Origin of the sequence: Franconibacter sp. IITDAS19 (genome assembly GCF_023079515.1) — a bacterium.
GTDB classification, from domain to species: Bacteria; Pseudomonadota; Gammaproteobacteria; order Enterobacterales; family Enterobacteriaceae; genus Franconibacter; species Franconibacter pulveris.
Genome location: NZ_JALJCP010000008.1, coordinates 1 through 115343 on the forward strand (window position 1 = coordinate 1; position 115343 = coordinate 115343).

Sequence of the window (115343 nt, forward strand, 5' to 3'; positions counted from 1 at the left end):
AACAGTTTGGTTCAAAATGTTCAGTTTTTCCCGCCACTTTTTCTATTCTCTATTTATCCCATACTCCATAAAATCGCTGTGAATTACTGGCAGTGTAGATCACCGTATGCTTTATATTCCGGTGGCCCAGGTAATCCTGAATCAGCCTGGTATCAACGCCTAAATCAGCCAGGGCATAGCCGCAGGCGTGGCGCAACATATGAGGATGCGGAGTGATGGTCAGCCCGGCCATTTCGCCATAGCGCCGCAGCAGGCCATAGACCTGCTGGCGCGAGAGCGCCCCGCCCTTTTGCGACAAAAAGAGCCACGGCTGCCCGCTTCCCTGATAAAGACGGCGGGCTTCAAGCCAGGTTGTCAACGCGGGAAAGACCTCGTCCGTTAATGGATGGACGGTGGAAAGCCCATTTTTAAGGCGTCGGATATAAATTATTTTCTGATTCAGGTCGAGGTCGGTCAGTTTAATGCCGCAGAGTTCAGATACCCGCAATCCATGATAAAAGCAGAGCGTAAACAGGCAGGCGTCACGCTCGCGGTGGGTTCCCTCAGCGGTGGCTTTAACTATCTGGCTGATTTCATGACGGGTAAGGTATTTGCGCTGCTTCATCGGTGTCCCTTGTAGTTGTTGGAAAGGTGATAACTTCGCTATGAAGACTATTTCAGAAATCAGAAAGTTACATAATAAAGTCGCGCCTGTCTTTACCGCAGCCCCGGCAGTGTTAGCAGAAAAATCGCCTGCGGTCCGGACGCTTTCCTTCAACGACCTTCAGCGGCCCGCTAAAGCGATTGACGAGTTGATGGCCTGCTTCCTGCCCGCCAGCACCCCGTGTAAGCCGAAAACCGGTATGTTGACCGCCCGCCCCGGAGAAGATGAAGGGTTTATCTACCTTATCCGCAGCGGCCGCTTCGACACCTTCCGCCTGATTGACGACCTCTATCTCGGCGTGGGATACGGCCCGGCGATTGTTGGCCTGCAAGAGTTGTTCTGCCATGCGCCGAGCCGCCACTATGTTCAGGTAATGGCCGATACCAGCGTGCATGCGCTGCCCGCAAGGCGCGCCCGGGAGCTGATTGAACAGCATAACCTCTGGCAAAGCGCGAGCCTGATCCTCTCGTTTTATCTGATGTTTATGATGTATCGCGATGAGCACATGGTGAGTAAAAGCGCCTATACCGTGGTGCGCGCCAAGCTGATGGAGTACATGGAAAACCGCGATTTTCATATGATGCGCAAGGAGAGCATTGGGCCCTTTATTCAGAAGACCACCACGCTCTCCCGCAGCCTCATCTACAAGATCCTCGCTGAGCTGACCGAAGGCGGCTACATCACGGTGAACCGCGGCTGCCTGGTCAAAATCTTCTATTTGCCCGAAGCGTTATAACGCTGCGCAAAATGCTCAGAAAGCAAAACGCCCCGCCGGGATCGGCGGGGCGTTTATCAATGCCAGACAGGCGCGGTTAAGGTTTAAAAACCGCCCGCACGCAACCATCCTCTTTATTCTTAAACATTTCATAGCCGCGCGGCGAGTCTTCCAGCGAGAAGCGATGCGTGGCGAGGAAATCCGTACGCAGCTCGCCCCGCTCGGCATGCGTTAACAACGCTTTCATATAGTGCTGGCCATGCTGCTGCGCGGTGCGAATAGTCAGCCCCTTGTTCATCGCCACGCCGAGCGGGAATTTGTCCATCAGCCCGTAAACGCCAAGGATGGAGAGCGTGCCGCCTTTACGGCAGCAGTAGATAGCCTGGCGCAGCGCGGTGCCGACATCGGTGTGCATGCGCAGCGCCTGCTTGGTTTTATCGTAGGCATACTGCAAGCCTTCACCGTGCGCCTCCATACCGACAGCGTCGATGCAGCTGTCCGGCCCGCGTCCGTGGGTCAGCTCCAGCAGCGCCTCATAGATATCCACTTTGGTGTAATCCAGCGGGATAGCGCCCACCAGATCCCGCGCCATCGTAAGCCTTTCCGGGAAGCGGTCGATAGCGATAACTTTCTCCGCGCCCATGATGTAGGCGCTTTGCGCGGCCATCAGCCCGACGCCGCCGCACCCCCACACCGCCACCGTATCGCCAGGATGAATATTACAGAAGTCGGCGCCCATGTAGCCCGTCGGCGCGGCATCGGAGAGAAACAGCGCCTGCTCGTCAGGCACCCCATCCGGCACCACAAAGCAGTCGTTATCGGCAAAGGGCACGCGCACATATTCCGCATGGGAACCAGCATAGCCGCCAAAGGCGTGACTGTAGGCGTAAATACCCGCCGTCGGGTAGCCAAGGATCTGCTCCTGCATATGGGCGTTGGGATTGGTGTTATCACAGCAGGAAAAGAGGTGATGCTGGCAGTACCAGCACGAGCCGCAGGCGATAAATGACGGCACCACAACGCGATCGCCGCGCCGGATGTTTTTAACCTCCGGCCCCACTTCCACCACTTCGCCCATAAACTCATGGCCTAAAATATCCCCCTCCTCCATGCTCGGGATAAGGCCGTCGATAACGTGCAAATCAGAACCGCAGGTGGTGGTTAGCCCCACTTTGATAATGGCGTCGTGCGGGTTGACAAGAACCGGGTCCGCTACGGTTTCCACTTTTAAATCGTTAACGCCGTTCCAGCATAGTGCTCGCATACGCTTACTCCTCCGCTTTGTCCATTCCCCCGTGACGCCCCGCAGGCTGCGGCACGTTGGTGGCGATTTCACCCGTTTCGGCAAGGCTCTTAAAACGGCGCAGTGCCTGGCTTAACATCGCCTCCGGCACCATCTCCATTTTCTTCGACAGCCATTCACCAAGAAAACCGCCGGGCGGGTCGAAATGCATGGCGAGCGTCACTTCCGTTCCCCGTTCATCGGAAACCGGCTGGAAAGAGAGCCTGCCGGCGTTCGGCACGCTGGCTTTTTCGTCTGAGGCCCAGCTGATATAGCGGCCCGGCTGCTCATCCACGATATGCGCGTCCCACTCAAGCTTGCGGCCAAGCGGCAGCTTCACATGCCAGCGCGAAGAGGTATCGCTCAGGATAGTGATAGTGGCGAAATGGTACATAATGCGCGGCAGCGTAGTCGGGTCGCGCCAGAGGTGATAAAGCTCATCAGGGGAGCGGTGAATAAGGATGGATCGACGCAAGCCTTGCTCGTCGTGCCCGGAGGCGGGCCGGGTGTTTTCTGCGTTTTGCTGCATTGGTCTCTCCCGTAAGGTCGATGGAATGCGTTCTCCTTTTCGTTGTTCTCCTTTTAAAAGCCTCATTAACTATAGTGCAAAAAAACGGGGCAACCCTTTGAAAAACCGCCCCGCTTCGCCATTAACGCCCCTGCCGCTCGCTTTCTACAATCTCTTCGATGGTAAAAGGATGGAACTTGATGGTGACGATTTTATCGGTCACTGCGAGGGTCGGATTAGGCAACCGCTCATTCTCTCCCTTTGGCGAGCTGGTTTTTACCGCAATGCCGGGCTGAGCCAGCCCCTCGTCGGAAAGCAGCGCCAGCGCGCGGGCGTTCAGCGTTTCCGGCGCGCCAGGCAGTACGATTTCGATATGCTCCCAGCCTTCATGCGGGTAGCGCTTCTCGCCAGGCCATGGCAATTCGACGATATGAAAGCGCCAGTGGGCGACGCAGACCGGCTCATGCAGGCGGAACAGGCAGATGGGCCGCCCGTTGATGATATTTTCCGACAGCAGCTCGCCGCACTGCTCAAACCCTTTGCGCCAGCGCTCCGCCGTGGCGTTCTGGTGGCAACGCAGGGAGATATGGTCAGCGTGCAGCGGCGCGATATCCAGCCCCAGCCGTGCGGCGAGGTCGGTAAGCGCAGTCGTAAAACGGGGCAAATCCCCGGCGATGTCGGTGAGTTCGTTAATAGCCTGCCAGTTCATGGGCGTCTCTCTGTGCGTCAAAAGCCGCTAATCTACCCTGGCGGGCGGCGCGTGATAACCCCTGTCACAGCCGGGCTGACGCCTGTTGCCAAATGCAGTATACTTCCCGCCTTATTTTTTCCATTGTCGTCGCCCTGGCGGATAAAAACAGGCGGCGAGCGTAACGTAAGGTATCCCGGTGAATATTCAGGCTCTTCTCTCCGATAAAGTCAGTCAGGCACTGATTGCCGCAGGCGCCCCTGCGGATTGCGAACCGCAGGTTCGTCAGTCAGCCAAAGTGCAGTTCGGCGACTATCAGGCCAATGGCGTGATGGCTGTCGCTAAAAAACTGGGCATGGCGCCGCGACAACTCGCAGAACAGGTCATCGCCCATCTCGACCTCACCGGGATAGCCAGCAAGGTGGAAATCGCGGGGCCGGGCTTCATCAATATCTTCCTCGACCCGCAGTTCCTGGCGAAGAATATCGACGCCGCCGTGGCCTCCGATCGCGCTGGCGTGGCGAAAGCAGAAGCGCCGCAGACCATTGTGGTGGACTACTCCGCACCGAACGTGGCGAAAGAGATGCACGTGGGCCACGTGCGTTCCACCATCATCGGCGACGCCGCCGTGCGCACGCTCGAATTTCTCGGCCATAAAGTGATCCGCGCTAACCACGTCGGCGACTGGGGCACCCAGTTCGGCATGCTGATCGCGTACCTTGAAAAGCAGCAGCAGGAAAACGCGGGCGAAATGGCGCTGGCGGATCTCGAAGGCTTCTACCGTGAAGCGAAAAAGCACTACGACGAAGATGAGGCTTTCGCCGAGCGCGCTCGCGGCTACGTGGTGAAGCTGCAGGGTGGCGACGAGTATTGCCGCGAGATGTGGCGCAGGCTCGTCGACATCACCATGACCCAGAACCAGATAACCTATAAGCGCCTGAACGTGACGCTGACCCGCGACGACGTGATGGGCGAAAGCCTCTATAACCCGATGCTGCCAGGCATCGTCGCAGACCTCAAAGCCAAAGGTCTGGCGGTTGAGAGCGAAGGCGCGACCGTGGTCTTTCTCGACGAATACAAGAATAAAGAAGGCGAGCCGATGGGGGTTATCATCCAGAAAAAGGATGGCGGCTACCTTTACACCACCACGGACATCGCCTGCGCGAAATACCGTTACGAAACGCTGCACGCCGACCGCGTGCTCTACTACATCGACTCCCGTCAGCACCAGCACCTGATGCAGGCGTGGACCATCGTGCGCAAAGCGGGCTACGTGCCGGAATCCGTGCCGCTGGAACACCACATGTTCGGCATGATGCTGGGCAAAGACGGCAAACCGTTCAAAACCCGCGCGGGCGGCACCATCAAGCTTTCCGAACTGCTGGACGAAGCGCTGGATCGCGCCCGCCGTCTGGTGAGCGAGAAGAACCCGGATATGCCTGCCGACGAGCTGGAAAAGCTGGCGCACGTGGTGGGTATCGGCGCGGTGAAATACGCCGATCTCTCCAAGAGCCGCACCACCGACTACATCTTCGACTGGGACAATATGCTGGCGTTTGAGGGCAACACCGCCCCTTACATGCAGTATGCGTATACCCGCGTGCTCTCTGTTTTCCGCAAAGCGGAGATCGACGAAAGCGCCCTGCAGAGCGCGTCGGTAGTCATTACCGAAGATCGCGAAGCGCAGCTTGCCGCCCGCCTGTTGCAGTTTGAAGAGACGCTGGCGGTGGTGGCGCGTGAAGGCACGCCGCACGTGATGTGCGCTTACCTTTACGACCTGGCGGGCCTCTTCTCCGGCTTCTACGAGCATTGCCCGATCCTGAGCGCGGAAAGCGCCGAGGTGCGCAACAGCCGCCTGAAGCTGGCGCTGCTGACTGCGAAAACGCTGAAGCTCGGTCTGGATACCCTCGGCATCGAAACGGTTGAGCGTATGTAAAGACCAAAATAAGGCCCGCATGCAGCGGGCTTTATTCGGTTCGGACCGTAAAGCGGCTCGCCATTCGGCGGGCCTTTTTTTACAGGTACGTTCGCAAAAACTCCGTAAGGGCGAGGATCGCCATCGCCTGACCGTAAGGCATCGAGGTGAGCGGGATCTGGCGATAAAATTCCAGATCGCTTCCCATCCCGGTGCCGAACGACACCTGCAACAGCTCGCCCTGCGGCGAAATATTCGCCATCACGCCTTTGATGGCTTTCTCCGCCACCGGCGCGTACGCCTTGCTGATATAACGCTTACGCACCGCTTTTAACATCCCATACGCAAACCCGGCGGTCGCAGAGGCTTCCAGATAGGATGTCGGGTCATCGAGCAGCGTATGCCACAGCCCGCTCTCGTCCTGACACGTCGCCAGCGCCGCCGCCTGATTTTCCAGCACCTGGATCAGGTAGCGACGGGTGGCGTTGTTTTCCGGCCAGTCCATTAGCTCCAGAAAATCGGGGATCACAATGGTTAGCCAGCTGTTGCCGCGCGCCCAGCGGGCGCTGGCAAAGTTATGGCGGCCTTCATAATTCCAGCCGTGAAACCAGAGGCCGGTCTCCCGGTCCATCAGGTTCTGCACGTGCAGCAGGAATTGATATACCGCCTCTTCCACATACTCCGGCTTGCCGAGCAGCTTGCCGATTTTGGCGAGCGGCAGCACCGTCATCATTAATGTGTCGTCCCACATCTGCTGCGAGTTCTCTTCGGCAAGGGTGATGTGCTGCATGCCGCCGTGCTCGGTGCGCGGCATGTCATACATCGCCCACTCCGCCCAGCTTTCAAGCCAGGGCAACAGCGCCGGATTGCCAGTCTCTTCGTAGCGGTATGCGAGGGTCAAAAACGGCGCCATGGTATTGACGTTTTTGGTGGTCGCCCCTTCGGCGAAACGCGCGCTGAACCAGCTGTCGATAATGTCGCGCATCTGCTCATCGCCGGTCTGGCGATAGTAGTGATACATGCCGTAGAGCCCGACGCCGTGCGTCCACTCCCAGCCCGCCCACCCTTTGGTGTCTATCACCCGCCCGTCATCCAGGCGCAGCAAAAACTGACCGGTTTCATCCTTAATATTGACCAGATTGTCCGTCATCTTATGGATGAGGGATTTCAGTTCGTCCCGGGCGATAAAACGTTCCGGCTGGCGCAGCAGCGCGCTGTGTTTGACAGGCCAGACAATCATTAACTTATCCTCTGATGGGGGTTGAATTCAGATCGTGCGCATCCTTAAGCGAAGGCGCGGCGGGCTTGTGGCGATTGAGAAAACCGATGTTGTTATTGCCCCACAGGTTTTCATACGGCATGCCGGCGAGCATCTCCACGGTGGCGCGGGCCTGCGGCGTGGCCGATTCGGGGATGGCACGGTTAGCGACGCGCATTTTCGCCGTCTCCTCGCGCAGCACGCTATGGGTTTTCAGGTTGAGCTTAAAGCGCAGCGAGACAAGGAAACCGCAGGCTAACACCAGCACGGTGCCGACGCTTAAAATCAGCAAAATGGTGTGGCTGACAGCAGGCGGCTGGCTGCTCTGGCCGGAGACAAAGCCGGACATCTGCATCACAATTCCCACCAGCATTACCGCACCAGCCTGCGAGGCTTTACGGGTCAGCGTCATGATGCCTGCGAAGATCCCCTCGCGGCGCTGCCCGGTTATCACTTCGTCCACGTCAGCGATATAGGTGTAAGTATTCCACGGCACATAGTTGATGCCGCCGCGCCCCAGACCCGCCATCGCAGAAACCAGCAACAGCAGCGAATAAACATCGCTCAGCCCGGCGTAATACAGCACGGCATAGGAGATGGAGCTTAAGCCGAACAGCACGACCACCAGACGGTAAGAAGGCGCAGGCCCGAAGCGAATGCAGAGCGGGATCATGCCGATAACGGCGATAAACTGCAGAATCGCCATAGTGCCAAGCAGGTTGGAGGCCATCGACGGGCTTTGCATCAGCACGAAAACCACGTAGTAGGTAAACACCGCGTTAAACACGTCCTGAGCGATATACCCGCCGAGATACATGCCAAGATGCTGGCGGAAAATCTTAATGCGCAGCGTGGAGCCCAGTTCGGTGACGAGACGACTCAGGCTCTGGCGCAGCGTGAGACTTTTCTTCTCCTCTTCCGCCCGCAGCGCCGCTTCCGTCCACGCCTCGCGCGGCCGCTCCCAGGTAAAGATCCAGACCAGCGTCAGCATGATGGCGCACAGCACCGCAAACACCACGCTCGCGTAGAAGAAGGAGATAGCGTTGTCTTTGCCGAAGTGATTAATCAGGATGCCCGGCAGGAATGAAGCGAGAATGGCGGACATCTGCGCCATCGAGATGCGCGCGCCGGAGAATTTGGTTTTCTGTTTGAAGTCATCGGTCATCTCCGGCACCAGCGTTTCGTAAGGCACCAGGATCATGGTGTAGACCACGTCAAACACCAGATAGGTCAGCAGATAGTACCAGTAGTTCATGCCGCCAACCCACATCAGGCAATAGCTAAAGACGCAGGGAATGCCGAGCAGGATAAAAAACTTGCGACGACCGAAGCGCTTGCCGAGCCAGGTAGAGCCGAAGTTATCGGTGAGAAAGCCCATGAGCGGACTGACGACCGCATCCAGCACGCGGGCCATAGCGAAGATAAACGTCGCCTCGATGGGGGTGAGTCCGCAGAAGGTAGTGTAAAAGTAAAGAAGCCATGCGGCGGTGAGCGCTGTCGTCCCTGCGCCGAGGAAATCGCCTGAACCATAAGCGAGATAATTCGCGAGCCCAATTTTACGAGTTTTCATTGCCGTCAACCCTGTGTTTTATGCTGGAAGCCTCCTGAGCAGGAGACGCCATTAACGCTGTCACGGCTAAAGTAAAAGTAAGGCGCAGGGGAAACCTTTTCCTTTTTGCCACCGCCCGGAAGGAACTGGCAAAAATACAAAGAGTTCCGCCACCAGCTTCACCGATTTATAAAACAGCGTTTCACAGGGTTCAAAGCGAGAGTTTAAAAATGCGGGCCAGCCGTCAAAAATGGCTGGCCCGTGAGAAAAGAGGGAAAAGCGGAATTACCGGTAGTTCACAATCACCTGATTGCTAAGCACCTGCAAGCGCGGATAAAGTTTGCCGCCGCCCGGCACTTCCCAGATAAAACGCAGCGGCTCGCTGGCCGGCACGTTAGTAAAAGCCCGGGTGGTGCCGGTCTGCCCTTCTATTTCGACGCAGCGCGACTGCGAGCAGAGGCGCACCAGCAGCCCGGCGGGCGTCGGCCCGACAAGCTCGTAGCGCCAGGCGACTACCGTCATCAGCCCGTCTGGCGGCTGCCCGGGCGACAGCGGCATGGAAGAAATAGCCTGGCCGCGATTGCTCAACGTGATGCCTTTACTGCTCGCCTGCCACGCCCCTTCACCCGCGGCATGTGCCAGCAGGGGCAGCAGCAGAAAAAGCGCTGTAAGTTTGCGCATTACTGGCCCCCGATAGTCGCCGTCATGCGAATGTTGCGGTTATCTGAAAGCTCCATGTTGGAGAGCACCACCAGTTGCGGCAGGCTGCGGCGTAAAAAGCGCGACAGCAGCGGACGCAGCGCGTGGTTGACCAGCAGCACCGGCGGCGCACCCATCGTCTCCTGGCGATGCAGCGCTGCCTGCGCCTGCTCCAGCAGACGGTCGGCCAGACCCGGCTCCAGCCCGCCGCCGCCCTGCAGCGCCTGCAGCAGCAGACGTTCCAGCGCGGTATCAAGCCCAATAACCTGCACTTCGCCGCTGCCCGGGAACCACTGCTGCGTGATGGCGCGGCCCAGCGCCACGCGCACCACGGAGGTCAGTTCATGCGGGTCATTCTGCACCGGCGCATGTTCGGCAAGCGTCTCAAGGATAGTGCGCATGTCGCGAATAGGCACCTTCTCGGACAGCAGATTCTGCAACACTTTGTGCAGCGTAGTGAGAGTAACAATGCCCGGCACCAGATCTTCGGTCAGCTTCGGCATCTCCTGCGAGACGCGATCCAGCAGTTGCTGCGCTTCCTGACGGCCGAAGAGTTCCGGCGCGAACTGGCCAATCAAATGGTTGAGATGGGTGGCGACGACCGTGCTCGCTTCCACGACGGTAAAGCCCTGGATCTGCGCCTGTTCTTTTAGCGCGCTTTCAATCCAGATAGCGGCGAGACCAAAGGCCGGGTCGACGGTGGCTTCGCCCGGCAGCGTGCCTGCCGCCGTGCCGGGGTTAATCGCCAGCCAGCGGCCAGGATAGGCTTCGCCGCTGCCAATCTCCACGCCTTTCATCAAAATGCGGTAGCGCGCCGGAGGCAAGTCCATGTTGTCGCGAATGTGCACCACTGGCGGCAGAAAGCCCATCTCCTGCGCGAATTTCTTACGAATACTGCGGATACGGCCAAGCAGCTCGCCATCCTGCTGAAAATCGACCATCGGAATCAACCGGTAGCCCACTTCCATGCCGAGCGAGTCTTCCAGCTGCACGTCACTCCAGGTCGCTTCCACAGCCTGCGGGTTTTCAGTCGCTTTGACGGGTTGCGCCACCTCGGGCTTCGCCGTTTCGCGACCGCGCATCCACCAGGCGAGGCCCAGCAGCGCGGCGGTAAAGAGCAGGAAAACGAAGTTCGGCATGCCCGGCACCATGCCGAGCAGGCCAAGCACTGCGGCGCTCAGCACCATAACGCGCGGGTTGCTGAACAGCTGAGTCACCATCTGTTCGCCCACGTCCTGATCGGTGGCGACGCGGGTGACGATAACGCCAGCGGCGGTGGAGATAACCAGCGCCGGGATTTGCGCGACCAGACCATCGCCGATGGTCAGCAGCGTATACGCTTCCGCCGCCTGGCCTACCGGCAGACCATGCTGGATAACGCCCACCAGCAGGCCGCCGATGATGTTGATAGCCATGATAAGCAAGCCGGCGACAGCGTCGCCGCGCACGAATTTACTCGCACCGTCCATCGAGCCGTAGAAATCCGCCTCTTGCGTCACTTCCGCGCGGCGTTTTTTCGCTTCATCTTCGCCAATCAGGCCGGCGTTGAGGTCGGCGTCGATAGCCATCTGCTTGCCAGGCATCCCGTCCAGCACAAAGCGCGCGCCCACTTCCGCGATACGCCCGGCACCTTTGGTGATAACCATGAAGTTAATAATAACGAGGATGATAAAGACCACGATGCCGATAGCGAAGTTGCCGCCGACCAGGAAGTGGCCGAAAGCCTCTACCACTTTGCCCGCCGCCGCCGCGCCCGAATGCCCTTCCATCAGAATGATGCGAGTCGAGGCGATATTCAGCGCCAGACGCAGCAGCGTGGTAAAGAGCAGAATGGTCGGGAACGCCGCAAACTCCAGCGTGCGCTGGGTGAACATCGCCACCAGCAGCACCATAATGGAGAGCGCGATATTAAAGGTGAAGAGCATGTCGAGGATAAAAGCCGGCAGCGGCAGCACCATCATCGACAGGATCAGCAGAATAAGTATCGGCCCGGCAAGGATCTGCCATTGCGTCGTTTTCAGGTTGCCCGGCAGGCGCAGCATAGCCACCAGATTAGCCATCAGTGTCCTTCTCGTTCATAAAATCCAGTGCGGCAGGCACCGGAAGGTTTTCAGGTTTTTTCGGGATAAGACCGCCAGCGGCGCGCCAGCGTTTCAGTTGCCATACCCATGCCAGCACTTCCGCCACGGCGGCGTACAGCTGACCCGGGATTTGTTGTCCTATTTCCGCATGACGGTAAAGCGCACGCGCAAGCGGCGGCGCTTCGAGGATCGGGATGCGATTCTCGTTGCCGATTTCACGGATGCGCAGCGCGACCAGCCCTGCGCCTTTCGCCACCACTTTCGGCGCGCTCATTTTGTTTTCGTCATACTGCAACGCCACGGAATAGTGCGTCGGGTTGGTAACGATAACGTCCGCTTTCGGTACATCGGCCATCATGCGGCGGCGCGCGGCGGCGCGTTGCTGCTGGCGAATGCGTCCTTTTACGTGCGGGTCGCCTTCCTGGTCTTTAAATTCGTCACGAATATCCTGGCGAGACATGCGCAGCTTTTTCACATGGCTGTGGATCTGCCAGAAAACGTCAAAGCCGACCATCGGCACCAGGCCCATCACAATCAGCAGCCCGCAAAGCGCCACAAGGTTAAGGGAATTACCTAGCGCCTCAACGGGCGATTCGCTTATCAGCCGCAGCATATCCGGCCAGTTATGCCACAGATACCAGCCGGTAACGATGCCGACCAGCGTCGATTTCATTAGCGCTTTTAACATCTCCGCCAACGCCTGCGAGGAAAAAAGCCGCTTGACGCCGGAGATCGGGTTGAGTTTTCCGAGGTTGAAGGCGATCGACTTAGCGCTAAAGAGCACGCCGCCTAACAACATCGGCGCGCCAATCGCCACCAGCACCAGGCCAATCATCAGCGGCATCAATGCCAGCAGCGCTTGCTTAATCAGCGAGCTGATTAAACTCACCGTCAGCCGCGGGTCATTAATAATGCTGTGGTCGAAATGCAGCCCGCCGGAGAGCATGGCGGCCAGTTGACGGGCGAGCGCCTCCCCGCCCATCCAGGTAACGCTCAACCCTACCAGCAGCATCAGCAGGGAAGTGAGTTCTCTGGAACGGGGGATTTGCCCCTCCTCACGCGCTTTTTCTAGTCGGTGGGGTGTGGGGGCCTCTGTTTTGTCCTCGTCGCTATCGCCGGCCACTTCGCAAACTCTCTGCCCAATTCGTCACGCTTATCATGCCAAAGGACACCCGCGCTAATGGCTGAATTAACGTTAAGAAATGGTGGGGTTTCTGCCGTTAAGTGGAATGAATCAACACCGATGGAAGCAACGGTTGCCGCACTATTGCGCATCGGCTCATAAAATAAAGATATATCTGTGAAAGGGTTAGTGTCGCTTTCTGTAGTCTGATAGCGTAGCAAAACACCGACAAAAATAGGGGTTATTATGGAAATGCAGTGGGAAAAATTGCTCAGTAGCGCTCGCCGTAAGGATAAATATAAAAAGGCTATGCAGGAGGAAGAAGCGCCCGCCTCTTACGTCACACCCCCCATCAGTACTGGCCGCCAAGAACTTGAGCGCGACTACGACCGCGTCCTCTTTGCCGCGCCAACGCGCCGCCTCGCCGATAAAACACAGGTTTTTCCGCTCGACCGTAATGACAGCGTGCGTACCCGCCTGACCCATTCTCATGAAGTGGCGAACTTTGCGCGTGGTATTGGCGTGCGGCTTGCCTTTGAGATGAAACCCACCATCTTCGGTACGCTACCCGACAGCCTTTGCGTCGAGCGCGACGTCCCTGCGCTGCTCGCCGCTATCGGTCTGGCACACGATTTAGGTAATCCACCGTTCGGGCATCAGGGCGAGGCTTCCATGCGCACTTGGTTTGAACGCAATCTGACGCCGCTGATTAACGAAGCGACGACAACAGAGATCCACGACCGCACTATTTTCAAAGACTTCCTGAATTTCGACGGCAATTCACAAACCTTCCGCCTGTTAACGAAGCTTCAGGTTATTAATGATGAATTCGGCCTCAACCTGACTTACGCAACATTAGCAGCTTTAATAAAATATCCGAGATCGTCTTATACCACGGCCGCGCAGCACTGGAAGAAGCACGGTTTTTTCTGGTCGGAAAAGGATGTCGTAGAGGATGTCTGGCATGAAACAGGTTTATGCGAAGGCGTCAGGCATCCGTTTACCTGGCTCATGGAAGCCTGTGATGACATCGCGTATTCAATACTGGACGCAGAAGATACCGTTAAAAAAGGCCTCGCCTCTTATCAGGATCTGATTAATTTCCTGCAATGTTGGGAATCGCAGCATAAAGATACCGAACCCGACAAAGACCCTGTGATCAGGGATGTAATTGCTCTTACAGAAAAGAAGAACATAACTTATCGCGATAAGCTCAAAGAACTTTCCCCTGCCGAGCTCAATGACTTGAATATGCAAATTTTTCGTGTTAACGCAGTCAGCGCACTGATAAACAGCGTAGTTACTGCATTCGCCGAGCATAAAAATACCTTAATGCAGTACAGTTGCCCCTGGACAGATCTCATTAGTAAGAGCAATGGCGCAGAGCTCTGTAAGGCACTCAAAGAGTTCGACCGTACCCGCGGTTACCGTCATCGTAGCGTGCTGGAGCTGGAGCTACGCGGTTCAAACCATATTCAGGGTGTAATGGATATGTTGTGGGTAGGCATTCATGGTCATAAGACTAAGGCCGAGCAAAAGCGAGAAAGCGAACTCAAAAAAACCGACGTAACCTTCGTTGAACGCGAATCTTATGACTCTGATACGCCTTTTGGGCGATTTGCATATGGGCGCATCTCAGAAAACTACCGACGTATATTTGAAGACCCGAGTAACACACTGCCTGTGCTTTACAAAGAGGCCCAATTGCTGGCTGACGCTGTTTCAGGCATGACGGATAGCTATTTGATGGCCCTGCACGATGAGCTAAAATCGCTTTATGAATACCAATATCGCTTACAGGCGAGACCTTCTTAAGCGTCGCATCGAAGCTTATTTTAAATCCTGCGACGAGCGTGTTGCCGCGAGAGAGATGATTATGCGTCTCGCGGCGCATTCGCACGCCTGGATTTTTGGCGGTATGATCCGCGATATTGGGCTTTATGGCAGTAAAGGATTCAGATCCGATATCGACATTGTGATAAACACTAGCCGCGACGCATTGCTGAACAATCTTCGCCGTCTGGAAATTAACGATTTCCGCCTTAATAAATATGGCGGCGTACGCTTTCGCTACTTAAACATCGATTTTGATATTTGGTCCCTTGCAGATACCTGGGCGTTTCGTGAAAACCTTATCCCGCTCGAAAGCGAGCAAAGTTTGTTCAAAACCACGCTAATGTCCTGGGATGCGGTGCTGTATGGGTTACATAACCGCGCTCTGATTAGTCCGGAAAATTATCTGGAAGAGTTACAAGAGAAAAGACTGGAGTTAGTGCTCGGCCACACGCCTAATGAAACCGGCGCGCTGGTGAAGATTTTGCGTACGATTTACGGAAAACAGGTGGGTAAAATCGGCCCCCGGTTGGGCGCTTACCTGCAGACCCAACTGGCGCATTACGGTAATGACACGCTCATGCGCTACGAGCACGCGCATTACGCCGATCATACCATTAACGGGCTACGGCTTGAAAAACTGCGTCAGCAGTTAATAAGTTTCGAAGCGCAAACCGATCTGACGCTGGATTTTCAAAAGCCCCAGCAACAACTTATGTTGGCTCTGCCCGAGAAATAAAACCGCCGCCCTAAGACGGCGGTTTTAGCTTAAAAACCCAGGCTGTCCAGCAGGTCGTCGACCTGATCCTGGCTTGCCACAACGCCTGCGGCCGTGGCGTCCAGTTGGGGGCCATTAAGCAGGCTTTCGTTCTCACGCTTCGGACGCGCGGCTGGCTCCGGCATGTTTTCCAGCAGCACCATCAGCAACTGGCGCTCAATTTCCTGAATCACATCCATCATGCGCTTGATAACCTGACCGGTCAGGTCCTGGAAATCCTGCGCCATCATGATGTCCAGCAGCTGGGCGTTAGTGAAGCTGGTGTGCCCCGGCACTTCCGCCAGGTACTGACGGGTATCGGTAACAAGCTCCCGGGCGTCGCTCAGCTCAATGGGATTTTCAAACCATTCGTCCCAGCGTTTGCTAAGCCCTTTCGCCCCTTTTTCCAGCTCGTCCTGATGCGGCTGCGACGCTTCAACGCTGTTGAGGGCGCGCTCTGCGGCCTGCGCCGTCATCTGGACAACATAGTCGAGACGATCCCGGGCATCCGGAATCGCCTCGGCCGCTTCCGCAATCGCCTGATCCAGACCAAGCTCACGCAGGCTGTCACGCAGCATACGCGTTAAGCTGCCAATGCGAACGATGATATCGGCTGCGGAATGTTCTTCAGTGGGTTTCATTGCAGAATGAATCATCAGGAGCTCCTCACATTCCGAGTTTCTCGAATATCTTGTTCAGCTTCTCTTCCAGCGTCGCCGCGGTGAAAGGTTTAACGACGTAGCCGCTGGCGCCCGCCTGAGCGGCGGCGATGATGTTCTCTTTCTTGGCTTCCGCTGTCACCATCAGCACCGGCATCGCCGCCATTGCGCCGTCGGCGCGAATGGTTTTCAGCAGTTCCAGGCCATCCATGTTCGGCATGTTCCAGTCGGAAATCACAAAGCCAAAACCGCCAGCCTGCAATTTGTTCAGCGCGTCTACGCCATCTTCGGCTTCTTCCACGTTGTTAAAACCCAGCTCTTTAAGCAGGTTACGCACGATGCGACGCATGGTGGAGAAGTCATCCACAACCAGAAACTTGAGCTCTTTATCCGCCATAAAAACTGCACTCCTCTTTAAATACGTATTGCCTGTCCGGCACTGATTTTCGCCAGCATTTGCTGGCTGACCTGGCTTAGATCGACGACTTCGCTGACGCCACCCATATTGATGGCCTCACGCGGCATGCCGAACACCACACAACTTGCTTCATTCTGCGCAATGGTCCAGGCGCCCGCCTGGTGCATCGCCAGCATCCCCGCCGCGCCGTCGTTGCCCATCCCGGTGAGGATAACCCCCACCGCGTTGCGCCCCGCATGTTTGGCGACGGAGTGAAACAACACATCTACCGCCGGGCGATGCCGGTTAACCGGCGGCCCGTCGTGAATCTTAATTTGATAGTTCGCCCCGCTGCGGGTGAGCTCCATATGCTTATCGCCCGGCGCGATATAGGCATGGCCCGGCAGCACGCGCTCGCCGTCTTCCGCCTCTTTCACCGTTATCTGGCAAAGCTTGTTCAGACGCTCAGCGAAGGAACGGGTAAAGCCTGGCGGCATATGCTGGGTAATTAGCACCGCCGGGCTCGAAAGCGGCAGCGGCTGCAGCACGTGACGAATTGCCTCGGTGCCGCCCGTCGAGGCGCCAATAGCGAGCAATTTTTCAGAACTCAGCAGCGGGCCTGCCTTCAGCGTGGCCGGCGCGCTGACGGGCGCGCGGGCGGAAAGGCGAGCGCGGGAAGCGGTACGCACTTTCTCAGCAATCAGCTCGCTGTAGGCCAGCATGCCTTCGCGAATGCCGAGCTGCGGCTTGGTGACAAAATCCACCGCCCCCAGCTCCAGCGCGCGAAGCGTCACTTCCGACCCTTTGCCGGTCAGGGAGGAAACCATCACCACCGGCATCGGGCGCAGACGCATCAGCTTTTCGAGAAAATCGAGGCCGTCCATGCGCGGCATTTCGACATCCAGCGTCAGCACGTCCGGATTAAATTGCTTAATCAGATCGCGCGCGACCAGCGGGTCCGGCGCGGTCGCCACCATCTCCATGTCGCTGTGGCTGTTGATGATTTCCGTCATGATCTGGCGCATTAGCGCCGAATCATCCACTGACAACACTCTGATTTTACTCATTGTCTTTCCTTACTCAGGGCGTATACCGTCTGACCGCGCAGCCAGAAATCGCGACTGAGATTGCTGAAATTCTCCGAATGTCCGGCAAAGAGCAGGCCGCCTGGCTTAAGCAGCGGCACGAAACGCTTGAGGATCGCCTCCTGCGTTTCTCTGTCGAAATAGATCATGACGTTTCGACAAAATATCGCGTCAAACGGACCCGGAACGTTGTACTGCTTGTCCAGCAGGTTGAGCGAGGCGAACTCCACATGGTTCGCAAGCTCCCCACGCACCCGCACCAGCCCTTCATGCGGGCCGGTGCCGCGCATGAAATAACGCTGCAATTGCTGAGGAGAGAGGGTTTTCAGCTCCTCCTGGCGATAGATGCCGCTCTGCGCTTTTTGCAGCACCTCGGTGTCAATATCGCTTGCAAACACCTTCCAGCGGCCCGGCGCTGTGCCAAGCGTATCGGCAAGCGTAATGGCCAGCGAATAAGGCTCTTCCCCCGTCGAAGCCGCCGCGCTCCAGACCTTGTACTCACCGCTGCGCTTGCGCGCATGCTCGGCCAGCACCGGAAAGTGATGCGCCTCGCGGAAAAACGCGGTCAGGTTGGTGGTCAGCGAGTTGATGAACGCCTGCCACTCGGCGCTGTTGGCGTTCGCCTCCAGCATGCTGAGGTAGCGGCCGAAATCATCAAGCCCGAGCGTGCGCAGCCGACGCACCAGCCGGTTGTAGACCATGTCTCGTTTGTGGTCCGCCAGCACGATCCCTGCGCGCTGGTAAATCAATTGACATATCCGACGAAAATGCGCGTCGGACAGCGCAAGGCGCTGTGTCATAGGCAACAGGAACGAGGGTTGCCCACCAGGAATGGTTGTTGTCATAGCGCCTTTTTACTCACAGTCAGGGGGATACGGCTACGGCGTTGAGCGCAACGGCGTCGTCTCGCTCAACAACATGTTTCTCTTCAAGATTAAATACCGACACAACCGCCGTCAGACGATCGGCCTGGCTTGCCAGCGTTTCAGCCGCGGCAGCCGCCTCCTCTACCAGCGCGGCGTTCTGCTGCGTGACCTGATCCATCTGGCTTACCGCCTGAGCGACCTGCTCAATGCCCCGGTGTTGCTCATCCGAAGCGGAGGCGATTTCGCCCATAATGTCATTCACCTGGGTTACCGAGCGGACAATCTCCGCCATGGTTTGCGCCGAGTTATCCACCAGCGACGACCCTTGCTGCACCCGGGATACCGACTCCTCAATCAACGCTTTGATCTCTTTCGCCGCCTCGGCGCTGCGGCTTGCCAGGTTACGCACTTCGCCTGCCACCACAGCAAAACCCCGTCCCTGCTCCCCTGCGCGAGCCGCTTCCACGGCGGCGTTAAGCGCAAGGATGTTGGTCTGGAAAGCGATACCGTCGATAACGCTGATGATGTCGCCGATTTTTTGCGAACTCGTTTCTATCTCATGCATCGTTTGCGCTACATTCGAGGCCTGTTCGCCGCCCCGCTTTGCGGTTTCGGCGGCGCTTTTCGCCAGCAGCGAAGCCTGACGGGCGTTTTCAGCGTTCTGGCTTACCGTCGCGGTCAACTCTTCCATGCTGGCCGCGGTCTGCGCGAGCGATGCCGCCTGCTGTTCGGTACGCGAAGAGAGATCGTTATTGCCGGCGGCAATCTCGCTGATGCCGGTGTGCATCGCAAGGCTGCCGTTGCGCACTTCACTTACCGTTTCCCGCAAGGCGTTTTGCATCGCCTTAAGGCTTGCGAAAATCTCCGATATCTCGTTACGTCCGAAAACCAGAATCGGACGCGCCAGATGGCCTGCGGCAATACTGTCAAAATGGCTGCGTATAATCGCAAGCGGCATGACCAGCATGCGGCGCGACCACCACAGCGACCCCAGAACCAGCAGCACCGCCACGACGCTCACCACGCCGAAAATCAGCCCTGAGAGGTGATACCAGCCTTTGCTCTCTTCGCTGGCGCTGCTGACAAACTGGTTAATGTGCTGCTGCCAGGCGTTAAAACTGGCGTCAAACCCATCCTGCGATTTCTGCACCGGCGCGGTGAGGAAATCGGAAAGCTGGTTGCTTGCAAGCCAGGTCGCCTGATGCTCCAGGTCTTCGCGGTAGACCGCAAAACTTTTCTTCGTCGAGGCGAGCAGTTGCGCCACCTCCTCGCTCGCCGGCTCAATAGCGACGAACTGTTTAAACAGGGAATCCGCCTGCTTGAGGCTCTCCTGCGCGCCTGTCATCAGGGCTTTGATATCTTCCGGCGGGTAGCTCAGGGCGGTGAGCGTACCGGCACGGTTTAATGCCGTACTCGCTTGTAACAACGCTGCGCGGGTTTGCGTCAACGTGTCGCGTTGTTGGTTACTTACCTCGACCCTTTTCAGATTGCCGTAGTCGGCCCGAAAAGCGAGAAAGGACAAACCGTTACTGCCAATCTGCAAAACACCGCAGAGAATCAAGAGCAAAAACAACGTGGTCGAAATACGAATACGGTTAAACATCAACGCTCCCTTACCCGGCATCGCTGCCGGCTTGAGTGGTCAAAAAGTTTCCCAGTTATCGTTATGGCCAACCGCGGCCGTTTCACGTGGGATCGAAGCCGGGCTGGAGGCCGGCGCCAGGGTCGTGCTCAATGTGCTGCTCAAATTCGGCTTTTGCATAGAGGCAGACGTTTCGCCCTCGCGCAGGCGGAACGCGGCGACCGCCTGAGATAACCGGCTCGCCTGCTCCTCAAGCTGCGCGGCGGCGGCGGCGGATTGCTCCACCAGCGAGGCGTTCTGCTGGGTTACGCGGTCCATCTCGGAGACGGCCAGCGCGACCTGGTCGATACCGCGGCTCTGCTCATCGGACGCCGAGGCGATCTCGCCCATAATGTCGGTCACCCGGGTTACGGCGCTGACGATGTCCTGCATGGTTTCACCCGCGCTTTCCACCAGCACCGAGCCGGTATCCACGCGCGTGACGGAATCTTCAATCAGCGCTTTGATTTCTTTCGCCGCCTGGGCGCTGCGGCTCGCCAGATTGCGCACTTCGCCCGCCACCACGGCGAAGCCGCGGCCCTGCTCCCCTGCCCGTGCTGCTTCCACAGCGGCGTTAAGCGCAAGGATGTTGGTCTGGAAAGCGATGCCGTCGATAACACCGATAATGTCGGCAATCTTCTTTGAACTGGCGGCGATGTCGTGCATGGTGTTGACCACGCCATCCACCACTTTGCCGCCGCGCTGGGCCGTTTCCGAGGCGGTGCGCGCCAGTTGGGAGGCCTGACGGGCGTTGTCGGCATTCTGTTTCACCGTGGCGGTTAACTGCTCCATGCTGGCGGCGGTCTCCTCCAGCGAGGCCGCCTGCTCTTCCGTGCGTGAAGAGAGATCGTTATTGCCGGCGGCAATCTCACGGGTGCCGGTGTAAATCGCATCGGTCCCTGAACGCACGCTGGTCACGGTGTCGATAAGCTCCTGCTGCATGTGCTGCACGCTCTGCGCGAGCTCGCTCATCTCGTTGCGTCCGCTGACGTTGATACGGGCGGTCAGGTTGCCTGCGGCGATTTCACGAATAGAACCGATGATGACGGCAAGCGGGTTGAGCAGCACGTGGCGCAGGCCGTACCAGACCAGGGCGCTCACCGCCACCAGCACCAGCGCCAGCACGCCGGTCTGCCATTGGGCGAAGCGGTAGTCATGCGCGCTCTGCTGCCAGGCATCCTGCGCGATGCGCACGTTAAGCGCAGCGTAATCATCCATCGCTTTTTGCAGCGCGTTCTGTTTGCCCTGCGTCGGTTGGGCGAAGTAAGGTTCTAAATTGCCGCTCTCCAGGTACTGCACTAATTCGCCAAGCGCCTGCGCGTAATCCTGATAAGCCGCATCAAGCTGTCCGCTGAGAACCTGAATATCGGGCTGGTCAACCGGCGCCGCTTTGAATGTCGCGTAGTGAGCCTGCGCCTGCGCCAGCGTCTTTTTCGCGCTGTTAAGCAGATCGGTTTTGGCGCTGCTTTGCTGGTTGCTGGGATCCATCATCATTCGCGCCGCGGAACGGCTGAGGTTGATGCGCGTCTGCAACAGCATGTCCCAGGTATGGTTAAGCTCCGCCTGTTGCAGGCGCAACTGGTGTGAAGCGCTAAAGCTTTGCTGGTTCTCTTTTAGCGAAGAGAAAAAGAAGCTGCCGGAAATAAGCTGCAGCAGGATGAAAACGCCTACCACCAGCATCAGCATTGTGACTACGCGAATACGATTCACTCAACATCCCCCAGACATCTGACTAACTGTTGAGGTTATCGGCAAAGGAGACGGGAACTTTATCGTTCAGCGGAAGGAATTTGCGTTAACGTGAAAGCGTGAACAGGCTCACTAAAAGGCGATATCGACCACCAGCGTGTCGCTATAGCTGCCTGCGGGCAGCGCGCTCTGCCCTGAAAGCACCCGGGCGGTGTAGTTATACGTGCGCAGCAGGCCGTCGGTGCTGACCTGCGATGAGCTGGCGCTTGCCCAGCGCTCTGCGCCGCTCACCCCCCAGCGATTCGTGGTGCTGCCTTTATAGATCTCGTAGCTCAGGCGATTCGCGCCGCTTGCCATGTTGCGCACATTGCCGTTGGCGTAACTGCCGTTATTAATGCCGACGGTATAGACGCTGCCTTTGGTGCAGGTGATAGCGATGCTCTGCGAAACCGGGGCGAAGTTGCCCGGTAGCGGCGCGCTGCCAAAATTGACGTTCGGCGCGCTGATGGTCGTGCAGTCATTGGTTACCGTGAGCGTGACGATAAGCGGCAGCGACACGGTGCCGGTCTGCGCCGACAGGCAGACCGCCGCCCCGACGGCGCAGACGCTGTAATTTATAGAGAGCGTTAAGGTCGCCTGATAGGTCCCGGCGCTGAGGTTTTGTCCCGCCACCGTGCGGATGTAGAGCGGAAGCGTATAGCGTGAGCTGGTCAACAACCCCAGCAGCGTGCTGCCGCTCCAGCGGTACGAACCGCTTAGCGCAATCTCGCTGTTAGCCGGACACCCGCTCTGAGCGCAAAGCTGAATCGGCAGGCTGTCTGTTGATGTTGTCGTGTCGGTGCGCCGCAGCGTGGCGCGATTGCTGGCGCTGGCGCTGGCGGTGGTAAAAGTGGCGTTGACGAAGTCGGTGGTGTTGAGCAGGTTCAGCACCGTATCGCACTCCACCACCAGGTTGGTGCTGGTGGTCTGCACTGTGCTGTTAATAACGAACGAGGTTTGGGTGCCGAGCGAAGCGTTGCCCAGGCTCACCCGGCAGGCGGCGAGCGCGGGCGCGCTGACTATCATCAGCAACAGGCAGAGCAGCAGGCGCGTCATGGCTGTTCGCCCTGGCAAATAAGCGGGCCGAACGTTTCCAGCCGATGGCTGCGCGCGGCGGCAAGGGTCAGCGTAGCGGTACAGCGCTTACCTTGCGGCGTGGAGACGGTTAGATGGTTTACCTCGCCGACGTTTTCAAGCCAGGCGATGCCGTCGTAACCCACAATGGCGGGCGGCTGACCAGCGCGGAAGACCTGGCTTGAGACGGGCAGCGGCTGGCCGTTTTCGTCATGCAGGATAACGTTCGCTACCCGCTCCTGCTCCATCGGGAAAGTAATCAGATAACCGCTGCGCCGGCGCAGCGACAGGCGGCGCTCGGTTTCACGGATGCGGGTATCCGCAGGCAGGTTAAGGGTGTCGATGCTGTAGTTGGCCGGATAATAGGAAGTCACGCCGGAGATTAACAGGTAACCCTCTTTATCGGTTTTGCCCACCGGCTGGTTTTCATAGTTCACGGTCACATCCGCCTGGCCGCCGGTGCTTACCACCGCAAAGGCGTCATTAATCTGGTTGGCGGCAAAGAGCGCGCCATTCATCAGCACCAGCGAGCCGGTAGCCTCGCCCCAGTGAGTGTAGCCGTCGCGCTCGCCGTAAATGCCGCCCTGCAACTCGACATGGTTGTTGCGCCAGCCGAGCGTCGCCTGCTGATAATCGTTCTCCTGGGTCTGATGCGCGTAAGCGAGGTTCCAGCTAAAGCCGCCCTCGCTCGGCATCGCATGGTTATAGTTCACGCGCTCGCTCGCGCTGCCATCGGGCTGGCGCTCGGCGCTGAACGCCACGCTTTCCTGCAGGCCGAAGGGGATTTGCAGCGAGAGCGCGACCGACCAGTCGTCGGCATCCGGGTCATGGCTCGCCGCCACATAAAAACTGCTGCTGCCCCAGAGATTTTTACTCCAGGAAAGGTTCAGCAGCCGGGTGCTGTCGCTGTTAAAACTGTCAACATCCAGCCAGGCCGCGCCGAGGTTGCCAAAACGACCCATATTAAAAGAGAGCGAGTACTGGGCGACGTTGCGACTGAGGCTGACTATCGGCTGGCGGTCGCTGTCATACATCACCTGCTGATCGTAAAGCGCCAGGTTGCCGAAGCCGCGCTCACGGCGCGTGTGTTGCGTCGTGAATGACATAAAATCGGTGTTGTACTGATAACCCAGCGTCCACTGCTGGCCCTGCTCGCCGCGCATCCGGCTGTAGGCCACCGCGCCGTTCACCACCCCGAAGTGGCCAAGCTTCACCAGCGACCCAACGCCGCCAAGCCCCAGCGATTCCGCACCTTCACCGTGCGCCTCCACCGTCCAGAAATCATTGACCCCGTAGCGGTAAGAGCCGCTCGCCGCCGCCGGACCATAGTCAAGGTTTTTGATGCCATAGTTGCGCCGGATAGCCCCCGCCGTGACGGCCCCGTCGCTAAGCCCCGCTTTCAGCAGGTCGCTCGCCACATAAAACGGCATGGTGGTGGTGACCTGGCGGCCCAGGGCGTCGGTGGTCACCAGCACCGCGTCGCCGGAGCCGTTGATATAAGGCAGGTTGGTGAGGGTGAAAGGGCCGGGCTCCAGCTGTGTGGAGCCGGAGCGGTAGCCGTTGATAAAAACATCAACCGTGGTGGGCACCGCCGCCTCGCCGGAGAAGGCGGGCAGCGGATAGGTAATGAGATCCGGGCGCAGCGAGAAATCGCGGCCAAAGGAGACACCGCCGAGGCGCACGCTGCTGGTCCAGCTTAAGCTGTCGCTCACCACGTCCCCTACCGACCAGCTCAGCGCATCGTCATCCAGCGTGCCGGTGAAGGTCGAGTCGTAGCGACGGTAGCCTTCGCTTTGCCCCGGATAGCCATCGAGCACCTCGCGGTTTGTGCCGGTGGTGGAAAAGGCGCCGTAATCGTTGAACAACCGCAGCTCGTGCCACAGCGAGGCCTGGCTGCCGCTGTGCTCGGTGTGGTTAGCATAGAAATCGTAATTAAGCAGCCCGCCGCGCCCGTTGCGCGCGCGCAGGCGCGCCGCGCCGTCGCCAAGCGCAATCCGCCGCTCCGGCACCCACTCTTTCGGCACCGTCAACATCAACCGCTGGCTGGTGCTGTCATACTCCGTACGCACCAGATTTAGCGTAGAGAGATTGACGTCGCCCTGCGGCAACCGGTCGCCCGGCAGCCCCGCGCGTTGCAGGTCAGCGCTCGAGACCCAGAACTCCCCTGCCCGGCGCGTGACCGGCACCACCATGCCGGTATCGTAATGGTTCAACACCAGCGACAGGTGAAAAATCGCCCGATCGTTGATAGCGCGGGCATCCGGCGGCGGCGGCAGCGCATCGTCGCCCGGTTGCGCCATGGCGCGATCTGTCGCGACGCTAAGCAGACCAACCACCGACACGACTTTCATCGCCTGATACCGGCTTAACGCGAAGAGGCGAGCCATCGCGAGTCGCGGGCGTTAAGGGAAGCGGAGATTTCGCTGGGCGCGGTAATGCCCGCAGGCAACGGGAAAAGCCGGGAGCTGTGCGGCAGCACATACCCCCACAGCCCGTCGGCAAGCTCGCGCTGCCGCCCCCCCTGGCGCACCGACACTTTGCTGATGCGCGCGTGAATCTCATCGTTATTTGTAATTTCAATGGCCGGCTGGCCGTTATCGCGGGTCATCCGCCAGCTCAGCTTGGTCGGGTTAACGAAGGCGTGATGCGCGCCGGAGCGCTGGGTTTCAATGCCCTGTCCATACACAAACAGCGGGATGGAGTAGCGCATTTGCAGCTTGATGCCAAGCTGCGGTTTGCTGTTGTCCTGCGGCTGGGGAATTTCATCAACCACCACCCGGTACGCCTGCTCAACCCCCATGGGGATCTGCGCCTGGCTGATTAAACGGATAAGCTGTTTTTTACCGCCGCCGATGGTCACGATGGGCGGGCTGGCGACCACATCCTGCTGCGCCTCATAGCGCTCGAAGCCCCCCTCCTGACGCCAGCGCACGATACGCACCTGCATGGTGGTCGGCGTGTCGCCCTGATTTTGCACCCATAGCTCCGCCGCTTTTTCGCCAGCAGGCAAATAAGGGTCGATAGGCCAGATAAGGATATTGCTTGCCGCATGGCTTGTGCTGGCAAAGAGCCAAAGGGCGATGAGTAAACCGCAAGAGTGGAAGCGCGTTGCGCCTGTAATCATGTCACTTCTCCCTGAGTCACCATGACAACGTCACCGTGAGCCGATCGCTGTAGCTCCCTGCGGGGCTGAAGCCAGTCAGCTGCGCTGCGCCGAAAATGGGCAGCGTAATGTTGTTGCTGTTGCTGTAAGTCACCGTCACCGCCTGGTTTACGCCGATTTCGCTCGCTGCCGATAATGAGCTGGCGCTGTAGAGACGGTAAGGCACCCTTTCCGTTCCGCCGCTGCGCGCCATGTTGCGCACCGTGGAGTAATTTTGCCCACCGTCAATGCTCATACTGAGCGCCACGCCGGGGGTGCAGGCGAGCGTCAGACCGCTGTTCGGCACAAAGCTTGTAGTGACGCGGGACCGGTCCACACCGCTTCGCGTCCCAAAATCCAGCGTGCCGTAAACGCCGCCGCTGCCGCTCGTCACCGAGCAGCCCGGCGTGATGGTGGCATTAACCTGAAACGACTGCGTCGTCACCGCCCGCGAGGTCAGGCTGACGAAGGCTAACGCCAGGACAAAACCGCCGCTTTTTCGCACAGCTTTCCCCTGGACAGCCCGGCGGACTGCCCTGTTGTGTGTCGTAAACAAGCGCAGCGGTAATTAGTAAATAACGCTCACGTTGATAGTGTCGGTATAAGTGCCCGGCACCACGGTGACGCTGTTGCCGCCGCCCTGGATACGGCCATAGAGGGTATAGTTATCGACGCCCCCCGTAGTGGAGGCGCGGGGAATCGGCGCGTTGTTGGCGATAACGTTGTTGAAGGCGGCGTCGCTGTAGAGGCTGTAGGCCACGCCCTGCGTCGCGTTAGTGGTATTGACAAGATAGCGGCCCGGCGTGCCTGGCGTGCCGATCACCGTGCCTGGCGCCTGGTTCGTGCTGCCGGTGACCTGCACGGTGTAATCCGCCGTGGTGCACTGAATAGCGAAGCTGTTGCCGCCCGCCGCGCCGGCTAACTGCGTGGTCAGGGTGTCGAAGGTTGCCGGGTGGGTGCCGAAGTCCAGCGTACCGAAGTTAATGCCGTTCTGGCTGGGCGAGCCGTTGATCAGGCAGCCGTTGGTCAACGTTAAGGTGGCGCCGATAGTACCGCTGCTGGTTACCGCATGGCTCACGGAAGAAGCGAGCAGTAACCCACCTCCGCAGATCACAACAAAAAGATTTTTTTTCATCGTGTTTTCCTCTGACTGCGCTGTCGCGAAGCATCCTGTTTTCTAATTTGATCAGCCTGTTAAGCACCGGAACCGGAGCGCCGGAGCCTGTAAACTGAAATTTAGTTTATGTATCTGAATTTAACCAAATACTAACAGCGCATTCATACGGACGACGGATTGACGTATTTATTTCATTAAAAACAAGAGCTTAAATAATATAAATTCATTTCTGAATGTAAAATGAAATGGATATATTCATTATTGCGTGATTTTAGTCACATAATTGAGGCGAAAAACTCGGACTAAAAATTGACAGATTGGTCAGCAGTGCTAACGGAGTATGTTAGGAGAACTACACAGTGGCGGAAAGTAATTACTCCGGCGGGCAGCGGGCAAAGAAAAGGGGCGCTAACGCGCCCCTCAGCCATGGCGGTTACGCGACGCGCGAAGCCGCGATATCTACCAGTTCCATCTCTTCGCTGTTGAGCAATTTTTCGATATGCACAAGGATGAGCATACGTTCGCCAATCGCGCCGAGGCCGGTCAGATATTCCGTTGAAAGCGTCACGGCGAATTCCGGCGCCGGGCGGATTTGCTCCGCGGTCAGCGACAGCACGTCGGAGACGCCGTCCACCACGATGCCCACCACGCGCTGGCCGAAATTCAGCACGATAACCACGGTGTTGTCGTTGTATTCCACATCCTGCTGGTTGAACTTCACGCGCAGGTCAACGATAGGCACAATCACGCCGCGCAGGTTGGTCACCCCTTTGATAAAGGAGGGGGTGTTGGCGATACGGGTTACCTGATCGTAACCGCGGATCTCCTGCACCTTCAGAATGTCGATACCGTACTCCTCGTCGCCGAGGGTAAATACCAGAAATTCCTGACCTGACGGCTCGCCGGCCAGTTTAGTTACATTACTCATACCGGTCATTTGTATACCTTTTTACGCTTGTGGGATCACGCGGCAGTCTGCGCCATACGCTGTTCACGGTTAATACTTTGCAGCGCTGAAACATCAACGATCAGCGCCACGCTACCATCGCCCAGAATGGTGGCGGCCGAAATGCCCGGCACTTTGCGATAGTTACTTTCAAGGTTTTTCACGACCACCTGATGCTGGCCGATAAGCTGGTCAACCAGCAGCGCGTAGCGGCGGCCCGCGCTTTGCAGAATCACGACGATGCCCTGAGTCGCTTCGGTTTTCGCGCCCTGCACGTCGAAGACCTTCCACAGCTCGACCAGCGGCAGATATTCGCCGCGCACTTCAAGCACGCGTTCGCCGCCAGCCAGCGGATGCAGATCTTCTTCGCGCGGCTGCAGCGATTCCATGACCGCGTTGAGCGGCAGAATAAACACCTCGTCATTCACCTTAACGGACATGCCGTCAAGGATGGCGAGCGTCAGCGGCAGCAGAATGCGAATGGTGGTGCCCTGCCCCTGCTTCGACTGGATCTCAACGTGGCCGCCCATCTCCTGGATGTTACGCTTCACGACGTCCATGCCGACGCCGCGGCCTGAAACGTCCGTGACCTGCTCGGCGGTAGAGAAGCCCGGTGCGAAGATAAGCATGCCCACTTCGTCATCGGTCATGCTTTCGCTGACCGCCATGCCCTGGGACATCGCCTTAGCCAGAATGCGCTCGCGGTTAAGCCCGGCGCCGTCGTCGGTCACTTCGATGCAAATGTTGCCGCCCTGATGTTCCGCAGAGAGGATCAGGTTGCCGACCGGGGCTTTACCTGCCGCCACGCGTTTTTCCGGCGATTCAATGCCGTGGTCAAGGCTGTTGCGAACAAGGTGCGTTAACGGGTCGATAATGCGTTCAATCAGGCTCTTATCAAGCTCGGTGGAGCTGCCCATCAGCGTCAGTTCAACCTGCTTGTTGAGCTTGCCGGCCAGATCCCGCACCAGACGCGGGAAGCGGCTGAAGACATATTCCATCGGCATCATACGGATGGACATGACCGATTCCTGAAGGTCGCGCGCGTTGCGCTGCAGCTGGCTCATGCTGGTGATGAGGTCGCCGTGCGTAACCGGATCGAGCTCGTTAGAACGCTGTTGCAGCATCGACTGGGTAATAACCAGTTCGCCCACCAGGTTAATCAACTGGTCGACTTTTTCTACCGCAACGCGAATGCTCGTTGACTCTTTCTCACGGGCCGGTTTTTCACGTTCCGCGCGGGCAGGCGCTGGCGCTTTAACGGCCGCGACGGGTGCAGCAGCGGCAGGCTCGGCCACCGGCGCGGGGGCGGCTTCAGGTTCCGGCTGCGCGGCCGCTTGCGGCGCAGCGCCCGGCGCCTGCGGCGCCAGGAAGGCTATCTGGTCCAGCTCAATGACGAAGCAGAGCACGGCGGTGATGTCATCCGCGCTGGCGCTGGTTTCAAGCGTCGCGGTGAGCGTATCGACGCCCTTCTCCACCTGGCTTACGGCGCCGAGGTTGCTCAGCTCTTCCAGCAGCAGATCGGGCTCGCTCGCCTTCAGCTTACTGAGCTGAATACGCAGGCTGCCGCCATCTTGTGCAACAGGCGCAGGCTCCGGCGTCTCCACCACGGTTAAATGCGCGCTGGCCGCAGGCGCAGTCGGCGCTTCGCCTTTCGCTTCCAGCGCCAGTTGACGCAGCGCCTGACAGATGTATTCAAAGCTGGCAGCATCCGGCTCCTGTGAGCTTTTATAAGCGTCGAGCTGTTCCTGCATAATATCTTTGGTTTCCAAAAACAGGTTGATAATGTCGGTGTTGAGTTGCATTTCACCGCGGCGAGCTTCATCCAGCAGGTTTTCCATCAGGTGCGTGGTTTCCTGCAAAATGGTGAAGCCGAAAGTGCCTGCGCCGCCTTTAATGGAGTGCGCTGCACGGAAAATGGCGTTGAGCTGCTCAGAATCCGGCGCTTCAGGCGACAGATCGAGCAGATGCTGCTCCATATCCGCCAGAAGCTCGTCGGCTTCGTCGAAAAATGTTTGATAAAAATCGCTGATATCCATACTCACGCTATCACCTCATAACCGGTTGCGACGGTGTTGGGTTGGAGGCCGGGGGCACGGCGCCCGGTTGTTGTAACACGCTCAGAGGCTCGTTCTCGCTTTCGGCGTTTTCATGCACGATGGCGTCTTCCGCCTGCTTGTTGAGCACTAAAATACTGATTCGACGATTCAGCGCTTCGTCCGGGCCGCGATTCGCCAACCGCATGGTGGCGGCCATCCCTACGACGCGCAGCATTTTGCCTTCGTCCAGCCCGCCTGCCATCAGCTCGCGACGCGAGGCGTTGGCGCGGTCGGCGGAGAGCTCCCAGTTGCTGTAGCCGCGCTCGCCGCCCGCATAGGGAAAATCATCCGTATGGCCCGACAGGCTGAGCTTATTCGGAATGCCGTTCAGCACCGGAGCGATAGCGCGCAAAATGTCGCGCATGTAAGGCTCTACTTCAGCGCTGCCGGTTTTAAACATCGGCCGGTTCTGGCTGTCGATTATCTGAATACGCAGCCCCTCCTGCACCAGATCGATCTTCAGGTGCGGGCGCAGCGCGCGCAGTTTCGGATCCGCTTCGATCAGCTGATCGAGGTCGCCGCGCAGCTTTTTCAACCGGTTCTGCTCCATCCTTTTTTTCAGCTCGTCGATATTCGGCTGCTTTTTCACTTCACCCTGCTGTTGGGTGTAATCATCCCCGCCGCCCGGAATCGGGCTTTCACTGTCGGCGATGCGGTGCCCGCCCGTGATCGCAGCGGAAAGCGGCGTGCGAAAGTATTCGGCTATTTGCGTCAATTCTTTAGGGCTGGAAATGGAGATGAGCCACATAACCAGGAAAAACGCCATCATCGCGGTCATAAAATCGGCATAAGCGATTTTCCAGGAGCCGTGCGAGCCGCCCCCGTGCCCTTTATGCTTGCGTTTTTTTACGACAATGATGGGGTGATTCTGGTTTTTCATGCATCTTCCGTCGCTTTCTGTTGGTTAGCCCCTTTGGCCGCGCGTACATGCTCATCCAGTTCAGTAAACGAAGGACGTTCGCTGGAATAGAGCGTTTTACGGCCAAACTCGACGGCAATAGGCGGCGCGTAGCCGTTAAGGCTTGAAAGCAGCGTGACTTTTACGCACTGCATCATCTTGGTGGTTTCGGCGCTTTTCTGACGCAGCACGGTGGCGAGCGGCGAAACAAACCCGTAGGCGAGCAGGATGCCAAGGAAGGTCCCCACCATCGCGTGCGCAATCAGCGCGCCGAGTTCTGCCGCCGGGCGATCCGCCGACGCGAGCGCATGCACAACCCCCATTACCGCGGCCACGATGCCGAAAGCAGGCAACGAGTCGCCCATCAGCCCCAGACTGTTGGCCGGCACTTCGCTTTCGCTCTCGTGGGTTTCTATCTCTTCGTCCATCAGCGCTTCAATCTCGAAGGCATTCATGTTGCCGCTGATGATGAGGCGCAGATAATCGGTGATGAAATCGAGCATCATCGCATCCGCCAGAATGCGCGGATAGCTGGCGAAAATTTCGCTCTCTTTCGGGTTTTCTATATCGCGCTCAAGCGAAAACATGCCCTGTTGGCGAGACTTGGTCATCAGGCGATAAAGCAGCGCCATCAGATCCATATACAGGCTTTTGGTGTATTTCGAACGGCGGAAAAGCAGCGGCAGCGCCTTCAGCGTACCCTTGATGGCTTTCCCGTTGTTGCCGACGATAAAGGCACCGATGCCAGCCCCACCGATAATAATAAACTCAGAGGGTTGATAGAGTGCCCCCAGGTGACCGCCGGTCATCATATAACCACCGAACACGGTCCCCAGAATGACCAGGTAACCTAATAAAATCAGCACGACATCATCCTTCTGCTGTTGACCAAAGTGAGGATGCGCAGATAGAAGGGAGCGTTTAGCGGATCGGGGGATATAAAAAAGCAGCGGCGAAATCGCCGCTGCTGGAGTGAGTTTCCACACCGAACCGGTTAGACGGCCTGATCGACCTGTTCATCCAGCAGTTGTGGAATAATATCGGCAGCTTCCCGGGAAAGTTTACGTCTTTTTACCGCGCGGGATGGCGGCTGGCACAGGCTGCACGCAAAGCTGCCAACCGGCTGGTGCGCATGGGTGATAAAGTTGCCGCCGCAGCAGTTACAACGGGACAATTCCAGCATGCCGCTTTCAACAAAGCGCACCAGCGTCCAGGCGCGGGTTAAGGCAAGCAGCGGTCCCTCTTCCTGCTGCGGGCACTGTTCAAGGTATAAGCGGTAGGCTTTAATTACCGCATCCACGCCGCTGCACAGCCCAGTGCGCAGCAGGTATTGCCAGGCGTTGCAGAACATCGACGCGTGGATATTCTGTTCCCAGGTCATAAACCAGTCGGTGGAAAATGGCAGCATGCCTTTCGGCGGCGGGCTGCCTCTCAGCTCTTTGTAAAGTTTAATCAGGCGGCCACGGCTGAGCTGGGTTTCGCTTTCGAGCATTTGCAAACGCGCGCCAAGCGTAATCAACTCCATAGCCAGCTGAATATCACGAGCTTCCTGAACAATGCTTTTCTCGCTCATGATTATGCCCTTTTCTTCTTCGGTGCATCATCAGCGCTGGCGACTTCATTGAGCAGTCGCGTGGAGAGCAGAATACCGGTGTGGATCTGCTGCAGATCGTCAACGCGGGACTCCTGCGTCAGACGAGTGATTGTTTGATGATCGTTAAAGCGGAACTGACAAACCAGTTGGTTAGTTTCAGCCAGCTTCACCATTTGCGGCAGCGTCAATTCAACAAGCGTGTTGGCCATCTGTTCGTTAATACCTAAGCGAAACATAGCCGAAGCCTTATCCTGACTGATCAGCCTTTGCGCCAGTAACAAATATGACAGATTGATATCATAAATATGTTTTAGCAACTCGGATGCGTGCATTTTTCCCATCCCGAATAACCAATTTTATTAAATGCGGCGTTGCCGCACCCCGTGATGTCGCCGGATAAGATCCGGTAAAAAATAAAACCGTAATGGTAAAAAATAATGGGTGGTACGCTGTGCTGACCGGTTAACTATGCCGGTTTAAATTATTGCTTCCCTGTAGCGTTTCCTTACGCGGTTAAGACTTGCTTACAAATTCCTAAGATTTTTCCTAATTCGCGCAAACTGTACTCGTCACCCCTAACACATACAATGTGGTCGCGCCGAGATTTTAGGAATTATGTGATGTACGTCACATAATTTCAATCTATAAATCACACGAAAGCATAAGTGACAGTGTTTAATTGGACAAAATTTAACCAAAGTCAGCTCATAATAAGCTTCCTAAGTCGAATATTAATGCAATGAAGTTTTAGATAGTGACGCCTGTAATACTTGCTGACAGCAATTATTTTACAACCATCTAACCTGCAATGGTTCTATGTTAGAAACATGACTCTTCTGTTAAGCTTCTAAATATAAGTTAATCATTTTCAATGAGTTAGCCTGGAGTTACTTGTAACATAAAAAAAGGCTTTTTGATGACTTTACTGCCGCTAAACTGTCAAAATTTTGCGATAAAATAGTCATCATTGTTACTTTTCATTAACATATTTACCTCCTGCATATTCCATACATAAGAATATTTAAAGTTTTTTTATGAGACCTATCACGCTTCTTTCAAACGTAACGCTTGCGCAAGGGTTTTATCAGGCGTAAGAGCGAAGAGTGGCTTTATCATCTTGTTTAAAAGGAGATAAACATGAGCTATGCCCATGTTCTTGTTGCGGTTGCGGTGACGCCGGAAAGTCATCTGCTGGTTGAAAAGGCCGTTTCGCTGGTTCAGCCTTATCAGGGGCGTATCACATTGCTTACGCTCGCCGCAGACCCGGAACTTTATAATCAATTCGCCGCCCCTATGCTGGAAAATTTGCGGGAATTAGTTTTAGAAGAGACGAGGGCTTTTTTAGAGGAAATAAAGATTCGCGCGAAATACCCTATCGCGGGTTCGCACATTGCCACCGGAGAATTAAGCGATCATATTCTGGATATTTGTCGCAAAGAGAATATTGACCTGGTTATATGCGGTAATCATAACCAAACCTTTTTCGGGAAAGCCCTTTGCTCAGCAAAAACGGTTGTCGCCGCCAGCAAAGTGGATGTCTTATTAGTGCCGCTCAAGTAAAAATCGCCTGCCTGAATGGAACAGGCAGGCGATTTTCGGTTTACGCCAGTTTCGGGAAGGTCGCCACTTTACTTTGCAGCTGGCTTTCGTCGCTGCGTGGCGTCACTTGCTTTAGGTCGGCGATAAAACTCTCCTGCCAGTGATTGATGTCATTTTTTTGCACAATCTCCAGCATTTCACTGTGACGCGCGATACGCTCAGCCAGCGGCATCGTTAGCGCCCGGTCAAGCGCCGCCGCGACTTCGTCACGATCGTAGGGGTTTACCAGCAGCGCGGAGGTCAGCTCGTTTGCCGCGCCTGCAAAGCGGGAAAGCACCAGCACGCCCGGATTTTTCGGGTCCTGCGCCGCCACATACTCTTTGGCGACCAGGTTCATCCCATCGCGCAACGGAGTGACCAGGCCGACATCCGCATAGCGGAAGACTTTCATCAGCAGCTTGCGGTCAAAATGCTGGTTGAGATAGTAAAGCGGCGTCCAGCCAAGCTGGCCATATTTGCCGTTAATGCGGCCCGCTTCGGTTTCCAGCAGATGGCGAATGTCCTGATAAGCCTGCACATCACCGCGCGACGTCGGCGCGATTTGCGTGTAGCGAATTTTGCCGTGGTGCTGCGGGAATTTTTCAAGCAGCGCTTCAAACGCCTGGAAACGCTCCGGCAGGCCTTTGGAATAATCCAGACGCTCCACTGAGAAGATGTTTTTGATGCTGCCAAGCTCTTTTTTGAGCTGCTCAAGCTTCGGCGGCAGCGGTCCTGCGGCCTGTTCGGCAATCTCATCCGGTTCAATGCCGATGGGGTAAACTTCCGTGCGGAACGTTTTGCCATAGGCTGAATGCGCATGTTTGCCATGTGCGGTAAGGCGCGTCTGGGTAGCGAGGCTGTCTAAAAACGCTACGCGGTCGTTTTCCGTCTGGAAGCCCAGCAGGTCATAATCGCACAGCTGTTCCAGCAGCTCTTTATGCGGCGGCAGCGCGTTAAAAATTTCCGGCGTCGGGAAAGGAATATGCAGGAAGAAACCGATGCGGTTATTAATGCCGCGCTTACGCAGTTCGGCTGCGAACGGCAGCAGATGGTAATCATGGATCCAGAGGATGTCGTCCTCTTTTACTAACGGTTTCAGCTTGTCAGCCAGCAGGCTGTTAACGCGCTGATAGCCTTCCCAGGCATCACGCTGAAAGTTAACCAGGTCCAGACGATAGTGGAAAGCGGGCCAGAGAACGGCATTGGAGAATTGGTTGTAATATTGCTCATGGTCTTCTTCGCTAAGGTTGAAGGAAGCCCAGGTAATATTATCGCGAGTAACTTTCTTTAGCGGCGCGTCTTCATTGCCAATCTCTCCGCTCCAGCCAAACCAGAGACCGCCTGCGGCTTTCAGCGCCCCCAGTATCCCTACCGCGAGGCCCCCGGCGCTGCTCTTTTTGTCATCAGGCGGGGCGATACGATTAGATACTACGACTAAGCGACTCATAGCCTTCTCTCCTTTCAGTAAAATGCTTTTTTTCTTGTTCTAAGTGTTGTACGAGTTCTTCAAGCCAGGCGTGCACCTCTTGTACACTGGCCAGACGCCACTTCGCCTGCGTCTCGCCCTGCCCGACCTTAATGGATACGCCGTTTACGGCGTTTACAGTATGAAAGCCAGCCTCATCCGTCAGGTCATCGCCAACAAATACCGGCGTGCGGCCTGCAAACGGCGCTTCTTTTAAAAACGCCGCTACGGCCGCGCCTTTATTAATGCCCTTTGGTTTCAGCTCTACCACACATTTGCCCGGCTGCAGCGCCAGCTCTTCATGCTGCTGCGCCAGCGACTGGGCAAGCTGCAACACCTGTTGCTCATATTCCGGCGCCTGACGGTAGTGCAGCGCAAAAGCCATGCCTTTTGGCTCAAGCTCGGTACCCGGCATTTTCGCCAGCGCCTGTTCTAGTCGCAAATGCAGCGAGGTCACCAACTCTTCCGGCAGGGCCACGACATGGTTATTTCCATTGATATCACGACGTTCCGCTCCGTGTACCCCGGCGAGCGGGAACTGGAACGGTGTGGCGAGCTTGTCGAGCTCAACCATCGAACGTCCTGAGACCAATGCCAGCGCCCCGTTATTCATGCCCGAAAGTTTTTGCAGCAGGTTGCGCACGTCAGAGGGAATGGAGACTTGATCCGGATGCGGTTTGATTTCCGCCAGTGTGCCGTCCAGGTCAAAAAAGAAGGCAAGATCCCCGGAAAGCAGCGGCGGTGTAGAGAGTACTTCAGCCACCCAATTTCCTCCTTACAGGTTTAATAGATAACCGCTTCGGTTATCCAGGGTTGTTCGTTAGCCATGTAAGTATAGACAGTGTGACGAGTGTCGCCATTCGACAACAGCTTCGCCAGCCGTAAAGGGCTGGCGAAGTGGACGAATATCAGTCAAAAAACGGTTAAACCGTGCGCTTTGCTTTCTGTTTGTAGCGGTCGAAAATCACCGCCGCGAGAAGGATGAGGCCGCGCACCACGTACTGTGCGAAGGGGGAGATGTTCAGCAGGTTCATGGCGTTTTCTACGGTGCCGAGAATTAATATCCCCGCCACCACATACGAGATTTTTCCTATGCCGCCTTTGAGCGAAACGCCGCCAAGAACGCATGCCGAGATGACGATAAGCTCATAACCGATAGAGGTCATCGGCTGGCCGCTGGTCATACGCGAGGCGAGAATAATCCCCGCCGCTGCGGAGACCAGACCGGAGAGCACAAAGATGATTATCTTGGTGCGCACGACCGGTACGCCCGCGAGACGCGCCGCCTCTTCGTTGCCGCCAATCGCCAGCGTATTGCGGCCAAAGGTGGTTTTATTGAGCAAGAAGCCAAACAGCACCAGACAGGCGACCGTCAGCCAGATTGGCGCGGGCAGCCCGAGCCAGTTAGCGTAGCCCAGGGTGAAGAAGCTCTCGTCTTCAATCCCGACTGCTTTACCGTCGGAGATGATATAGGCCAGGCCGCGGACTATCTGCATGGTGGCGAGCGTGGTGATAAGCGCGTTGATTTTTAGCTTCGCAATCACAAACCCGTTCACCAGGCCGCTCGCCACGCCAAGCATTAGCCCTGCGAAAACACCAATCCACAGGCTTTCAGTCATGTTGATGACCACCGCCGTGGTAACGCCCGCGCAGGCGATAACCGATGCGACGGACAGGTCAAAGTCGCCAGAGGCAAGGCAGAAAAGCATGCCGCAGGCCACCATGCCGGACATTGAGATGGCGAGGCCCAGCCCTTTCATATTAATGAAGGTGGCGAAATTGGGAACGAAGATGGCGCAGGCGATAAACAACACCGCGAAAACCACCAGCATGCCGTACTGATCCCAGATACGGCCGACGCTAAACGGCGATTTGGTTGCGCCGGATGATGTTAATGAAGACATGTTCACTCCTCTCTCAGGCAACCGCCTGGCTGACTTTGGGCATAGCGAGACTCAATGCCTGCTGTTCGCTGGCCTGGTCATGCAACAGTTCTCCGGCGATTTCCCCTTCGCGCATCACCACGATGCGGTCGGCGACGCCAAGCACTTCCGGCAGATCGCTGGAGGCGAAAAGCACCGCCACCCCCTGCGCGGCAAGCGCGTAAATCACGTTGTAAATTTCATGCTTCGCGCCGACGTCAATGCCGCGCGTCGGCTCGTCGAGCAAAATCACTTTCATCTCTTCCGAAAGCCAGCGGCCAAGAATGGCTTTCTGCTGGTTGCCGCCGGAAAGATTCATGATGAGCTGCTCGGCGGTCGGAGTTTTAATATTGAGCGAGCGGATATGGTGCTGGGCGTTGTTGGCTTCCCACTGATTATTGATAAGACAACCCGCGCTGATATGCTTGCGCCGCGCGCTGATGTTGATGTTGTCCTGCACCGAGTGCACCGGAATAATACCGTCGGCTTTACGATCTTCCGGACAGAGCATCATGCCGGCGCGGATAGCGTCGCCGGGTTCACGGATAGCCACCGGCTTGCCGTCTATCAACACCTGTCCGCCAGTGATGCGCGTGCCGCCAAAAAGCCCTTTCATCAGCTCGCTGCGCCCTGCGCCCACCAGACCAAACAACCCGACGATCTCCCCGCTTTTTACGCTGAGGCTGACCGGCATCCGCACGCCGGGCGCTTTCACTTCATTCAGACGCAACCGCTCTTCACCGTAAGGACGCGGTTTCCAGCCGTAGATATCGCCGAGGTTGCGCCCGACCATCGCCTGCACCAGGCTGTCGTGGTTAACCTGCTGCATATCGCTGAAGGTGCAGACATAGCGCCCATCTTTAAACACGGTGATGGCGTCGCTCAGCGCGAAGATCTCTTCCATGCGGTGCGAGACATAAAGAATGACGCGCCCTTCCTTTCTTAACTCGCGAATCACCCGGAACAGGTTTTCGATCTCCCGCGCCGAGAGCGAACTGGTGGGCTCGTCGAAGGCGATAATCTTGGCGTTGCGCGCCAGCGCCTTGGCGATTTCCACCATCTGCCACTGGCCGATGGAGAGGTACTTCAACGGCGTCTGCGGGTCGATATTCAGCCCGAGATGCTCAAGCTGGAGTTTTGCTTCGTAATTCAGCAGCGAACGGTTAACAATGCCGCCTTTATGCGGGATCTGGCCGAGATAAATGTTCTCAGCGACAGACATTTCCGGCACCAGATGCAACTCCTGGTAAATAATGGCGACCCCGGCGTTCAGCGCTGCGGTGGTGTCATTAAAAGCCACTTCGTTGCCCTGAATGGCGATGCTGCCTGTGGTTGGGGTGTAATTGCCGCTCAGGATCTTCAGCAATGTGGATTTACCGGCGCCATTTTCCCCCATCAGGGCGTGGACCTGGCCGGCGTGACAATCAAAGCTAATGTCGGAAAGCGCCTTCACGCCCGGAAAGGATTTTCCTATGCCACGAAATGAGAGATACGGTGCTGCCTGTTGCATAACGCCTCCACAATCGACTCCGGAAGCGGGCGCATTGCGCGCCCGTGAGTTGTAAACCAGACCATTACTTGCCGCCCAGCCCTTTTTTCGCCAGTTCATCTTTGAAGTTGTCGCGGGTGATAAGCACCACGTCGGTAACTTCAGTGAACTTCGGCGGCTCGGCCCCTTTCGTCACCCAGTTGTAGAGCATTTCGCTGGATTTATAGCCATGCACGTCCGGGCTTGGCAGCAGCGAGCCATAAAAGCCGGTGGCCTGCGCTTTGGAAAGCTCGCTTACCGCATCGACGCCGTTGATGCCGATGCCGATAACATCCGGCGCTTTAAAGCCCTGCCCTTCAGTGGCGCGTACGCCGCCCAGCACCGTGTTGTCGTTCATGCCGACAACCAGCCAGTGTTTCACTTCAGGATGCTGAACAAGCAGCGAGTTGGCGGCGTCAAACGCGCCAGGAATATCGTTGGATTTGGTCGGTACCTGATAGATCTGTTTTTCCGGGAAGCCAGCGGCCTTCAGCGCGTCCATCGAGCCGGTGGTGCGGCGGCGGGCGGTATCAAGTTCGTTTGCAGTGATGGCCATAACGGCGGACTCTTTTACATCCCAGCCGCGTTTTTGCATCTCTTTATAAAGCTCCTGGCCCTGGCGCTCGCCGATTTTGGCCGCCGCCATCATCACCAACGGAACGGTTTCCATCGGCTTGCCTTTGGCGTTAACGAACTGATCGTCAACCGCAATGACTTTCATGTCGTAGCCGCGCGCTTTGGCCACAATCGCCGAGCCCAGTTTCGGGTCTGGCGTACAGATAACAAAGCCTTTGGCGCCGCTTGCCGCCAGACTGTCGATAGCGTTAAGGGTCTTTTCGCCGTCCGGCACGGCGATTTTGATCACTTCAAAACCCAAATCTTTCCCGGCCTTATCAGCAAATTTCCACTCGGTCTGGAACCAGGGCTCCTCCGGCTGTTTAACCAGAAAACCCAGCTTCATGGTTTCTGCGATAGCGGATTGTGACATAACGGCAGCCAGACCGAGCGCTGCCAGCGCTTTAGTAAATTTGTGCATGGTTGACTCCAGCTTTAGCTTTCTTTTATGCAGGGTAAAAACCTGTACGGTTCTTTTAATCGGACATAAAACAAGGCATTAGCCTCGCCTTCCCGGCAGAGGCTGTTGCTGGAGATAGTTTAATAAGGAAATCAATCCTCCATAGGAGAGCAAAATCACACCGCAGAATTACAGTCAGAGTGTGCATAGATTCAGCAATTTAAGGCATAATTCTGAGCTCATATGTATGATGAATGATAAAGGGAGCGGCAGGAAAATCCATATCCCCAGTTGCTCAGTCCTGGCGGTTCCACGCTTCGAGCAAACCGCCTGCGCTGCCGAAAAGCGGATCGCTGTGCGCAATGGCGACCTGGGCGACATTTTTTAACGTTTCCTGCAGCTGTTCCGGTTGGTCGAGGTACTTATCGGGGGAGAGATGAGGGGGATAAGCGCCAACCGCCATAAAATCATCGCTGGCGCGAATTTGCTTATGGCCGACGCCCGCCGGAATGAGTACCGCATCGCCTCTTTTCAGGTGCACCACCGGGCCGGTTTCACCGCCGAGTTGAATATCCGCTTCGCCGGCGTAAATACCCAGTACTTCATGCGTGTTGGTGTGAAAATGGGTATAGGTAAAAACAGGATAGCGCCAGCGCGGCGGCCAGTCGTTCTTGTCGAAAACAGCTTCGAACCAGGCGGCGCTGTCTCGTGCGTCCTGCGGCATAACCTGGCGATAAAGCAAAAGCGGCAGCGGATTATTAGGCACGCCGCCGCTGGGTTGCGTTAAATAAAGCGTTTCGTAATGGTTCATAGAGCCCCCAGCTCGCTTAAAACTAAAAGTATAGCCAGCGGCGCGGGGATGAGCGTTTACCAGGCCTGACAGATAGGCCCGGCATGCTCACGTACGGGCGCGTCTTCCAGCAGGCGGGCAGCAAGGGGCCGCGTAAAGTCCAAAGCCCCTGACGCAGAGAAGCCTTCACCAGCGCATCAACACAGACAACGTCGTCGCTATCCTGTCAGAGAGGCCTACCCTAAACGCCGGCTTGCTCCGTTAGCGCCTATATCAATAAAACCCTCCTTCATTTATTTGTTAGTACAGCCAATACACGCAAAAAGAGTAAGTGTAAGCAGTTGTAAAAAGAAGACCCCCGAAAAGGTGCGCTATTAAGGTCGCGACGTATTCTGATAGTGACCCTGGCGCCAGCACGGCAGAAGAGAGAAGTAAAAAAGCCAGGCGAAAGCGCTAACTTACTGAGATTAAATATTTTATTAAGTGCAACGCTAAACGTGCTTGCCCGGCGGCGCCAACAAACACGACATTCACTCGCTGAATAAGGATGTTTTTATGCCGACCCGTGAAATTTTTCAAAAACTCAATGCGCAGGTAAATCGCGAGTTTAACGCCTCTCACCTTTATCTTCGACTTAGTGACTGGTGTACGGAACATAATTTCAATGGCGCCGCGACGTTTCTGCGCAACCAGGCGAAAAATAATGTCACGCAGATGATGTCGCTATTCGACTATATGAAGCAGGAAGGCGCCGACCCGATCATTGGCGCAACTCCCGTTTCCGCCTGCGACTGCCGTTCGCTGGAAGAACTGTTCCTGCGTACCCTTGAGGATCTTAAACAACGGAGCGCAAGCCTTTCTGATCTCACGCTTCTGGCAAAAGATTGTCACGACGACGCCACATGCCGCGTGCTGGAGTCGCTGGCCGCCAGTCATGCTGAGAACAGACAGTTTTTACAGGCGCTGCTGGAAGAGGTTCGCGCCGCCTCGCGCGAAGGCGTGCCGCTGGCAGATACCGATCGAGGCTTTCTCAACCTGGTAAATTACGAACATCACTCTTCTGTTTAATATTGCCCCACCCCTCCCTGGCCCGGCTTAGCTCGGGCTTTTGCTCGCCTGCGGCGCTAAGCTATGAATTTCCACCTGATAGTATGTTGTAACTATTAACAAACGAAGCGCGCTTAACATTTCTGATCTGGCTCCCAATGATTAACCACACAATGTGTGATGATTTGTGTTGTTTTTATTTTATTAGCCAGGGACAGTTATGATAACCATTGAATTTATAGTCATTATTCTTTGTCTGTTAGTGGGTACGCGTTTTGGCGGCATGGGGCTCGGTTTAATCAGCGGCGTCGGTCTTTTTATCCTGACCTTTGTTTTTGGCCTTGAGCCCGGCAAGCCGCCGGTGGACGTGATGCTCACCATCCTTGCGGTCATCGGCTGCGCCGCCACGCTGCAAACCGCAGGCGGGCTGAACGTGATGATGCAGTTTGCCGAAAAACTGCTGCGCCGCCACCCGCAGCACATTACCCTGCTCGCCCCTTTCACCACCTGGTCGCTGACGTTTTTGTGCGGCACCGGTCACGTCGTTTACACCATGTTTCCCATCATCGCGGACATTGCGCTGAAAAAGAACATCCGCCCGGAGCGGCCGATGGCGGTGGCCTCGATTGCCTCGCAGATGGCGATTACCGCCTCTCCTGTTTCGGTGGCCGTGGTGTCGCTGGTCTCCATTATCGGCGCCCGGCATGGCGTAGGTCAGGCATGGGGGATTCTGGAAATTCTCGCGGTTTCGGTGCCTGCCTCGCTGTTTGGCGTGCTGATCGCCGCGCTCTGGAGCCTGCGCCGGGGTAAAGACCTGGCGGACGACGACGCTTTCCAGGCCCGTATTCGCGATCCCAAACAGCGCGACTATATTTACGGCGCCAGCGAGACGCTGATGAACCAGCGCTTCCCTCGCGAAGCCTACTGGTCAACCTGGATCTTTTTTACCGGCATCCTGGTGGTTGTGCTGCTCGGCGCGCTGCCCGCGCTGCGCCCGGCATTTGAAATCAAAGGCGCGCTGAAGCCGCTTTCCATGAACCTTGTGATTCAGATGATGATGTTGATTGCCGGCGCGGTCATGTTGGTGGTGTGTAAAGTGAATGCCGCCACTATCTCCAGCGGCGCAGTATTTAAAGCGGGCATGGTGGCGATTTTCTCGGTGTTTGGCGTCGCCTGGATGAGCGACACCTTTTTTCAGGCGCACCTGGAAGGGCTGAAACTGGCGCTGGAAGGCGTAGTGCAAAGCCATCCGTGGACATATGCGCTGGTGCTTTTTTTGGTGTCGAAGCTGGTGAACAGCCAGGCGGCGGCGCTGACGGCCGTCGCCCCCATGGGGCTGATGCTGGGCGTGGAGCCCAAAATGCTGGTGGCCTTCTTCCCTGCCTCTTACGGCTACTTTATTTTACCAACCTACCCAAGCGACCTCGCCTGTATCGGCTTTGACCGTTCCGGCACCACGCGCATCGGCAAATTCATTCTCAACCACAGCTTTATTCTGCCGGGACTGATTGGCGTAAGCTGCGCCTGCGCAGCCAGCTACATGCTGGTACAGCTTTTCTTTTAATTACCGTGAAGAGATAGCAAAACGGCCTCACAGGAGGCCGTTTTATTAATGCGCTTCGTTTTGTGGGGTGAATTTCAGCTCAATCAACGCCACCGCTTTTTGTACCGCGCGCAGCGTAACCGCATCGGCGGCAGGATGACCGGTAAAATCGATAGCCTTAAGCTGGTTCGCCATCTTCTCACGCACTTCAACCGGCGCAATCACGTCAATGACATCCAGGATCTGCTTGATAACCAGCTGGCACGCTACGATGTCAGATTGCAGCTCTTCTTCGGCGGTAAAAACTTTCGACATTTCTCACTCCTTACGTTTCGTGGCGGCCATAGTAGCGGCACCTCGGGAAAAACGGTAGTAAAACGCGGAGGTAGTCGAAACGGAAAAGGAGAGATAAAGTGAAAGCACAAAAAAACCTGCCGAAGCAGGTTTTTTTTATCAGAACATAGCGCCTGGCGGTACGTCTTTGAAAGTCTTGCAGTAGTTTTCGAACATGCTTTTCAGGATTTTACGGAATTTCATGATGTGCTCCGAATTTGTTTTTATGCAGATAACGTGTTGCGATGGGCTAATAATATGACCACCATCACAAAAATCAACAGGTTTGTGATGAATATCACACCAATAAAGTTAACGTTTTGCGCATATTTGTTAAAAAAACATAAATAAATCCATCGGTTACCTTTTAAACTGCCAGGTGTAAATTTACTCATTTTTTTTAAACGGGACGGTAGCGATGAGTGGTAGCGCAGGCGCGACGACAAGCCGCGGTCTTTCACCTGCGGCCCTGCTGGTGGCAGGCGCCTTTTTTATGGAGTTTCTCGACGGCACCGTTATCGCCACAGCGCTGCCGGAGATGGCCCGCACCTTTGGCGTGCAGGCGGTAGATCTCAATATTGGCATCAGCGCTTACCTGCTTACGCTTGCCGTGCTGATCCCCGCCAGCGGCTGGATAGCGGACCGCTTCGGCGCCCGCGTGGTGTTTACGATTGCGCTGGGTATTTTTACTCTCGCTTCGGTGCTTTGCGGCCTCGCTGAAAGCCTGGAAGTTTTTGTCGCCATGCGTATTTTGCAGGGCGTGGGCGGCGCGCTGATGGTGCCTGTCGGGCGATTAGCGGTGCTGCGCACTACGCCCAAACATCAGCTGATAGGCGCTATCGCCACCCTTACCTGGCCCGCGCTGGTCGCCCCGATTATCGGCCCGCCGCTGGGCGGCTTTATCACCAGCTACGCCACCTGGCGCTGGATCTTCTTTATCAACCTGCCGCCTGGACTGCTGGCGATGTGGCTTGCGTTACGCATTATTCCAGATATTCGCGAAGAGGAGCGTCGACCTTTCGATACGCAAGGCTTTATCGCGACTGCCGTGGCGATGGTTGCGCTGGTCTACATGATGGAGCTCCTTGGCACAGAACAGCCGGATCTCACGCTTGCTGGCGCGTTGCTGGTCGCTGGCGGCGGCGCGCTGTGGTTTGCGCTGCGTCATTTTCAGCGCGCACGCTATCCTTTGATTCGTCTTGACGCGATGCGGGTGCAAACCTTTCGCGTAACGATGTTTGGCGGCTCGCTGTTCCGCGCCTCCATCAGCGCTGTGCCCTTCTTATTACCGCTGCTGTTCCAGGTGGGCTTCGGCATGGATGCGTTTCACTCGGGCTTGCTGGTGCTGGCGGTGTTTGCCGGTAACCTCATGATAAAACCAGCCACTACGCCGCTTATCCGCACGCTGGGGTTTAAGAAATTGCTGCTGATAAACGGCCTGCTGAACGTGGCGGCGTTGCTCGCCTGCGCGTTCCTGACGCCGCAAACGCCCCTCTGGCTGATACTGGTCATTCTTTATCTGGGCGGCGTTTTTCGCTCTATTCAGTTTACGGGAGTCAGCACCCTCGCCTTCGCCGATGTGCCTTCGCAACAGATGAGCTACGCCAATACGCTGTTCAGCACCGCCACGCAACTGGCGGTCGGGCTTGGCATTACGCTTGGGGCGATTGGCATCCGGCTTGGTGAACTGATGAGCCGCTGGTTTTCGCTGGAAAGCCTGCCGGGTGTGAGTTTTCGTCTGGCGTTTGTCTGGATTGCGCTGATTTGTCTGGTGGGATTAATCGATACGCTGCGTCTGGCGCGTCAGGCCGGAGCGGCGGTTTCTGAAAAACGTTCATAAAAAACCAGCGCCCGGGCGCTGGTTTTCGTGTGATAAAAATCAGCCCAGTACTTCGCGTACGAAAGCTTCAATCTCTTTGTTCTGGCAGTTCTCAAAGAAGCATTTCTGGAAACGCTCGCCAGAAACTGCCGTTTTTACCAGCTCGCGGTCGATAGCGCGCAGGGTATCCAGATAGTTCTCTTTCACGACGGCGGCTTTCACCTGGTTAAGGATGCCCGCGTTGCGTACCTGCGGCTCTTTACGCTCCGGCGGATAACCCTCGCCTTTACGACCGGTGAACGCTTTTTCGAAGATAAATCGCACGTTCAGCTCCGCGCCCCAGCCGAAGCCTTTTGCGAAAGGCAGCGCCAGCGCGTTGCCGTTGTTGATCTGCGCGAACAAGAAAGCGTCCGCCGGATCGATACAGTAGCCGCACACCACGCCCGGATGAATGTTCAGGGACATCAGCGCGCCCTGGCCGGTGCCGCAGCCGGTGATAACGAAATCCACCGCTTTTGCGTTCAGCAGAATGCTCGCCATGATCCCCAGATGGATATAGGTCAGGTGATGATCCTGCTCATCGCTCATGCCGACGTTGAAAACCGGATAGTCTTTCTCATCCGCAACCGCCTTGAGTTCTTTGTAGATGATGGCGTTTTTCGCCGCCTGACTGTTTTCCATCATCAGTGCAATTTTCATTCTTTCCTCCTGAGGGTACGCGGGTTTCCCCGCCACGAATAGCAAACCATGAGGTAAACATACTATTCACCAAACGCACTTTCAAATTAAATGAAAAAATGTTTTATAAAAGTGCGTGGGCCTCACAGTTTTGCTTTTCGCCCATCAAACGGCGTCAGAATGTTTCCCAGTTTTCCTCTGCGGCTAGCGGGGAGCGTATGGATGGGGTGACCGAAGCGGTTTTAACAACAGTCGGTACGGCTTTTGTCTGCGCAGACTGAGCGATGCGGAACAGCGCTAAAACTTCGTTAAGGCGTACAGCCTGCTTCTCCAGATCCGCCGAAGAAAGTACGGACTGCTGAACCAGATGCACATTCTGCTGGGTAACGCTATCCATCTCTTTCACAGCAATGCCCACCTGGCTGATACCTTTGCTCTGTTCGCCGGACGCGCTGGCGATCTCGCCCATGATGTCATTGACCTGCTGCACGGCGCGAAGAATTTTGCTCATCGCTTCGCCCGCTTTTTTTACCTGATCCGAGCCGGTATTGATGTTGCTGACTGACTCGTTAAGCAAGGTTTCAATCTCTTTCGCCGCCTGGGCGCTGCGGCTTGCGAGATTGCGCACCTCGCTTGCCACAACGGCGAAACCGCGCCCCTGCTCGCCCGCGCGCGCCGCTTCAACCGCCGCGTTCAGCGCCAGAATATTTGTCTGGAAAGCGATGCTGTTTATCACGGTAGTGATATCGACGATTTTGTGTGAACTGCTACTGATGACCGACATCGTCTTCATGACCTGATCAACAGATTGCCCGCCTTCAATGGCGGTTTGCGTGGCGTTTTGCGCAAGCTGGCTGGCATGACTGGCGTTATCAGCATTGAGTTTAACGGTGCTGCTGAGCTGCTCCATGCTGGCGCTGGTCTGCTCAAGCGCGGCGGCCTGCTGTTCAGAACGGCTCGATAGCTCATTGTTGACGCCTGTGACGTCGCCGGCGTGGGAGCGAATCGTATCAGCGCTGTTGCGAATGTCCGAGACGGTTTTTTCCCAGTTCCCCTGCATGGTTTTGATGTGCGGCACCATCATCCCGATACAGTTGCGGCCAAGATCGCGCAGCGGCGCAGAGAGATCCCCCTGCGCCAGCACATGCAGATGCTCACGGATAACATCCACCGGTTTAACCAGGCAGAAATAGAGGTAACGTTCGGTAAAGACCGTGATAACGATACTGGCTAAAACGGAGGTCATCAGCAGCGTCTGGGCGCCGTCTATCCATGATTTTTGCTCCCCGGTAAGCGTCAGGCTCTCTTCCAGATTATGCAAAAACCAGAGCGTTAATCCGGAAACGCCAATCCAGGCGAGGGCGGAAAAACAAAGTATCATGACCACCATTGCACGGATTTTGATATTACGAATGAAATTCATAGTGTTTTCTCGGTGTGTAGATATGCCGTCCTTATGCGAGGCATGACGACACCCTTCCTGCTTCATTCGTGATTCTTGCGTACGAATAGAAACGTGCCGTATCGCTATTTTCGGCATCTCCTGGAGAAACTTAAGTGATTGAACATAAAAATTAAGTACCGCTAAACTTAGTGAGGTAATAATAATATCGCCAGGGCAACGCTATGATCTGTGGGCTTTTCGGGCGATTGCATTGGTTCGGCTTATGCCATGATGGGGCTGAATGAACACTCCGGGAACCGACATGCGCAACGTGATACTTCTCGCAGCCCTGCTGCTGGCTGGCTGTACCATAACGAAAAACCCCGAAGTTGTGGGCGGCAACAAGCTCACTGGCATGGTGCGCCTGGGCTTTAACGACCCCGCTTTGTTTAACGCAAAAGCAGACCCTTATCTCGCTCAGGGTACCGCCACGCGTCAGTGTCAGGAGTGGGGCTTCGCCACGGCGGAAAACTATGGCCAGCCGATAAAAACCTGCTCTGTTATCAGCGGAACGCAATGTCTGAACGAATCAGTGATACTGGAATACCAGTGCCGCGGTTTTGCCGTGCCGCAAAATGCGGGTTGGTAAGCGTCTGCGCCAGCTCGTAAGGCTGGCGCATATCAATATGCGTAACGAATAATCTATTGACCATGATCCTTCTGACGCCTTTCCTGCGCCCATGATTCACTCCCCGCGCCGCTTTGCTTCGCCTTCTTTTCAGCGTCAGATAAAAAAACGGAAACTGTTGTCGTTGTATGAGAGATAAACGGGACAAACAAAGACTGTATCGCGCGGAAGGCATCAAGCTGCTATACAGCAACGCGCTGCCCGGTATTTTGATTACTTTTATTGTCGCCACTAGCCTGGTCTTTACTTTTCTCGGCCATGAGAACCGCACGGGCAAGCTCATCTGGTGGGCAACTATCTGCCTGCTATTGGCCGTTCGTTTGGTTGACACCCTCCTCTGGTATCGGGCTAACAGCTTTGAGCGAAAACAAAACCATTTTTACTGGCGCTTCAGCACAGGCTGCCTGCTGACCGCCTTATTATGGAGCGGCTGGTGTCTGTTCTTTAGCGGTGGATTCAGTAGTGAGGAGTTCACCTCTTCGATGGTTATCCTCTCTGCTATGGCAGGCGGCGCGACCAGCATTCTTTCCGGCAACGCGCTTATCGGCACGCTGTATCCCATCATCGTACTGGTGCCTTTTTCTCTGGAGCTGCTGTGCGCCAGCGAAAAGTACAAAAACAATCTTGGGGCGCTGGGGCTGTGCTTTACCGCCATTATGGTTTTTTCTGCCGGCCGCGCCGCGCGCTATGTTAAAAGCGCCATTCTGCTGAAGTATAAAAACAGCCAGCTGCTGGAGCGCATGGAAGAGACGATTCGCACCCGTACGCAGGAAATTTATGAGATTTCGCATACCGACTCGCTGACAGGGTTACATAACCGCGTCGCTTTCCTGCGCGCCGCTAATGCGTTGACGCTGCGCTATAAGCAGAACGAAATTAGCGGCTTCAGCCTCTTTTTTATCGACCTTGATGGCTTTAAAGCCATCAACGATACGCTTGGTCATGACGCTGGCGATCAAATCCTGCTGGCGTTCAGCGACCGGCTGAAAACCTTTAACCGGGATAATAATGCGATGCTCTGCCGCTGGGGCGGCGATGAGTTTATTTTTTGTATTCCCCTGACTGACAGAGCGCAGCTTGCCCGCCTGGCGCAAGAGATGAACGAGAGCTTCAGCCAACCCTGGGCGTTGCGCGGGCAGGAGCTTTTTCTTAGCGCCACCATCGGCATCGCCATCTGTCCACGTCATAGCGAAGCGATAACCCGGCTGATTCAGCTTGCGGATATCGCTATGTACTCCCTGAAAGGGAAACAGCCGCAGCGCGTTGCATTTTATAACCGCGAGCTTGAGACAGAGCTGCTAAACCAGGTGTATCTGCAGGAAGCGCTAAAAAGCGCGCTGGCGAAAAATGAGATGCGGCTGGTTTATCAGCCTATTGTCGAGGCGCAAAGCGGACGTATCGTCTCCCTTGAGACGCTATTACGCTGGCAGTGCGGCGATGACGCTATTCCTCCTTCGCTGTTTATTCCGGTGGCAGAAAAAAGTGGCAGTATTGTGCCGCTGGGATACTGGATAATCGAGGAAGCCTGTAAAACGCTTGCTGAGCTGCCGCCCGCGGCAAAGGAGATTGCCCTTTCGGTTAATGTCTCTATCGTTCAATTACAGGACGCCGCGTTCATCGATAAGGTTGAGCAGTTGTTAACTCACTATGCCATTGCACCAGAGCGTCTGCATCTTGAGGTAACGGAGTCGTTATTTCACGAAAGCCAGACGGAGATTTACGCGAAAGTCAGCTATCTGCAGGATAAAGGGGTACGGATTTCCATCGACGACTTTGGCACGGGGTATTCCAGTCTTTCCGTCATTCAAAACATGCGCATCGACTTTGTGAAGATTGATCGCTCCTTCGTCAACAATATCGATGATAAAGGTCTGGCTGTGGTGCAGGCGGTGCTGACCATGTCAGGCACCTTTGGCTATGAAGTGATTGCCGAAGGCGTAGAAACGGCGAGGCAGGCGCAGACGCTGCGCAACTTCGGCGTTCCTTTGTTACAGGGATATTATTTCAGTCAACCGTTAGAAAAAGCCGCCATGCTGGCGAGAGTAGTCGAAGCCACCTGCGCAACTCGCCTGTAAATTTTAATTAAGCCACTATTAACGGTTCCTTTCTCGCGGCTTATTTACCTGCTCATTCAGACACCCCTTATATTTATTACTTCAAGAAGTATCTTTTAATTAATTTAATGCGTCTGATTTCTATTTGCATTTTTACTTAACTGTCTTATTTATTTTACCTTTTGCAAATAGATAAATAACAAATTATAGTGCCGCCATCTTCATTCTCTTGCGGAGCGCAAACATGCTTAAACCCGATATGATGGAAAAACTTAATGAGCAAATGAACCTGGAGCTCTATTCCTCTTTGCTTTATCAACAGATGAGCGCCTGGTGCAGCTACCACAGTTTTGAAGGGGCCGCCGCTTTCCTGCGCCGCCACGCGCAGGAAGAGATGACGCATATGCAGCGTCTGTTTGATTACCTGACGGATACCGGCAGCCTGCCGCAAATCAACGCGATTCCTTCGCCTTTCGCGCAATACGCTTCGCTCGACGAACTGTTTAAAGCGACTTATGAGCATGAACAGTTGATTACGCGCAAGATTAATGAATTAGCCCATGCCGCCATGATGGGTCAGGATTACCCGACCTTTAATTTCCTGCAATGGTATGTCGCTGAGCAGCACGAAGAAGAAAAATTATTTAAATCGGTGATCGATAAGCTGAGCCTGGTCGGGAAAAGCGGCGAAGGGCTTTATTTTATCGATAAAGAACTCGCCACGCTGGATGCGCAGGCTTAATTACGCCAGTCAGTGAAATTAACAGATACAAGCGAAGCAGACATTATTTTATGTCTGCTTTTTTTATGGCGGCGTGCTGATAATGGATTTCAGCGCCACTATGGCGCAGTTGAAGAGAGAGGATGTTTCGTTTCCTCCTGTTACGCCAGGTACAACCGAAAACGTTAACACCAGCAAGCATCGCTTCAGCGTGAAAAGGAACGTGACGTAGTAAAAAACGGCAGCCAATAAGCATTACCAATAAAAAAACCACCTTTCGGTGGTTTTGCACGACACTGCTTATTGCTTTGATTATTCTTGTCTTTCCCAGTGGTACCCGGAGCGGGACTTGAACCCGCACAGCGCGAACGCCGAGGGATTTTAAATCCCTTGTGTCTACCGATTCCACCATCCGGGCTCGGGAAGAAAGTGGAGGCGCGTTCCGGAGTCGAACCGGACTAGGCGGATTTGCAATCCGCTACATAACCGCTTTGTTAACGCGCCAGATTCTTCGCCTTTTCAGGCTGCACCCGCCTTAACGGCCAGTGCTTTTTAAACTGGAGCGGGAAACGAGACTCGAACTCGCGACCCCGACCTTGGCAAGGTCGTGCTCTACCAACTGAGCTATTCCCGCTTATCAGAGCGACTTAACTTGTTGCTAAGTTAATTGCTTGATTTCTTTATCTTCCGGCAAACCGTGCCGCCGTTCGATGCGTTGCATTCTACTTACCTGACGCAGTGAGTCAACGAAATTTTCCCACCAGCCGGTTTGTTTGCTGAATTTTGCGCCGGATAGATCACCGTTCGAGCAAATCGCCCCGCGCAGCGTTCAAATATTGGAACATTGACCAGAACGTTAATACCGCAGCGATGAAAAAGAGCGCGATGCCAGCATACTCGATCCAGATATTAGGACGCCACAGCAGACCGATCAGCGCCAGCATCTGCGCCGTGGTCTTTACTTTGCCAATCCAGGAAACCGCCACGCTGCTGCGCTTGCCCAGCTCCGCCATCCATTCGCGCAGCGCTGAGATAATAATTTCACGGGCGATCATGGTTGCGGCCGGCAGGGTTATCCACCAGCTGTGGTAATGCTCCGCCACCAGCACCATCGCTATCCCGACCATAACTTTATCGGCGACCGGATCAAGAAAGGCGCCAAAACGGGTGCTCTGGTTCCAGCGGCGGGCCAGATAGCCATCAAACCAGTCGGTTATGGCCGCGAAAAAAAAGATAAGGGCGCAGACAAAGGGCGCCCAGTGAAACGGCAGATAAAACGCCAGCACAAAAAACGGAATCAGGATGACGCGAAACAGGGTCAGCAGCGTAGGAATATTGAATTGCATAATGCAGGTAACTATCTGTCGTCAGTGAAATTACCGCTATGTTGCTACATAGCCCCTAATGTTTCAACGAGTAGTAGATCTTTTCTGCCAGCGCCTGCGAGATACCTGGAACTTTTGCAATTTCCTCAACAGAAGCGTTAAGCAAAGGTTGCAATCCGCCCATATATTTCAGCAGCATCTGGCGGCGTTTCGGTCCAATGCCTTCTATCTCTTCCAGCGTGCTGGTGTTTTTAACCTTAGCCCGTTTTTTACGATGTCCGGTTATCGCATGGTTATGGGATTCATCACGAATGTGCTGGATAACATGCAGCGCGGGCGAATCAGACGGTAAAGAGAACCCCTCCCCTTCCGGTTCGAAGAAAAGCGTTTCCAGCCCCGCCTTACGGTCGCTGCCTTTTGCCACGCCGAGCAGCAGCGGGTGGTGTTTATCCCAGGGCACCTCAAGTTCGGCAAATACCGCTTTGGCCTGCGCCAACTGCCCCTTCCCGCCATCTATCAGGATAAGATCCGGCACCTTGCTTTCATCAATCGCTTTACCATAACGGCGACGCAGCACCTGGTTCATCGCAGCGTAGTCATCACCAGGCGTAATGCCGGTAATATTGTAGCGGCGATATTCCGCCCGCACCGGGCCGTTGCTGTCAAAGACCACGCAGGAAGCCACTGTCTGCTCGCCCATAGTATGGCTGATATCAAAACACTCCATGCGCTTCACATCCGGGAGATCGAGCGTTTTCGCAAGCGCGGCGAGCCGCTGGCTGATGGTCGACTGTTGCGAAAGCTTTGTCGTCAGCGCCGTCGCGGCGTTGGTGCGCGCAAGCTTCAGGTAGCGGGCGCGGTCGCCTCGCGGTTTGGTCTGAACGTGAACGCGACGTCCCGCCAGTTCGCTGAGCGACTCCGCCAGTACGTTCTGGTCCGCCAGCGCGAAGTCGAGCAGGATCTCCCCAGGCAGCGTACGCATCTGGCTTCCCTGCAGGTAAAACTGCCCGACAAATGTCTCCACCACTTCGGCTAAATCGGTGCCGCCGGGCACTTTCGGGAAATAGCTGCGGCTGCCCAGCACTTTACCCTGACGAATAAACAGCACATGCACGCAGGCCATGCCCGCATCAAACGCCACGCCGATCACGTCCAGATCGTCGCCCGTGTTGGAGACAAACTGTTTTTCCGTCACGCGGCGCACGGCCTGAATCTGGTCGCGGATGCGCGCAGCCTCTTCAAACTCCATGCTCTGGCTCGCTTTCTCCATGCGCGCCACCAGTTGGTTTATCACCTGGTCATCTTTTCCGGCGAGGAACAGGCGCACATATTCCACCTGCTGCGCATAATCCTCTTCGCTCACCAGCCCTTCAACGCACGGCCCAAGGCAGCGGCCAATCTGGTATTGCAGACAAGGACGCGAACGGTTGCGGTAAACGCTGTTTTCACACTGGCGAACCGGGAAGATTTTTTGCAACAGCGCCAGCGTTTCACGCACCGCGTACCCGTTCGGGAACGGGCCAAAATATTCGCCTTTGGCATGCTTCGCGCCACGGTGCATGGCAAGCCGCGGATGGGTGTCGCCGCTCAGAAAGATGTAGGGGTAGGATTTATCATCACGCAACAGAACGTTGTAACGCGGCTGATAAAGTTTGATGTAGTTATGCTCAAGCAGCAACGCCTCCGTTTCGGTGTGCGTCACCGTCACGTCAATCTGCTGGATTTGCGCGACCAGCGCTTCAGTTTTCCGGCTCGCGAGGTTGCTGCGAAAGTAGCTTGAAAGGCGCTTCTTGAGATCTTTTGCCTTACCGACATAGATAACCGTGCCGCTGGCGTCATACATTCGGTAGACGCCAGGCTGGCTGGTCACGGTTTTCAGGAAAGATTTAGAATCAAAAACTTCACTCACTGACTTGTTAACGTCTCCGCATTACACAGGCCATGGCGGATTGCCAGGTGAGTCAGCTCCACATCGCCATGGATATTCAGCTTACTGAACATTCGGTAGCGGTAGCTGTTCACCGTTTTAGGGCTGAGATTAAGTTGTTCAGAAATCTCAGTGACCTTCTGGCCTTTGGTAATCATGAGCATAATCTGCAATTCGCGTTCAGACAAACTGGCAAACGGCGATTCCGTTTTGGCGGGCTCGATTTGGCTGAGCGCCATCTGCTGCGCAATGTCTGAGGCGATGTAGCGTTGACCGGCATGAACGCAGCGAATGGCGCTGACCACTTCCGCGGGCGCGGCGCCTTTGCTGAGATAACCCGCCGCGCCAGCCTGCATGACTTTGGCGGGCAGCGGATTTTCCGTATGCACGGTTAACATAATCACTTTGATGTCAGAAGAGTAACGGGCGATTTTACGGGTTGCCTCAAGGCCGCCAATACCCGGCATGCTCATGTCCATTAACACGACATCGACCGGATTCGCGCGGCACCATTTAATGGCGTCCTCACCGCAGCAGGCTTCGCCCGCCACTTTTATGCCTTTGATATCTTCAAGAATGCGTCGTATCCCTGCGCGCACCAGTTCATGGTCATCAACAAGAAGAACGTTGATCAATGGAAAACTCTCCAGAAAAGGGATAACGCTGCTAAAGCCAATTCGCCGTATATTAACGGGTTTTAAGTCAACTTTAAAACGCAAAACGTCCGCTGAGCCGGTTTGCCCTCTCGTTTTTGGAAATAAAATGCGACAGCCGTACCTAAAAAATGGCAAGAGACCGAAACGATAGAAAAATAAATCATTACATTTCAATGATTTAGTTTCATATAACTTTTTTATCAGTTATCAGGAAAATAAATCTATATTTAAGCTTTTATTAATTAACCTTCCAAAAACCAACCTGAAACATATTATTTAACGCCGCGAAAAATCTTCCTCACATTAAGCAAAGTTCGTATAAAAAATACGTTTGTCACGGTAAACCCAACCCGGCAGACGTACAAAAAATGCGCATTGATTACTTTTCTGCGCCTTGTGGTATACTCCGCGCCCTCAACAATCTCGCCGCGCCTTATCGTTGCGCCATTACACAGAGGAAAAGAGATGAGCACCCCTGATTTTTCCACCGCTGACAATCTGCAGGAACTGGCTCTGGAAGTCGCCTGTCTGAAAGGCCTGATCACCCAAATGCTGCAGGCTATGGGGCAGGCCGATGCCGGTCGGGTTATTATTAAAATGGAAAAGCAGATTGCTGAAATGGAAAACGAAGCGCAGGCCGCTGTCTTCAGCAATACGGTTAAGCAAATTAAACAAGCTTACCGCCAGTAATAAAAAAGGCAGCCAGGGAAAAACTGGCTGCCTTTTTGCTGTCTGACACGCAGAACTTAAGTAAAACTCATATCAGTCCAATCGCCGCCGCGTAACAGGCAATCTGCGTCTTATTTGGCGCGTTGAATTTTTTCTGCATGTTCTTCTGATGGAAATTAACCGTGTTCTCAGAAATAGCGAGAATAATGGCTATTTCCGCCGAGGTTTTCCCCTCCGCCGTCCATTGCAAAATCTCCTTTTCCCTTTTGCTGAGCCTCATCTCAAGAGAGGCCATCGCCGGGTCTTCAAGCCGGGCCAGGGTCATCATGCTTAATTCCGTCAAATACTGAAGACGCAATTCCAGTTCATCATCATCAAGCGTTTTCCCATTCACTTGCGTGCGCGAAATCGAAAGGAAACCCTGCGCGCGGTTAGGCGCCATCACGCACTGCGTTATCCCCCTGCGCAGCCCGAAATCACGGGCTCTGGCCCATAACTCCTCCGCGGGCGCCGCGAAAAGCGCATCATCCCAGTTAAGAAAACCACGCTGGTAATTTTGTGGTTTAAGCACGGGATCGATGGCGAAATAATTCTCCGCCTGATAGTGATCTAACCACGCCTGCGGGTAGGTGGTATAAAGTGTTAGTCTTGGCCGTGTGAAAGGAACGGGATGCTTAATACAAAGCGCGAAATAATCAAATTCTAAGTTTTGCGTTTGCTGGTGTAGCAGGTCGTAAATCTCATCGGCAGTTGCGATTGACTGAAAGCGGTTCAGCATGTGCTGTCGCCAGTCAAAAAAATCACTTTCCTTCATGCTGTGCGACTATTCCCCTGCGTTATTAATATCGTCCAATTATACGAATATAACGTATCATTTCTTTGAAATCATTTATACACATTATCATTGAAGCCCACATGAGAAGAAATCTCTTGCTAAGGTTTATGCGATAAGCAGGAGAGAAAAATGTGTAAACCAACCGAGACAGCTTCTGTCTTTACCGAACTCTGGCGTGAATTACAGGAAAATTCGCCGCCGGATATTTTATATATTCATCGCGGCGCGCTGCCTTCTTGCTTTGCCGTTAGCGATATTGCGGCGGCAAGTATTGCGCTGGTAGCCGGCACGCTGCAGCGCCTTATTTCTTCCAACGCCACGCCAGAAGTTGACCGCAGGCTGGCGAGCCAGTGGTTCCAGATGAGCCTGCGGCCGCTTAACCGCCCTGCTCCCGCGCTCTGGGATCCTTTTGCCGGAGATTACGCAACGCAGGATGGCTGGATAAGGCTGCATACTAACGCCGCCCATCATCGCCAGGCGATGGAGCGCGTGCTGGGCATTCACGCGGACCGGGAAGCGCTGGCCGCGACGGTAAAAGGCTGGCGAAGCGTGGCGCTTGAAGACGCCATCGCGCAGGCTGGCGGTTGCGCGGCGGCGATGCGCAGCGAAAGTGAATGGCGCAGCCACCCGCAGGGTGCGGCGGTCGCGTGCGAACCGCTCTTTATACAGCAATTCACGGGCGCAGCCCCAGCGGCGCCATGGCGGCTCCCTGCTGCCAGACCCCTGCTTGGCATTCGCGTGCTGGATTTGACGCGCATTATCGCAGGGCCCGTCGCCACACGGCTGCTGGCCGGGCTCGGCGCGCAGGTGCTGCGCATTGACCCGCCCGGCTGGGCCGAACCGACCCTGGAAGAGGAAATCACGGCGGGGAAACGCTGCGCGCGGCTCAATCTCAAAAGCGAGGAAGGCAAGGCGCGGCTACGTGATTTACTGGCGAAGGCGGATGTCGTGGTGCATGGCTACCGGGCCGATGCGCTGGCGGCGTTGGGTTTTGATGAGGAAACGCGAAGCGCGCTGGCGCCAGACCTGGTGGATGTTTCGCTGAACGCCTGGGGCTGGAGCGGGCCGTGGCGCAACCGTCGGGGCTTCGACAGCCTGGTGCAGATGGCCTGCGGCATCGCGCATGCCGGCATGCTCTGGCAAGGGAGCGACAAGCCTACCCCGCTGCCGGTGCAGGCGCTCGATCACGCCACGGGCTACATGATGGCCGCCGCTGTGCTGAAGGGACTTTATCACCGTTTACATGCTCAGCAGGGCTACCGGGCGCGGCTTTCGCTGGCGCGCACGGCGGCGTTTCTGATGGCGCATCCCCAGCGGCAGGAGACAGCGTTTCCCGCACGAAGCCGGTATGACGAGCTGCCTTTTTATGAGTGGTCTTCTTTCGGGCTGGGGGCGCGGCTCAAACCGCCGCTGTGGCTTGCGGGTACGCCGCTTGCCTGGTCACGCGCGCCCTCGCCGCTCGGCAGCGACGAGGCGAAGTGGGCCTGGTGATATCCTGCGGCGTTGAGGCAGCGCTGCGGTTCAGAACTCCCCTCCCCTGCGTCGGGGAGAGGGTCAGAGCAGGCGCCTCAGGCGTTCAGGAACTTCTCAAGAAACTGCCGGGTACGCGGCTGTTGCGGGTTAGCGAAGAGTGATTTCGCTGGCCCCTGCTCCACGATGCGTCCCTGGTCCATGAAAATGGCGCGGTCCGCCACGTCGCGGGCGAAGCTCATCTCATGCGTAACGATAACCATAGTGCGTTTCTCTTCGGCAAGCTGGCGAATAGTATTCAGCACCTCTCCCACCAGCTCCGGGTCCAGCGCAGACGTCGGCTCGTCAAAGAGGATAACGTCCGGACGCATCGCCAGCGCCCGGGCTATCGCCACGCGCTGTTGCTGCCCGCCGGAGAGACGCTTAGGATAGCTGGTCTCTTTCCCGGTCAGCCCGACTTTCGCCAGCAATTCACGCGCCCGGGCAGCGGCCTCGGCTTTGGGTTCGCCTTTAACGATAACCGGCCCTTCGATAATATTTTCCAGCACTGTACGGTGAGGGAAGAGATTAAAGCTCTGAAACACGAACCCGACATGCTGGCGCAGCCGCCGCACCAGCGCTTTCTGCTGGCTCATCGGCTTCGCGGCGTCGATGAGCATTTCGCCCACTCTGATGGTGCCGCTGTCGGGCTGCTCCAGCAGGTTGATGCTGCGCAGCAGCGTCGTTTTCCCGGAGCCGCTCGGCCCGATAATCGCCACGACCTCTCCCTCTGCGACCTCAAGGTCAATGCCGTGCAGCACCGTCTGGCCGTGGAACGCTTTCACCAGTTTTTTTACTTCAATCGCACTCATTTCGGTTCGCGCTCCTGTCGGTTCAGCTGGTTTTCGAAATAGTTTTGCAGCGCGGAGAGCACCGTCGCCATTACCCAGTAAATCAGTGAAGCGGCCAGATACATGGTGAACACTTCCAGCGTGCGCGACGTTATCAACTGCGCCTGACGGAACAGCTCCGGCACCTGAATGGTGGCGGCGAGCGAGGTATCTTTCACCAGGCTGATGAAGCTGTTGCTGAGCGGCGGCAGCGCTACGCGGGCCGCCTGCGGCAGAATGGCGCGGCGCAGCGTTTGCCACGGCGTCATGCCGATACTCGCCGCCGCTTCCCACTGCCCTTTATCGATAGAGGAAATCGCCGCGCGCAGCGTCTCCGAGGTATAAGCCGCGGTGTTCAGCGACAGTCCGATCATGGCCGCCGGGATAGGGTCCAGCTCAATGCCAAACTGCGGCAGGCCGTAGTAGATCATAAAGAGCTGCGCGATAAGCGGCGTGCCGCGAAAAATCGAAATATAAAAGCGCGCCAGCCAGGAGATGGGCCAGATATGAGACAGGCGCATCAGCGCCAGCACAAAACCGAGCACCAGCCCGAAAAACATGCCGCCGATGCTAAGCTGCAGCGTAAAAACGGCGCCCCGCAGCAAAAAGGGGGCGGAGTCGAGCACCAGTTGAATACTTTCTTGCATTATATAAATCGCACCCAGGGTTATCAGATATGCGGATGATAGGCGAAAAGCGCCGGCGCGCCGCCTGTATGAACAAAGAGAATCGGTCCGTGGTCTTTGAAGCGTTGCTGTGCAATGCCGTCAATGAGCCCGGCCATCGCTTTCCCGGTGTATACCGGGTCGAGCAGAATGCCTTCAAGGCGCGCCAGCAGTTTTACCGCCTCCATCCCTTCGTCGTTAGGTACGCCGTAAGCCGGGGCAAAATAATCATCCCATAAAAGGATGTCCGCACGCGCTTCCAGCTCCAGGGCCTGCGCGACCGCCTGTTGCAGCGCCACAACTTTCGGTTTTTGCTGCTCAACCTTGCGCGATACCGTCACGCCAATCAGGTCGACTTCCGGCATCAGTTGCTCCAGCCCCACCGCCAGCCCGGCGTGGGTCCCTGCGCTGCCGGAGGCGACCACCACAGAAGAGAGTTCAACCGCGCCTTCGCATTGCTGGGTGATTTCCAGCGCGCTTTCCACATAGCCGAGTGCGCCCAGCGCATTGGAACCGCCGACCGGGATGACATAAGGACGAAAGCCCTGCGCTTCCACGCGGGTGGCAAGCTCGTTGAGCTGCGCATCCGGATCGGTGAGCGCCGCGCACATCTCAATCTGGGCGTTGAATAAATCCAGCAGCAGGCGGTTGCCGTTGCTGAGGTAGTTTTCAGCGCGCGTGCCCATTGGGTTTTCCAGCAGCGCCACGCAGTTAAGCCCAAGCTTCGCCGCCACCGCCGCCGTCTGGCGCACATGGTTAGACTGAATGGCGCCGGCGGTGATAAGCGTATCCGCGCCTTCGCGCAACGCTTCGGCGGCGAGAAACTCCAGCTTGCGCAGCTTGTTGCCGCCCATCGCCACCGGGGTGACGTCGTCGCGCTTAATGTAGATTTCGCGCCCCAGGTAATCTGACAGGCGCGGCAGATACTCAAGCGGCGTGGGCGCGCCAATCAGTTCGAGGCGCGCAAAGCGGGTTAAATTTTGCAAAGACATACAGCCTCCGGTTGCCGTTTCAGATATGGCGTAACGTTTTATTATGATTCACCCAGACTGCGCCCGGCAGAATACAATAAAAAAAGGTGCTGAAATCAGCACCTTTTTTCTGCAAAACGTCGCTTATTTGGTTACATCCGCGCCAAACCACTTCTCAGAAAGCTGCTTGAGCGAGCCATCCTTCTGCATATCGGCGATAGCCTGGTTAATGGCGTTCAGCAAATCTTCATTGCCTTTACGCAGCGCCACGCCCGCTTCCTGACGTGAGAACGGTTCACCCGCCGCGGCCAGGGTATTGTTGGTTTTCTTCACCAGATCCAGCGCAGCCAGACGGTCAACCAGGATGGCGTCGATACGGCCTACGCGCAGATCCTGATATTTGGTCGGGTCATCGTCATAGGTACGGATATCCACGCCCTGGACATTCTGGCGCAGCCACTCTTCATAGTTAGTGCCAAGGCCCACGCCCACTTTTTTGCCTTTCAGCGAATCGGCGTTAGTGATGCTGTTCGCGTTCTCTTTTTTCACCAGCGCCTGAATGCCGGAAACGGTATAAGGCGTGGAGAAGTCATATTTTTTCTTACGCTCGTCGGAGATAGTGACCTGGTTTATCACCACATCGATGCGTTTAGAATCAAGCGAAGCGAGCATGCCGTCCCATTTAGTCGGTTTCAGAGAGGCTTTAACGCCAAGATGCTGGGCCAGCTGTTCGGCGAACTCGACTTCAAAACCGGTCAGCTTGCCGTCGTCGCCTTGATAGCTGAACGGCGGATAGGTGCCTTCAAGCCCTACCAGCAGCGTGCCGCGCTCTTTAACTTTATTAAGCAGGTTTTCCGCAGCGTAAGTCTTTACGCTCATGCCGGCGACCAGCGCCACCGCCATCACGCCCATCAGCGCTTGCCGACCAAAAGTAGCTAATTTCATATTTCCCCCAGAGAGTCAAAACGTTAAGCCGCAGTGTAAGTAGTTTCGCAGAGAAAGCAAAATCGACTCCGCTACAACTTATTCTTTTTTAATATATATCACATGTCGAGGACGCGGCGGGGTTATGTGTCTGGGGAAGCGCTTTTTGCGCCTGGTACTGGGCGTACTTACGCAGCGCGATGCGATAATTGTTCGTGCTGGTGAGCGGTAGCCACATGTCGAGTTGGGCATCGATATCGCCCTGCAAGGCCAGATCCTGCGGCACCTGTTTTTGCGTCAGGTGCGCGCCGAGACGGCGCAGGCGAACAACATATTCACGGATAGTGCCGTGGCTCATGTCGGTCTGTTCGAAGAGATACTGCTTGAAGCCGATAATATCGAAATAGTTGCTCTGCTCTTTGCAGTGCAGATCGCCGCAAAAGCGGCAAAGCGCCACCCACTCCTGACGCTCCACCTCCCAGGCTGTTTCGTCCATGAGCGTATCGAGTTGCGCGATGGCTATCTTGTTGACTATCTCACCCTGGCGGACCAGGGTGATGCGGTCAAGCAGTTTATGGCAGTGCGCGCAGTGGGTTTGCGCGTGTTTGAAATCTTTCAGGTAGCGGCTCAGGGGCCGTCTTTTTAGTTGCTGCACCGTCATGATAACTCCTCAATAAATGCTGTGTGTGGCGTTACCGGCAGGTGAGCAACTCAGGTTATAGCTTCCCCAGCCGGGTGCGCAGACGTTTAATAGCCTGGCTGTGCAGCTGGCTTACCCGCGACTCCCCTACTTCCAGCACCGCGCCAATCTCCTTGAGATTGAGCTCTTCCTGGTAATAGAGCGTCAGCACCAGCTGTTCACGCTCCGGCAGCGATTCGATCGCTTCCATCACGCGATGGCGAAGATTGCTCTCCAACAGCTGTTGCAAAGGGTTTTCATTCTGGTGCTCTTCAGTGACCAGCTCGATGCTGTCGCCATGCTCTTCCCGCCACTCGTCGTAGGAGAAAAGCTGGCTGTTATTGGTATCGAGCAGCATCTGCCGGTACTCTTCGAGCGGGATATCCAGGCGCTGCGCCACTTCAGTTTCAGTGGCGTTGCGTCCCAGTTCCTGTTCCAGTTGGCCTATAGCCTGCGCCACTTCGCGCGCGTTGCGTCGGACGCTGCGCGGCACCCAGTCGCGGCTGCGCAGTTCATCCAGCATCGCGCCACGAATACGCTGCACTGCGTAAGTGGTAAATGCCGTTCCTTGCAGGGCGTCGTAGCGTTCGACTGCGTTTAGCAGGCCAATACCGCCCGCCTGGAGCAGATCGTCCAGTTCCACGCTCGCCGGCAGCCGCACCTGAAGGCGCAATGCTTCGTGACGCACCAGCGGCACATAACGCTGCCACAGCGAGTGTTTATCCATTACACCTTCAGCGGTATACATTGAATTCACGATAAACAGCCCTGCGTTAATTGAGTTATCGGCACGATTATCCGTTTCTGGAGAAGTTTTTAATCGGAGGAATAGTGGGGGAAATGGGGGGTTATTTGATTTATGGAGGCAGGATCCCGCGATGGGTGCCCTGCCCCAGTTTTGTCAAGGTTAGCGCGCTTCTTTTTCCGGGATAAAGTAATACACCGTCTCCAGCACTCCCTCGGTGTAGTGACGCATATAAAGCTTGTAGTCGCTACGGATTGAAAAAACTAACTCAGGAAGTTTCCAGAAATCATTGACCAGGTGGTAAGCACTAATTGCTAACGTTGGATGATCGTTAATAATATGCAGACGAGCGCCCTCCAGGGTCGCATATTCATGCCCTTCAACGTCCATTTTTATGAAACTTGTTTTTTCCGTTACCTTTGCATCAAGCGTATCAACTTCTACAACGATATCGCCATTTTCATCGAGATGAGACCACGATCCTGAAGAAGTAAATCGCAAACTGGACCTGGCGTTTGAGGTGCCGCACTGATGATAGTGAATGTTCCGCACGCCATTCAGCCTGGTTTTAATCGCCTCCATTTGGCCTGGCTCAGGTTCAAAAAGATGAACGCTACGATAAGAGGGATAGCGACGAATAAAATCAAGCGTCGTATCACCATCGAAACAACCTACATCAACAAAAACAGCATCCTGTTCAGGCAGGTTAATCCATGGCTCAAAGTAGATCTCTTTGAGGCGAAACTCAAAATGCTCTAACTCGTGGATATCTTCAGTTAACCGAAAATTAATAAGCCTTGAAAACGTTTCCCGTGAGAGTTCGTCGGCAAGCAACTGATATGCCTGGTCAAATTTTTTACGATGTTGCAGATAGTTATCTTTAAAATCTTCATGCAGCCCATGCTTCAGCGGACGCAGCGGCAGGCCTGCGTATTTTTTGAAGCTAAAGTAATCAAGATGATTCAGCTTGCGGCCTTCCAGCAGGCGGTTAACCGTGACGGGCCTGCCGTCAACAATCCCGGATACCACAATTGCCGCTTCAGGCACGGCTGAAAGCTTAATAACGGGCAAATCATGGAAAGTTTCGGCAGATGAAAAATCATCAATAAAGCCAGCTACGTTAATATGTCTGGCAATATCAGCAGCGTACGGCGTGGTGCCAAAAATATAGCAGGGAGCATCACCGCTCATGACTTGCTTACAAAGCAATTCTATTTTCTCATTGTGCATCATGTCGATAAAACCTCTATTTATTAAACAAGATAAAAATCAACAGCATCGACATCAAGCACCAGCACGTCTTCCCGCTGAGCGACATCAAGCCGCTCAGGGAAATAATTGTCGATAAACACTGCCGGACCGGTAACGTATAGCGATTTTTTCTCGTTTTCTTGCAGGTGAATGATTTCGTTAAAGAGTAAAGGCGAAATTGCCGCCTGGTTTAGCGTTTCAACAGGTTTATTCTTATGCCGGGTGATCAAATGGAGCGATTTACCGCTGGCGCGGCTTTGATATAAAAAGGCGAGCACCACTGAATTAGGCTGCCCATTAATAATTAGCGTGTCGTCCAGATCGACATAAATCTTTTCATACCGTAACGGTGTTAACGCGCGTGTTCTGATAGCACGTTCTATCAACGTTACGTGTGGCGTCACCAGCGGTACGACATCGCGGCCCATAAAGTCATGCAACGCCATAAGAGGCAAATTCACGCCGCGAGCCCGTTGCGCGACCATGGTTCCGGCGACGCGGCAAGATATTTCCAGTAACTTCCAGCGCCCATGGCTGTCTTGCTTAAGCTGAAAAAACCACGGTCCACGCAGCGTCAACCCCGCGTTTATCTCGTGGGCGATGGCGGATATCTCTTCATCAAGCGGCACGCTTTGCGAGCGCATAGCGATGCCCGCCCTCACCCGCTCGCGCGTTCGCGGGCCTGCCCATACCACCTCGCCATGTCGGTTTGTAAAGCAATCTACCGTCAGTTCCCGTCCCGGCAGATATTCAACAACAACCGGCATATCGACAGAGCTCATGAGTTGCGCGAGTTGCTCATCGTTGTGCGCCAGCGCAACGCCATTGCCGCCCTGCCCGCAGTCCGGCTTGACGATGACCGGCCAGCTATTCGGTTTTTCGCCTGGTTGATAGACCTTAGGGAGCCAGTCTGCATCAGCAAACGCGCTGTATGTCAGGCTCTTACGACGCGCAATGCGCGTTGTCAGGCGATCGCCGTTTACCAGGTAACAGCCTTCCAACGCGTCCATTTCCGCCAGCTTTTCGCAAACCGTATCATGCGTGGCAAAAATCACATCTATCTGGTGCGTCGCCAGAAGGTCTTTGAAATAAGCTTCAAAATTCGGGGCATGGATAAACGGCACATCGCCAATGTAATCAGCAAAGTGAAAACGTCCGTGATCCTCACAACTGGAGGCGCCGATGAGACGATTAACGTGCAGAGAATAGCGTAACGATTGCGCGATCTCCCCTGCGTTTTCTGAACCGCACGGGAAAACAAGTACATTTAATTTTTTCATTTTTGTTTAGTCCTCAATGCGCTGCTCCATGACGACTGACCGCACGATTTTAATAAGCTGTTCTATATCGTCTTCGCTGTAGCGCTGATCGCAGGGTAAAGGAACCATATAATTGACATAGTTCGCTTCGACACTTGCTGGCGCGACCCTCTCCAGCACTTCGCGCCAGTATGTAGCCACAAAAACGCCTCGTGAAATCAGAGCCTGATGCAACTTGCGAGCCGGGAAAAAGAACGGGTAACAGAAAGGGCCGCTTACGGCAGCATCGGTAAAGCGGAACGCATTTATCTCATCAAGCCGCTGCCGTAAAAGATGATAATTACGCTCCCGAGTCTGCTTTATCCGGAGGTAATCAACAGAGCGCAGGATTTTCTCCGTCAGCGCTGACATACGGCAGGCAGCCACATCCTCAAGAGCAGACTCTGCCTGCTGAAACGCATCGTAGCCTGCTCTGGTGTCATATTCATGCTGTAAAAGGAGATGCGTAACGTGACTTAGCGAGCCCCGGTCTTGCGTATCGGGAACGGGCATATCCAGTAACGTGTGCAGCAACCCGCCATCGGGGATGCCGAAAAATTTACGCGGCGAGTAAAGGTTGGCCAGTGCGGATGGCATATGCTCAAAGAACGCCTGAGAGTGATCGATAATTATCTTTTCTGGCGGAAAGGTTGTTAATAATCTGCTCTTCTGCGCGCGGCAGTGCCCAAGATAATCAACATACAGAAGGCAATCATCCGATTCGAACTGTTGCGATAATCGGGGAAAATAATCTTCATCAAGTTGATACCATGCAATGTCGACACCGGATTTTCTTACAGCATCAATAACGCTCTGGCAAATAAGCTGAGGCAACCAGAGTCGGGATGGCTTCAGGGTAATAAGCAGATGATAGAGCGCGCTGCGCGCCGAGCGATAGGCTCTGGCGCCGGGATAATAATGTGAGCCAAATGCGGGCAATTCTAACGGGAAATAGCCGCCAAACGTTGTGTTATTCATGCTAGGCTCAGTTGACGTAGTGGTAATTTTTCAGCGCCTGTTTTACCTGTTCAGGATCGCAATGCATCAGTACATCGATTATCGAAAGGTAAGGAATAAAATCGTGATTTCCTTGCGCATACTCGGTGTTATTAGCCTGGAGAAAACGCAGTGTAATACCCTGCGCCGCGAATGCGTCTGCACGGTATAAATGACGGCCGCCTGTACTGTTAACGTACATATCCCCCTTCAAGGCCTTGCACATGCCGATAACTTTATTTTCCGCATTTTCAGACCGGTCATAATCCAGAACCGCTGAGCGAATGATTTTCCGCTCGATGTCGAGGTAATTGAAAATAGTTTCAATGGCTCTCTGGCAACAAGCCGTAATATCACGCTCCGGATGAGATAAAACGGCTTCCACCAGCGGCATGACATCCCGAAAATACGGCGCCTTGCTGTAGCTTTGGCTTATTGTTTTAACGATTTTCTCAACCTGATCGCCAAAGCGAAGCTCGCTAATGCGCTTATTAGAAGACGCACCGGGCACAGGTACCGTAAATCGCTGCGCCTGCCCCTGGCACAATATACTGTTGCGGTTGATGTATCCTTGCTTAATAAAGCAGGCGTCGTCGTACAAAACGAAGATGTCTGACTGATAGATAAGCTGAAAATAACCAATCCATGGAAACAGGTAGGGCTGCATTATGGCGACGTTCATATCCTTTTCCCCTATCCTGTTAGCCTTCACGATTAACGTTGCTTACCACGCGACTCACACCGCTTCATCCAGTACGGATGTCGCAGACGAGACCGTGACAGCTTTAATGATGTTAGCTATCTCTTCTTGCTCATCATGCTCCAGATCCGGATAGATAGGCAGGCAAAGAATTTCATTCGCTATCTGATTCGCCACGGGTAAGAGCGATTGCGTCGCGCTGGCCAGGCCGCGATACATTGGGAAGCTGCTGATAAGCGGGTAAAAATAGCGCCGCGACATAATATTGTTTTGTTTTAACAGAGCATAAAGCTCATCACGGCTGAGAGGATACTCATCTCCGATTCTGACAGGGAAATAAGCATGATTCCACTCGGTCTCTTCTGGAAAAGGCATCAGGGTGACGCCGGGCACGTCCATCAGCAGTTCACGGTAACGTGCGTCCAGCGCAGCGCGTTTTTCCAGTGCGCTATCGATATGTTTCAGTTGCAGCAGACCAAACGCCGCCTGGACCTCGTTCATTTTGCCGTTAATGCCCGCCGCAACCACGGTCGTTTCATCCGCGAAACCAAAGTTTTTGAGGTAATCAATGCGCTTTTTCATCTTCGCGTCACGACAGATGATGGCGCCGCCTTCAATGGTATTAAACACTTTCGTCGCGTGGAAACTGAGAATAGACAGATCGCCATGCTCCAGCACGGTACGGCCATGCTGCTTCACGCCAAAAGCGTGGGCCGCGTCGTAAATGACCTTCAGACCATAAATATCGGCAATTTGCTGAATACGCTCTACGTTACAAGGCACGCCGTAACAGTGAACAGGCATAATAGCGGTCGTCCGGGGCGTGATGGCCTGTTCGATTTTCTCCGCATCCAGATTGCAGGTTACCGGGTCGATATCGACGAATACCGGGGTCAGGTCGTTCCATAACAAAGTATGCGACGTCGCAACAAACGAATAGGGCGTGGTGATAACTTCACCGGTTACGCGTAGCGCCTGTAAAGCCGTCAGCAACGCCAGCGTACCGTTAGAAAATAAACTCAGGTGCTCAACGCCAAGATAGTCGGCTAACGCCCGCTCCAGTTGCTGATGAAAAGGACCTGCGTTTGTTAACTGTTTATTCTGCCAAATCTGCTCCAGATAGGGGGTAAACTCCTCCAGTGGCGGAAGCAGCGGACTTGTAACGTAAACAGCCTTTTTCATAGTCACTCCTGAGAGGCGGCGCTCTGCAATGTATCGTTCTCCCATCATAGAGCGTGCCTCCTGGCTTCAATTCATGAAATAACCCGTGATTTTGGCGTCTTTTAACCCGCCATATAATCTCTTACGCTAAAACTGCTGGCGGCCTCGCCCCGGCAGTAGCGTTTCCAGGCTTCACGCAGCGCCGCTTCAAAGTAGACAGCAGCGCTTGCGCCAGTCTGAGCGTGTGCAGCAATTTTGTCTCGCAACGCCAGACGGAGCTTGTTAAGCGAGTGCACATCTGCGGCAATTTCAACCGCCCGGGCGACGTACTCTTCCCGCGAGGTGACCACAAACTCATCAAGCCCATATTGACGCATGCCCGCCGCGCCCTGACACATGATTGGCGTTTCGCCCGCATACGTCAGGCTCGGCACCCCCATCTGCAAGCCATAGTTAGCTGTCGTTCCTCCCGGATACGGAAAGGTATCAAGCAGCAAATCCACTTCGTTATGCATCTGCATGTACTCTGGCATTGACGTCCGCCTGCGCATGATGAGACGTGATTCATCAATCCCCAGCTCGGCGAAACGAGCAAGGTAGCGTTGAGTCAGTTTTTCATCCGTCAGGCTGCCAATCAGCATGCGTGAGTTTTCACAGCGTTTAAGGATCTCAGCCCAGGTGGTGATGACCGCGTCGTTAATTTTGCTGGTGCGGTTAAAGCTGCCGAACGTAAAGACCTTGTTGCTAAGCGCAGGGGCTGGCGACACGTCAGGCGCATCATGGAAAAGCGCAAATGGCTGGTTAAACGGGAGATAGATAAGCGCTTCGGTAAACTGGCTTTCCAGTTCGCCCGGCTTCGCTATCTTTTCATGGATCATGTAATAATCCATCTCCTCAAGCCCCGTCGTGCCAAGGTAGCCAATAAACGAAATTGCAATCGGAGCAGGCTTCAGACCAAAGGATAACAGCCGGTTATAATCGGTATGCCCGGACAGATCGATAACAATATCAATCTCATCCTGATGGATACGCTTCGCCAGTTCCAGCGCGCTCATATTCTGCGCCTCGCACCAGCCTTCAGTTTTTCTTCTTAGCTGCTGCGTGATGCCGTCGTTGCGGTTGGATGTTTGGTAGGCATAGAGCGCAAATTGTTCTGCATCCAGGGCATCCCAGATTGGCCGGATAAAGTTAGTCACCGGGTGGAGACCCAGGTCGCCTGAAACAAAGCCTACGCGCAAGCGGCGCTGCGGATCTTTACTATTGTTGAGCGGTAACGTGACGCCCTGCTGTTTAGCCCAGCGTGCTACCGTGCGGCCAAAGCGCTGATGCTCAGCAAAGAGGTAGTCCGCTCCAATCGTCGGGGAATGCAGCAAACCAAACAGGTAGTTCGTAAAGTAAACCAGTTCGTGCGGAGCGCTTTCATAAGCTTTACGCATCCACGGAATAGCCTCTTCAAGACGCGATTGCGCGCTGAGAACCGTACCCATATTCGATAAAGAGGTGGTATGCGCAGGGTTTATCGCCAGCGCTTTGCGCGCGCATTTTTCCGCTACGTCAAAATTCTCGTTTTCTTTCGCCAGGGCGCAAAGCAACGCCCATAGCTTCGTGCTCGTCGTATTGAACCGCAGGCAATAGCGGGTAATTTTTTCAGCCATCCAGTGATGCTGCAATCGCCATAGCTGGGTCGCATAGTCGTAATAAAACGCCCACTGGGTTGGCTCAATAGAGATGGCTTTAACAATATCGTTCAGCGCGTCGCTATAACGATCCTGACGGGCATAAACCTGAGACTGACGGTGCCAGACGTGTGGATTGTCAGGCGACGCCTTGATTAAGCTTGCCGCCAGTTCACACGCGCCGACATTATCACCCTGACTAAGTAGCTGATTGAGCTTTTTATTAATTCGCTCATCGACATCTTCATATACAGAAATGCCCGCATGCTTTTTACGCGCCCGCGCATCCGTTTTTACTGCGTGAGTAATGCGAAACGCCTCTTCCATGCCGTAATGAGTAAAGATCATCAGGCTGTTAATGTTCAATACGCTGCTGGAGGGGGTCTGTAAGGTGATAATGCGTTGAAAATACTTTTGCCAGGCGCGGGTAGAGCCGGTCAGCACGCCTTTGCGGCGCAAGATGTTCATCATCGCCAGCGTGTTTAGCTCAATGTTCAGTGTGTCATCCGCGATAAAAGCATACTCATCGTCGGTTAACTCTGTTGCCTGATGCCACAGGTTAAACCCCAGACGTACCGGCTGCTGCGGATCGTTTAATGCGATCAACCCCGGCAGCGCCGCAAGGGTTTGGTTGTTGCTAAGGCTATAAGGACATGGACCTGAACCATAAAACAGGGTCTGCGATCCTTTAAGAAACAGCGACCAGAGCACATTTAATACATTGTTAGCGTGGTTATCGTCCTTTTCTTCCGGCAGCGCGGTATGAAGAACGATCTGCGCAAAAGAGAGACTCATGGGCCACACTTCGCCCAGCAGATCCAGCACGCGCAACGTTAATGCATGATCGGTTGATACTAACGATCCCTCTGGCGTAATGACGGTATTTTGCGCTTTGTTTTCACGAAACAGGCGCTGAAAATTCCCGGCCCAGTTTAACGTTTTGAACTGTTGTTTATCAGGCTGCGCAAGAATGGAAGGCTTATGCTGCTCACCAGCCAGCAGGCTGAACCGCTGCTGCCGGTTAACCGCGAAATCAAGGTACTGTTGACGAACAATTTTATTCGCCTGCGGACTAATCGTTTGATGAAGCTGCGCCACCGTTGCGCCATAAAAAGCGGGAATTTCCGTCCAGGGTTCGGCATCGCCTACGTAGACGAGCCCGTTTCGCTCAACCATCTCGTTAAAATCAACAAGATAAGAGGCTTCATTCAGGCCTGAAAGATACTTCAACGACAGTTGGGTATCGTTATGTTCGTTCATTTGTGCCAGCAATGGCTGCAGGCTGGCGCGCTGTGAGTTATTTTCCGCCATACCAAGCGAAAGCCAGGTTGCCGCCGCTCTTGCGCTGGCAACTTTTTCTTCTTCGCTTGTCGCAAGGCTGCTGTGCAGCAAAAGCGCATCCCGCAGCGTCTCTTCGCTGCGCGCGCCTGGATAACAGGGCCATTGCAGGGCAATGATGCCATCAGGGCTTAAATGCTGACGACACCATGCGAGCACCGCTTCGCGCGAAGCGTTATCCAGCAGCGTAAACATACCCTGCAAAATAATGTAGTCCTGCTCCCCTGGCGAGACGCTAAGTAACTCATCAAGCTGCAGGCAATAAAGCTGTAAATTAGCGATGCCGCTTCGCGTAATCAGTTGATGTCCTTGCTCAATAGACTCCGCGCTAATATCAATGCCGATCACCGCCGCTCCGGGCCAGGCAGAGCAAAAAGGAATCAAGTTCGCGCCGGTGTCGCATCCCAGCGTTAAAACTCTGGCCGTTTCCAGAACCGGCGTTTCCATCCCGTACATGTTGGCTACGGCGCGTAAATGCTGTGGCGAAGCACGGCCATTTAGCGCCAGTACAGCATCTTTTTTCAAAATAGCCGACGCTGCGGCGGGTTCGGTTACGTCAGTTATAGTCACGGAAATACCCTGTTTCATGAAAAGATCAATTAGCCTAACGATAACAAGCGGCGCGCGCGGCAATGAGGTAATAACCGTACGCTCATAGCCCTAATTCCCGTTATACCTGCCTGTTGGCATATCACTGGTCAGTATCCGGCCCGCGATATCGCAGATATAAAAAAACCAACCCCGGAGGGTTGGTTTGTAAGCACCTGACTTGCTAGCGAAATTAACGCAGCAGAGACAGAACGTTCTGGGTAGTCTGGTTAGCCTGAGCCAGAACAGAAGTACCAGCCTGCTGCAGGATCTGCGCGCGGGACATGTTGGAAACTTCAGTCGCGTAATCAGCGTCTTCGATACGGCTACGTGCAGAAGACAGGTTGTTTACGGTGTTGCCCAGGTTGGTGATGGTGGAATCCAGACGGTTCTGCACCGCACCCAGGGAGCTACGCAGGGTATCAACCTTCTGCAGCGCCTTGTCGATGGAGCTCAGCGGGTCAACAACCACTTCGTCGCCCAGGGTTACTTTACCCGCGGTAGAAGAAGCCGCATCCAGGTCAGCAGTCGCTTTGTAGTAAGTTTCTTTACCATCTGCGCCAGTGTTCTTGATGAAGTATTCGGTAGAGGTGTTACCGTCTTTATCTTTTACATCACGAGAGTACAGCTGGTTGGTGCCAGCCAGAGAAACGCCGGACATATCAACGGTGATAGCCGCTTTAGAAGGCGTAGTAGAGCCCGGGATGGACAGTACGTCGCCAGAAGAAACAGCGGTATAACCAGCAGAGGTGGTCCCCGCAGCGGCGGAAGAACCAATGGTAACCACGCCAGAGTTCAGATCGACAGTCGCATTGTAGGTGTTGGTGCCATCGTCAACAACGAAACCACCGGTAGAGTCGTTACGGTAAACGGTGTAAACCGGCTCCGGAGCGGTGTTGGTTTTGGTCGCGCCAGTGATGTCAGCCAGTTCAACCAGGGTAGCGGAAGAACCAGAACCGTTAACGAAGCTTGTCTGGCTGCCTTCAGAGGTAGCCGCTGCAGCAACGCTGGTGCTATAGGTTACGGAGTTAGCGTTCGCGTCGTAGGTCGCTGCGTAGTAGTTACCGTTCTCTTTAACTGCCAGAGAACCGTCATCCATTACTTTCAGTTCCGGCGTGCCGCTTGCAGAGCTGAAGGTGATGTTTTTAACGACTGCCGGGTTGTTAACAGCCGGTACTGCGTCTTTAATAGTGCCGTTAACCGCTTTCAGATCTTTGCTGTTAACCTGGTTAGTTAAATCCAGTTTATCCAGGCCCAGAGTCTTGGAGGTGATTTCCTGCAGGTCGATTTCGATGGTTTCGCCATCGTTCGCGCCTACCTGGATTTTCATGGTCTGGTCAGAAGCCAGCACTTTCACGCCGTTGAACTGAGTCTGACCGGAAACACGGTCGATTTCGCTCAGGCGCTGTGTAATTTCAGCCTGGATGGATTTCAGGTCGGAATCGGAGTTGGTACCGTTGGTCGCCTGAACTGACAGCTCACGAACACGCTGCAGGTTGTTGTTGATTTCAGACAGAGAACCTTCAGTGGTCTGCGCGATAGAGATACCGTCGTTGGCGTTACGAGAAGCCTGAGTCAGGCCTTTGATGTTCGCGGTGAAACGGTTAGCAATCGCCTGGCCGGCAGCGTCGTCTTTCGCGCTGTTGATACGCAGACCAGAGGAGAGACGCTCAATAGCGGAGCTCAGGGAAGACTGAGATTTGTTCAGGTTGTTCTGGGTCAACAGCGACAGGCTGTTAGTATTGATGACTTGTGCCATGATCTTTTCCTTATCAATTTACATCTTGATGTTGTTGGGCTGTTGCCCACGGTTTCGCACCGTAACCCATGTATCGGCACCTTAAATTCGAACTTTAGAAAATTTTTCACTTCTCCTGAGCTTTTTTCTGCGCAGCGAAATAGCCTCTCTATTAGTCACTATTCGGTCCATTAATTGAATAAATAAACCTCTAAACTTTGTCCTTCTGTTGCCGATACCGTGCTTAACCACTATTTGCACAAAAAGGGATCATGCATGGCTGCTTTTACTTCTTTAGGCGTGGGTTCAAACCTGCCGCTGAGTACGTTGCTGACTAACCTGGAAACCGCGGAGAAAGGCCGACTGACGCCTATCTCTACCCAGCAAAGCAGCTTCTCGGCCAAGCTCACAGCCTACGGCACACTGAAAAGCTCACTTGAAAAGTTCCAGACAGCAAATACGGCATTAAATGACGCCTCTTTATTTAAGAGCACGACGGCGACCAGCAACAGCACAGACTTAACCGTAAGCACCACGGCTGGCGCAGCGGCAGGCACGTATAAGATTAACGTGACTCAGCTGGCGCAAGCGCAATCGGTGCGCACGACAGCCAACGTGACCGATTCAAAAGCGGCGCAAGGCAACAGCAACGAAGAACGTACGCTTATCATCAAGCAAGACAGCAAAGAAAAGCCGTTAGAGATTAAGCTGACGAAGGATCAAACCTCGCTTGAAGGCATTCGCGACGCTATCAACAACGCCAACGGCGGCGTTTCAGCAAGTATTGTTAAGCTCAAAGATAATGATTTCCAGCTGGTGCTGACTTCCAGCGAAACCGGCACCGCCAATAAAATGAGCATCTCGGTTTCCGGGGACGAAACCCTTAACCAGTTTATTAGCTTTAATAACCCGGACGTGACCGGCAGCGGCGTTGAACAAATTGTCGAAGCGAAAGACGCAGAGTTAAGCGTTAACGGCATTAATATTGTCCGCAGCAGCAACACCATTACCGACGCGCCGCAGGGCGTTACCCTGAATCTGAATAAAATCACAAGCGACGTCACGGTTACGGTCAGCAAAAGCAACGATAAAGCGACGACGGCGATTAAATCCTGGGTCGATGCCTATAACTCGCTGGTTGATACCATCGGTTCGGTGACCAAATATACCGCCGTTGACGCCGGGACTGACGCACAGAACACCAGCAATGGCGCTCTGCTTGGCGATAGCGCGGTACGCACGATTCAGACCGGCATTCGCGCGCAATTTACCGATGTCGGCAACGGGGGCAATTTCCAGACGCTTTCTCAGATAGGCATCACGCAGGATCCCGCTACCGGCAAGCTGAAAATCGACGACGCCAAATTAAAAACCGCGCTTACCGATAAGTCAGTTGACGTTCAGCAGTTGCTGGTTGGCGATACAAAAACGACTGGCATCACAACCAAAATCGCGACCCAGGTAAAAGGTTACCTGGCGGATGATGGCATTATTGATAGCGCGCAGGACAGCATCAACTCCACATTGAAGAAACTGACTAAGCAATATCTCTCAGTAAGCCAGAGTATTGAAGACACCATGGCCCGCTATAAAGCGCAATTTACGCAGCTCGATACCATGATGAGCCAGTTGAACAACACCAGTTCTTACCTGTCTCAGCAGTTTGAATCGATGAGCAGCAGTTCGTAATGATAAGAGGTTGATATGTATACCGCGAGCGGTACAAAAGCATATGCTCAGATAGGCGTGGAGAGCGCCGTCATGAGCGCAAGTCCACACCAGTTAATCACGATGTTGTTTGACGGCGCCATGAGCGCGCTGGTGCGTGCTCGTCTGTTTATGCAACAGGGTGAAACCGTTGCCAAAGGCGAAGCGCTGAGCAAAGCCATTAACATTATCGATAACGGGCTCAAAGCGGGGTTAGATCAAGAGAAAGGTGGGGAGATCGCAGATAACCTTTCCTCTCTTTACGATTACATGATCCGGCGCTTACTGCAGGCGAATTTGCGTAATGACACTCAAGCGATTGAGGAAGTTGAAAATTTACTGACCAATATCGCTGATGCGTGGAAGCAAATTTCTCCAAACCAAACCGTGCAGGAGTCTATTTGATGTCGCCTAATGTGGAGTTTATTAACCGCTGGCAACAGATTGCATTGCTCAGCCAGTCGCTGCTTGAACTTGCGCAGCGAGGTGAATGGGATCTTTTACTGGACCAGGAAGTTGTGTATCTCCAGAGTATCGAAGCAGTTATGGGATCCGAAACTCCACAAGGGCTGCCAAAAAATGTTCAGAGCCTGGTCGCGGGTTATCTCAAGCAGACGTTAGAGAATGAAGAGCAGCTTAAGATCCTGTTAAAAAATCGACTGGATGAGCTCAGTTCATTAATCGGCCAATCTTCCCGCCAACAATCTCTTAACCATACCTATGGTCGTCTCTCCGGCATGCTGTTAGTACCAGGCGTCCCTTCCGGGCACTAAATAATACGGCTTCGTTTGTAAAATCCGCCATACTCCAGAAGCGAAAACCTGACGGCTTCTGGAGTATGGATAAAATGAAGAACCCCACCCTTCTGCAATGTTTCCACTGGTACTACCCTGAAGGCGGCAAACTTTGGCCGGAACTGGTTGCGCGCGCGCCTGGCTTTAATGCGCTGGGCATCAATATGGTCTGGCTGCCGCCCGCTTATAAAGGGGCAGACGGCGCGGCTTCGGTTGGTTACGACGCCTACGATCTTTTCGATCTCGGCGAATTCTCTCAAAAAGGATCGGTGGCGACTAAATATGGCGACAAGGCGCAGCTCCTTACGGCTATCAACGCGCTACAGGAAAATGGCATCCTGACGCTGCTGGATGTGGTGGTGAACCATAAAATGGGCGCGGATGAGAAAGAGAGGCTCCACGTCAACCGGGTCAATCAGGATAATCGCAACGACATAGACGACGAAGCGATTGAATGCGAAGCCTGGACCCGTTTTACCTTTCCCGCCCGCCGCGGCAACTATTCCCGCTTCATCTGGGATCATAAATGTTTTAACGGCGTCGACCATATCGAGAACCCGAACGAAAACGGCATTTTCAAAATCGTTAATGACTATACCGAAGAGGGCTGGACCGATCAGGTTGATGACGAAAACGGCAATTACGACTACCTGATGGGCTGCAACATTGACTACCGCAACCGCGCGGTAGCGGAAGAGATTAAGTACTGGGCGCGCTGGGTGATGGAGCAAACGCAGTGCGACGGCTTTCGCCTCGACGCGGTAAAACATATCCCCGCCTGGTTTTATAAAGAATGGATTGAACATGTGCAGGAGGTCGCGCCGAAGCCGCTGTTTATCGTCGCGGAATACTGGTCATACGACGTGGAGAAGCTGCGGCAGTATATCGACCAGGTTGAAGGGAAGACCATGCTGTTCGACGCGCCGCTGCTGAAGAATTTCCACGACGCGTCGCTACAGGGCAGCAGCTATGACATGCGCCAGATTTTCACCGGTACGCTGGTCGAAGCCGATCCTTTCCACGCCGTGACGTTCGTTGCGAACCACGATACCCAGCCGCTACAGGCGCTGGAAGCGCCGGTGGAACCCTGGTTTAAGCCGCTCGCTTATGCGCTGATCCTGCTGCGTGAGAACGGCGTGCCCTCTGTTTTCTACCCGGATATGTATGGCGCAAGCTATGACGATACCGGCCTCGATGGCGGAACCTACCATATCGATATGGCGGTCGTGGACAAGCTCGACCAGATTATCCTGGCGCGCCAGCGCTTCGCCCATGGCGTGCAGACGCTCTGGTTCGATAATCCCAACTGCATCGCTTTCAGCCGCAGCGGCACCCGCGAAGCACCTGGCTGCGTGGTGGTGTTGTCTAACGGCGATGCCGGAAAGAAAAGGCTTACTCTCGGCGAGAATTACGGCAACAAAATCTGGCGCGATTTTTTAGGCAACCGGCAAGAGCGCGTCATTACGGACGAAGCGGGCAACGCTGTCTTTACCTGCAACGGCGGCAGCGTCAGTATCTGGGTGATTGCCGATGAAGAGGCGGCAAGCCGGTAAAACTCTTCGTTCCACGCTGCTTGTGATTCGCATGGCCCAGGGCGGGTCAGCAAAGCGCCAGCCGCCCTTTTAAAAAGCTGCAACACAACGCGCAAGCCGCTTGTCTGTCAGACAAGCAGCCCAAGGAAGGTTAAGGCAGGGGTGTCGGCAGCGGGTTCTTCGCAAGGAAATCGGCGCATTCGGCGCTCGGACGGGCCACGCGCTCAAGCGTCATTCCTGCGTATTCCAGCGTTTCGCCTTCACGCTCGATGTCGTAGACCTCTTTTTTCACCGTCACGTTGTAGATATCGCCGCCGCGCTGCATCAGTTTGCCCGGCAGCGCTATCACCCGCTGCCACTGGCGGCAATCGAGCGTATCGCCCTGCGCCGTCACCACCAGGCTCGCTATCGCCTCAGGGCTGACCAGCTCGCTCTGCGGCCCTTTGCTTTGCCAGTAACCTGCCAGACCGGATGGCGCAGGCGTTTTCACAACGGCATTATAATCACTCACTTGCACGCAGCCGCTCAGACCAAGCCACGCGATTAACAGCATCGTTTTTTTCATTCGAACTCCTCCCTGCGAAGAAAAAAGAGTGTGGCATTAAAGCGTTAAGCCCGCCAGCCTTTCCCTCTCAGGCGGCAAAAATTGATCGAAACGAGGTTTTGTTATTTTTTCGCTGGGCATTGCCGCGCCGCGGAGTACTATCTCGACTCCCTGCGCCCACCGGCGCGTTTTAGTTCCGTCTGAGTTCAGAGGCTAAAATTTCATGTCCTGGCAACATTTCAAACAACACTATCTGATCAAGTTCTGGTCCCCTTTTCCGGCGGTTATCGCCGCAGGCATTCTCTCCACTTACTACTTTGGCCTCACCGGCACCTTCTGGGCGGTTACCGGCGAATTTACCCGCTGGGGCGGGCAATTGCTGCAGCTAATAGGCGTGCAGGCGCAGGAGTGGGGCTACTTCAAACTCATTCACCTTGAAGGCACCCCGCTTACCCGCATCGATGGCCGGATGATCATCGGCATGTTCGCCGGCTGCTTCGCCGCCGCGCTGTGGGCGAACAACGTGAAGCTGCGCCTGCCGCAGCACCGCATCCGCATTATCCAGGCGGTGGCGGGCGGCATTATCGCAGGCTTCGGCGCGCGGCTTGCTATGGGCTGCAACCTGGCGGCCTTCTTCACCGGTATTCCGCAGTTCTCCCTCCACGCCTGGTTTTTCGCTATTGCGACAGCCATCGGCTCCTGGGCCGGGGCGCGCTTTACGCTGCTGCCGCTGTTTCGCATTCCGGTGAAGCTGCAAAAAGTCTCCAGCGCCTCGCCGCTTACGCAAAACCTCGCTCAGGCGCGCCGTCGCTTTCGCCTCGGCATGCTGGTGTTTATCGGCGCGGTGGGCTGGGCGCTGCTTACCGCCATGGAGATGCCGAAGCTTGGCCTCGCCATGCTTTTTGGCGTTGGTTTTGGGCTGCTGATTGAACGCGCGCAAATCTGTTTTACTTCCGCGTTCCGCGATATGTGGATAACCGGGCGCACCCATATGGCGAAGGCGATAATTTTCGGCATGGCGGCAAGCGCCATCGGCATCTTTAGCTATGTGCAGCTCGGCGCCGAGCCGAAAATCATGTGGGCCGGGCCAAACGCGGTTATCGGCGGCCTGCTGTTCGGCTTTGGCATCGTGCTGGCGGGAGGGTGCGAAACCGGCTGGATGTACCGCGCGGTGGAAGGCCAGGTGCATTACTGGTGGGTGGGGCTTGGCAACGTTATTGGCTCGACGATTCTGGCGTACTTCTGGGACGACCTCTCCCCCGCGCTTGCCACCAGCTGGGATAAAGTAAACCTGCTCGCCGCTTTTGGTCCGCTCGGCGGCCTGCTGGTCACTTACCTGCTGCTGCTTGCCGCGCTGCTGTTTGTTATCGCCTGGGAAAAACGCTTTTTTCGCGCCAGCCGCCCTGCTGTTTCTCACGCCGTTAAGGAGAGCGTATGAAACTCGTGCCTGATTACCGTCTGGATATGGTCGGCGAGCCTTGCCCCTACCCGGCTGTCGCCACCCTTGAAGCGATGCCGCAGTTGAAAAAAGGGGAAATCCTCGAGGTCGTGAGCGACTGTCCGCAATCTATTAACAACATTCCGTTAGACGCCCGCAACCATGGCTATACCGTGCTGGATATCCAGCAGGACGGCCCCACCATCCGTTATCTGATTCAGCGTTAACCCGCCGGCCCTGCTTCCCGCAGGGCCGCGCGTTTGTGCCCTATACTTACTCTTTATTAAGGTCTTAAGGGGTAGAGTATGTGTGGACGATTCGCGCAGGCGCAAAGTCGTGAAGATTATCTGGCGACGTTAGGCGACGGCTTCGAGCGGGCCATCCCCTGGGACCCGGAGCCGCTTGCCCACTACAACGTAGCGCCGGGCAGCCGCGTGCTGCTGCTCAGCATGGATGAAGAGGACACCCTGCACCTGGACCCGGTGATATGGGGCTACGCGCCGGAATGGTGGCATAAAGCGCCGCTGATCAACGCGCGAGTGGAAACGGCTGCCCAAAGCCGCATGTTTAAGCCACTGTGGCAGCATGGCCGGGCTATCGTCTTCGCCGACGGCTGGTATGAATGGCAGCGGGTGGGCGATAAAAAGCAGCCTTATTTTATTTATCGTGAAGATAAAGCCCCGCTCTGTCTGGCTGCGATAGGCAAGACGCCTTTTGATGCAGGGAATGAAGCCGAAGGGTTTGTCATTGTCACCGCGGCCGCGGATGAAGGGCTGGTGGATATCCATGACCGTCGTCCGCTAGTGTTAACGCCGCAAGCGGCGCTCGCCTGGCTGCACCCGGATACCTCGGCAAACCGCGCAGATGAGCTGGCCCACGAAGGCGCACTGCCCGCCGACGCTTTCGCCTGGCACCCTGTCACCCGGGCCGTAGGAAATGTGAAAAACCAGGGGCCGGAGCTGGTGGAGCCGGTTGATAAAACCCATTCGTAATATGTTTGCAAAAGTTTGCGCGAATGCCTTTTGATTGCGCTGCTTTTATTCGCTGCGCAGGTTATCATTCTCTTTGATTAACCCAGGCATAGCCTTTCTTAGAGTTGCTCTACCGCCCGGTTCCTTCTCGCGTGTTACGTTTGTTTTATCTTCGGTATTACGTGGGCGATATCGCCTGTAAGCGATGAAAATTCATCCTTTGGCAGTACACTCTGCTAGCTTTTTGCGGCTTTAGTTTACCATTTTGGCTGTTTTTTATTAAAAGTCAGAGTCATTCAGCAATCCAGTATTCCTGTCCCACCTCTTCATGAATCGTTACCGGGACTATGTCAGGTCGATTCAATGCAGTCCCGCGCAGTAAATTCATTCATGAAAAAATATAAATCTTGCGTTCTGTCTGATACCTAATCTGGCGTTAAACAAAGAACCCGGTCAACCACTCAAAAAAAATCAAATAAAAACAATTAATTACCAACTTACATCGCATTAACGTCAGCAAAGCGATAAGTCTTACATACTATGATTTATAACGAAGCGTGATATTATAAGTAACAGACCATAATCACCTGAAAAAAAACAAAATGAATAGCGCGCAATCTAATACTCCCCCACGGAAGTTACTACATGTCGACGGGCTAAGAGGAGTAGCCTGCCTGATGGTAGTATTATCACACCTTGCTTTGATATTTTATCCAGGGTTACATGATCCTACGCTGATCAATAATAACAGTATCATCAACTTTATATTCAATAGCCCTCTGCCGTTTATTTACTCAGGAACAGCCGCTGTATATATTTTTTTCACTCTCAGCGGATATATTTTAACTCATGCTTTTCTTAGTGGTGGCGATATGCTGAATAATGCTACCACCATGACGACAAAACGTTATTTTAGATTAGCAATCCCTGCCACGGCATCATGTATTTTTTGCTGGTTAGTGCTATCAAACGAAACTCCCGGCAGGGAGTTGCTTTCAGCATGGATTCAATCATATACAGTAGCGTCTCCCTCTTTTTTAAACGCACTGTATTCTGGGGCTGTTAGCGCTTTTTTTGGAGATGGCTCTGCTTATAATCCCGTACTATGGACAATGAAGATTGAACTACTGGGTTCTTTCTTAACTTATTTTATTTGTTTAGTCCTTATAAGAGCACCCAATAAGGGCTTGATAATTTTATTGTTCTGCATAATGTTCTTTGTTTCAAGCCTGCCTCAAAAAGAAAAATATGGGTACATTGCCTTTCTATTCGGCTCCTTTATTCACTTTTCAGGATTAAACCTCAGGAAAGGAGTGGCGCTGATACTGATGCTAGCCGGGTTGTATTTAGGTGGAGTGCATTATGGTTCCAGGCCTTATATTTATGCAATCTACTACACAAGATTTTATATAAATGGCGAAGAGTCAAACGCTTATATATTATATAATTTCATTTCTGGCGTTCTGATCACATTAGCAATACTAACCAACAACTCGTTGAAAATGTTCTTTGCTAAAAAACCGTTTGTTTATATGGGGAAAGTCTCTTTTAGCGTCTATCTTTTCCATTTACCCTTTTTCCTGATAATAGCTACAGGAATATTTAATGCTATATATAACGCAGGCTATAGCTATCACGAAAGTGCAATAACAGCAACGATTCTTTCGATAGTCACTATCTATGCTGTAGCAAACTTAATTTTTAAAGCAGTAGATAACCCATCGATGCGGTTCTCAAGCATATTAGCTAAGTTTTTATTTAAAACCCCAACGAGAATTTCATAGCGGCGCCTACGAATTTTAGATAAAAAGGTGGCCAGCTAGTCAGAAGCTGGTCACCTTAAAATGTGCAACTCACATTATAAATAATTAATAGAGCGGATACCGGCAATCTGCTGATGAACATTACTGCTTACACGGTGCGCGATTGCTCGTAACGTCTTTCCAGTGTCGGGAGAAAACAAACTTGCTTGCGCAGTGGCTTAAGACGAGGTACTTCTGCGGAAGAGGCGCCGCGCTGGCTGCATGACAGCAAAGCTTACCAGTTACGGCATACCTATGCTTGCTGGTCGTTGACTGCTGGAGCTAACCCTAGTTTTATCGCCAGCCAGATGGGACATGCAAATGCCCGGATGGCTATCAGGTGTATGGTTCCTGGATGGCAGATAACAATACGGAGCCGGTGGCAATGCTGAACCAGAAATTATCTGACTATGCCCCACCGATGCCCCATGCAATAGGATCTGAGTAGATTAGGTAATATATTTCAGAAAGTTATTGCCGCTAAACCTGCATGTTCATAATATCCTGGTACGCCGCGACCAGCTTGTTGCGCACCTGAATCCCCATCTGCAGCGACACGGACGATTTCTGCAAATCCACCATCACGTCGTTGAGCGCCACGCCCGGTTTGCCTAAGGCGAAATTTTCCGCCTGCGTACGCGCGACGTTTTGCGTTTCGCTGATGCGGCCGAGCGCCGCCTGAAGTTCACCGGCGAAGCTTACGCCCTGCGGGCCCTGCGTCGCTTCGTTGCGTGCGGTCAGCGCGGTTGCCTGCAACTGCTGGAGCACGCCTTCAATGCCCTGAATGGCCATCGTCTTCCTCTTAGGATTAATCTGAATGCCGGCAAGCGTAACACTTTGTCAATAAGATAAAGGCGCTAAATAGGTGCAAAAAACCCGGCTAATTGGCCCATAGAAAATTCTGTAAACGCAAATAATGACATCGCCATCATTGTGGAACTTTTGTCGTGCTTGCCGACCCGGGAGTCCGTTTTGCTTCATTACACGTCTTATTCTGTTAACGCTGAGCCGCGAGGTGAGCAATGACTGCTGCCACCGCTCAAACGCCACAAAATAAAGCCGGCGAATGGCTGAACCGCTTACGCGCTAACCCTAAAATCCCGTTGATGGTGGCTGCCGCCGCTGCAGTGGCGATTATCGTCGCCATGGTGCTGTGGGCGAAAAGCCCTGACTACCGTGTGCTTTACAGTAACCTGAGCGACCAGGATGGCGGCGCCATCGTCACTCAGCTTACTCAAATGAATGTACCTTACCGTTTCTCTGACAACGGCAGCGCTATCATGGTGCCGGCTGAAAACGTTCACGAACTGCGCCTGCGTCTGGCCCAACAGGGCCTGCCGAAAGGCGGCGCCGTGGGCTTTGAGTTGCTTGATCAGGAAAAATTCGGCATCAGCCAGTTCAGCGAGCAGGTCAATTACCAGCGCGCGCTGGAAGGCGAACTCGCCCGCACCATCGAAACCCTGGGCCCGGTAAAGAGCGCCCGCGTGCACCTGGCCATGCCTAAGCCTTCGCTTTTTGTTCGCGAACAAAAAGCGCCTTCCGCTTCTGTTACTCTGAACCTCGAGCCGGGTCGCGCGCTTGATGAAGGACAGATCAGCGCCGTAGTGCATATGGTTTCCAGCGCGGTAGCCGGGCTGCCGCCGGGCAACGTGACGCTTGTGGATCAGGGCGGACACCTGCTGACCCAGTCCAACGCCGCCGGGCGCGATCTCAACGACGCGCAGCTTAAGTTTGCAAACGACGTTGAAAGCCGCATCCAGCGCCGTATCGAAGCAATCCTCGGGCCGATTGTCGGCAACGGCAATGTGCATGCCCAGGTGACCGCCCAGCTCGATTTCGCCAATAAAGAGCAAACCGAAGAGCAGTACCACCCGAACGGCGATCCGTCGCAGGCTGCCGTACGCTCCCGCCAGCTTAATACCAGCGAGCAAGTTGGCGGCGCTTATCCGGGCGGCGTGCCGGGCGCGCTTTCTAACCAGCCAGCCCCGGCGAATAACGCGCCGATTGATGCACCGCAGCAGCAGAACAATGCGCAGGCAAACGGCCAGAACAATCAGCAGCGCACGCAGACCACCAGCGCGGCGAACAGCGGCCCGCGCAGCACTCAGCATGACGAAACCACCAACTATGAAGTGGACCGCACGATTCGTCACACCAAAATGAATGTGGGCGACATCCAGCGTCTCTCTGTCGCTGTGGTGGTGAACTACCGCCAGCTGGCGGATGGCAAGCCGCTGCCGTTGACAGCCGATCAGCTTAAGCAGATTGAAGACCTGACGCGCGAAGCGATGGGCTTCTCCGAGAAGCGTGGCGACACCCTCAACGTGGTTAACTCGCCGTTTACCGCAACGGATGAAACGGGTGGCGAGCTGCCGTTCTGGCAACAGCAGGCCTTTATTGACCAGATGCTTTCCGCAGGTCGCTGGTTACTGGTCCTGATTGTCGCCTGGCTGCTGTGGCGCAAAGCGGTACGTCCGCAAATCCAGCGCCGCGCCGAAGTGGCCAAAGCGGCACAGGAGATGGAGCAGCAGCGTAAAGAGATGGAAGAAGCGGTGGAAGTTCATCTCAGCAAAGACGAGCAGAGCCAGCAACGCCGCGCTAACCAGCGTCTGAGCGCCGAGGTAATGAGCCAGCGCATCCGCGAAATGTCCGATAACGATCCGCGCGTAGTGGCGCTGGTTATCCGCCAATGGATGAGTAACGAACTATGAGTAATCTGACCGGAACCGAAAAAAGCGCCATTCTGCTGATGACCATCGGCGAAGACCGCGCGGCGGAGGTGTTCAAACACCTCGCCCCGCGCGAAGTGCAGCACCTTAGCGCGGCGATGGCGAACTTATCGCAGATCTCCAACAAGCAGTTAACGGAAGTGCTGGCGGAGTTTGAACAAGAGGCGGAGCAGTTCGCCGCGCTCAGCGTCAACGCCAACGACTACCTGCGCTCGGTCCTGGTCAAAGCGCTGGGCGAAGAGCGCGCGGCGAGCCTGCTCGAAGATATTCTCGATACCAAAGAGACCACCAGCGGTATCGAAACGCTCAACTTTATGGAGCCGCAGAGCGCCGCCGACCTTATTCGCGACGAGCACCCGCAGATCATCGCCACCATTCTTGTGCACCTCAAGCGTTCGCAGGCGGCGGATATTCTCGCGCTGTTCGACGAACGCCTGCGCCACGACGTGATGCTGCGTATCGCCACCTTCGGCGGCGTACAGCCTGCGGCGCTGGCGGAACTTACCGAAGTGCTCAACAACCTGCTCGACGGTCAGAACCTCAAGCGCAGCAAGATGGGCGGCGTGAGAACCGCGGCGGAAATTATCAACCTGATGAAAACGCAGCAGGAAGAAGCGGTTATTACCGCAGTACGCGAATTCGACGGCGAACTGGCGCAGAAAATTATCGACGAGATGTTCCTGTTCGAAAACCTGGTGGAAGTGGACGACCGCTCCATCCAGCGCCTGCTGCAGGAAGTGGAGTCGGAATCTCTGCTTATCGCCCTCAAAGGCGCCGAGCAGCCGCTGCGCGAAAAATTCCTGCGCAACATGTCGCAGCGTGCGGCCGACATTCTGCGCGACGACCTCGCCAACCGCGGCCCGGTACGTCTGTCGCAAGTAGAAAACGAACAGAAAGCCATTCTGCTTATTGTCCGTCGTCTGGCGGAAACCGGCGAGATGGTAATTGGCAGCGGCGAGGACACCTATGTCTAATCAGCTTCCCTGGAAACTGTGGATGCCGGACGATCTGCTGCCTTCTGCCAGCGTGAGGGAGATGCCGGGCTTCGTTGAAGCTGACGAGACCTCTGCCGTCGACAACGACCTTATGCAGGAGCAGCAGCGTCAGCAGGCGCTGGCTGCAGTGCAGATGCAAGCGCATGAGCAAGGCTACAACGCGGGGCTCGCCGAAGGCCGTCATCAGGGCTTTGAACAGGGCCGCCAGGAAGGATACGCCAAAGGGATGGAGCAAGGCCTTCAGGAGGCGCGCCAGCAGCAGGCGCCTCACCATGCCCGCATGCAGCAGTTGGTCAGCGAATTCCAGCACACGCTGGACGCGCTTGATAGCGTTATCGCCTCGCGTCTGATGCAGATGGCGCTGGAAGCCGCCCGCCAGGTTATCGGCCATACGGCCAGCGTAGATAATAATGCGCTCATCAAGCAGATCCAGATGCTGCTGCAGCAGGAGCCGCTGTTCAGCGGCAAGCCGCAGCTGCGCGTGCACCCGGATGATTTACAGCGCGTCGAAGAGATGCTGGGCGCGACCCTCAGCCTGCACGGCTGGCGACTGCGCGGCGATCCGACGCTGCATCCCGGCGGCTGCAAAGTGTCGGCTGACGAAGGCGATCTCGACGCCAGCGTGGCGACGCGCTGGCAGGAGCTTTGCCGTCTCGCCGCACCCGGGGTGCTCTGATGACCGCCCGCCTCACCCGCTGGCTCAACGCCCTCGATAACTTCGAGGCGCGCATGGCGCAACTCCCGCCGGTGCGCCGCTATGGCCGCCTCACCCGCGCCACCGGCCTGGTGCTGGAAGCAACCGGGCTGCAACTTCCGCTCGGCGCCACCTGCATCATCGAACGACAGGATAATGGCCAGGTGCAGGAAGTGGAAAGCGAAGTCGTTGGCTTTAACGGTCAGCGTCTTTTTCTTATGCCGCTGGAAGAGGTGGAAGGCATTTTACCCGGCGCCCGCGTTTACGCCCGCACCGGTAACGGCGACGGGCTGCAAAGCGGCAAACAACTGCCGCTCGGCCCGGCGCTGCTGGGACGCGTGCTTGACGGCGCGGGCAAACCGCTTGACGGCCTCCCCTCCCCGGACACTGACACCACCGGCGCGCTTATCACGCCGCACTTTAACCCGCTGCAGCGCACGCCGATTGAAGATGTGCTTGATGTCGGGGTACGCCCCATCAACGCCCTGCTGACCGTAGGCCGCGGCCAGCGTATGGGCTTGTTCGCCGGTTCCGGCGTGGGTAAATCGGTGCTGCTCGGCATGATGGCGCGCTACACCCAAGCGGATGTGATTGTCGTTGGGCTGATAGGCGAGCGCGGCCGTGAAGTCAAAGATTTTATTGAGAACATTCTCGGCGCCGAAGGGCGCGCCCGCTCGGTGGTGATTGCCGCGCCGGCGGACGTTTCCCCGCTGCTGCGCATGCAGGGCGCGGCTTACGCCACGCGCATCGCGGAAGATTTCCGCGATCGCGGCCAGCATGTGCTGCTGATTATGGACTCCCTTACCCGCTACGCCATGGCGCAGCGTGAAATTGCGCTGGCCATCGGCGAGCCGCCGGCGACCAAAGGCTATCCGCCTTCGGTATTCGCCAAGCTGCCCGCGCTGGTTGAACGCGCCGGCAACGGTATTTCCGGCGGCGGCTCCATTACCGCTTTTTATACCGTGCTGACCGAGGGCGACGACCAGCAGGATCCTATCGCCGACTCGGCGCGCGCCATCCTGGATGGTCACATCGTGCTGTCGCGCCGCCTCGCCGAAGCGGGTCACTACCCGGCTATCGACATCGAGGCCTCCATCAGTCGCGCCATGACCGCGCTGATTACCGAGCAGCATTACGCGCGGGTTCGCACGTTTAAACAATTGCTTTCCAGCTTCCAGCGCAACCGCGACCTGGTAAGCGTGGGCGCCTATGCCAAAGGCAGCGACCCACAGCTTGACCGCGCGATTGCGCTCTGGCCGCAGCTCGAAGCTTTCCTGCAGCAGGGCATTTATGAACGCTCAGGCGTGGAAGACGCCCTGCAGGCGCTGGAGCTGATTTTCCCGACGGTATGATGAAAAAGGGAGACGGTAATGAAACAAAACGGAGCGCTCAACACGCTTAAGGAACTGGCGGAAAAAGAGGTAGAAAACGCGGCGCTGCGCCTTGGCGAAATGCGTCGCGGCTGCAAGCAGGCGGAAGATCAGCTCACCATGCTGATGAACTACCAGCTTGAGTACAGCAACAGCCTGAACCAGAACATGAGCCAGGGTATCGCCAGCAACCGCTGGCAGAACTATCAACAGTTTATCCTGACGCTGGAGAAAGCCATTGAGCAGCATCGCCAACAGCTCAACCAGTGGAACAGTAAAGTCGAGCAAGCGCTGAACTTCTGGCGCGAGAAAAAACAGCGGCTCCAGGCGTGGGAAACCCTGCAGGCGCGGCAGAGCAGCGCCGCGTTGCTGGCGGAAAACCGCCTCGATCAAAAAAAGATGGATGAATTTGCCCAGCGGGCATCAATGAGGAAAGGCGAATGATTACGTTGCCCACCGTTGCACTTACTGGCGACGCCGACGCGGCCACTGCGGCATCCGGCGCGAAAGGCGGCGACGCCGCACAGAATTTTCTGGCGTTGTTAGGGGAGCGTCTGAGCGGTGAACTGCCGCTTGCCGACGGCAAAACCCTTACGCTTGCGCAGCTCACTGCACAGGCGAAAACGCCGCTTGCGGCGGGACTCGACGCCTCGACGCTGCCTGCGGATGTGAGCCTGGAAAGCCTGATGGCGAAGCTTCTGCCCGGCGGGGCAGCCGACGAGACCGCCACATTGACCGAAGGCAAAACCCTGAGCGGGCTTCAGAAAAGCGGCGACAACGATGTCACAAAGCCGCTCAGCGATGCCGATCTCAGCGCGCTGAGCGCCCTGTTCGCCATGCTGCCGCAAACGCCGGCGCTCCAGCAGGCGGCGAAAGCCTCAACCGAAGCGCAGGATAACGCCATTAGCCTTAACGCTGCCGCGCTCAACGCAGCTCAGCTCACGCTGCCTGCCGCTACGCCTGCGAACAGCAATGCTAAGGCCGACGTAAAAGCGGATACCGCTAAAGCTGACGGCAGCCGCGATGCGCGCATCGACCCGCTGAACCTGAGCGCCGCCAGCGCCGACGCGGTAAAAACAGCGACCGTGAATGCCGTAGCGCCTGTGCAGAACAGTGAAAAAAGCGTTAACGACGGCAACAGCACGCATGCGCTTACCGCGCTTAGCCACGCTTCCGCCGCCGCGCTGAACAGCGCGACCCAGACACCAGGCGCCGCGACCAGCAGCACGGCGCCGCAGGTTACCGCACCGCTCGGCACGCCCGCCTGGGAGCAGTCGGTAAGCCAGCATGTGACGCTCTTTACCCGTCAGGGCCAGCAGAGCGCCGAGCTGCGCCTGCATCCTGAAGATCTGGGCGCGGTGCAAATCAGCCTGAAGATTGACGACAATACGGCGCAGCTGCAGATGGTTTCGCCGCACAGCCACGTGCGCGCGGCGCTGGAAGCGGCGTTGCCGACCTTGCGCGCGCAGCTGGCGGAAAGCGGCATCCAGCTTGGCCAGAGCAGCATTAGCAGCGACAGTTCCGCCGCCGGTCAACAGCAGGCGAACCAGCAGCAACAGCAGGGTTCCGGCTCCCGCGGCGGCTTTAGCTTTAGCGGCGCGGAAGAGGACGCCGTCGCGGCGCCCGTTAGCCTGCAATCCGCCGCGCGCGGCAACAATGCGGTCGATATCTTTGCCTAACGCAAAAGGTAGCGGGAATAAACACGTCTTTTCCTGGCTTTGACTTTAGGCAAGGTCAGGATAATTAGCTCATAAGCCGTACCGATACAGGAAACCTGAGTCTGATGACTGACAGCGCTATCACCAAAAGCCGCAAACGCTCCATCTGGATCCCGTTGCTGGTTCTTATCACTCTCGCCGCCTGTGCGACGGCGGGTTACAGCTACTGGCGCATGCAGCAGCAGCCTGCCAGCGCGGCCAAAGCGGAGCCTGAGCCGCCGCCGGCCCCGGTCTTCTTTGCGCTCGACACCTTTACGGTGAACCTGGGCGACGCTGACCGCGTGCTTTATATCGGCGTTACGCTGCGCCTGCAAGACGAAGCGACGCGCCAGCGCATTAATGATTACCTGCCGGAAGTGCGCAGCCGCCTGCTGCTGCTCTTTTCCCGTCAGGACGCCAACGTGCTTGCCACGGATGAAGGCAAGCAGAAGCTGGTAGCCGCCATTAAAGAGACGCTGTCGCCGCCGCTGGTGACCGGCCAGCCGAAGCAGGTGGTGACCGACGTGCTTTACACTGCCTTTATTCTGCGGTAACCCCATGGGCGATAGCATTCTTTCCCAGGCCGAAATCGACGCGCTGTTAAACGGCGACAGCGAACAAAGCGCCGAACAGAAGGTATCGGCGAGCGATGGCGACGTTCGTCCTTACGATCCTAATACCCAGCGTCGCGTCGTGCGCGAGCGCCTGCAGGCGCTGGAGATTATTAACGAGCGTTTCGCCCGCCAGTTCCGTATGGGGCTGTTTAACCTGCTGCGCCGCAGCCCGGATATCACCGTGGGGGCGATTCGCATTCAGCCTTACCACGAGTTTGCCCGCAACCTGCCGGTGCCGACGAACCTCAACCTTATCCATTTAAAACCGCTGCGCGGCACCGGACTGGTGGTTTTCTCCCCAAGCCTCGTGTTTATCGCAGTGGATAACCTGTTCGGCGGCGACGGCCGTTTCCCCACCAAGGTGGAAGGGCGTGAATTCACCCATACCGAACAGCGCGTGATTATGCGCATGCTGAAGCTGGCGCTGGAGTCATACAGCGACGCGTGGAAAGCGATCAACCCGCTGGATGTGGAGTATGTGCGTTCGGAAATGCAGGTGAAATTTACCAATATCACCACCTCGCCGAACGACATCGTTGTTAACACGCCGTTCCACGTAGAAATTGGCAACCTGACCGGCGAGTTTAATATCTGTTTGCCGTTCAGCATGATTGAACCGCTGCGCGAGCTGCTGGTTAACCCGCCGCTGGAGAACTCCCGTCAGGAAGACCAGCACTGGCGCGACACCCTGGTGCGCCAGGTGCAGCACTCCGAGCTGGAGCTGATAGCGAACTTCGCTGAAATCCCGCTGCGGTTGTCGAAAATTCTGAAGCTTAAACCGGGCGATGTGCTGCCCATTGATAAACCGGATCGCATTCTGGCGCATGTCGACGGCGTACCCGTACTGACCAGCCAGTACGGCACCGTGCAGGGACAGTACGCGCTGCGCGTTGAACATTTGATCAACCCTATTTTGAATTCGCTGAATGAGGAACAGCCCAAATGAGTGACATCAACAAACCGTCCGACGACAACGCAGGCATGGACGATCTGTGGGCTGACGCATTGAACGAACAAAAAAGCGCAGGCGGCTCAGCAGACGATCTCTGGGCCGATGCGCTTAGCGAGCAAAAAACCGCCGGAAAAAGCGCGGCCGACAGCGTGTTTCGCGCGCTGGAAGGCGGCGACGTCACCGGCGCGCTGCAGGATATCAATCTGATTATGGATATCCCGGTGAAGCTCACCGTGGAGCTGGGCCGCACCCGGATGACCATCAAAGAACTGCTGCGCCTGACGCAGGGTTCCGTGGTGGCGCTCGATGGCCTGGCCGGCGAGCCGCTGGATATTCTGATCAACGGTTATCTGATTGCCCAGGGTGAAGTGGTGGTGGTCGCCGATAAATACGGCGTGCGTATCACCGACATCATCACTCCGTCTGAACGTATGCGTCGTCTGAGCCGGTAATGAAAACCACCTCCACGGTTAGCCAGCCTCTGCCCTCCGCTGGCTCATCGCTTATCCAGGTGAGCGGCGCGCTAACGCTTATCATTCTGGTGATTTTACTGGCGGCGTGGGTCGCCAAACGCGTTGGCTTTGCACCGAAGCATGGCGGTAACCGCGAGCTGAAAGTCAGCAGCAGCGTAAGCCTCGGCAACCGCGAAAAGGTTGTGATTGTCGATGTCGAAGACGCCCGGCTGGTGCTGGGCGTGACGGCAAGCCAGATTACGCACCTTCATACCCTGCCGCCGAAAGCGGTAACGGAAGAAGCTACCGCCCCGGTCCCGGGCGCGGATTTTCAACAACTGATGAAAACGTTGCTTAAGCGCAACGGGAGAAAGTAATGCGTCGTTGGGTTTATCTCTCGTTGGGCGCGCTCAGCCTCTTCGCCGCGCCTGCTATGGCGCAACTGCCGGGACTGGTGAGCCAGCCGCTGGCGGGCGGCGGCCAGAGCTGGTCGCTGCCGGTGCAGACGCTGGTGTTTATCACCTCGCTCACCTTCCTGCCAGCCGTGTTGCTGATGATGACGAGCTTTACGCGCATCATCATCGTCTTCGGCCTGCTGCGCAACGCGCTTGGCACTCCTTCCGCCCCGCCGAACCAGGTGCTGCTGGGCCTTGCGCTGTTTTTGTCCTTTTTTATCATGTCGCCGGTGCTTGATAAGATTTATACCGACGCTTATCAGCCGTTCAGCGAAAATAAAATTTCTATGGAAGTGGCGCTGGAAAAAGGCGCGCAGCCGCTTCGCGAATTTATGTTGCGCCAGACCCGCGAGGCGGATCTCGCTCTCTTCGCCCGGCTGGCGAAAACGCCGGAGATGGCCGGGCCGGAAGCCGTGCCAATGCGCATTTTGCTGCCCGCCTATGTTACCAGCGAACTGAAAACCGCTTTCCAGATTGGCTTCACCGTCTTTATTCCGTTCCTCATCATCGACCTGGTGGTGGCGAGCGTGCTGATGGCGCTCGGTATGATGATGGTGCCGCCCGCGACCATCGCCCTGCCCTTTAAGCTCATGTTGTTTGTGCTGGTGGATGGCTGGCAGTTGCTGGTCGGCTCGCTCGCTCAGAGCTTCTACAGTTAGGAGAGGATGCCATGACGCCAGAATCGGTCATGATGATGGGCACAGAAGCGATGAAAGTCGCCCTTGCCCTTGCTGCCCCGCTGCTGCTGGTCGCGCTGGTGACGGGCCTGATTATCAGTATCCTGCAGGCCGCTACCCAGATAAACGAGATGACGCTCTCTTTCATCCCGAAGATCCTCGCCGTATTTGTCACAATGGTGGTGGCAGGCCCGTGGATGCTCAACTTGCTGCTGGATTACATGCGCACCCTTTTTACTAACCTGCCGTATATGATCGGCTGACGGAGTATCGGGTGCTCCATTTCACCAGCGATCAGTGGCTGCATTACCTGAACCTTTATTTCTGGCCGCTTTTGCGCGTGCTGGCGCTGGTCTCTACGGCGCCGATTTTGAGCGAGCGCAGCATTAGCAATCGCGTAAAGATAGGTCTCGCGCTGCTGATTACGATAGTCATCGCGCCGACGCTGACGCCAGCGCAGGTGCCGATTTTCTCAGCCCAGGGCTTTTGGCTTGCGCTGCAGCAAATTCTTATTGGTATCGCGCTGGGCTTTACCATGCAGTTCGCCTTTGCCGCCGTGCGTACCGCAGGCGAGATAATCGGCCTGCAGATGGGGCTTTCCTTCGCGACCTTTTTTGACCCGGCCAGCCATCTCAACATGCCTGTTCTGGCCCGCCTGCTGGATATGCTGGCGATGCTGTTATTTTTAACCTTTAACGGCCACCTGTGGCTGATTTCAATCCTGGCGGATACCTTCCATACCCTGCCGTTTAGCGGCGAACCGCTAAACAGTAATGCGTTTATGGCGTTGGCCCGCGCGGGCGGACTCATTTTTCTCAACGGCTTAATGCTGGCGTTGCCGCTGGTGACGCTTTTGCTGACGCTCAACCTGGCGCTCGGTTTATTAAACCGCATGACGCCGCAGCTGTCGGTATTTGTGATAGGTTTTCCCATCACCTTGTCAATTGGCATGATGGTTATCATTGCCTTAATGCCGCTCATCGCTCCGTTTTGCGAACACCTATTTAGCGAAATTTTTAATTTGCTTTCAGATATTGTCAGCGAAATACCCGCCAATAATTAACCCTCACAACAAAATGGTTTTTTGAGGATAATCCTAAAAAAGAAAATATATTCTCCCGCTTAGCTAAAGCACAGCGGGAAATTAAAGATTTTACCTTGCTCACAACTCACAACATTTACTTTACTTTAAGAACATTCCTGGCAAATTATACCTAACTTTACGGGATAGTGGGTCCGCCTGAATGACTTCCCTGACGCTGTTCCAGGTCGTCCGACCTGCTAACCGAATATTGCTTATGCAGTTTTTATCTCGTTATTGCTGGTCTTCGCAGAACGGCGGTCGTTCTCAGGCTAGTGGTGAAGCAATCGTTGTGCTTTAACGGATAACGCGTTTAGTGAGGGTATGCTATGTCAACGATTATTATGGATTTATGCAGCTATACGCGGCTTGGGCTAACCGGCTACCTTGCCAGTCGGGGAGTCAGAAAGCGGCAAATCTGTCACGTCGAAACGGTCGAAGCGCTGGAAGAAGCGTGCCAGAGCAAAGAACCTCATGTGGTATTTATTAACGAAGACTGCTTTATTCACGACGCGCCAAGCAGCTTACAAATTAAGCAGGTCATCAATCAACATCCTGGCACCTTATTTATCGTTTTTATGGCTATCGCTAATATCCATTTTGATGAATATCTGCGGGTGCGCAAAAATTTATTAATTAGCTCCAAGTCAATTAAGCCCGAATCGCTGGACAGCATTCTTGGCGAATATCTGGCAAAAGATATGCAATGCATCAGTCATATTAATTTGCCTACACTTTCGTTAAGCCGCACTGAATCAAGCATGTTACGGATGTGGATGTCGGGGCAAGGAACGATTCAGATTTCAGACCAGATGAATATCAAAGCGAAGACGGTTTCCTCGCATAAAGGCAATATCAAACGCAAAATAAAAACCCATAATAAGCAAGTTATTTATCATGTGGTCCGGCTAACGGATAATGTCACTAACGGCATTTTCGTTAATATGCGCTGACCCCTGACTCTGTACCCTACACCCTGCTCCTTGTCCGCAGCATCGTCTCACGGCAGACAACAAAAACGCTATCCGCTTGCGTTGGCTCAGCCCCAACAGCAAACCGCCCTCAAATGAGGGCAGCGTTAGTTATTCGGCTTTTTCTACAAAGATGCCGTCTGGATGTCCTTTCTCGTTAAAGAACCAAATTCCCAAAGGGTAATCTTCCAGCGAGACCAGATACATTGTTCCTTCGTTAAATTCTTCAATCGCCAGCACGACACCCGGGCGACGCGGACCCCCGTCCGTTTTGACAGTAACCCGATCGTTAATATTCATAACCGTTCCTCCAGTGATCCTTCGTGCCAGTTTAGAACAAAACTCGCTGCCGGTGCGATATTTAGCGCCGCCTGCGAGCGTCTATACTTATCAGGGTACACAACCGGAGGGTGACGGTGATGAAAACGATGAAGCCAGACAGCGACAGCGCGCATCGCGACGCCGAAGTGGATGTGGATGCGCTGCTGGCTGCCATCAATGAAATCAGCGAAAGCGAAGTAAAGCGGGTGGACGGCAGCGACGACCCGCAACGGGTAAGCGTGGATGGGCGCGATTACCACACTTACACCGAACTTGCCGAAGCGTTCGAGCTGGATATTCAGGATTTCAGGATAAGCGAGCTCAACCGCTGAAATAAAAAATCCCGGCCTGGGGGGCCGGGATAAGCTTGCGAATGCAAGAAGCACGTAAAATTCGTTACACCAGGAAATCTGATGTCGGCAATCAACATATAGGCAATTTTTTTGCATGACAAGAATATATTTAGCCGATGAATAATTCATTCCGAATATTAAAAACAGTGATTATTACGCCAGGCCTTGGCCGAAGCCTGTTGGCTGGAAACGATCCCAACCTTGCCCATTTACAGGCGTGAATTTTTTGAGACTATTCCTGGTCAATCACTTTTCTGCAACATTTGCTTTTACACGCAAGACAAGGAGCCGACATGCCGCAACTACCGCTTAACGACAGCCTGCTGATTGTCACCGATCTCGACGGCACGCTGCTCGACCCTAATACCCACGCCTGGGAGGCGGCGCAGGGCTGGCTGTCCCGCCTTGTTGATAATCAAGTGCCGGTGGTGCTCTCCAGCAGCAAAACCTCTGCGGAGATCATTACCCTGCAAAAGGAGATGGGGCTGCAGGGATTACCGTTTATCGCTGAAAATGGCGCGGTGATCCAGCTTGATGAAAGCTGGAGCGATCATCCGGACTTTCCTCGCCTGCGCTGCGGCGCGGATCACGAGACTATCCTCGCCGTCATTGAAAAGCTTCGTCAGCAGCACGCCTATAAGCTTTTTAGCTTTGATGATGTAGACGATAAAACCATTGCCGAGTGGACCGGCCTCAGCCCGAAGCTCGCGGCGATGTCCCGACTGCTTGAGGCCTCTCAGACCCTTATCTGGCGTGATACTGATGAACGGCTGGCGGCGTTTGAGAAACAGCTCAACGAGGCTGGGCTGGTGCTGCAGGAAGGCGGGCGCTTCTGGCATGTTTTAGATGCGCAGTGCGGCAAAGGCGAGGCGGTTAACTGGTTGAAGGCGCAATACCAGCAACGCGAAGGCAAACTGCGCACCACCCTTGGGCTGGGCGACGGCCCCAACGACGCCCTGCTATTGGATAATGTCGATTACGCGGTCGTGGTCAAGGGGCTTAGCCGTCACGGGGTGATTCTGCAAAACGAGGACCCGCAGCGGGTTTATCGCACGCAGCTTGCCGGGCCTGAAGGCTGGAACGAAGGGCTTGAGCACTTCGTTGCGAAGCGTTAGTCCCGGGCGCGCACGCCGTTGCGCCCGTTCTGCTTCGCCAGATAGAGCCTGCGGTCCGCGACTAACTGCAGTTGTTCGAAATCATAGGTGCCCTCCTCCTGCGCGCCGCTGACGCCCAGCGACCCGCTGATGCGCAGCGTCGTGTTCTGCGTTATCAGGATTTCCCGGGCGTTCAGCCTGGTGCGAATGCGTTCAGCAACGCGCTCCGCCTCGTCGCGCGTTGCGCCGGGCAGCAATATACAAAACTCTTCACCCCCAACCCTGCCAGCGATATCCTCCGCCCGCAGCGTCTGGCTCACTAGCCCCGCCGCATGGGAAAGCACACGGTCGCCCGCCTGGTGGCCGAAACGGTCGTTGACGCTTTTAAAGTGGTCCAGATCGAGCTGGATAACGGCGCAGGGTTGGTTTTGCTCGCGACAGCGCGCCGCTGCGTTTTTGGCCCGTTCAAAAAAGGCGCCGCGGTTATAAAGCCGGGTCAGCGTATCGTACCAGGCGCGCCACTGAAGATGATGCTGCATCTGGTACATGTCGTGCACCATCCTGCGGATAACCACCCAGGAGAAAATCAGCATGCTGGTAAAGAGCAGCCACAATAGCGCCAGCACCAGCGTGATTTTGCCAAACTCGCCGCTGGCGCTCTGGGCCAGCGTATCCACCCGCACCAGTACGCCGTCAAAATAGCTCAGCCGCGCCCAGCTGATAAATCGCGATCCCAGGCGGTAATCCCCTTCGGTAGCCTTTTTCATCATTTGGGCAAGCTTCGTTTTCTGTTCGGCACTGAGCAGGCGCCCGCGGTGAGTGGTCGATTTCGTAGCGGCTATGACCTGAAAGTGGCTGTCATAAAGGACGATATCAGCCTCATGATCCTCTTCCAGCGACTCCAGTAAAAACTGCGTCACCGCATCCACTCTAAAATCCAGCGCCAGCACGCCGTACCAGCGTTGCTCATGGTCCAGTGGCACGCTGGCGGTAAGGGAGCGGTCGGCCTGATCAACCGGAGACTGACTGTGCGTCCAGCGTACGCCGCGCGTAGGATTGCTGCGTTTCGAATGGGCGGAAAAATAGGGATGGTTGACCAGCCGGTGATAATGGGCGCGAATGCGCGCCTCTTCCTGCTCCTGCGCCGCAGGGCTTAAATAAAAACCGGCGCGGGAGGTATAAAACATATTGCGCTGCAGCGCCGGGTCGGCGCTCGCGCTGTTCATCAGATAACTGAATTCAGAAGCGGCGGTCAGTTCCTGATTAAGCCGCTCCTCTTCCCGGTTAAGGTAAGGGTTCTGTTCAACATAATCATCCGAAACGCCGCGCAGAGGGACGGCGTTTATCGTTTACGTTGAGCAGCCAGCCCTCGCTGTCGCGCTGTGCGAAGAACGCTGCCAGCGCCTCCTGAGAAGGCGTGATGACGGGCGCTTCCAGCGCCTCTTCCATGGCGGAGCGATAAAAAAGCAACCTGTCGACGCCATACTGCAAGTGTCTGTCCAGCGCAGTGGCGATGGTGTCGAGGCTGTTGCGCTGCCCGGCGAGGTAGGCGTTTTCCAGCACAACCACTTCACGCCAGGTCAGCAGCGTGGAGCAGAGTAAGACTATCGCAAAGCAAAGATTGACGACCCGACCAGGATGGCGAAAGCGGGTTGGATTTAACGTTCTCTTAAGCACCAGCAGGCTCCCTGCATTAACAGGCTATTCCCGGTTTTACTTGTCTTTCTACTTTATCCGCCAGCATTGCGCGCTGGCTAGCCTGCCGTCCGAACAGCCTGCAAAAACGCCCGGCTCAAACCGGGCGTTATCGTTAACGGCGTTCTTCACGCGCCTGCTTTTCACCTGGGATCAGTTCTTCTTCCCGGAAAGCTTCCCGCTGGACCCCATAGCCGTCGTACCACCGGCACTCGACCATGCCGCTGGAATACCCCGTAACCACCATGCTCGGGCCGCCGTTTTTACGCTTAACTTCATCGCTGACTAAAAAGACCATATCTGCCTCCTTCTCAGGGGTGAAAACTTTTACAAGATAGTAAAAGAACGCGACCATTGCCGGGCTTACAGCGTGTAAACCAGAAAATTCTCAGTGTGCATCTTTGCCGCGCAGGCGGTTTATGCCTTTTACAACGGCAAGCACGACAGCGCCAATGATAAAGCCGAGCACCAGGTTCATCAGCGTCGGCACCACCGCCTGCGCGATATGACCGCCCTGCTCCGCCCAGTGTTCGATAGCATGATGCACGGGCGTAAGGCCATGAACCACAATGCCGCCGCCCACCAGAAACATCGCCAGCGTGCCGAGCACCGACAGCGCTTTCATCAGCCACGGCGCCGTCACCAGCAGCCCTTTGCCCACGGCCTGCGCCAGCGTCGAGGTTTTATCGGCAAGCCAGTAACCGAGATCGTCAAGCTTCACAATAATGCCCACCAGCCCATAAACGCCGATAGTCACCAGAATGGCGATGCCTGCAAGGATCATGACCTGCGTTAACAGCGGGGCTTCCGCTACGATGCCAAGGGTGATGGCGACGATCTCCGCCGACAGAATAAAGTCGGTACGAATGGCCCCTTTGACTTTGTCACGTTCAAAAACTTTCGGGTCTTGCCGTGCGATGGCTTCCAGCCGCTGACGGCGCTCTTCAGGCGTTTCCTTGTGCTTGCGCGCTTCAATGCTATGCAACACTTTTTCCACGCCCTCATAGCACAGGAACGCCCCGCCTATCATCAGCAGCGGCGTGATAGCCCAGGGCGCGAACGCGCTGATGATAAGCGCCAGCGGCACCAGGATAAGCTTATTAACGAACGACCCCTTCGCCACGCCCCAGACCACGGGCAACTCGCGGTTAGCGCGCACCCCGCTTACCTGCTGCGCGTTCAGTGAAAGATCGTCCCCCAGCACGCCTGCGGTCTTCTTTGCCGCCAGTTTGCCCATCATCGAAATGTCATCCAGCAGCGTGGCGATATCATCCAGCAGCGTTAAAAGACTACTTCCAGCCAAAATATTCATCCTTTGTTTGTGATCGGAAAGGTAATTATGGAACAAAAGCCTGAGCGCGGAAAATTCTCCATAAAATCAACAAAAAATTCATCAGAAATAAACAATTAAAAACCTCGCCTCGACAATATTTTTGTCGTTCACTATAAGCGTTCTTTATCAATGTCGTGAGGGAGTATGCGTTTCGCTAAAGTTTTGCCGCTGCTTGGGGCGCTTTTTGCGCTCTACATCATCTGGGGTTCCACCTACTTTGCTATCGCCATCGGCGTGAAAAGCTGGCCGCCGTTTATGATGGCCGGGGTTCGCTTTTTGGCTGCCGGGCTATTGCTCATGGCTTTTCTGTTGCTGACCGGCCACAAGCTGCCCGCTCGCCGTCCGCTGATGAACGCCGCGCTGATAGGCGTGCTGCTGCTGGCGGTAGGCAACGGCTTTGTTACCGTGGCGGAGCATATGCATGTGCCTTCCGGTATTGCCGCCGTCATGGTCGCCACCGTGCCGTTGTTTACGCTTATCTTCAGTCGCTGCTTTGGCCTGCCGACGCGCAAGCTCGAATGGTTCGGTATAGCTATCGGTCTTGTGGGCATTGTGTTGTTGAACAGCGGCGGCAACCTCAACGGCAACCCCTGGGGCGCGTTGCTGATTTTAATCGGCTCCCTGAGCTGGGCGTTTGGCTCGGTGTATGGTTCGCGCATCGAACTGCCTTCCGGCATGATGGCAGGCGCCGTTGAGATGCTTTGCGCAGGTGTGGTGCTAATGGCAGCCTCTTTCCTGACGGGCGAAAAGCTAACGACGATGCCGGACCTCTCGGGTTTCCTCGCCGTAGGCTATCTTGCGCTCTTCGGCTCGGTTATCGCCATTAACGCCTACATGTATCTTATTCGCAACGTTTCGCCTGCGATCGCCACCAGTTACGCCTACGTTAACCCCGTAGTGGCGGTACTGCTTGGCACCGGGCTTGGCGGCGAAAACCTCTCCGCTATTGAGTGGCTGGCGCTGGGGATTATTATTCTCGCCGTGCTGTTAGTAACGATAGGGAAATATCTGCTGCCGGCAAAGCCGACAGTGGTGGCATGTAAAGCTGAGAAATAGTTTCAGGCGGGCGGCGCAGGCCGCTCGCGCTCTGTGGCGTGGATGCCGAGCGTATCGATTTCCGCCTGCGCGCCGCCGCTGCAAATCCACTCTTCCAGCCGTTCTTTGAGCGCCGCGTCAGAAAGCTTCGCCCGGCCCCGCAGGGCGCACTCCCAGACCACTAATACCCGCCAGCCTTCATCCCGCAGACGCGAAATATCGCGACGGTCGCGTTCAACGTTCTTGCCGATTTTCTCAAGCCAGAAATCGGTACGGGTGGCGGGCACTTTGAAGAGATAGCAGTCGTGATGATGCCAGAAGCAGCCGTGCGTGAAGATAATGCAGCGGTAGTCGTCGAGCACGAAGTCGGGCTTGCCCGCCAGTTCCGCATCCTGCACGCGAAAGCCGAAACCTGCTTCGCCAAGCAGCCCAGCCAGTCGTTTTTCAATGGCGGTGTCGCGCGTAGCGATGGCGCGCATGTTCTTACTGCGTATCGCTTTGCTGTGCACATCCGCCATAGGGTTACTCCTGTCGCTGTTTTACTGCCTGTAAAATGCGGGGACGAAGTAGTTGCGCCACCGCGGCAAACACAGGCACCACGACGGAGTTGCCAAACTGCCGGTACGCCTGGGTATCGGAAACCGGAATGCGAAAGCGGTGCTCATGCGGCAGCTCAAACCCCATTAACCTCGCGCATTCACGGGGCGTTAAGCGGCGCGGCCGACGCTGCTGATTATCGGGATGGTCGAAATCCTCTTCGCCGAGCGGCTTGTTCCAGCCTCGATCGACCAGGATTTCCGCGCCGTCTTTGTAATAGCGTGCGGAAAGCGTGCGGGCCACGCTGAGCGGATTTTGCGGGTCGACCAAGCCGAAGCCGAAGCCGTTGCCTTTCGCCTGATGCTTTTGCGCGTAGCGGTAGAGGTATTTCCAGAGCGTCGGCGTCAGCACATAGCGGGCGTCAACCGTTGGGTCGAGCAGTTCGCCAAAGGCGGGGCGACGTTCGGGATAAAAGGCGGGCAAATCGCGCAGCGTAAACCCCGCATGCAAGTTAAGATCGCGGCGAAAACCGACCAGCACGATACGTTCGCGGTGCTGCGGCAGGAAATGTCGGCCATCGATGATTTTCGGGTCGCCTGCGCCCATCTCGCGCGCGTCCGCCACTTCATACCCGAGCTCATCCAGCGTTTCCATAATGATGCGGAACGTGTTGCCTTTATCGTGGCTCTTCAGGTTCTTCACGTTTTCGAGCACGAAAATAGCCGGGCGTTTGGCGGCGATAATGCGCGCCACATCAAAAAAGAGCGTGCCCTGCGTTTCGCAGGCGAAACCATGAGCACGGCCCAGCGCGTTTTTCTTCGACACGCCCGCCAGTGAAAAAGGCTGGCACGGAAAGCCCGCCAGCAGAACGTCGTGATCGGGCAATGTCGCCTGAATATGCGCCGCGGCCTCTTCATCGCTGATTTCGACGCGGTTGCTTAAGGTAACGTCGCGAATATCCTCATTAAAGCGGTGCGCCTGTGGGTCGCAATACCAGTTAGCTTTATAAGTGCGGACGGCATGTTTGTTCCACTCGCTGGTAAAGACGCACTGCCCGCCAATGGCTTCAAAGCCGCTGCGAATGCCGCCGATGCCGGCAAAAAGGTCGATAAAGCGGAAGGCGTAATGGGGATGATGTTTCGGCGGCGCAGGCAGCAGCGCGCTTAGCGACGCCTCTTCGCGCGGCGTCAGGCGCGTTTGCTCCGCTTCGCGGGTGAGTTCGCGTTTCAGTATGGCCCGGCTCCAGGTTTTATCCCCCGCCTCATTAAGACGCGCAACCAGGGTTTTTACGTCGTAGATTTCCAGCAGTCGCGATAAAAGAGAGCGCCCGACGGGCGGGCAGGCGACCTCGTCAATAACAAATTGATTTTCCAGCATTGCGTTAGCCATACAGAACGAATATCTGACAGAGTAACACAAAATGGACCGCCACGACGGTTAGCGCGTATTCAGGGCAACAGCCTGCTGAAGCGGCGCAATACGTCTTCATCAAGCTGGCAATATTCGCCTTTTAGTTCAGCGCACAGCTTCGCCATGTAGTGCACAAGGAAGTCGGCGTTGTAATGCGCCAGCGCCCTGCCCGCCTCGGTCTGCATGGTATCCGGCAGAGTCAGCAGCTTTTTCTGAAAGTGATCCAGTGCCCAGGCGGCGTCGTCCAGTTCGCGCTCCATCGCCAACGGATCCTCGCCGTCGAACAGCGCTCGTCCTAACGCGCCGGAAGTGTAAAAGACGCGGGCGAGGCCTATTGCGCCAAGCGACTCCAGCCGGTCGGCATCCTGGACGATTTTCGCCTCCAGCGTTTGCGGCGCAATGCCGGCGCTGAAACTGTGCGCCTGCACGGCATGAGCGACATCGTCATAAAGCGTGTGCGGGAAATCGGGAAAGTGTTCAGCCAGAATGTTCAGGGTTTCCTGGGCGGCGCGCGTGGAAGCCAGATGCCGCTCGGGGTGATTTTTAGGCAGGTTAACGACATCGTGAAAATAGCAGGCGGCGAGCACCACCAGACGGTCGGCTTCCGTGCCCTGCATAATTTGCTGCGCGGTTTTCCATACGCGCCTGAAGTGCGCCACGTCATGCGCCTTATCATCCTGCAACCAGCTCTGGTTGAACCAGGCCTCGAAACGCTCTTGCCAGTGGGATAGGGTCATAGGTACTCCTGATTGCGCTGCGGGCCCGTTTATTATTTGTAACGCAGATCACAAATTTATCAAGACGTAGTCCACGCGACGGCTTCATACATCATCACTATTGACGCTAATGCTCCTGATCAACCAGGACGTCTACGCTAACCTACGCGTCATCCGGCATCACGGAGGATAAAAGCGCTTTGTTACAGAAAAGTTATTCAGAAAAGCGGTTAAAACGCACCGGTTATTTTTATCTGCCGCTTATTGGCAACACTGTCTTTTACACAGCAGTGTCGGTTCAGGGAATAAATAAAGGCAGAAACAGTGTTGAGCAGACACATTTATCTGACAAAAAAACGTTCGCGCAGGAGCGCCTTTAACAAACTCAACTTATTGATATGTAAGCCAAGTTAACAAACCACCAGAGCTTAACTTTATTTCTAATTTCCGCTACGAATAACAGCAGCATAATCATTTATTATCTAAATGACTTCTTAACTTTTTCCTAATTATTGTTTTCACTCTTTCCCCTCACAGATTCTCTTTCGGAAATTATAAGAATTAAGGATAGAATCCTGCTCGGCATTAAATGAAAAGTGCCATTCATGGTATTTATGATTATAAGGATATTGATAATGAAGAGAAAAGTTTTGGCATTGCTCGTCCCCGCTTTATTAGCGATGGGCACGGCTCACGCTGCAGAAATATATAATAAAGACGGCAATAAATTAGACCTCTTTGGTAAAGTCGACGCGCGACACACTTTCTCCGACAACCCAGGAGATGATGGCGACGGCACCTATATAGAGTTGGGTTTTAAAGGCGAAACGCAAATTTCCAACGATCTTACCGGCTATGGCTTGTGGAACTATAAGCTCATGGCCAACAGCGTTGAAAGCGACAACACTTCTTATAACAAACTGGCTTTCGCCGGCCTGAAGTATGGCGACTACGGCTCCTTCGACTATGGTCGTAACTATGGCGTCATCTACGACGTGGAAGCCTGGACGGATATGCTGCCGGTCTTTGGCGGCGATTCTTACACCTATCACGATAACTACATGATAGGGCGCGGCAACGGCATGGCGACTTATCGCAATACCGACTTCTTTGGCCTGGTGGAAGGCTGGAATTTCGCGCTGCAATACCAGGGCAACAACGAAGGCGAAGGTCAAGGCAACGAAGGCGCAGGTGTGGGTCACAACAGCCTTGCCAGCCAGAACGGCGACGGCTTCGGCATATCGACCACATATGATTTTGGCATGGGTTTTGCCGCCTCAGCCGCTTACTCTTCTGCCGACCGCACTACCGCTCAGGCTAATGCTGGCCGTGGAAAGAGCGCTTATGCTGGCGGCGAGCGTGCGGACGCATGGGCAGCCGGTTTGAAATATGACGCGAATAACCTTTATCTGGCCGCAACCTTTGCTGAAACGCGCAACATGACCCCGTATGGCAGCAGCGACAGCCGTCTTGGCGGCGGTATCGCAGACAAAACCCAGAACATTGAAGTGGTAGCGCAATACCAGTTCGACTTTGGCTTGCGTCCGTCGCTGGCTTTCCTGCAATCAAAAGCCAAAGACGTCTGGTATGATGGCCGATATTTTAATAAAGATTTGGTCAAATACGCCGATGTTGGCGCCTCCTGGTATCTGAATAAAAACTTCCTTACCTATGTTGATTACAAAATCAACCTGCTGGAAGAAGACGATAACTTCTACCGCAACAATGGCATCGCCACCGATGACATCGTTGGCGTAGGTATGGTTTACCAGTTCTGACAATCAGCTGACGCCAAAGCCCGCCGCCGTGCGGGCTTTTTTATTGCCAGCCTTTAGCGAGCTTTTTAATGTTTTTTTGACGACGCGTTAATCATTACGGAGAACATTTTTTGCGGCTGGCAAATAGCGTAGCGAGAAATAAAGTCTGTTTTTCCCACACAACGAACGTCTTTCCAGCAGCTCCCGAATTTGTCCTGCCGATTTGGGTTGCGCGCTAAAAACCTTGCCAGGATTGGCTGTAAAGATTTCATAAACGATGCCGCTGCCAGGTGTTTTTACTTCGCATCCAGCGCTGGCCTGTAAATAAAGTTCGCGCTGTACTGTGTTAAGTTTGCCTACGCCGCCGCCATCCTGAATAAGAACGTTTACCCCTGTCTCTTCTATATCTGCGACCAGTTGACGATAGCCCTCCGGCGACATGTTGCCGGAAAAAAAGCTGCTGATATAAACGGGCTTGTGCAGAACGGCGGCCAACTGGCGACGCGTATCGCTCAACCATTGGGTCATCTGCCCCCGCGCCGCTTTATCACGCCAGTTACTATCGTCTATTTCCGCGCTGATGTACCAACCATCCGGCTGAAAACCCATGGTTTTGGCCCATAACCTCGCCTGGCGACGATCCTGTACGAGTAAGCGATTTAAGTAGTTAGCCTGCGCGGCAAGCGGCTGCTTCTGACGCGTAAAGAAATCGGGGTCGGCATTTAAGCCTATGATAACCTTCAACCCCGCCTGACGCGCCGCCTGCGCTTTCTTTAACAGAAGAGCGCGTTCGGTTTCGTTAGCAAACGCCTCGCCATAGCGCGTCCACTGTATTACCAGCGTATCAAACCCTTGCTGACGCAGCGTTTGCATCAATGACTGCCAGCTCGTGTCGCTTGCAAGGTTATCTCGCAATTGCGGTTGCCAGAAAATGCCTGTCATTGCAAATGAGGGCGCGTTCACCAGTAAAAGAAATAACAAAAAGAGGCATTTATTCATTTACCAGTGAACTCCAACCGTAACAAAGACATTGTTGCGCTCGCCCGAACGTTGATTAACGCTGTTCAGGATATGCTGATACTCAAGGCCCAGGCTTACTTTATGCGGCCAGGCATCGTATCGGGTTTCGCCGGTCCAGATGTTCCATCGTACGCCCGCGCCGCCAGTCTGCGCCCCCCGCGTTTCACCATTACGGTAACCGTTGGTCTGCAAATGCGCATAGGGCTCCAGCGTCTGCCCATCGGTTATTTTTTCATGCCAGCTGACGCGATAATCAACGGTCCATGCCTGAATGTCTTGCCGTACATACTGTGCAGCATCAAGGTAAAGATTGTTCGCAAACCAGCCTGGCCCGTTCGGATGCCACTCATCACTGAAACGACCATTATTGAAAAACGAGGCGCTGGCGCGAAGCATGGCATCCGATTCACCGTGATGGCTATCAAGCGGCGCCTGTTGCTCAATGGCAAGAAAGAAAACCGATTCCCGCAGCGGTTTCCAGCGCAGGCCTGCCCCAATCATGGGGTTTTTTACGGGCATCGCTACGCCTGATCCTGCCGTATCGGCAAACAGGCGGCTATATACAGAGAGCAAGTCGCCTTCCAGCAACTGGTTTCGGCCGACACGATATTCCGCTTCAAGCTGGCCGTAGCTTCGGTAGCTCTTCCCTGGCGATACGTCGTTAAGCTTATTATTCACTGAATTAAGAGTGCCAGAGCGCAGGCCGACGGAACTGTCATACGTAAAACTCCAGCGTCGCGCAATGTCTTCATGCAGTCGTCTGAAAGCAAAACGCTGCTGCTTTTGCTCAGCTGTCGGCGGTGCGAGTTCCGCGTCGTCATTCATTTCATCAATAACCTGGCGGGCATAATATTGCGCCGCCGAGACGTTCTGTAACCGCTGATTCACATAAGCGAGTTGCTTAATAAGCGCGGGATCGTCCGGCATCGCCTTATAAGCTTGCTCAAGCAAAACACGCGACTGAACCGCGTTACCGTCTTGCCATAATGCATATCCCAAAGCCGCCTGAAGCGATGCGTTTTGCGGCTCCATTGTCAGCGCCTGGCGTAAATCACTAATCGCTGCGCGGGTGTTGCCCTGCAGACGGTAAATACTGGCACGGGAAACATAAACTTGCGCCGAAGGCCTGATTGCCAATGCGCGATTGAAATCAGCTAACGCTTTTTCAGGCTCTCCTGGCAGGTAGCGTTGTGCATGAAGCCACCAGTAATGCTCGCTGTTATCCAACCCACGCTGTTTCTCTTCCTCCAACAAGCGATAGAGCATATCCCGCTCTTGCGCCGCGTGAGCTGTATTTGCCGCCGCAACCAGATCCGCATTACTCATCTCGTTAACAGGTATTTTCCTCCAGGCGCGCATAGCAGCAGCATAATCCTGAACCTGGTAGGCTTGATACGCCACCGCCCGGTGGTGCCAGACATCGGGCGAATGGGCTGCCGCTTGCTGAAAGGCATAGAGCGCCACGCCGGGTAACGTTTCGCGATAACAGGCCGCCAACCTGCTCCACGACGCCGCGTCATAGGTTGGAGACATATCACCAAGCAGGCTACTCAGGGCTGAACAATCCTCCACGAGCCACGGCAACTGGCTTTGCAAGCGCCGTTGAACGGAAGAGTGAAGCGGCTTCGAGAGTTCTGTTTTCTGCGCGTCAGATGCCCATTGGGGATGCTCATGCAATAGCTCAACGAGCCGCATCAATAACCTGAGCGTTATTTTTTCATCACCCTGGAACGGATAGCGCTGCAGTAAAATTTGCGCCGCCTCCTGCGATTGCCCCGCCTGGATCAATTGCCAGCTAAGCGCATCCAGGCGCTGCAAATCATGCGGGTAGCGCGCATAGAGACGTTGAGCCAGTTGCAGCGTTTCATGGCTGTTATGACTTGCTATGCTCAATTCATAACGCGCTTGCAGAAACGCATCCTGGGGCAGTCCGGCCAGCATTTGGCGCGCAGCGGCGTAATGACCAGACTTCAGCAGCCCTGGCAGCGTTGCACCCGCTATGTATGACCGATTTTCACTAAACTGCGCGTTATAGTTCGCCAGCGCCTCTTGCGGATGAACACTGAAACGTGACAGTAAATAAATCCACCGTTTTTCCTGTTCAGCCGTATGGAAAACAGGCTGTCGCTGCGCGAGGAAGCGTTGCAGAAGCGCTGTCTCGCCCCGTTGCACAAGCGTTGCGGCATAAGCGAGATGATTTTCAGGACTGTTGAAAAGCCCCTGCGATTGCCGAGCCTGTAGGTTCTCATCCTGATGCGCGGCAAGTAATACAGTAAACCATTGTTCTTGCTCAGCGGGGCTCAGGCGTTGCTGCTGAAAGCGTTCAGAGAAAAGCGTGTCTGCTATGTCCCATTGTTTCAGGTAGATTGCCCGTTGCAGCGTGTCATTACGCAGCGCCTCACCGAGCGAATGCGCGGCAAACACCGGATCGCGAAGCTGCTGACGGGCAATCTGAATCTCACCGAGTCGCAACGCATTTTGTCCTGTTTCGCTGCGGCAGCGAACAGAAGGTTCTTCATCGCATCGCTGCTGTTGCGCCAGTAACTCCGGCACAGATGTTACCAACACAGGCTCAACAGGTATCGCCGCCAGGCTTTGCGCCAGTTTTTTATTGTCGGGGTGCTGTTTTAATTGCTGCGAAAGCAGACTCGATGCTTGCTTATTGTGACCAAAATGGCGAAGCGCTTCTGCCTGATAAAGCGTTAACTGAACATTATGGGGTTCACGCCGACGTATCTCTTCAAATTCACGCAGCGCGGTTTTTTCATCATTTTGCTTTTGCGCCCTTAAAGCCTTTTCCAGATGAGGATAGATGATGAAATAGCGATAATCGCTCAGCCCAAGCGCTGCGGCGCTGGTTTCGGTGGCGTCCTCCTGCGCCAGTACGCTGCCGCTGAGAAGTGAAGCAATAAAAAACGTTAACAGGCGGTGAGAATGGATACGCATTATCATGCTGCCTGCTCCAGCGCTGCCATCTGCTGCGTCGTCAGACCCGCTTCACTCAGCAATGTCTGCATTGACAATTGCAACTCCTGTTGCCGCGACAATACCCGGCTGAGCGTCTCCTGGCTAATAACGCCCTCCTTCACCAGAAATTCACCCAACGGTAAGTGGCTACGCTCGTGACGCAATAGCAACGCGTTGATCGCCGAGCTATTAATATGCCCTAACGTAGTGAGTACTTCGGCGAAAAGGAACTGATGGGGCACAAAACGATGCCAGATAGCCTCTGACTGCGCTTCGCTTATCCACCCTTCTTTCACCGCCGTCTGCAAAAGGCTGCGATCGTCCTGGCCGCGATAACGCGCGTACCAGTGCCTCAGGCCTGTGACAACCTGTCCCCGGGGCACGATGACATATTCCACTTCGCAATTAAGTTTACGGGAAAGCGCTGCCAGAGAGACCGGATCGATACCATTTTCACTGGCAAGCACCATTACGCCCCGCTCTATTCGCAGCGGCAGTATGGCATAGCGCAGCGCGATGGAAGCGGGCACCTTAGCAATCAGCGCGACAGGAATTTCCCAGGCGTCAATCGACTCTGTGCGTACGCCATTTTGTTCTGCCAGCGCTTGCGCCAGTTGGGTTGACGTAATAACACCCTGCAACATAAGCGAGCCGCCCAAATGCAAACCCGGTATACGGTTCATTAACGCCTGCTCAAGTTGCGCTTCAGTAATTATCTGATGGGCTATAAGGATTTGACCCAACGGTCGCAGGGCGCGAGTCTCGCCGGTTACGCTTGGAAAATCATGCGTGGTTTTATCCCATGCTACTCGTCTGGGATCGCCGTGTTGAATAACTTGTCTGATGGCGCGCCAGTTGGCCATGAAGTTAACCAGGTTGCCCCAGAAAAGACGGATGACAGAAAGTAATCCCTGTCCGAGCCCGTAGTAGACCGTTACGAAAATAACGCGCTGAAGAATACGGTTAATCATCAGCCCTAAATTCACCCACAGTAGCGTCATCAGCCACGGGCCGCCGGTGAAAATAGAGAGAAATTGCCACGCATCCGGCCAGAGGTGTTGGTAGAGCCATAGCGCCACCAGTTGAACCATGATGAGCATTGCCGTAAAGCTCAGAAAATTGCTTATTGCTCCTTTCCGGTCACGCCAGAGGAAGTAATTCAGCGTCGGGCTGGCGCTCCATTTATGCGTTTTGAGCCCCTGAAAGACAATGCCAATTATCCAACGCGACTTCTGTCGCACTGCGGTAGAAAAGGTATCAGGGAAATATTCGCGTACGCAGATAACATTCGATGAGCGGGCCCGCTGGAGAAAGCGGCGCGGCTGATTACCCTCTGATTCGCTCACTACCGGAAAGCGAACAAAAATTTCCGTCATTCCTTTAGTTTTAAGACGAAAGCCAATGTCGTAGTCTTCTGTAAGACTTTGCACGTCGAAGGCGATGCCGTCCCCGTCGGCCAGAAGCGCCATAACGGCTCGGCGGCTAAAGCAGGTGCCAACGCCTGCGCTTGGCACCTGGCCGGCAATGGCTTCACGCACCGGCACATCTTTACCATGAAGTTCGGCAAACTCATCGATATAAGACATGCTGGTGAAATGGTTCCATTTCCGTTCAAAGGGATAAACAGGAATTTGAATTAAATCTTTACGCTCGACAAGATAATTAAAAAGGCGCAACTCAAGCGGTGAAATAACATCTTCAGCATCATGTAAAATAAAGCCAGAAAAGGCGAACTTAGCGCTACGCTCAAATTGTGTGATGGCATCAAGAATATTATTCAGACAATCCGCTTTGCTGGTAGGTCCGGGTCGAGCACACACCACTTTATGCACGTTCGGGAAACGCGCACAGACTTCATCTACATCGCGCTGGGTATCAGGATCGTTTGGATAAGTCCCCACAAAAATATGATAATTTTCATAATCCAGCGTGGTAGCGGCAAGCTCTGCCATATTACCGATGACGCCAGTTTCATTCCATGCAGGCACCATGATGGCTAAAGGTTTTTCATCAGGCTCATAAAGCGCCTGGTAATCCATAGGCTTATGCCGCCGGTAAACAGTGACGGCGCGCCTTGCTCTTCTTACCCAATAGACTATATCAATGAAGAGATCGTCCAGGCCGCTAATAAGCATCATTAAAGCCAGCCCGATGGCGATAAACTTTAAGCCATAAAGATAGGTCGCAAAAATATCAACCAGTCCATTCATGCTGAGACACCCTGTACGATATGAATGGAATTATGCGCAATCCATTTTTTTAGTGTTATCAGGCTACTTTTCATTTTTAATGATATTCACATTTTTATTTAAAAGAGCACGCATTGTCCGCACAAAAATAATCTCTATGGCGCATTTCTAAAACGCCCATTCATATAGCCGCCGCATCAGCTGCAACGTGATATTTATTTCATGGCGTAACTATTTCAACGCATACTAAAAGCGTAAAAGCGGTGTCGCCGGCGCCATTTTGCGTCCAAAATAATACACCTACTGGCACTTTAGTACCAGATTTAACCAAAAAACGAGGGCCGTAAGGTTGCCACTACAAGGCGTGCGCACGTGGACTGTTAGCCGAAGGTAGCCCGTAGCGATAAAACATAAACCTGAATGATGGAAGAGAATACAACCAGGGAATAAGATAGCAGGACAAATGGGGCGAGAATTGCTGTTTAGCGGATTTCTGCAGTTTTTCTCAACGAGAGTTTTATCACTGAAAATTAAGGCGGTAAGTGCTTGAATAGTGGCGGAGAGAGGGGGATTTGAACCCCCGGTAGAGTTGCCCCTACTCCGGTTTTCGAGACCGGTCCGTTCAGCCGCTCCGGCATCTCTCCGTATTGGTGGTTGCCATGATGCCAGGTAATTTGGCATTTTAACAGACCCTGCCCCTTCGATTTTGTTCAAGTGACGACTTTGCGAGCAGATAAGATGATTAAGTGGCCCTGGAAAGCAAACGACGACGCGCATGATGACCCGATGCCCTGGGAAAAGGCGCTCGCTATCCCTCTGCTGGCGGGTTTATCCGCGGATGAACAGAACAAGCTGGTGCGGCTCGCCGAACGCTTTATTCAACAAAAACGCCTGGTTCCGTTACAGGGCTTTGAGCTTGATTCCCTCAAGACCGCCCGTATCGCCCTGCTCTTCTGCCTGCCGGTGATGGAACTGGGACTCGACTGGCTCGATGGTTTTCACGAAGTGCTTATCTACCCGGCGCCCTTTATCGTCGATGACGAGTGGGAAGATGATATTGGTCTCGTTCACAGCCAGCGCGTCGTACACGCCGGCCAGAGCTGGCAACAGGGGCCGGTAGTGCTTAACTGGCTGGATATTCAGGATTCTTTCGACGCCTCCGGTTTTAATCTGGTTATCCATGAAGTCGCGCATAAACTCGATACGCGTAACGGCGACCGGGCTAGCGGCATTCCGTTCATTCCGCTGCGTGAAGTGGCAGGTTGGGAGCACGATCTGCATGCCGCCATGAATAATATTCAGGACGAGATCGATCTGGTGGGTGAGAATGCGGCCAGTATTGACGCCTACGCGGCAACGGATCCGGCGGAATGCTTCGCCGTGCTGTCGGAATATTTCTTCAGCGCGCCGGAGCTGTTTGCGCCGCGCTTCCCATCGCTCTGGCAGCGTTTTACGCAGTTCTATGGCCAGGACCCGCTGCGCCGGCTGCGGCTTTCTGATACAGGCAGCGACCACGTTCAGCGGCAGGTGCATTAAATCAGCAAACTGCCTTATAAATAGCCAGTTGAATCAACGCGTTAAATTTAACATTGACACCTGAAAGGGGCGCCATTAATATGCGCCCCGTTCACACGATTCCTCTGTAGTTCAGTCGGTAGAACGGCGGACTGTTAATCCGTATGTCACTGGTTCGAGTCCAGTCAGAGGAGCCAAATTCAAAAAAGCCCGCTTAATGCGGGCTTTTTGCTTTTCACCACTGACTGCATTATTGCTCACCTATCCCCTGTTATCTGACAACGCGTCGCTCTGATACCACGTCCGCTATTTTGCCAGACGAACGTATCTGTATAATTAGCGTATCGTTAAACCGCATAGCCAAAGGATTTGCTTGACATGCGCGGTATCGACCAACCTTTGATAATTTTTAAGAGCCGCAAACCATTCAACGATCGCTGCGCAGATGACATGAAATATGGCGATTTAACTGAAAAAATGCTTAAAGCGCGCTTTGGCCTTTTCCAGGTCTCTGAACGGGTAGATTGCTATACCTTCCAGAAGATGACTATTCCGGCCTATGGCAACATGCCGAAACTGAGCAAGGAGCAGGCCGCCGCAATCCTCTTCGAGAGGCTTCGGTTCGAAGCCGGAAGATTTGCGTTCTGGGGGCCGTATACTGGTATTATCCACAGACTCTTTACTCATATGCAGTATTGCAATGGTAAAGATTTTCACGATGTGCAGATGAACCAGGCCTATAAGAAAATGATTGAAGGTGATCACTCTTCGGGAAGCACTATCAACAGGATAAAACGAACGCTAGATACCTTTTCAGACTGGGATTCCGGGTTACAAACAAGGCACTTTGCCAATGAAATAAACAAATCTCATCTTCCTAAATTTGATAGATTTTCCGACCGCATTAATGGTTTAGGTATTAGCATCCACGAAATAAACAGCACTAAAATCACCCTTGAATCTCTCAACTTTGATAATAACCGATATACTGCAGTATTACATTTCAAAGGCCAGGATCACTTTGGACTGGATACCGATGACATGACTAAAACCCTGTTCAAATATTTGAAGGTATTTGGTATATGGTTCGTTATTCAGCGTTTTGAGAAACTGGCCTACAAGCCCTTTTTTACCAATATGGAAGCCCGCATCACTATTACTGGAGAGAATCATGCGTAAGCCAGTAGTATTTTTATCTATAATAGCAGCGGTGATCATAATCGCACTACTTTATTTTTGGCCGCTTTTTTATAACACCGAAATAAAACGTACCGGAGATGGCGTAGTATTAGTAAAAGACCTCCCTCCTTCTGACAAACTCAGGCTGCAATGGTGGAAACAAAATAAGCATCTTTTAGAAAAAGATCATGCCCTGATACCTGATCAAGGTTATTTTTCGTTGTCTATTATGGACTTTGGAAAAGGTTACGAAAAATTGCCTGCAGAAGATTTTATATCTGGCATTTCACAAGACGATTATCTATGTTTTGATTCAATCAAAAGCGAAACCAAATGCGTTAAGAAAAATGAGCTTATGTCAATCATGGGTGACGTAACAAAGAAAATATTTATCTACATCGGTGACAGGCAATATATTCAACTGCCGGATGGAACAATAAAAGAACAACAGATAAAAGAAGAATAAATAATTGATTGCAAGGTTTATTAATTCTCTGAATAAAACTCTTCTTTTGAGTGAGGCGTAATAAGCTCAGCTTAAGGTACAGAATTCAACTAAGCCCGCTTAATGCGGGCTTCTTGTTTCTCTCGGCCTCAGATTTGAAAATCGATCACCGGTTCGGCGGCTTCCAGCGCCTGACGTTTGATTTCATCAACCGAAAGACCCGGATTGCAAAGCTCGATAAAGCGCCAGACGTAGTTGCGCTGCAGCTGTCCGCGCTTTAACCCCAGCCAGACGGTATTGGCGTCAAAAAGATGGCGCGTATCAAGGCGCACCAGTTGCCCCGCTTCACCGCTCGCCTGCTCCGCCACCAGGCCAATACCAAGCCCCAGCTCAACATAGGTTTTGATAACGTCCGAGTCCTGCGCGCTTAACACAATGTCTGCCGCCAGCCCCTTACGCGCAAAAGCTTCATCAATACGCGAGCGCCCGGTAATGCCCTGACGATAGGTAATAAGCGGCCAGCGGCTAATATCTTCCAGCGTCAGTGGGTTTGCCTGTAAAAGCGGGTGATCCTGCGGCACCAGCAGATTGTGATACCAACGAAACCAGGGGTAAGCCACTAACGTCGGGTCCGTACTAAGCCGTTCGCTGGCGATGCCGATATCCGCCGTGCCGCTTTGCAGCAGGGAATCTATCTCCTGCGGCGTGCCCTGAATTAATTCCAGACGCACCTCAGGAAAAAGCGCGCGAAATTCTTTAATAACCGAAGGCAGGCTATAGCGCGCCTGGGTGTGCGTGGTGGCGATAGTCAGCACGCCGGAGGCGTCGTTGGTGAAAAGGTCGGCAAGACGGCGCACATTGCTGGCTTCGTCGAGAATACGCTCGGCGATAACCAGCAACGCTTTGCCCGGCTCCGTCATGCCAAGCAGGCGCTTGCCGCGGCGGATGAAAATCTCAATGCCCAGTTCCTCCTCCAGCTCGC

General features: G+C 54.8%; 107 protein-coding genes, 5 tRNA genes and 2 pseudogenes (1 of these 114 running past the window's edge). 44 read left to right on the forward strand and 70 right to left on the reverse strand.

What is annotated here, in order from left to right:
• Positions 1-49: 49 nt before the first annotated feature.
• Positions 50-604, reverse strand: coding sequence for a tyrosine-type DNA invertase (locus tag MT962_RS17145; protein WP_048888036.1), 555 nt, complete (start codon positions 602-604; stop codon positions 50-52).
• 40 nt (positions 605-644) lie between these two features.
• On the opposite strand from MT962_RS17145, the gene MT962_RS17150 reads away from it, so the two are divergent.
• Positions 645-1379: a helix-turn-helix domain-containing protein gene (locus tag MT962_RS17150; RefSeq protein ID WP_048888037.1), complete on the forward strand. Its 735-nt coding sequence runs from the start codon at positions 645-647 to the stop codon at positions 1377-1379.
• Positions 1380-1455: 76 nt separating this feature from the next.
• Here MT962_RS17150 and MT962_RS17155 read toward each other — a convergent pair whose 3' ends face one another.
• The 3 genes from MT962_RS17155 to MT962_RS17165 form a co-directional block, all read right to left on the reverse strand.
• Positions 1456-2622 (reverse strand): zinc-dependent alcohol dehydrogenase, encoded by a 1167-nt coding sequence (locus MT962_RS17155; RefSeq protein WP_048888038.1) that lies wholly within the window; start codon positions 2620-2622, stop codon positions 1456-1458.
• 4 nt (positions 2623-2626) lie between these two features.
• Positions 2627-3169, reverse strand: coding sequence for an SRPBCC family protein (locus MT962_RS17160; RefSeq protein WP_048888039.1), 543 nt, complete (start codon positions 3167-3169; stop codon positions 2627-2629).
• 121 nt (positions 3170-3290) lie between these two features.
• The gene (locus MT962_RS17165) at positions 3291-3857 is read right to left on the reverse strand and encodes a VOC family protein (protein ID WP_024561049.1); all 567 of its coding nucleotides are present in this window, start codon (positions 3855-3857) and stop codon (positions 3291-3293) included.
• Positions 3858-4035: 178 nt separating this feature from the next.
• Between MT962_RS17165 and argS the strand changes: the two genes are divergently transcribed.
• Complete coding sequence (argS, locus tag MT962_RS17170; RefSeq protein ID WP_024558499.1) at positions 4036-5772, forward strand: arginine--tRNA ligase; 1737 nt, start codon at positions 4036-4038, stop codon at positions 5770-5772.
• 79 nt (positions 5773-5851) lie between these two features.
• Here argS and MT962_RS17175 read toward each other — a convergent pair whose 3' ends face one another.
• The 5 genes from MT962_RS17175 to flhB all read right to left on the reverse strand — a co-directional run bounded on the left by MT962_RS17175 (position 5852) and on the right by flhB (position 12461).
• A complete protein-coding gene (locus MT962_RS17175) occupies positions 5852-6991 on the reverse strand; it encodes a glycoside hydrolase family 88 protein (protein WP_247366119.1) in 1140 nt (379 codons plus the stop codon).
• A 4-nt stretch (positions 6992-6995) separates the two neighbouring features.
• Positions 6996-8579: an MFS transporter gene (locus MT962_RS17180; RefSeq protein ID WP_024561051.1), complete on the reverse strand. Its 1584-nt coding sequence runs from the start codon at positions 8577-8579 to the stop codon at positions 6996-6998.
• Between the two features lie 264 nt (positions 8580-8843).
• Positions 8844-9239, reverse strand: coding sequence for a flagellar protein FlhE (locus MT962_RS17185; protein WP_247366120.1), 396 nt, complete (start codon positions 9237-9239; stop codon positions 8844-8846).
• The gene (gene flhA / locus MT962_RS17190; protein ID WP_247366121.1) at positions 9239-11317 is read right to left on the reverse strand and encodes a flagellar biosynthesis protein FlhA; all 2079 of its coding nucleotides are present in this window, start codon (positions 11315-11317) and stop codon (positions 9239-9241) included. The genes MT962_RS17185 and flhA overlap by 1 nt, the downstream gene beginning before the upstream one ends.
• A complete protein-coding gene (gene flhB / locus MT962_RS17195; RefSeq protein WP_024557475.1) occupies positions 11310-12461 on the reverse strand; it encodes a flagellar biosynthesis protein FlhB in 1152 nt (383 codons plus the stop codon). The genes flhA and flhB overlap by 8 nt, the downstream gene beginning before the upstream one ends.
• Positions 12462-12707: 246 nt before the next feature.
• Here flhB and dgt point away from each other — a divergent pair, with 246 nt between their 5' ends.
• Together dgt and MT962_RS17205 are read left to right on the forward strand one after the other, a co-directional pair.
• Positions 12708-14276 (forward strand): dGTP triphosphohydrolase, encoded by a 1569-nt coding sequence (gene dgt / locus MT962_RS17200; protein ID WP_081710961.1) that lies wholly within the window; start codon positions 12708-12710, stop codon positions 14274-14276.
• A gap of 55 nt (positions 14277-14331) precedes the next feature.
• Positions 14332-15033, forward strand: coding sequence for a hypothetical protein (locus MT962_RS17205; protein ID WP_235146815.1), 702 nt, complete (start codon positions 14332-14334; stop codon positions 15031-15033).
• Positions 15034-15062: 29 nt separating this feature from the next.
• On the opposite strand, the gene cheZ is transcribed toward MT962_RS17205, so the two are convergent.
• The 17 genes from cheZ to flhD all read right to left on the reverse strand — a co-directional run bounded on the left by cheZ (position 15063) and on the right by flhD (position 32606).
• Complete coding sequence (cheZ, locus tag MT962_RS17210) at positions 15063-15707, reverse strand: protein phosphatase CheZ (protein WP_024557477.1); 645 nt, start codon at positions 15705-15707, stop codon at positions 15063-15065.
• Positions 15708-15717: 10 nt separating this feature from the next.
• Positions 15718-16107: a chemotaxis response regulator CheY gene (gene cheY, locus MT962_RS17215; protein WP_024552273.1), complete on the reverse strand. Its 390-nt coding sequence runs from the start codon at positions 16105-16107 to the stop codon at positions 15718-15720.
• A gap of 17 nt (positions 16108-16124) precedes the next feature.
• Positions 16125-17174, reverse strand: a complete 1050-nt coding sequence (locus tag MT962_RS17220; RefSeq protein WP_024557478.1) for a chemotaxis response regulator protein-glutamate methylesterase — start codon at positions 17172-17174, stop codon at positions 16125-16127.
• Positions 17171-18037, reverse strand: a complete 867-nt coding sequence (gene cheR / locus MT962_RS17225) for a protein-glutamate O-methyltransferase CheR (protein ID WP_024557479.1) — start codon at positions 18035-18037, stop codon at positions 17171-17173. The genes MT962_RS17220 and cheR overlap by 4 nt, the downstream gene beginning before the upstream one ends.
• A 19-nt stretch (positions 18038-18056) precedes the next feature.
• Positions 18057-19661, reverse strand: coding sequence for a methyl-accepting chemotaxis protein IV (gene tap / locus MT962_RS17230; RefSeq protein ID WP_247366122.1), 1605 nt, complete (start codon positions 19659-19661; stop codon positions 18057-18059).
• Positions 19662-19700: 39 nt separating this feature from the next.
• Positions 19701-21389 carry a methyl-accepting chemotaxis protein II gene (tar, locus tag MT962_RS17235; protein WP_268237282.1) on the reverse strand — a complete coding sequence of 563 codons (1689 nt, stop codon included), beginning with the start codon at positions 21387-21389 and terminating at the stop codon, positions 19701-19703.
• 111 nt (positions 21390-21500) lie between these two features.
• Positions 21501-22463 (reverse strand): spore coat U domain-containing protein, encoded by a 963-nt coding sequence (locus MT962_RS17240; protein ID WP_048888046.1) that lies wholly within the window; start codon positions 22461-22463, stop codon positions 21501-21503.
• Positions 22460-24781 (reverse strand): fimbria/pilus outer membrane usher protein, encoded by a 2322-nt coding sequence (locus tag MT962_RS17245; RefSeq protein ID WP_247366251.1) that lies wholly within the window; start codon positions 24779-24781, stop codon positions 22460-22462. The genes MT962_RS17240 and MT962_RS17245 overlap by 4 nt, the downstream gene beginning before the upstream one ends.
• Positions 24782-24846: 65 nt before the next feature.
• Entirely contained in the window at positions 24847-25605 is a 759-nt protein-coding gene (locus MT962_RS17250) for a molecular chaperone (protein ID WP_048888048.1), read from the reverse strand.
• Positions 25606-25621: 16 nt separating this feature from the next.
• A complete protein-coding gene (locus MT962_RS17255) occupies positions 25622-26128 on the reverse strand; it encodes a spore coat U domain-containing protein (protein ID WP_048888049.1) in 507 nt (168 codons plus the stop codon).
• Positions 26129-26191: 63 nt separating this feature from the next.
• Complete coding sequence (locus MT962_RS17260) at positions 26192-26758, reverse strand: spore coat protein U domain-containing protein (protein ID WP_024561099.1); 567 nt, start codon at positions 26756-26758, stop codon at positions 26192-26194.
• 415 nt (positions 26759-27173) lie between these two features.
• On the reverse strand, positions 27174-27677 hold the full coding sequence (gene cheW, locus MT962_RS17265; RefSeq protein WP_024559023.1) for a chemotaxis protein CheW: 504 nt from the start codon (positions 27675-27677) through the stop codon (positions 27174-27176).
• Positions 27678-27703: 26 nt separating this feature from the next.
• Positions 27704-29722 (reverse strand): chemotaxis protein CheA, encoded by a 2019-nt coding sequence (cheA, locus tag MT962_RS17270; protein ID WP_048888050.1) that lies wholly within the window; start codon positions 29720-29722, stop codon positions 27704-27706.
• A gap of 10 nt (positions 29723-29732) precedes the next feature.
• On the reverse strand, positions 29733-30662 hold the full coding sequence (gene motB, locus MT962_RS17275; protein ID WP_024559021.1) for a flagellar motor protein MotB: 930 nt from the start codon (positions 30660-30662) through the stop codon (positions 29733-29735).
• Positions 30659-31546, reverse strand: coding sequence for a flagellar motor stator protein MotA (motA, locus tag MT962_RS17280; protein ID WP_024559020.1), 888 nt, complete (start codon positions 31544-31546; stop codon positions 30659-30661). The genes motB and motA overlap by 4 nt, the downstream gene beginning before the upstream one ends.
• Before the next feature lie 128 nt (positions 31547-31674).
• Complete coding sequence (flhC, locus tag MT962_RS17285; RefSeq protein ID WP_175306425.1) at positions 31675-32259, reverse strand: flagellar transcriptional regulator FlhC; 585 nt, start codon at positions 32257-32259, stop codon at positions 31675-31677.
• Positions 32256-32606 carry a flagellar transcriptional regulator FlhD gene (gene flhD, locus MT962_RS17290; RefSeq protein ID WP_024559018.1) on the reverse strand — a complete coding sequence of 117 codons (351 nt, stop codon included), beginning with the start codon at positions 32604-32606 and terminating at the stop codon, positions 32256-32258. Before flhD ends, flhC begins: the two co-directional genes overlap by 4 nt.
• 805 nt (positions 32607-33411) lie before the next feature.
• Between flhD and uspC the strand changes: the two genes are divergently transcribed.
• Positions 33412-33834, forward strand: a complete 423-nt coding sequence (gene uspC, locus MT962_RS17295) for a universal stress protein UspC (protein WP_024561100.1) — start codon at positions 33412-33414, stop codon at positions 33832-33834.
• Positions 33835-33874: 40 nt separating this feature from the next.
• On the opposite strand, the gene otsA is transcribed toward uspC, so the two are convergent.
• The 6 genes from otsA to MT962_RS17325 form a co-directional block, all read right to left on the reverse strand.
• On the reverse strand, positions 33875-35299 hold the full coding sequence (otsA, locus tag MT962_RS17300; RefSeq protein ID WP_024559016.1) for an alpha,alpha-trehalose-phosphate synthase: 1425 nt from the start codon (positions 35297-35299) through the stop codon (positions 33875-33877).
• Positions 35274-36080: a trehalose-phosphatase gene (gene otsB, locus MT962_RS17305; RefSeq protein WP_024559015.1), complete on the reverse strand. Its 807-nt coding sequence runs from the start codon at positions 36078-36080 to the stop codon at positions 35274-35276. The genes otsA and otsB overlap by 26 nt, the downstream gene beginning before the upstream one ends.
• A gap of 160 nt (positions 36081-36240) precedes the next feature.
• Positions 36241-37221 (reverse strand): arabinose ABC transporter permease AraH, encoded by a 981-nt coding sequence (gene araH / locus MT962_RS17310; RefSeq protein WP_024559014.1) that lies wholly within the window; start codon positions 37219-37221, stop codon positions 36241-36243.
• Positions 37222-37234: 13 nt separating this feature from the next.
• A complete protein-coding gene (araG, locus tag MT962_RS17315) occupies positions 37235-38749 on the reverse strand; it encodes an L-arabinose ABC transporter ATP-binding protein AraG (protein WP_048888051.1) in 1515 nt (504 codons plus the stop codon).
• A gap of 64 nt (positions 38750-38813) precedes the next feature.
• Complete coding sequence (araF, locus tag MT962_RS17320) at positions 38814-39803, reverse strand: arabinose ABC transporter substrate-binding protein AraF (protein WP_024559012.1); 990 nt, start codon at positions 39801-39803, stop codon at positions 38814-38816.
• 274 nt (positions 39804-40077) lie between these two features.
• A complete protein-coding gene (locus MT962_RS17325) occupies positions 40078-40593 on the reverse strand; it encodes a cupin domain-containing protein (RefSeq protein ID WP_024559011.1) in 516 nt (171 codons plus the stop codon).
• 534 nt (positions 40594-41127) lie between these two features.
• Here MT962_RS17325 and MT962_RS17330 point away from each other — a divergent pair.
• Positions 41128-41640: a non-heme ferritin-like protein gene (locus MT962_RS17330; RefSeq protein WP_247366123.1), complete on the forward strand. Its 513-nt coding sequence runs from the start codon at positions 41128-41130 to the stop codon at positions 41638-41640.
• A 199-nt stretch (positions 41641-41839) separates the two neighbouring features.
• On the forward strand, positions 41840-43183 hold the full coding sequence (locus MT962_RS17335) for an anaerobic C4-dicarboxylate transporter (RefSeq protein ID WP_024559009.1): 1344 nt from the start codon (positions 41840-41842) through the stop codon (positions 43181-43183).
• Between the two features lie 45 nt (positions 43184-43228).
• Here the strand turns inward: MT962_RS17335 and MT962_RS17340 are convergent, their stop codons facing one another.
• Positions 43229-43477: a DUF2766 family protein gene (locus tag MT962_RS17340; RefSeq protein WP_024559008.1), complete on the reverse strand. Its 249-nt coding sequence runs from the start codon at positions 43475-43477 to the stop codon at positions 43229-43231.
• A 138-nt stretch (positions 43478-43615) separates the two neighbouring features.
• Complete coding sequence (azuC, locus tag MT962_RS17345; RefSeq protein WP_103676150.1) at positions 43616-43699, reverse strand: stress response protein AzuC; 84 nt, start codon at positions 43697-43699, stop codon at positions 43616-43618.
• 214 nt (positions 43700-43913) lie between these two features.
• Here azuC and MT962_RS17350 point away from each other — a divergent pair, with 214 nt between their 5' ends.
• A complete protein-coding gene (locus MT962_RS17350; RefSeq protein ID WP_247366124.1) occupies positions 43914-45335 on the forward strand; it encodes an MFS transporter in 1422 nt (473 codons plus the stop codon).
• A gap of 39 nt (positions 45336-45374) precedes the next feature.
• On the opposite strand, the gene MT962_RS17355 is transcribed toward MT962_RS17350, so the two are convergent.
• Both MT962_RS17355 and MT962_RS17360 read right to left on the reverse strand, forming a co-directional pair.
• The gene (locus tag MT962_RS17355; protein WP_024559482.1) at positions 45375-46013 is read right to left on the reverse strand and encodes an RpiB/LacA/LacB family sugar-phosphate isomerase; all 639 of its coding nucleotides are present in this window, start codon (positions 46011-46013) and stop codon (positions 45375-45377) included.
• 154 nt (positions 46014-46167) lie between these two features.
• Complete coding sequence (locus MT962_RS17360; RefSeq protein WP_024561106.1) at positions 46168-47415, reverse strand: methyl-accepting chemotaxis protein; 1248 nt, start codon at positions 47413-47415, stop codon at positions 46168-46170.
• 262 nt (positions 47416-47677) lie between these two features.
• On the opposite strand from MT962_RS17360, the gene yecR reads away from it, so the two are divergent.
• From yecR to ftnA, 3 genes are all read left to right on the forward strand, one after another.
• The gene (gene yecR / locus MT962_RS17365; protein WP_024555902.1) at positions 47678-48025 is read left to right on the forward strand and encodes a YecR family lipoprotein; all 348 of its coding nucleotides are present in this window, start codon (positions 47678-47680) and stop codon (positions 48023-48025) included.
• A 167-nt stretch (positions 48026-48192) separates the two neighbouring features.
• On the forward strand, positions 48193-50139 hold the full coding sequence (locus MT962_RS17370; protein WP_048888057.1) for a bifunctional diguanylate cyclase/phosphodiesterase: 1947 nt from the start codon (positions 48193-48195) through the stop codon (positions 50137-50139).
• A 223-nt stretch (positions 50140-50362) separates the two neighbouring features.
• On the forward strand, positions 50363-50860 hold the full coding sequence (gene ftnA / locus MT962_RS17375) for a non-heme ferritin (RefSeq protein ID WP_024555904.1): 498 nt from the start codon (positions 50363-50365) through the stop codon (positions 50858-50860).
• Positions 50861-51170: 310 nt separating this feature from the next.
• Here ftnA and MT962_RS17380 read toward each other — a convergent pair.
• The 6 genes from MT962_RS17380 to uvrY form a co-directional block, all read right to left on the reverse strand.
• Positions 51171-51257, reverse strand: a tRNA-Leu gene (locus tag MT962_RS17380).
• Positions 51258-51269: 12 nt separating this feature from the next.
• A tRNA-Cys gene (locus tag MT962_RS17385) sits at positions 51270-51343 on the reverse strand.
• 54 nt (positions 51344-51397) lie between these two features.
• Positions 51398-51473, reverse strand: a tRNA-Gly gene (locus tag MT962_RS17390).
• 163 nt (positions 51474-51636) lie between these two features.
• Positions 51637-52185 (reverse strand): CDP-diacylglycerol--glycerol-3-phosphate 3-phosphatidyltransferase, encoded by a 549-nt coding sequence (pgsA, locus tag MT962_RS17395; protein ID WP_024555905.1) that lies wholly within the window; start codon positions 52183-52185, stop codon positions 51637-51639.
• A 55-nt stretch (positions 52186-52240) separates the two neighbouring features.
• Positions 52241-54073 (reverse strand): excinuclease ABC subunit UvrC, encoded by a 1833-nt coding sequence (gene uvrC / locus MT962_RS17400; RefSeq protein WP_247366125.1) that lies wholly within the window; start codon positions 54071-54073, stop codon positions 52241-52243.
• The gene (uvrY, locus tag MT962_RS17405; protein ID WP_024555907.1) at positions 54070-54726 is read right to left on the reverse strand and encodes a UvrY/SirA/GacA family response regulator transcription factor; all 657 of its coding nucleotides are present in this window, start codon (positions 54724-54726) and stop codon (positions 54070-54072) included. Before uvrY ends, uvrC begins: the two co-directional genes overlap by 4 nt.
• A 486-nt stretch (positions 54727-55212) precedes the next feature.
• On the opposite strand from uvrY, the gene MT962_RS17410 reads away from it, so the two are divergent.
• A complete protein-coding gene (locus MT962_RS17410) occupies positions 55213-55437 on the forward strand; it encodes a DUF2594 family protein (RefSeq protein WP_024555908.1) in 225 nt (74 codons plus the stop codon).
• Between the two features lie 67 nt (positions 55438-55504).
• On the opposite strand, the gene sdiA is transcribed toward MT962_RS17410, so the two are convergent.
• On the reverse strand, positions 55505-56230 hold the full coding sequence (gene sdiA, locus MT962_RS17415) for a transcriptional regulator SdiA (RefSeq protein ID WP_048888059.1): 726 nt from the start codon (positions 56228-56230) through the stop codon (positions 55505-55507).
• Positions 56231-56380: 150 nt separating this feature from the next.
• Between sdiA and MT962_RS17420 the strand changes: the two genes are divergently transcribed.
• Positions 56381-57742 carry a CoA transferase gene (locus MT962_RS17420; protein WP_247366126.1) on the forward strand — a complete coding sequence of 454 codons (1362 nt, stop codon included), beginning with the start codon at positions 56381-56383 and terminating at the stop codon, positions 57740-57742.
• 77 nt (positions 57743-57819) lie between these two features.
• Here the strand turns inward: MT962_RS17420 and tcyN are convergent, their stop codons facing one another.
• The 13 genes from tcyN to MT962_RS17485 all read right to left on the reverse strand — a co-directional run bounded on the left by tcyN (position 57820) and on the right by MT962_RS17485 (position 73341).
• Complete coding sequence (gene tcyN, locus MT962_RS17425) at positions 57820-58572, reverse strand: L-cystine ABC transporter ATP-binding protein TcyN (protein WP_024560463.1); 753 nt, start codon at positions 58570-58572, stop codon at positions 57820-57822.
• The gene (tcyL, locus tag MT962_RS17430; RefSeq protein ID WP_024555912.1) at positions 58569-59237 is read right to left on the reverse strand and encodes a cystine ABC transporter permease; all 669 of its coding nucleotides are present in this window, start codon (positions 59235-59237) and stop codon (positions 58569-58571) included. Before tcyL ends, tcyN begins: the two co-directional genes overlap by 4 nt.
• Before the next feature lie 23 nt (positions 59238-59260).
• Positions 59261-60247 carry a D-cysteine desulfhydrase gene (dcyD, locus tag MT962_RS17435; protein WP_247366127.1) on the reverse strand — a complete coding sequence of 329 codons (987 nt, stop codon included), beginning with the start codon at positions 60245-60247 and terminating at the stop codon, positions 59261-59263.
• A 123-nt stretch (positions 60248-60370) separates the two neighbouring features.
• Complete coding sequence (gene tcyJ / locus MT962_RS17440) at positions 60371-61171, reverse strand: cystine ABC transporter substrate-binding protein (RefSeq protein ID WP_024555914.1); 801 nt, start codon at positions 61169-61171, stop codon at positions 60371-60373.
• Between the two features lie 88 nt (positions 61172-61259).
• The gene (gene fliZ / locus MT962_RS17445) at positions 61260-61811 is read right to left on the reverse strand and encodes a flagella biosynthesis regulatory protein FliZ (protein ID WP_024555915.1); all 552 of its coding nucleotides are present in this window, start codon (positions 61809-61811) and stop codon (positions 61260-61262) included.
• A gap of 55 nt (positions 61812-61866) precedes the next feature.
• On the reverse strand, positions 61867-62586 hold the full coding sequence (locus tag MT962_RS17450; protein WP_024555916.1) for an RNA polymerase sigma factor FliA: 720 nt from the start codon (positions 62584-62586) through the stop codon (positions 61867-61869).
• Positions 62587-62736: 150 nt separating this feature from the next.
• A complete protein-coding gene (locus MT962_RS17455) occupies positions 62737-63807 on the reverse strand; it encodes an FkbM family methyltransferase (RefSeq protein WP_247366128.1) in 1071 nt (356 codons plus the stop codon).
• Between the two features lie 20 nt (positions 63808-63827).
• On the reverse strand, positions 63828-65105 hold the full coding sequence (locus MT962_RS17460; RefSeq protein ID WP_247366129.1) for an ATP-grasp domain-containing protein: 1278 nt from the start codon (positions 65103-65105) through the stop codon (positions 63828-63830).
• Positions 65106-65111: 6 nt separating this feature from the next.
• Positions 65112-66101, reverse strand: a complete 990-nt coding sequence (locus MT962_RS17465) for a hypothetical protein (protein WP_247366130.1) — start codon at positions 66099-66101, stop codon at positions 65112-65114.
• Positions 66102-66108: 7 nt separating this feature from the next.
• On the reverse strand, positions 66109-66801 hold the full coding sequence (locus MT962_RS17470) for a WbqC family protein (RefSeq protein ID WP_247366131.1): 693 nt from the start codon (positions 66799-66801) through the stop codon (positions 66109-66111).
• A 54-nt stretch (positions 66802-66855) separates the two neighbouring features.
• Complete coding sequence (locus tag MT962_RS17475; RefSeq protein WP_247366132.1) at positions 66856-68001, reverse strand: DegT/DnrJ/EryC1/StrS family aminotransferase; 1146 nt, start codon at positions 67999-68001, stop codon at positions 66856-66858.
• A 101-nt stretch (positions 68002-68102) separates the two neighbouring features.
• Positions 68103-71564: a methyltransferase regulatory domain-containing protein gene (locus MT962_RS17480; RefSeq protein WP_247366133.1), complete on the reverse strand. Its 3462-nt coding sequence runs from the start codon at positions 71562-71564 to the stop codon at positions 68103-68105.
• 211 nt (positions 71565-71775) lie between these two features.
• Positions 71776-73341, reverse strand: a complete 1566-nt coding sequence (locus MT962_RS17485; RefSeq protein WP_247366134.1) for a flagellin — start codon at positions 73339-73341, stop codon at positions 71776-71778.
• A gap of 255 nt (positions 73342-73596) precedes the next feature.
• Here MT962_RS17485 and fliD point away from each other — a divergent pair, with 255 nt between their 5' ends.
• The 4 genes from fliD to amyA all read left to right on the forward strand — a co-directional run bounded on the left by fliD (position 73597) and on the right by amyA (position 77374).
• On the forward strand, positions 73597-75009 hold the full coding sequence (gene fliD / locus MT962_RS17490; RefSeq protein WP_247366135.1) for a flagellar filament capping protein FliD: 1413 nt from the start codon (positions 73597-73599) through the stop codon (positions 75007-75009).
• Between the two features lie 15 nt (positions 75010-75024).
• Entirely contained in the window at positions 75025-75432 is a 408-nt protein-coding gene (gene fliS / locus MT962_RS17495) for a flagellar export chaperone FliS (protein ID WP_024560467.1), read from the forward strand.
• Complete coding sequence (fliT, locus tag MT962_RS17500; protein ID WP_024560468.1) at positions 75432-75800, forward strand: flagella biosynthesis regulatory protein FliT; 369 nt, start codon at positions 75432-75434, stop codon at positions 75798-75800. The genes fliS and fliT overlap by 1 nt, the downstream gene beginning before the upstream one ends.
• Before the next feature lie 74 nt (positions 75801-75874).
• Positions 75875-77374 (forward strand): alpha-amylase, encoded by a 1500-nt coding sequence (amyA, locus tag MT962_RS17505; protein ID WP_024560469.1) that lies wholly within the window; start codon positions 75875-75877, stop codon positions 77372-77374.
• A 130-nt stretch (positions 77375-77504) separates the two neighbouring features.
• On the opposite strand, the gene yedD is transcribed toward amyA, so the two are convergent.
• Positions 77505-77918, reverse strand: a complete 414-nt coding sequence (yedD, locus tag MT962_RS17510) for a lipoprotein YedD (RefSeq protein ID WP_024555923.1) — start codon at positions 77916-77918, stop codon at positions 77505-77507.
• Positions 77919-78120: 202 nt separating this feature from the next.
• Between yedD and yedE the strand changes: the two genes are divergently transcribed.
• From yedE to MT962_RS17535, 5 genes and pseudogenes are all read left to right on the forward strand, one after another.
• Entirely contained in the window at positions 78121-79335 is a 1215-nt protein-coding gene (yedE, locus tag MT962_RS17515; RefSeq protein ID WP_247366136.1) for a selenium metabolism membrane protein YedE/FdhT, read from the forward strand.
• Entirely contained in the window at positions 79332-79562 is a 231-nt protein-coding gene (gene yedF / locus MT962_RS17520; RefSeq protein ID WP_247366137.1) for a sulfurtransferase-like selenium metabolism protein YedF, read from the forward strand. Before yedE ends, yedF begins: the two co-directional genes overlap by 4 nt.
• A gap of 78 nt (positions 79563-79640) precedes the next feature.
• The gene (locus MT962_RS17525; protein ID WP_024555926.1) at positions 79641-80327 is read left to right on the forward strand and encodes an SOS response-associated peptidase family protein; all 687 of its coding nucleotides are present in this window, start codon (positions 79641-79643) and stop codon (positions 80325-80327) included.
• A gap of 581 nt (positions 80328-80908) precedes the next feature.
• Positions 80909-82090 carry an acyltransferase gene (locus MT962_RS17530; protein WP_082167047.1) on the forward strand — a complete coding sequence of 394 codons (1182 nt, stop codon included), beginning with the start codon at positions 80909-80911 and terminating at the stop codon, positions 82088-82090.
• A gap of 248 nt (positions 82091-82338) precedes the next feature.
• Positions 82339-82556, forward strand: a pseudogene (locus MT962_RS17535) (integrase); the annotation flags it as partial.
• Between the two features lie 32 nt (positions 82557-82588).
• Here MT962_RS17535 and fliE read toward each other — a convergent pair.
• Positions 82589-82900 carry a flagellar hook-basal body complex protein FliE gene (gene fliE / locus MT962_RS17540; protein ID WP_024558659.1) on the reverse strand — a complete coding sequence of 104 codons (312 nt, stop codon included), beginning with the start codon at positions 82898-82900 and terminating at the stop codon, positions 82589-82591.
• 230 nt (positions 82901-83130) lie between these two features.
• Between fliE and fliF the strand changes: the two genes are divergently transcribed.
• From fliF to rcsA, 14 genes are all read left to right on the forward strand, one after another.
• Positions 83131-84819, forward strand: a complete 1689-nt coding sequence (fliF, locus tag MT962_RS17545; RefSeq protein WP_247366138.1) for a flagellar basal-body MS-ring/collar protein FliF — start codon at positions 83131-83133, stop codon at positions 84817-84819.
• Positions 84816-85811, forward strand: a complete 996-nt coding sequence (fliG, locus tag MT962_RS17550; RefSeq protein WP_024558657.1) for a flagellar motor switch protein FliG — start codon at positions 84816-84818, stop codon at positions 85809-85811. Before fliF ends, fliG begins: the two co-directional genes overlap by 4 nt.
• Positions 85804-86508: a flagellar assembly protein FliH gene (gene fliH / locus MT962_RS17555; protein WP_247366139.1), complete on the forward strand. Its 705-nt coding sequence runs from the start codon at positions 85804-85806 to the stop codon at positions 86506-86508. The genes fliG and fliH overlap by 8 nt, the downstream gene beginning before the upstream one ends.
• A complete protein-coding gene (gene fliI, locus MT962_RS17560; RefSeq protein ID WP_024558655.1) occupies positions 86508-87878 on the forward strand; it encodes a flagellar protein export ATPase FliI in 1371 nt (456 codons plus the stop codon). The genes fliH and fliI overlap by 1 nt, the downstream gene beginning before the upstream one ends.
• A gap of 18 nt (positions 87879-87896) precedes the next feature.
• Entirely contained in the window at positions 87897-88340 is a 444-nt protein-coding gene (fliJ, locus tag MT962_RS17565; RefSeq protein ID WP_024558654.1) for a flagellar export protein FliJ, read from the forward strand.
• Entirely contained in the window at positions 88337-89575 is a 1239-nt protein-coding gene (locus MT962_RS17570; RefSeq protein WP_247366140.1) for a flagellar hook-length control protein FliK, read from the forward strand. The genes fliJ and MT962_RS17570 overlap by 4 nt, the downstream gene beginning before the upstream one ends.
• 104 nt (positions 89576-89679) lie before the next feature.
• Positions 89680-90147, forward strand: a complete 468-nt coding sequence (fliL, locus tag MT962_RS17575; protein ID WP_024560474.1) for a flagellar basal body-associated protein FliL — start codon at positions 89680-89682, stop codon at positions 90145-90147.
• 4 nt (positions 90148-90151) lie between these two features.
• Complete coding sequence (gene fliM, locus MT962_RS17580; protein ID WP_024558651.1) at positions 90152-91153, forward strand: flagellar motor switch protein FliM; 1002 nt, start codon at positions 90152-90154, stop codon at positions 91151-91153.
• Positions 91150-91611 carry a flagellar motor switch protein FliN gene (gene fliN, locus MT962_RS17585; protein WP_024558650.1) on the forward strand — a complete coding sequence of 154 codons (462 nt, stop codon included), beginning with the start codon at positions 91150-91152 and terminating at the stop codon, positions 91609-91611. The genes fliM and fliN overlap by 4 nt, the downstream gene beginning before the upstream one ends.
• The gene (gene fliO / locus MT962_RS17590) at positions 91611-91988 is read left to right on the forward strand and encodes a flagellar biosynthetic protein FliO (protein ID WP_024558649.1); all 378 of its coding nucleotides are present in this window, start codon (positions 91611-91613) and stop codon (positions 91986-91988) included. The genes fliN and fliO overlap by 1 nt, the downstream gene beginning before the upstream one ends.
• Complete coding sequence (fliP, locus tag MT962_RS17595; RefSeq protein ID WP_024560636.1) at positions 91988-92725, forward strand: flagellar type III secretion system pore protein FliP; 738 nt, start codon at positions 91988-91990, stop codon at positions 92723-92725. The genes fliO and fliP overlap by 1 nt, the downstream gene beginning before the upstream one ends.
• An 11-nt stretch (positions 92726-92736) precedes the next feature.
• Positions 92737-93006 (forward strand): flagellar biosynthesis protein FliQ, encoded by a 270-nt coding sequence (fliQ, locus tag MT962_RS17600; protein ID WP_024558647.1) that lies wholly within the window; start codon positions 92737-92739, stop codon positions 93004-93006.
• A gap of 11 nt (positions 93007-93017) precedes the next feature.
• On the forward strand, positions 93018-93806 hold the full coding sequence (gene fliR, locus MT962_RS17605) for a flagellar biosynthetic protein FliR (RefSeq protein ID WP_024558646.1): 789 nt from the start codon (positions 93018-93020) through the stop codon (positions 93804-93806).
• 347 nt (positions 93807-94153) lie between these two features.
• Complete coding sequence (rcsA, locus tag MT962_RS17610) at positions 94154-94777, forward strand: transcriptional regulator RcsA (protein WP_024558645.1); 624 nt, start codon at positions 94154-94156, stop codon at positions 94775-94777.
• Between the two features lie 129 nt (positions 94778-94906).
• Here the strand turns inward: rcsA and dsrB are convergent, their stop codons facing one another.
• Positions 94907-95095: a protein DsrB gene (gene dsrB / locus MT962_RS17615; RefSeq protein ID WP_024558644.1), complete on the reverse strand. Its 189-nt coding sequence runs from the start codon at positions 95093-95095 to the stop codon at positions 94907-94909.
• 119 nt (positions 95096-95214) lie between these two features.
• Here dsrB and yodD point away from each other — a divergent pair, with 119 nt between their 5' ends.
• Together yodD and MT962_RS17625 are read left to right on the forward strand one after the other, a co-directional pair.
• Positions 95215-95448, forward strand: coding sequence for a YodD family peroxide/acid resistance protein (gene yodD, locus MT962_RS17620; RefSeq protein ID WP_247366141.1), 234 nt, complete (start codon positions 95215-95217; stop codon positions 95446-95448).
• A gap of 314 nt (positions 95449-95762) precedes the next feature.
• Positions 95763-96584: a mannosyl-3-phosphoglycerate phosphatase-related protein gene (locus MT962_RS17625; RefSeq protein WP_024560635.1), complete on the forward strand. Its 822-nt coding sequence runs from the start codon at positions 95763-95765 to the stop codon at positions 96582-96584.
• Here MT962_RS17625 and dgcQ read toward each other — a convergent pair.
• From dgcQ to MT962_RS17640, 3 genes and pseudogenes are all read right to left on the reverse strand, one after another.
• Positions 96581-98246 (reverse strand): annotated as a pseudogene (dgcQ, locus tag MT962_RS17630) (cellulose biosynthesis regulator diguanylate cyclase DgcQ). The gene MT962_RS17625 and the pseudogene dgcQ sit on opposite strands and share 4 nt — an antisense overlap.
• 127 nt (positions 98247-98373) lie before the next feature.
• The gene (locus MT962_RS17635) at positions 98374-98556 is read right to left on the reverse strand and encodes a DUF2158 domain-containing protein (RefSeq protein ID WP_024558640.1); all 183 of its coding nucleotides are present in this window, start codon (positions 98554-98556) and stop codon (positions 98374-98376) included.
• A 90-nt stretch (positions 98557-98646) separates the two neighbouring features.
• The gene (locus MT962_RS17640; RefSeq protein ID WP_024560633.1) at positions 98647-99561 is read right to left on the reverse strand and encodes a DUF808 domain-containing protein; all 915 of its coding nucleotides are present in this window, start codon (positions 99559-99561) and stop codon (positions 98647-98649) included.
• Positions 99562-99735: 174 nt separating this feature from the next.
• Between MT962_RS17640 and yedA the strand changes: the two genes are divergently transcribed.
• Entirely contained in the window at positions 99736-100647 is a 912-nt protein-coding gene (yedA, locus tag MT962_RS17645; RefSeq protein ID WP_024558638.1) for a drug/metabolite exporter YedA, read from the forward strand.
• Positions 100648-100649: 2 nt separating this feature from the next.
• Here the strand turns inward: yedA and MT962_RS17650 are convergent, their stop codons facing one another.
• The 3 genes from MT962_RS17650 to MT962_RS17660 all read right to left on the reverse strand — a co-directional run bounded on the left by MT962_RS17650 (position 100650) and on the right by MT962_RS17660 (position 103310).
• On the reverse strand, positions 100650-101144 hold the full coding sequence (locus MT962_RS17650; protein WP_024560632.1) for a very short patch repair endonuclease: 495 nt from the start codon (positions 101142-101144) through the stop codon (positions 100650-100652).
• 4 nt (positions 101145-101148) lie between these two features.
• Positions 101149-102540 carry a DNA cytosine methyltransferase gene (locus tag MT962_RS17655; protein WP_024558636.1) on the reverse strand — a complete coding sequence of 464 codons (1392 nt, stop codon included), beginning with the start codon at positions 102538-102540 and terminating at the stop codon, positions 101149-101151.
• A 71-nt stretch (positions 102541-102611) separates the two neighbouring features.
• Entirely contained in the window at positions 102612-103310 is a 699-nt protein-coding gene (locus tag MT962_RS17660) for a phosphohydrolase (protein WP_024560630.1), read from the reverse strand.
• 614 nt (positions 103311-103924) lie between these two features.
• Here MT962_RS17660 and ompC point away from each other — a divergent pair.
• On the forward strand, positions 103925-105067 hold the full coding sequence (gene ompC / locus MT962_RS17665) for a porin OmpC (protein ID WP_247366142.1): 1143 nt from the start codon (positions 103925-103927) through the stop codon (positions 105065-105067).
• An 87-nt stretch (positions 105068-105154) separates the two neighbouring features.
• On the opposite strand, the gene MT962_RS17670 is transcribed toward ompC, so the two are convergent.
• The 4 genes from MT962_RS17670 to MT962_RS17685 all read right to left on the reverse strand — a co-directional run bounded on the left by MT962_RS17670 (position 105155) and on the right by MT962_RS17685 (position 111866).
• Entirely contained in the window at positions 105155-106045 is an 891-nt protein-coding gene (locus tag MT962_RS17670; protein WP_247366143.1) for a DUF4434 family protein, read from the reverse strand.
• Complete coding sequence (locus MT962_RS17675) at positions 106046-109015, reverse strand: phage receptor (protein ID WP_247366252.1); 2970 nt, start codon at positions 109013-109015, stop codon at positions 106046-106048.
• On the reverse strand, positions 109015-111243 hold the full coding sequence (gene nrfB, locus MT962_RS17680; protein WP_024560628.1) for a cyclic di-3',5'-guanylate-activated glycosyltransferase NrfB: 2229 nt from the start codon (positions 111241-111243) through the stop codon (positions 109015-109017). The genes MT962_RS17675 and nrfB overlap by 1 nt, the downstream gene beginning before the upstream one ends.
• A 533-nt stretch (positions 111244-111776) precedes the next feature.
• A tRNA-Ser gene (locus tag MT962_RS17685) sits at positions 111777-111866 on the reverse strand.
• A gap of 94 nt (positions 111867-111960) precedes the next feature.
• On the opposite strand from MT962_RS17685, the gene mtfA reads away from it, so the two are divergent.
• From mtfA to MT962_RS17705, 4 genes are all read left to right on the forward strand, one after another.
• Positions 111961-112758, forward strand: coding sequence for a DgsA anti-repressor MtfA (gene mtfA, locus MT962_RS17690; RefSeq protein ID WP_188724267.1), 798 nt, complete (start codon positions 111961-111963; stop codon positions 112756-112758).
• A gap of 100 nt (positions 112759-112858) precedes the next feature.
• A tRNA-Asn gene (locus MT962_RS17695) sits at positions 112859-112934 on the forward strand.
• A 181-nt stretch (positions 112935-113115) separates the two neighbouring features.
• On the forward strand, positions 113116-113916 hold the full coding sequence (locus MT962_RS17700) for a DUF3289 family protein (protein WP_247366144.1): 801 nt from the start codon (positions 113116-113118) through the stop codon (positions 113914-113916).
• Positions 113909-114382, forward strand: coding sequence for a DUF943 family protein (locus MT962_RS17705; RefSeq protein ID WP_247366145.1), 474 nt, complete (start codon positions 113909-113911; stop codon positions 114380-114382). Before MT962_RS17700 ends, MT962_RS17705 begins: the two co-directional genes overlap by 8 nt.
• 128 nt (positions 114383-114510) lie before the next feature.
• Here MT962_RS17705 and cbl read toward each other — a convergent pair whose 3' ends face one another.
• Positions 114511-115343, reverse strand: partial view of an HTH-type transcriptional regulator Cbl gene (cbl, locus tag MT962_RS17710; RefSeq protein ID WP_024558628.1) — the 3' portion only. It continues 112 nt past the right edge of the window; the window shows 833 of its 945 coding nt (coding positions 113-945); its start codon lies beyond the right edge, outside the window — the gene reads right to left on this strand; its stop codon occupies positions 114511-114513.

Excerpts from the sequence above, each read along its gene's own strand:
- MT962_RS17145 (WP_048888036.1), bottom strand. The coding sequence starts at position 604 with ATGAAGCAGCGCAAATACCTTACCCGTCATGAAATCAGCCAGATAGTT.
- MT962_RS17150 (WP_048888037.1), top strand. The coding sequence starts at position 645 with ATGAAGACTATTTCAGAAATCAGAAAGTTACATAATAAAGTCGCGCCT.
- MT962_RS17155 (WP_048888038.1), bottom strand. The coding sequence starts at position 2,622 with ATGCGAGCACTATGCTGGAACGGCGTTAACGATTTAAAAGTGGAAACC.
- MT962_RS17160 (WP_048888039.1), bottom strand. The coding sequence starts at position 3,169 with ATGCAGCAAAACGCAGAAAACACCCGGCCCGCCTCCGGGCACGACGAG.
- MT962_RS17165 (WP_024561049.1), bottom strand. The coding sequence starts at position 3,857 with ATGAACTGGCAGGCTATTAACGAACTCACCGACATCGCCGGGGATTTG.
- MT962_RS17175 (WP_247366119.1), bottom strand. The coding sequence starts at position 6,991 with ATGATTGTCTGGCCTGTCAAACACAGCGCGCTGCTGCGCCAGCCGGAA.
- MT962_RS17180 (WP_024561051.1), bottom strand. The coding sequence starts at position 8,579 with ATGAAAACTCGTAAAATTGGGCTCGCGAATTATCTCGCTTATGGTTCA.
- MT962_RS17185 (WP_247366120.1), bottom strand. The coding sequence starts at position 9,239 with ATGCGCAAACTTACAGCGCTTTTTCTGCTGCTGCCCCTGCTGGCACAT.
- flhA (WP_247366121.1), bottom strand. The coding sequence starts at position 11,317 with ATGGCTAATCTGGTGGCTATGCTGCGCCTGCCGGGCAACCTGAAAACG.
- dgt (WP_081710961.1), top strand. The coding sequence starts at position 12,708 with ATGGAAATGCAGTGGGAAAAATTGCTCAGTAGCGCTCGCCGTAAGGAT.
- MT962_RS17205 (WP_235146815.1), top strand. The coding sequence starts at position 14,332 with ATGATTATGCGTCTCGCGGCGCATTCGCACGCCTGGATTTTTGGCGGT.
- cheZ (WP_024557477.1), bottom strand. The coding sequence starts at position 15,707 with ATGATTCATTCTGCAATGAAACCCACTGAAGAACATTCCGCAGCCGAT.
- cheY (WP_024552273.1), bottom strand. The coding sequence starts at position 16,107 with ATGGCGGATAAAGAGCTCAAGTTTCTGGTTGTGGATGACTTCTCCACC.
- MT962_RS17220 (WP_024557478.1), bottom strand. The coding sequence starts at position 17,174 with ATGAGTAAAATCAGAGTGTTGTCAGTGGATGATTCGGCGCTAATGCGC.
- cheR (WP_024557479.1), bottom strand. The coding sequence starts at position 18,037 with ATGACAACAACCATTCCTGGTGGGCAACCCTCGTTCCTGTTGCCTATG.
- tap (WP_247366122.1), bottom strand. The coding sequence starts at position 19,661 with ATGTTTAACCGTATTCGTATTTCGACCACGTTGTTTTTGCTCTTGATT.
- MT962_RS17240 (WP_048888046.1), bottom strand. The coding sequence starts at position 22,463 with ATGACGCGCCTGCTGCTCTGCCTGTTGCTGATGATAGTCAGCGCGCCC.
- MT962_RS17245 (WP_247366251.1), bottom strand. The coding sequence starts at position 24,781 with ATGGCGCAACCGGGCGACGATGCGCTGCCGCCGCCGCCGGATGCCCGC.
- MT962_RS17250 (WP_048888048.1), bottom strand. The coding sequence starts at position 25,605 with ATGATTACAGGCGCAACGCGCTTCCACTCTTGCGGTTTACTCATCGCC.
- MT962_RS17260 (WP_024561099.1), bottom strand. The coding sequence starts at position 26,758 with ATGAAAAAAAATCTTTTTGTTGTGATCTGCGGAGGTGGGTTACTGCTC.
- cheW (WP_024559023.1), bottom strand. The coding sequence starts at position 27,677 with ATGACCGGTATGAGTAATGTAACTAAACTGGCCGGCGAGCCGTCAGGT.
- cheA (WP_048888050.1), bottom strand. The coding sequence starts at position 29,722 with ATGGATATCAGCGATTTTTATCAAACATTTTTCGACGAAGCCGACGAG.
- motB (WP_024559021.1), bottom strand. The coding sequence starts at position 30,662 with ATGAAAAACCAGAATCACCCCATCATTGTCGTAAAAAAACGCAAGCAT.
- flhD (WP_024559018.1), bottom strand. The coding sequence starts at position 32,606 with ATGCACGCATCCGAGTTGCTAAAACATATTTATGATATCAATCTGTCA.
- uspC (WP_024561100.1), top strand. The coding sequence starts at position 33,412 with ATGAGCTATGCCCATGTTCTTGTTGCGGTTGCGGTGACGCCGGAAAGT.
- otsA (WP_024559016.1), bottom strand. The coding sequence starts at position 35,299 with ATGAGTCGCTTAGTCGTAGTATCTAATCGTATCGCCCCGCCTGATGAC.
- araH (WP_024559014.1), bottom strand. The coding sequence starts at position 37,221 with ATGTCTTCATTAACATCATCCGGCGCAACCAAATCGCCGTTTAGCGTC.
- araG (WP_048888051.1), bottom strand. The coding sequence starts at position 38,749 with ATGCAACAGGCAGCACCGTATCTCTCATTTCGTGGCATAGGAAAATCC.
- araF (WP_024559012.1), bottom strand. The coding sequence starts at position 39,803 with ATGCACAAATTTACTAAAGCGCTGGCAGCGCTCGGTCTGGCTGCCGTT.
- MT962_RS17325 (WP_024559011.1), bottom strand. The coding sequence starts at position 40,593 with ATGAACCATTACGAAACGCTTTATTTAACGCAACCCAGCGGCGGCGTG.
- MT962_RS17330 (WP_247366123.1), top strand. The coding sequence starts at position 41,128 with ATGCCGACCCGTGAAATTTTTCAAAAACTCAATGCGCAGGTAAATCGC.
- MT962_RS17335 (WP_024559009.1), top strand. The coding sequence starts at position 41,840 with ATGATAACCATTGAATTTATAGTCATTATTCTTTGTCTGTTAGTGGGT.
- MT962_RS17340 (WP_024559008.1), bottom strand. The coding sequence starts at position 43,477 with ATGTCGAAAGTTTTTACCGCCGAAGAAGAGCTGCAATCTGACATCGTA.
- azuC (WP_103676150.1), bottom strand. The coding sequence starts at position 43,699 with ATGAAATTCCGTAAAATCCTGAAAAGCATGTTCGAAAACTACTGCAAG.
- MT962_RS17350 (WP_247366124.1), top strand. The coding sequence starts at position 43,914 with ATGAGTGGTAGCGCAGGCGCGACGACAAGCCGCGGTCTTTCACCTGCG.
- MT962_RS17355 (WP_024559482.1), bottom strand. The coding sequence starts at position 46,013 with ATGAAAATTGCACTGATGATGGAAAACAGTCAGGCGGCGAAAAACGCC.
- MT962_RS17360 (WP_024561106.1), bottom strand. The coding sequence starts at position 47,415 with ATGAATTTCATTCGTAATATCAAAATCCGTGCAATGGTGGTCATGATA.
- yecR (WP_024555902.1), top strand. The coding sequence starts at position 47,678 with ATGAACACTCCGGGAACCGACATGCGCAACGTGATACTTCTCGCAGCC.
- MT962_RS17370 (WP_048888057.1), top strand. The coding sequence starts at position 48,193 with ATGAGAGATAAACGGGACAAACAAAGACTGTATCGCGCGGAAGGCATC.
- ftnA (WP_024555904.1), top strand. The coding sequence starts at position 50,363 with ATGCTTAAACCCGATATGATGGAAAAACTTAATGAGCAAATGAACCTG.
- pgsA (WP_024555905.1), bottom strand. The coding sequence starts at position 52,185 with ATGCAATTCAATATTCCTACGCTGCTGACCCTGTTTCGCGTCATCCTG.
- MT962_RS17410 (WP_024555908.1), top strand. The coding sequence starts at position 55,213 with ATGAGCACCCCTGATTTTTCCACCGCTGACAATCTGCAGGAACTGGCT.
- sdiA (WP_048888059.1), bottom strand. The coding sequence starts at position 56,230 with ATGAAGGAAAGTGATTTTTTTGACTGGCGACAGCACATGCTGAACCGC.
- MT962_RS17420 (WP_247366126.1), top strand. The coding sequence starts at position 56,381 with ATGTGTAAACCAACCGAGACAGCTTCTGTCTTTACCGAACTCTGGCGT.
- tcyN (WP_024560463.1), bottom strand. The coding sequence starts at position 58,572 with ATGAGTGCGATTGAAGTAAAAAAACTGGTGAAAGCGTTCCACGGCCAG.
- tcyL (WP_024555912.1), bottom strand. The coding sequence starts at position 59,237 with ATGCAAGAAAGTATTCAACTGGTGCTCGACTCCGCCCCCTTTTTGCTG.
- dcyD (WP_247366127.1), bottom strand. The coding sequence starts at position 60,247 with ATGTCTTTGCAAAATTTAACCCGCTTTGCGCGCCTCGAACTGATTGGC.
- tcyJ (WP_024555914.1), bottom strand. The coding sequence starts at position 61,171 with ATGAAATTAGCTACTTTTGGTCGGCAAGCGCTGATGGGCGTGATGGCG.
- fliZ (WP_024555915.1), bottom strand. The coding sequence starts at position 61,811 with ATGACGGTGCAGCAACTAAAAAGACGGCCCCTGAGCCGCTACCTGAAA.
- MT962_RS17455 (WP_247366128.1), bottom strand. The coding sequence starts at position 63,807 with ATGATGCACAATGAGAAAATAGAATTGCTTTGTAAGCAAGTCATGAGC.
- MT962_RS17460 (WP_247366129.1), bottom strand. The coding sequence starts at position 65,105 with ATGAAAAAATTAAATGTACTTGTTTTCCCGTGCGGTTCAGAAAACGCA.
- MT962_RS17465 (WP_247366130.1), bottom strand. The coding sequence starts at position 66,101 with ATGAATAACACAACGTTTGGCGGCTATTTCCCGTTAGAATTGCCCGCA.
- MT962_RS17470 (WP_247366131.1), bottom strand. The coding sequence starts at position 66,801 with ATGAACGTCGCCATAATGCAGCCCTACCTGTTTCCATGGATTGGTTAT.
- MT962_RS17475 (WP_247366132.1), bottom strand. The coding sequence starts at position 68,001 with ATGAAAAAGGCTGTTTACGTTACAAGTCCGCTGCTTCCGCCACTGGAG.
- MT962_RS17485 (WP_247366134.1), bottom strand. The coding sequence starts at position 73,341 with ATGGCACAAGTCATCAATACTAACAGCCTGTCGCTGTTGACCCAGAAC.
- fliD (WP_247366135.1), top strand. The coding sequence starts at position 73,597 with ATGGCTGCTTTTACTTCTTTAGGCGTGGGTTCAAACCTGCCGCTGAGT.
- fliS (WP_024560467.1), top strand. The coding sequence starts at position 75,025 with ATGTATACCGCGAGCGGTACAAAAGCATATGCTCAGATAGGCGTGGAG.
- fliT (WP_024560468.1), top strand. The coding sequence starts at position 75,432 with ATGTCGCCTAATGTGGAGTTTATTAACCGCTGGCAACAGATTGCATTG.
- amyA (WP_024560469.1), top strand. The coding sequence starts at position 75,875 with ATGAAGAACCCCACCCTTCTGCAATGTTTCCACTGGTACTACCCTGAA.
- yedD (WP_024555923.1), bottom strand. The coding sequence starts at position 77,918 with ATGAAAAAAACGATGCTGTTAATCGCGTGGCTTGGTCTGAGCGGCTGC.
- yedE (WP_247366136.1), top strand. The coding sequence starts at position 78,121 with ATGTCCTGGCAACATTTCAAACAACACTATCTGATCAAGTTCTGGTCC.
- yedF (WP_247366137.1), top strand. The coding sequence starts at position 79,332 with ATGAAACTCGTGCCTGATTACCGTCTGGATATGGTCGGCGAGCCTTGC.
- MT962_RS17525 (WP_024555926.1), top strand. The coding sequence starts at position 79,641 with ATGTGTGGACGATTCGCGCAGGCGCAAAGTCGTGAAGATTATCTGGCG.
- MT962_RS17530 (WP_082167047.1), top strand. The coding sequence starts at position 80,909 with ATGAATAGCGCGCAATCTAATACTCCCCCACGGAAGTTACTACATGTC.
- fliE (WP_024558659.1), bottom strand. The coding sequence starts at position 82,900 with ATGGCCATTCAGGGCATTGAAGGCGTGCTCCAGCAGTTGCAGGCAACC.
- fliF (WP_247366138.1), top strand. The coding sequence starts at position 83,131 with ATGACTGCTGCCACCGCTCAAACGCCACAAAATAAAGCCGGCGAATGG.
- fliG (WP_024558657.1), top strand. The coding sequence starts at position 84,816 with ATGAGTAATCTGACCGGAACCGAAAAAAGCGCCATTCTGCTGATGACC.
- fliH (WP_247366139.1), top strand. The coding sequence starts at position 85,804 with ATGTCTAATCAGCTTCCCTGGAAACTGTGGATGCCGGACGATCTGCTG.
- fliI (WP_024558655.1), top strand. The coding sequence starts at position 86,508 with ATGACCGCCCGCCTCACCCGCTGGCTCAACGCCCTCGATAACTTCGAG.
- fliJ (WP_024558654.1), top strand. The coding sequence starts at position 87,897 with ATGAAACAAAACGGAGCGCTCAACACGCTTAAGGAACTGGCGGAAAAA.
- MT962_RS17570 (WP_247366140.1), top strand. The coding sequence starts at position 88,337 with ATGATTACGTTGCCCACCGTTGCACTTACTGGCGACGCCGACGCGGCC.
- fliL (WP_024560474.1), top strand. The coding sequence starts at position 89,680 with ATGACTGACAGCGCTATCACCAAAAGCCGCAAACGCTCCATCTGGATC.
- fliM (WP_024558651.1), top strand. The coding sequence starts at position 90,152 with ATGGGCGATAGCATTCTTTCCCAGGCCGAAATCGACGCGCTGTTAAAC.
- fliN (WP_024558650.1), top strand. The coding sequence starts at position 91,150 with ATGAGTGACATCAACAAACCGTCCGACGACAACGCAGGCATGGACGAT.
- fliO (WP_024558649.1), top strand. The coding sequence starts at position 91,611 with ATGAAAACCACCTCCACGGTTAGCCAGCCTCTGCCCTCCGCTGGCTCA.
- fliP (WP_024560636.1), top strand. The coding sequence starts at position 91,988 with ATGCGTCGTTGGGTTTATCTCTCGTTGGGCGCGCTCAGCCTCTTCGCC.
- fliQ (WP_024558647.1), top strand. The coding sequence starts at position 92,737 with ATGACGCCAGAATCGGTCATGATGATGGGCACAGAAGCGATGAAAGTC.
- rcsA (WP_024558645.1), top strand. The coding sequence starts at position 94,154 with ATGTCAACGATTATTATGGATTTATGCAGCTATACGCGGCTTGGGCTA.
- dsrB (WP_024558644.1), bottom strand. The coding sequence starts at position 95,095 with ATGAATATTAACGATCGGGTTACTGTCAAAACGGACGGGGGTCCGCGT.
- yodD (WP_247366141.1), top strand. The coding sequence starts at position 95,215 with ATGAAAACGATGAAGCCAGACAGCGACAGCGCGCATCGCGACGCCGAA.
- MT962_RS17625 (WP_024560635.1), top strand. The coding sequence starts at position 95,763 with ATGCCGCAACTACCGCTTAACGACAGCCTGCTGATTGTCACCGATCTC.
- MT962_RS17635 (WP_024558640.1), bottom strand. The coding sequence starts at position 98,556 with ATGGTCTTTTTAGTCAGCGATGAAGTTAAGCGTAAAAACGGCGGCCCG.
- yedA (WP_024558638.1), top strand. The coding sequence starts at position 99,736 with ATGCGTTTCGCTAAAGTTTTGCCGCTGCTTGGGGCGCTTTTTGCGCTC.
- MT962_RS17650 (WP_024560632.1), bottom strand. The coding sequence starts at position 101,144 with ATGGCGGATGTGCACAGCAAAGCGATACGCAGTAAGAACATGCGCGCC.
- MT962_RS17655 (WP_024558636.1), bottom strand. The coding sequence starts at position 102,540 with ATGCTGGAAAATCAATTTGTTATTGACGAGGTCGCCTGCCCGCCCGTC.
- MT962_RS17660 (WP_024560630.1), bottom strand. The coding sequence starts at position 103,310 with ATGACCCTATCCCACTGGCAAGAGCGTTTCGAGGCCTGGTTCAACCAG.
- ompC (WP_247366142.1), top strand. The coding sequence starts at position 103,925 with ATGAAGAGAAAAGTTTTGGCATTGCTCGTCCCCGCTTTATTAGCGATG.
- MT962_RS17670 (WP_247366143.1), bottom strand. The coding sequence starts at position 106,045 with ATGAATAAATGCCTCTTTTTGTTATTTCTTTTACTGGTGAACGCGCCC.
- nrfB (WP_024560628.1), bottom strand. The coding sequence starts at position 111,243 with ATGAATGGACTGGTTGATATTTTTGCGACCTATCTTTATGGCTTAAAG.
- mtfA (WP_188724267.1), top strand. The coding sequence starts at position 111,961 with ATGATTAAGTGGCCCTGGAAAGCAAACGACGACGCGCATGATGACCCG.
- MT962_RS17700 (WP_247366144.1), top strand. The coding sequence starts at position 113,116 with ATGCGCGGTATCGACCAACCTTTGATAATTTTTAAGAGCCGCAAACCA.
- MT962_RS17705 (WP_247366145.1), top strand. The coding sequence starts at position 113,909 with ATGCGTAAGCCAGTAGTATTTTTATCTATAATAGCAGCGGTGATCATA.